Genomic DNA, 115,343 nt, shown 5'->3' with positions numbered 1-115,343 from the left:
TTATCCTCGACGGCTATCCCACCAACATACAGGCCATCTTTGACCTCGATATGAACCGTGTGGAAACCATTACCCTCCTGAAAGATGCCGCGGCTACCGCCATCTACGGCTCCCGCGCTTCCAATGGTGTAGTGGTAATCTATACCAAAGCCCCGAAAGAAGGAAAGCTGGAACTCCACTACAACTACGAGCTGAACGTGGTAGCACCGGACCTTACCGCCTATAATGTGCTCAATGCTAGCGATAAACTGGAATACGAACGCCTCGCCGGACTGTACCGTGAAAACGGTGTGGATGGTGCCGATGAACTGGAGAAGCAATACTATCGTAAAAGGAATAACGTACTGGCCGGGGTAAACACTTACTGGCTGTCGCAACCCATACAAACGGAACTGGGCCACCGCCATTCCGTATCTGTACAGGGCGGCACCAAAGCCGTGAAATATGGTGTGGACGCACGTTACCAAAGCAATGGCGGTGTGATGAAAGGCTCCGGCCGCGACCGCTACAGTCTTTCCAACACCCTCAGCTACAACCTCGGTGATAATAAGTTCCTCGCCCGCAACATGTTCACCATTACACAGGTGAACCAGCGGAACAGTAACTACGGCAGCTTTTCGAATTACGTGCGGATGAACCCTTACTTCCCGAAAACCGATAGCATGGGCCGTCTCATCCGGGAGATCGATCTGTGGAACTCGCGCGGCGGGCTGGAAAACAGCGTTATCCGCTCTACCGTACTGAATCCCATGTATGAGGCTACCATCGGCAACTTCGATAAGAGCGAGTACCTGGAGTTTACAGACATTCTTGCGTTGGAATACAACTTCAATCCGCAATGGCGTGTGCGTTCGGAGATCAGCTACATCCGCCGTGGCGCTTCGCTGGACAAATTCACTTCTCCCTACAGCAATGTTTTCTACGACTATAAGGGCGATGATCTGAAGAACCGTGGTGAGTACATGTATTCAACAGATAAAGAAACCCAGTGGGATGGTAACATCACCCTCAACTATAACAAACAGCTCGGCGGCAACTTCATTACCGCTACCGGTGGTTTCAATATGCAGTCTGTCGACTATTGGCGGAAAGAAGCGGTAGGAGAAGGGTTCGTGAACGACCGGTTCAACGATATCAACTTCGCCCGCAGGTATAAAGCCAATGCACATCCCGAAGGGGAATCGCGCCAGCAAAGGCTGGCAGGTGGTTTTGCTACGGTGAACTACGCATACAAAAACCGTTACCTGCTGGATGCTACCTTCCGCGTGGATGGTTCCAGCAAGTTCGGGGCAGATTCGCGCATGGCGCCTTTCTGGTCGATGGGTGTGGGCTGGAACCTGCACCAGGAGTCTTTCCTGCAGGGGCACCGTTTTATTAACCAGCTGAAGTTAAGAGCTACAACCGGCTTAACAGGTGATGTATCTTTCCCTTCTTACCTTTCTAATACTACCTATCAGTATTACGGCGGAGACTGGTATTCTACCGGTGTAGGAGCCGTATTCAAAGAGTATGGAAACACTAATCTGAAATGGCAGCGTACGCAGAACTACGATCTGGGAATGGAAGCATCGCTCTGGAATGATCGTATCTACTTCGCACCGCGCTACTACTACAAGCATACCCGCGATCTGCTGGCCGATGTGAACGTACCGCTCAGTACAGGCTTCCCGAAGTATAAGGAGAACCTGGGTGAGATGGTAAATAAGGGATATGAGGTGTTCCTCCGCATGAACGCCTTCCGCACCCGTAAATGGTCTGTCAACTTCAACGTGAACCTGGTGCATAACACCAACGAGATCACCAGGATCTCCAATGCACTGAAGAGCTTCAATGATGAGATCGACAAGCAGCAGACAGAGAAGCCGGAGTTCCGTTCCGTACCGCTGCTGCGCTTTAAGGAAGGGCAGTCGATGAGTACTATCTATGCCGTACGCTCACTCGGTATTGATCCTGAAACAGGGAAAGAAATTTTCCTGAAGGCAGATGGTACCCGCACGTATGATTACAATGTGAAAGACATTGCACCGGTTGGTGATGAAACGCCGCTGCTGGAAGGCAACTTCGGAACCAGTGTTGTATATGGCGGGTTCATGCTGGAAGTGCGCTTCTGGACAAGGCTCGGCGGCGATATCTATAACCAGACGCTGGTAGACCGTGTGGAGAATGCTGATCCGCGTTATAACGTAGACAGCCGCGTGCTTACAGAGCGCTGGATCAAACCCGGTGATGTGGCCTTCTTCAAGAACATCGCAGACCAGGGCAGCACGCAAACCTCTTCGCGCTTTGTGCAGGAAGAGAACAGGCTGGAGCTGAAATCCATCTTCCTGTCTTACGACTTCCCCGCCAGCTTCTATAAGAAGATGCGTATGCACTACCTACGCGCTTCCGTGAACATGAACGACCTGGCTTACTGGTCTACCGTTAAAGCCGAGCGCGGGATCGATTATCCGTTTGCGCGGAATATCACCTTCACCCTTTCAACCAGATTCTAAACATGCGCCCAATGAGAACAAATATCATACTTATCTGCAGCATGCTGGCGCTGGCATCCTGCAGCAAATGGCTGGATGTGTCACCGAAATCTGAAGTGTCGATGGACCTGCTGTTTACCACCCGCGAAGGGTACCAGGACGCACTGAACGGGCTCTACAGCCGCAGCGTGAAAGAAGAGCTGTATGGCAGGGAACTGACCGCAGGAACGCTTGATGTACTGGCGCAGAACTACGCCATTGATGTAGTAGACCGTGTAGGCTTCCGCCAGACGCAGGTGTTCAATTACCGCGACAATAATTTCATCAACCGCCAGAAGGATGTGTGGGCCGGTTTGTATAACGTAGTAGCCAACAGCAACCTCATCCTGAAGCATATCGACGGTTCGCAGAACCTGCTGGATGCGGATGAGCGCGATCTCATCAAAGGAGAAGCGCTGGCTATGCGGGCCTTCTGTCACTTTGATGTACTGCGCCAGTTTGCACCATCACCAATTTCGGCTCCATCCGGTAAAGGCATCCCCTACGTAACGGTGTTCTCCAAAAGCACACCAGCTGTTTATACCGTGCGCCAGGTGCTCGACTCCGTGATACGCGATCTTACCGAAGCACGAGCGCTGCTCCGTCAGGTAGATCCTATCATGCAGCCCGGTTATAAAGTGGGATATACCACACCCGATTCTTCCACCGAAGTATCAGGCCCCATGTTCCTGCAGCACCGCCGCCACCGCCTTAACTTTTACGCGGTAACCGGTACGTTGGCCCGTGTTCAGCTGTATGCAGGTAACCACACCGCTGCACTGGCTATGGCGAAGGAAGTGATCGAATCCAATAAATTCCCCTGGACGCGGCAGACCGACTTCCTGCAGCCAGACGATCAGCAGAAAGACCGTATCCTCTACAAGGAGCTGCTCTTCGGCCTCTACGCTCCTAACATGACCAATCCGCTATACGACAGGCTGCGTAATGGTGAAACCACGCTCAACACGCCTCCCGGAGAACTCAGGACGATCTATGAAGTGGCAGGGCCGGGTGCGGAGGATTTCCGGTATAAGCAATGGTTCACCCAGCAAAACAGTTCTACAGGCGGTTATATGCGGCTGGAGAAATACAACCGCAATTCCGACAAGAACCTGCACGACCTCATGATCCCCATGCTGCGCCTCAGCGAGATGTATTACATCGCCGCGGAAAGTATATACGATATGGAGCCCGCCAGGGCATGGGAGTACCTGAATACCCTGCGTAAACAGCGTGGTATGGGTGTACCCCTGAACGATCCTTCAAAGACCGTGTTCATGTCAGAGCTGGTGAAGGATGCCCGGAAGGAGTTTTTCGGGGAGGGACAGATTTTCTACATGTACAAACGTCTGAACCGTGCTTTTCCCGGCCTGGGCGGTAATACTATTCAGGCATCGCCGGGAATATTCGTATTCCCCTGGCCGGATGATGAAATCGCTTACGGTAACCGTTAAACCTGCCAACTCATGAAAAGAATAACCAAAATCACAATATGGCTGCTGGCCGCCGGATGGCTGGCAGGATGCGAAAAGAAGGACGATCTGGTATATACGTCTGACGACGGGGTGTATTTCGATTTCAGCCTCAATTCACTCACCAATACCCGTACCGACAGTGTGCTGTATTCCTTCGCACTGTTCCCCGATAAATCGTTCGATACCGTACTGCTGCCCGTGCGTATTTCCGGTAACCGGACAGGCGTAGCCAGGAAGTTAAGGGTATCGCTGGTTACCAATAAAACCACTGCACAGGCAGGGCTTCATTACAAAGCACTCGATGCGGAGTATGTACTGCCCGCGGATTCCGGCAGGCTGGATATTCCGGTGATCATCTACAACACCGATCCCCTGCTGGCGGAAAAGGCTGTAAAGCTCATGCTGCAGCTGCAACCCACAGGCGATTTCAAGACCATGTTCCCGAAGCTGGATACCGCCAAGATCATCTTCTCCAACCGGCTGGAAAAGCCGCTGTGGTGGGATATATGGGTAGGAGAGCTGGGAGATTACTCCCGCGTGAAGCACGAGCTGTTTATTCGCGTATCGGGCACCACTAAGCTGTCTGAAGACCGTACCGACTGGCAGGCAACGCCTAAAGTACTGTACCATACCCGCCGCTTCCGCGCGTTCCTTACCAATCCCAAAACCTGGACGGAAGAGAATCCCGAAGTAGGGTATGTGGTAACACCCGGCGCCAACGGTACGCTGGAATTCTACCACAGCGAAAACACCGCGAAGAAATACGTGCTCACCCTTAACCCGGCCGACGGACGTTATTATTTCACCGATGAAGACGGAGACCCGGTCATCTAATACTGCCAAGCCATGAAAAAGATATATCTGTTCATACTCTGCCTGTCGGCCCTCGCAGCAGGCTGCTACAAGGATAAAGGCAATTACGATTATGTGGAAGTGCCTGCACCTGTTATGTCTGGCCTGGACTCCGTGTACCACGTCATGTCCGGCGACAGCCTCATCGTAGCGCCCAATATCACGCTGAAAAGCGGTGCCAACAACTATTCCTGCGAATGGAAGATTAATGTGCCCGAGCGTGCCACTACCGACGATTACTTCACACGCGATCTTCGTATCGTATTCGGCCTTGGTTCCGGACGGTATAATGTATTGCTGAAAGTGACGGACAATAATACCGGCCAGAAGTATTACTACGAGTTCGTCATCAGCGGTTCCACTTCCTTTACCAAAGGTTCTCTTGTATTGAGCGGTAACGGAACTGCCACATCGCTGTCGTTCATTAAACCCGATGGCACGCTGCAGGCAGATATTTACGAAGCCATCAACAAGAAGACCATGCCCGGAGGTCCGTTGCAGATCACGCATGTGCGCAACCAGTTTTACATGAACCAGATCACGCAATACTGGCTCACCTTTTCCGGCAGTAACGACGGTGGTGTACTCATCGATGCAAACACCCTTACGCAGGTGCGCACCTTGAAAGAGAACTGCTACAACCCCATACCCGTTACCAAAGCCAACTTCTTCCTGCGCAACCTCAACGGTACCACAACTGCCATTATCAACGATCAGTTGTTTATGGGCACCTTTGAAACTGCTCCCTTTGGTACCTATTATGGTTTCTTTGGCGTGGCGGTAAACGGTGAATATAAGCTGGCGCCGCAGATGCTGCAGGAGCTTGCAGACGGTGGCCAGTCGGTATCTCACTTCCTTGCATTCGATAAAGAGAAGAAACGTTTCCTGCGCTTTTTACCCGGTACTTATCTCGATACTACTTACACTGTAATGGATTCCGCTTTCGTTCCCAAGAACCTGAAGATGGACCTGCTGTATATGGAGAAGTTCAGTGATAACGACATCTTCGCTTACTGCGATTCGCTTGGTAAAACCATGCAGCTGCGCTTCGGGATCGACTGGAAGAATGGCAAACAGCTCTTCCGCGCCCGTGAAATGAAGAAGTTCAAAGGCGACAGCCTGGTTACTGCTACCACTAAATGGGCGATATCTCCGGTAGGCGTGTTCTACTTCTCCGGCAATGGAAAAATCTACCGCTATAATCCGCTGAACGAAGAGATCCGTGAACTGGCCGCCACATTTGGCGGGAAAGACATTACCCTGCTGAAGGTGGAGCAGAACGGTAACCTGCTGGTGGCAGGTGTGGAAGGGGAAGTACATTTCCTGAATACCGCCATAGGCCAGTTCGGAGAACTGCTGCGTAAAACAACGGGGATACCCGGCGCACCCACAGATATATTCATCCGCGAGTAGCCATCGCTACAATTAAAAAACGAAACCATGAACATACGTATCGTATCATCAAAAACCATCGCCATCCTGGCTGCTGCGGTAATGCCAATGTCAGCGCATGCACAAGAGGGCAAATTCATCCTGAAAGGAAAGATCGGGCAGCTGAACGCTCCTGCCATTGTTTACTTCGACCGGTCGGAGGGCGATGAGCGCTTCCTCGATTCCGCCGTGCTGAAGAACGGAGAGTTCTCCTTTACCGGAACCACTGCAGACCCGGCGCTGATGCTCCTCGTGCTGAGTAAAGACGGTAAAAGGATCGAGAACATGGGCCAGGGGATGGATCGTAAGATCATGTACCTCGAACCGGGTACCATCACGGTTACTTCTGCAACCGATATGGCATCCGCTACCGTTTCAGGTTCTAAGATGAATGCCGCTGATGTGGAGTACAAAAAATATCTGCAGCCTTATGAAGACCAGATGGCAGTTATCAACAAGATCTGGGGTGGAGCTACGGATGAGCAGCGCCGCGATACCAGTCTTGTCAACTCCCTGAACGTGAAGTTCCGCAAAGCGCTGGATGATAAGAAAGGGTTGATCCGTGAATACGTGAAGAAGAACCCGAAATCTCCCATAGCCGTGTTTGCATTGCAGGAGCTGTCTGTTCATAACAACATGGATCTGGCGGAGCTGGAGCCCCTCTTCGCCACGCTCCCTGAAAGTACCCGTACATCGGTAGCCGGTAAGCGTTTTGCCGGTAATATGGAGAAGAAAAAGACCATCGTAATCGGGGCAGTTGCGCCTGACTTTACCCAGAACGATCTGAATGGCAAACCCGTTAAGCTGTCTGACTTCCGGGGTAAATACGTGTTCCTCGACTTCTGGGCCAGCTGGTGCGGTCCCTGCCGTGCTGAGAACCCCCATGTGGTAAAAGCTTACCGCCGGTTCAAAAGCAGCAATTTCGTGGTGCTGAGCGTATCGCTCGACCAGCCCGGCCGCAAAGACCTGTGGGAAGAAGCCATCAAGAAAGACGGTCTGGAAGATTTCGTGCATGTATCCGACCTGAAGTACTGGAACAATGCCGGCGTGAAGCTCTACGGCATCCGTGGCGTACCCGCCAACTTCCTCATCGACCCCCAGGGCAAAATCGTAGCTAAAGATCTCAGAGGTGCCGCGCTGGAAGAAGCACTGGCTAAATACCTGTAACTGTATATTATCCCGACAAATCCTCTACGAATCCCTCAGCCCGTCTGGTCACCACCAGGCGGGCTGTTTTTTTCAGGGCGCTTCAGTAGCCATGCGTTATGCAAACGCTTGATCATAAGTTACGCGTCATCCTGTTGCATGAACCTAAGTCGGAGAGCTTCGTACGTGTCATCTCAAAGCCTCGGCACATTCCTTCATTAAACCTTCTTTTGACATAGTGTTACCTGCCTCTAATATAAGTGTTAGCGGGGGGGAGCTTTACCAATTTATAGGGAATGCATAGGGATTAATTAGGGTATATATAGCCTATGTTTAGCCCCTTATACCCCTATACATAGGCTAAATATAGGCTAAGTATAGGCTATATATAGGCTAAATATATATAGGCCTGGAAGGAAGTTACAGGCAGTTAACACCGGGACTAGCCGAGGGTAAGCCTACGGTTGGAAAGGCAGTAAAAAGCAGTCAGGACGTAGGAATTGATGCTGCTTAAGGCGGATTTGCCGGGAATGAGTTGTATACAGTAGTTAGAAAAAATATTGAGGGCTGTAAATATTTGTCAGGATTTCTAACAATTGTCATGAGCCGAAGTAAAGCTACAGCTGATATGGTGATGGCAGGCAGGGGAGTGGTTAAGCTTTATTGGGCCGGGAAAGGAGCGAAATTAGAGGGTTGTCCGGTTTTGGAGTAGGGGTTCAATAAAATTAAAAAGCCGCCCAATTGGGCGGCTTTTTCCAAAATTTATAGCATGTGCTTAGTGAGCATGTGCATGGTCGTGCGCGTGTTCGTGGGAATGATCGCAGCATCCGCCGGCAGCTTTCTCCTCTTTGAAGGCTTCGCGGGGTTTGAGGCCCAGCAGCTGGAACATCATGTTATCTTCTTCGAAAGAAGGGTTCTTGGTGGTCAGGAGCTTTTCGCCGGTAAAGATGGAGTTGGCGCCTGCCATGAAGCACATGGCCTGCTCGGACACGCTCATTTCAGCACGGCCCGCGCTGAGGCGTACCATGGATTTGGGCATGAGGATGCGGGCAGTGGCAATCATACGTACCATATCCCAGAATTCTACCTTGGGCATATGCTCCAGGGGAGTACCTGCAACACGGGTAAGGGCGTTGATGGGCACGGAATCCGGATGCTCAGGCATGGTAGAGAGGGTGGCCAGCATGTTGATTCGGTCTTCATGGCTTTCACCCAGACCGATAATGCCGCCGCAGCATACGGTAACACCTGCCTTGCGTACGTTATTAAGCGTATTGAGGCGGTCGTCGTACGTGCGGGTAGTGATTACCTCACCATAGTATTCACTGGAAGTATCCAGGTTGTGATTGTAGGAGTAAAGTCCTGCATCGGCCAGCTTCTGCGCCTGTGATTCGGTGAGCATACCGAGGGTGCAGCAAACTTCCATGCCTATCTCGTTAACACCTTTCACCATATCGAGTACGCGGTCGAAGTCGCGGTTGTCGCGTACTTCGCGCCAGGCGGCACCCATACAGAAGCGGGTAGAACCAGCGTCTTTGGCTTTCTGTGCATATTCCAGCACTTTATCTTTCTGCATGAGCGCCTGCACATCCACGCCGGTATTATAGCGGGCAGCCTGGGGGCAGTAAGAGCAGTCTTCGGAGCATCCGCCCGTTTTGATGGAAAGCAGGGTACATACCTGCACCTCAGCCGTATCCTGATATTCACGGTGCACAGTGGCGGCACGGTACATCAGTTCCAGCAACGGTGTGTTATAGATGTCCTTGATTTCTTCGATAGTCCAGTTGTGACGGATCATACTAGTCAGGTATTTAGCGGCAAACCTATGAAACAATATTGAAAAATCCAGTAGTTGCCTGTTACAGATACTGGAAGTTGGTTTTAGGGGTAATATTGAGCAAAGTCTGGTAAATGAGGCGGATAGTGTTCTCCACATCGTCCTTTTTGATCATTTCCACCGTGGTGTGCATGTAGCGCAGGGGGATGGAGATGAGGGCCGAAGGAGTACCGTCGTTCGAATACGCAAATGCATCTGTATCGGTGCCCGTGCTGCGGCTAACGGCATGCAGCTGGTGGGGGATGTCTTCCTTCTTGGCGGTTTTGATGATAAGATCGCGCAGGATGTTATGTACTGCAGGGCCGTAGGTAATGCTGGGGCCGCTGCCGCATTTGATTTCGCCTTCGATGTTTTTATTGATCATAGGCGTAGTGGTATCGTGCGTAACATCGGTAATGATAGCCACATTGGGCTTGATGCGCTTGGCGATCATTTCCGCACCGCGCAGGCCTACTTCTTCCTGCACTGCGTTTACGATGTAAAGACCGAAAGGCAGGCGCTGCTTGTTTTCTTTCAGCAGGCGGGCTACTTCGGCGATCATGAAACCACCGATGCGGTTATCGAGGGCACGACAGATGAAGTAATCGTAATTCAGTTCTTCGAACATATCATCGAATGTTACCACACAGCCAACGTGGATGCCGAGGTCGTCCACTTCTTTACGGGAGCGGGCGCCACAGTCGAGGAAAATGTTGTCAACTTTAGGCTGCGGCTCTTTGCCGTCGCCGCTGCGGAGGCGGGTATGGATGGCTGGCCAGCCGAATACGGCTTTCACGATCCCTTTCTCAGTATGGATATTTACGCGTTTGCTGGGAGCAATGGCCTGGTCGGAACCGCCGTTGCGGATCACATAAATGAGGCCTTCGGGAGAGATGTAGTTCACGAACCAGGAGATCTCATCGGCATGTGCCTCGATCACCACTTTAAAGGCTGCTTCGGGATTGATCACCCCAACGGCGGAGCCGTATGCATCTACGATGGTATCGTCAATATAAGGTTTCAGGTATTCCAGCCAGAGCTTCTGTCCTTCCTTCTCAAAACCAGTGGGGGAAGGGTTATTCAGGTAGTTGCGCAGAAAAGTCATTGACTCCTTCGTCAGTATTGATTTCGTTTTTTTGGCCATTGTTGTTACGGTTATATATCCTTCAAATATAAGGGATTCCGGATCAAATGCCCCCTGCCAGCCGCCACAGGAGGTGAATGAGGGCTGAAAATGCCATCAGCCCGTCGAGCTGGAAGTAATAGACATAATCGGAATGGTGGGTTTGTGCATAGTTTTTCACGCTCCATACCACGGCTACGGCCGCAAGGAGACTGAACAGCACAAACAGGGGCAGCACAGGCGCCAGCGCTATGGCAAACAAGGCTGCGATGATAAGGGAGGCGTAGTAGAGCTTATTGAGATGCGGCTCTTCGAGGGAGGTAATAAGGCTGCGGATACCTTCGGCCCGGTCTTCTTCCCGGTCGCGGTGATCGAACAGGATGCAGATGGCGTAAATGATGAAAAAGCGGTAGATGGAAAGAAATGCGGCATCCAGGAAAGTAACCTTCGCGGTATCAGCAATGAGGTAAGGCAGGAGGGTGGTCACGTACATCCATACGAAGGCGAGGAAGATAGTTTTGCCGATGGCGATCTTCTTCAGCCAGCGGAACGTGGCATGCGGTACTTTGGGGGCGGAATAAAGGAATGTGAGGAGCACGGCGCCGCTGAGGGGGAGCCAGTGGTGGATGAGCTGGAGACCATACCAGGCAGCGCCCATCAGTCCAATGAAGCAACCCATGAGCTGGAGCCTCCTTTGCCGCTGGCCCCACAATATCCTTTCCGAATACTTTTCGGAGCCGGGAGTGAGGTACCAGTGGAAGTTGTAGCTGCAGATAGTGGAAAAGAAAACGAAGCCGAAGTAAGTGTTCTTATCCAGCGCAAGCCCCAGTATCTCCTCCGTTTCCCATACCATCAGCAGGGCCACGAGGGCGATATAGATGGAGCTGAACAGCAGGAAATTGAAGAAACCGCGAAACATAGGCGCTAAAATAGGCAAACCCGGTTAGAAATTCTTTACGGTAACTCCGGACGGGGGATGTGGTAGGTGGAATTAAACAAAAAAGGCCGTCTCATAAGACGGCCTTTTTATATGTAGAAAGCATTTACATCAACTAATCTTCTCCATCCGCATTTCCACTGTTTTTTCCTTGCGGTTATCCTCTACAATCAGCAGGAACCCGGGTTTGGCAGGGAGTATCGTGTTACGTATTTCTTTGGAGATGATTGGGATCTCGTATTGGCGGAACTTCTGGCCATTATAGCGCAGGTAAGTGAAATATCCCTTCTCATCGCCTGATGTACGGCGGTTGTAGTAACAGATGGAGAAGTGGCTGGCATCACCACCGGGGTGAATGAACCGGTATCCGAAAAGCCCTACACTACGCATCGTACGCGCCACCATATGGCGGTTCAGGAAATCCATCCGCGACATCATCCGGGTGGTTTGTTTATCGTACGTTACTGCCTTCACCAGTTTATCGATCTTGTTGAATTCCAGTATCACCATATCCGCATTCGCCACTGTGGTAAACGAAGGCATCATATGGAAGGGAAGGAAGAGCGTGGAATGTACCACTCCGTAAGCATACACGCGGCGGTGGTAGCCTTCCGCCGCTACGAAGATCTTACCGTCTGGCCCAAGGGTGGCGTTGTGGAGGAAGAGGTAACCGTTTTCATCGTTCTGGCCTTTCTTATTGCAGGTATAGTGGCGGCTGATATCCGTTTCCCAACTATTGTATGTACGGGTGAGAATAGCGCCGGTATTGCGGCTTACGCGGTAGATGGCGATGCCTTTGCCGTTACTTTTCAGATGCTTCACATCTTTCTCGAAATACTTACCCACCATCACAATGGTATCCTGTCCGGGAACGGGAAGCACGGCCGAAGGCTCGAACTGCCATTTCTCTTTGTTGGAATTGATCTCGAAGGCTTTCTTTTTCGTGTAGATGTTAAAAGCCATAATGCTGGAAGATGCGCGGGAAGAACGGCGGTTGCTGATTTCGAGGAACAGCAGACTGTCTGTCTTCGCCAGGAAATCGGCCCGCAGGAAATCCCTGTCGGCCACACCCGGACTGAACTTCGACGTCTTATGTTTCTCCACATCATAGAAATTGATATCGTACGTGCAGGTACCGCGGCTCTGCCAGCGTACAAACACAGCCATGTAGCCCTGGTTGCCCACTTCGAAGAGGGTACGGTTGCCTTCGGATTCATTGTGCAGGCTCATGTCCTGCAGGTGCAGGCGGCGCTTGTTGGAATCGAAAGCACGGGTATAGGTTTGCAGCAGCTCACCGTTGTTACTGTAGATGCGGAGCTCGTACTTCTTATCCATAGGGTAGAAGAAGAGAAAAGCCATGCTGCTGTCGTTCGCGGCAGCCTCCTGCAGGCGCAGGTAAGCGGTGGCTTTGAACTTGATATTGCGGACGCGGTTGAGGTTTTCGTCCATCACATGCAGAGAATAGGCATTGGTGGTTTTGTCTATCTGATCGTTCTGCATGAGGAAGAAGTATCCGCCGATCTGGTTGTTCCGCTGGATGGTGCCGCTGCTGTAGAGCACAGAGCGGGTAGCGGCATCGCTGAGGCTGAGGGTCTTCTGTGCGAAGGCGCCCTGCGTGCAGCAGAGTAATGTGAGAATGAAGAAAAGTATATTCCGGGTCATGGACTACATTTTTATGAAACCTTCGCTTTTAGCGAATTCTGATTGGAATTCAGGGTAGGCGGAGAGCTGTCCCTGGTAGCGTTGGAGATAGTGGAAAGCGATCTGTGCGTATTCTTCCATATACAGGTTCTGCACGAACTGTGCGAGGGTGTTGAAAGATTCGCGGTTTTCCGGTGCAGGGAGGCGCAGCTTCTTGCCGAGGCGGTGCTGGCGCTGGAGATAGAAGCAGTTGTTGAGGATGCGCGCCACATGCATGATGAGGTAAGGATCGTTGGGCGTTTTCTCCAGCATGGCAATGGTATAGTAGAGGCTTTCAGTATAGTTATCCTCCGCGAACGAGAACTCGATGATCTCGAACTGGAACGCTTTACGCAGGGAGTCGAACCGCAGGGGGTGGATGCTGGCAGCAGCTACAGGGGGCTTACCGGCCAGGGCACTGTCGGCAGACAGGTTGAAGGCGATCAGTTTGTTGGCGCGTTCCACACAGTCGGGGTGCGTTTTGAGGGAGTCTTCCACTTTACGGTCGCGCAGGAGGGTGGCGTGGCCACCGAGCAATCCGGCATCCTTTTCCAGCCAGCGGTCCTGGAACCTGAACTGGGGAGCATCAAAGAGGGTACGGAGGTGTTTGGTCATATCGATATCCTCTTCATCGATTTTGTCGAGCAGTTGCATGGCGGTAACGGCCGCAGCAGGGTCGAAGCCGCAGTTACGGAAATATACCAGCGCCAGCGAGTCTGCATCCGATTCGTTGTTCCTGCTATGGCGGCGGCTATCGAATGTGAGGCCCTTGCTGAGCGCTTCCAGTTTCGAAAGCCGGTTATACTGTACTTTCTTCAGTTCCTTCAACTCTTTTTGCAGCGCGGAGGAGTGCATGTTTTTTACATACTTCTCGATAGACTTCTCGCTGTGCTTTAACACTGCATGCGCGATCTCGTGGCAGAGAATAAAGGCCGCCTGGTGTTCGTTGTCGAGGCGGGTAAAAAGGCCGATGTTGAAGAAGATGATGCCCTGGCCTACGGAGGTAGCGTTGGGGGTACCGGAACGGGAGAAGAAGGCATGCAGCTTTTCGCGCCGAAGGTCAGGGGTACCGGCTACGATGCGGTTCAGCATACTGTCGAGGTACTGCTGGGCAGAGGGGAGGGTGTAAATCTCCTTTTTCTGGAACCGGGATTTGATGTGGCGCCAGCGCTGGGCATAAATCTCGGAGTAATCTTTCTTGTGTTCTGCGGGGAGGTTGAGCTGGAGGGTGTCGTGCTCGCGTTCAAACTTCCGCATAATAGCATGGGTTCGGGTGCCGTCCACAATGGAAGGCTTGTACATGGGCTCCGGCGACTGTTGGGCTAAAATGGGTGAGGCCAGCAGCATTAGTGGCAGCATACGGCTTCCCTGCCGGTATGCCCTCAGTAGTGCATTCATGGGTATAAGGATTGAAAATCGCCACAAAGAAATGATTTTCAGCCGGTATTCTTATTGCATGAACGTGTTATGGGAAGGTTGGGGGCGTAAAAAAGGCCCCCTGCTTACAGGGAGCCATTTGTATCGTTCAGCCGGTACTGTTACAAAGGAATATTCCCGTGTTTCTTCTTCGGCATGTCTACCACTTTGTTTTCCAGCATGGCGTAGCCTTTGATGAGCTTTTCGCGGGTAGTTTCGGGGATCACTACTTCGTCGATGTATCCTTTTTCCGCAGCGAGGTATGGATTGGCAAACTTCTCGGTGTATTCAGACACCAGTTCGTTCATGCGTACTTCCGGATTGGGGGAGGCGTCGATCTCTTTTTTAAAGATGATCTCCACCGCACCTTTAGGACCCATTACAGCGATCTCAGCCTGTGGGAAGGCGAAGTTAAGATCGGCCCCGATGTGCTTGGAGTTCATTACGCAATACGCGCCGCCATAAGCTTTGCGGGTGGTAACGGTGATCTTGGGCACGGTGGCTTCGCTGAGGGCGAATAGCAGCTTGGCGCCGTTGGTAATGATGCCGTTCCACTCCTGGTCGGTACCGGGCAGGAAGCCGGGTACATCTACCAGCACCAGCAGCGGGATGTTAAATGCATCACAGAAACGGGTAAAGCGGGCACCTTTTACGGAGGCGTGGATATCGAGTACGCCGGCAAGGATAGCGGGCTGGTTAGCCACGATGCCGATGCTGCGGCCGGCGATGCGGGCAAAGCCCACGATGATATTATCTGCAAAATCCTTGTGCACTTCGAGGAAGCTGTCGCCGTCCGTAAGTTCGGCGATCACATCTTTCATATCGTAAGGCTGGTTCGGATTCTCGGGGATCATATTATTGAGCGCGGGCCTTTTTTCATTAGCCGGCTCGTAGGGGAGGGAAGGCGCAGTTTCTTCGCAGTTCTGGGGCATGAAGGAAAGCATGTCGCGGATGGTGCGGATGCACTCTACTTCGTTTGCACAGGCGAAATGCGTTACGCCGCTTTTGGTGGCATGCGTTTGTGCGCCGCCGAGAGCCTCGCTGGTTACTTCTTCGTGGGTAACAGTCTTCACTACGTTAGGACCGGTCACGAACATATAAGAGGTGTTCTCCACCATGAGGATAAAGTCGGTAATGGCGGGGGAGTAAACGGCTCCACCGGCACAGGGGCCCATGATGGCGGATATCTGCGGGATAACGCCGGAAGCGCGGGTATTGCGGTAAAAGATATCAGCGTATCCGGCGAGGCTTACCACACCTTCCTGTATGCGGGCGCCGCCGCTGTCGTTAAGCCCGATAAGGGGAGCGCCGTTTTCCATGGCCAGATCCATTATCCGGCATATTTTACGGGCGTGGGGTTCGGAAAGACTACCACCATACACGGTAAAGTCCTGAGAGAATACATACACGAGGCGGCCGTTGATAGTGCCGTAACCGGTAACCACACCATCACCGGGGAATTGTTCCTGGTCGGTGGTCATACCTCGGTTGCGGTTATGAACGAACATACCGATCTCTTCGAAGGTGCCTTCGTCGAGCAATAGCTGCAGCCTTTCACGGGCTGTGAGCTTTCCTTTTTTGTGTTGTGAATCGATTCGTGCCTGGCCTCCGCCGAGTTGAGCTTCGGCGATTTTGGATTGCAGTTCCTGGATCTTACTCATAAATGTAAATGTACGGAATGCCGTTCATTCACCGGAAAGATTTAGTTGCGGATTACGATCTTGGGCAGGGTGATGGTATCGCTGGAATTACCGGCATTATCTACCACGAAAATTTTAAGCTGGCTGGTATCCGGAACAGTAGCAGGAGAGGGCCAGTGTGCAGGGAGGAAGTTGCCTTCGCGTACATCGCTCATGATAAGGATCATCTCAGCATCGAGCTTAACACCTTTATGCGTTTCCAGTTTTGGGAGGGGCATCTGGTCGTACTTGGTGGTATCGGGGAAATGGTAGAGGTCCACCACATTCCAGGTGCCTTCGAGGTCGCCATCGCCATCTTTTACATTGAAATAAAGATAGTATTCCTGCAGCTCTTTAGGGATATCCGTGGCGGAGGCGGATTTGAAGGTCAGGACCGGCTTGGTGCCACCGTCTTTATCCTTTTTACAGCCCAGCATTGCCAGCATGATTGCGGAGAGAGTGAGGAATTTCTTCATATGACAAACGTACATTAAATTAGGCAAAAGGCAAAGTGCCCGGTTATTTAACGCTCCCTTCCGCTGCTTTGTTACATAAACGTTCGGGGATTCGTAAATTTGCCGTTCATGAAGAGCGAAATCGTTGACAGGATATTTACGGAAAAGGACCCTATGGCCCTAGTGCCGGCCATTTTCCGGTACCAGTATGAAGGAAATGCCCTTTACCGGGCTTTTGTGGATGCGCTGAAGGTAGACCCTTCCGCCGTTCAGCACCCCGAACAGGTACCCTACCTCCCCATTTCATTCTTCAAAACCCACCGCATCACCACCGGCGAATTTGAGCCGTCCGTAATTTTCGAAAGCAGCGGCACCACGCAAACCGTTAACAGCCGCCACCTGGTGAAGGATACGGCCCTCTATACACGTAGTTTCCTCGAAGCCTTCCGGCAGTTCTACGGACCGGTGGAGGATTTTGTAGTGCTGGGCCTTCTGCCATCCTACCTCGAAAGGAGTAATTCCTCGCTGGTATATATGGTGGAGGATATGATCCGCAGGAGCAACCGCCCCGAAAGCGGCTTTTACCTTTACGAACATGAAAAGCTGGCAGAAACGCTCCTTACCCTCGAAGCCCGCCGCCAGCCGGTACTCCTCATCGGCGTAACCTTCGCCCTCCTGGATTTCGCGGAAAACCACCGCATGAACCTGCAACATACCATTGTAATGGAAACCGGGGGCATGAAAGGCCGCCGGGAAGAATGGACCAGGGAAGAACTGCATGCCTTCCTACAGGAACGGCTGGGCACTAACGCCATTCATGCGGAATACGGGATGACGGAGCTGCTTTCCCAGGCTTACTCGAAGGGGCGCGGGGTGTTCGACTGTCCGCCCTGGATGAAAGTGCTGGTGCGGGATGAAAACGACCCCTTCCAGCTGAGTACCTCCTCCGCCGCCGGCGTCATCAACGTCATCGACCTCGCCAATATCCATTCCTGCTCCTTCATTGCCACAGACGATATAGGCCGAATCCATGCCAATGGCAGCTTCGAAGTATTGGGCCGGCTCGACCGTTCCGCACTCAGAGGCTGCAGTCTTATGGTGAGTTAGTATTGTGATTTAAAATAATATGAGTACTTTTCAGGCGGCATATCGCCTGAACCTATGAAGAAACCTATACTCACAGCAGCGGTCCTGTTCCTGCTTGCGCCTGTTGCGCATGCCCAGCTTTTGGAGAAAATCACGAAAATTACCGGAAAGAAGAAAGCCGCGGAAGAAGCGGCTGCTCCCGCAACGCCCGATCCCACCCTGATTATCGGGGGAGATGAGGCTGTGCGCATCGATTCCTCTTACGAATACGACTGGGCGGTGTACCAGGAAAGCGAGGCTTTCCAGGGTAACCAGCGGGTGATCGATGGCGGGGAAGATATCGTGATCTATTACAGCAGTACCCAGCCGGCTTTCCATATACAAATGAAAAGCCGGAGTACGGGCACGCGGTATTACTTTTTCGGGGATTTCGAGAAAGAGGCCCAGCTGAAGCTGGCCGGGGTGGCGGGCGTAGCCAGCGGCGATAAATCGAAGCTGGAACTGGAGGGTATGGAGCCGGTGTACCCCGGAGAAATCGGGTACCTGAGTGAACTGCGCCGTACAGGGTCCAAGAAAGTAATAGCAGGCGTGGCCTGCGAGGAATATGTGGCCCAAAACCTCCGGCACGACCCGCGGGTGGTGAATACCTCCCATAATAAAGTGACGGCCTATGTATGGATACCCATGGACCCGCACTCCGTTTTCCCCGGCTATTCTCTTATGCCGGAGCATTTTAAACTGCAGATAGAGCGCATGCGCCGTGAGGGATCTTATCCGCCGGTGGTTATGCCGCTGGAGATGTTCCTGGAATATGGTAATGGTGATAAGGTGTTTACCCATACCACCCATATCATCATTAAAGAAAGGCGGAAAGTGCAACTGTCGGATATCAACCAGCGGTAAACAAAAAACCGGCTCCCGTTATGGGAACCGGTTTGTGCGCCACGGTTCAGATATCTTGTGCACATAGTCAGGCATTGAATGGGTTTTACAGGACCGTCCGTTCATGGGGCTTATGGCGGATGAAAGGCCGGCCTGCGAACAGGCGTAGAATGGCGGAGGAGACCTGCTAAACGATGCCTCTAAAGTATACGCCAGAATGTAAAACTTATGTGAAATGTTTGCAAAACAAATGTGAAAGTTGTGAAGCCTTCTGTATATTGGATGAGCAAATAAAAAACCTTCCCAACATGCGAAAAATTGCCACCATCCTTTTCATCAGCGGCGCTGCCGTTCTAATGTCTTTCAACGCTCCCGTTTCACTGACGCAGCCTTCTGTAAAAGAAGCCAAAGCGCCGGTTGCCTATAAAGTAGACGGTACTAAAAGCAAAATCGCCTGGCTCGCCAAGAAAGTGACCGGCTCCCATAATGGTTTCATCTCCGTAACCGGCGGCGATCTGCAGGTAGACGGCTCCACCCTCACCGGGGGCACCTTTACGGTAGATACCCGTACCATGACCGTAGATGATATCAAAGACGCCAATGGCAACGCGCGCCTGCTCAATCACCTGAAAAGCGACGATTTCTTTTCCGTGGAAAAACATCCGAATGCCACATTCGTGATCACTTCCGTTAAAAAGAAATCCGGTACTACTCACGACATTACCGGCAACCTCACCATCAAAGGCATCACCCAGCCGGTAACTTTCCCTGCTGAAATTGCCGTGAACGGCAGCCAGCTGAATGCAAAAGCCACTATTGTTATCGACCGTACCAAATTCGACATCAAGTACCGCTCCAAGAGCTTCTTCGAGAACCTGGGCGATAAAACGATCTACGACGAGTTTACCCTCGATGTGGAACTGGTAGCAAATAAATAATTACTGCTTTTTTATCAAACGAAAAGCCCGGGTGCATTCAATTGCACCCGGGCTTTTTACATTTTCACTGATGCGTGTTCAGTGTCTATGGCACTATTATAACTTCAGGCCGCCGTGCTTAAACAGGTAGTACGCTGTCTGGTAATTGGCGATGGCTTTTGTTACAATGGAAGAATCCGCCGGAACGGGGATCTGTTCATTGGAAGTTTTATTATAACGGTAAGTTTCCACTGTTTGCTGCGGGCCCAGGATCACGAGGTTATCCTTTTCCATATATGCCAGTTTCTGGTAAGTACCCAGCATGATACGCTCGTGGTAGCTCGGGCAGAGTACATTCTGGCCATACAGGTTGCTGGAATAATCCCAGTTCATAAAGCAGAAAAGCGTGGGGAACAGATCGATCTGTGAGCACATCTTATCAATACTAAGCGCCCCTGCGCCCGGGAGGTTGCAGATGATGGCAGGGATGTGGTACTTGGCGATGTTGATCTCGTTCTTGCCTGCACTGCTGGCGCAATGGTCGGCCACGAAAATGATCACGGTATTTTTAAACCAGGGTTTGGTTTTCGCTTTATTCAGGAACTGGCCAATGGCATAATCGGTATACTTAACCGCACCTTCGCGGCCCTGCCCGGAAGGAATATCGATCTTGCCTTCAGGATAAGTGAAAGGACGGTGGTTGGAGGTGGTCATTACGAAATCAAAGAAAGGCTTACCCGCCTGGTGCCTTGCGTCAGCATCGCGGATCACGGAGTTGTAAAGATCTTCGTCGCAGATGCCCCAGGCATTACGGAAGTTAATCAGCGAATCGGGGATGGTATTGCGGGAAACGGCAATGTCGTCATCTACCAGCATGTTACGGCCCTTGTCAGTAATGTTGTAGCCGTTACTGCCGAAGAACTTGTTCATATTATCGAAGAAGCCGTCGCCACCATAAAAGAACCCGGTGGCATAGCCCTGCTCCCTAAAGATGGCGCCTACGGTGCTGAGGTTTTCGTTACCGGGACGGCGAACGATGCTGCTGCCGGGTGTGGGAGGCACCGCAAGTGTGAGGGCTTCCATACCCCGTACGGTACGGGTGCCCGTGGCGTACATATTGGTGAAAAGGATATTCTCTTTGGCAAGGGAGTCCAGTACGGGTGTGAGGCCGGCAGTGCTTCCGAAAGAGTTGAGGAACTCGGCGCTGAGGCTTTCTATCGTCACCAGTATCACATTGGGGCGGATGGCAGACCCTGTATCGTTAATGTTTCTGCGGATGGAGTACTCGCGGCCGTCGAAGGTGGTAAGACTATCACCCAGCTGGCGGCGCATTACGTCGAAAGCAGTGTGGTTATCGATCAGGCGGTAGAAGTGGTCGTAGCTCAGCTCGTTGTTTTTGAAAGCGGAGAAGAAAGAATAGATCCCGGCTTTGGCGAGTTCATCCTGGTACCGGTTTTTACCTTTCTCGGCCATGGTATTGGGCACTCCGAGTGAGAAGCCTGCAGCGATCACCACAAGGCATGCCAGTACGGTTACCCGCTTCAGCCACGAAGTTTCACCTTCAAACGATGCGCGGAACCAGCCTTTACGTGCAAAGTACCAGGTAAGCACGGCCGTTACCGCCAGCATAATACTGATAAGGATGGGCAGCGGGTAAGATTCGTTGATGTTGTTCACCACTTCATAAGTGTAAATCAGGTAATCTACCGCAATGAAGTTAAACCGGCTTTCGAACTCTCCCCAGAAGGTAAACTCCGCGAAGAACGAAAACATGAGAATGAGCGTGGTAATAAAAAAGAAGGTGAAGGTGACTACCCGGTTCACGATGGAATTGTTCCACTTTGCGGGTATCACCACAAGGTAAAGGGCATAGGGGATGCAAAAGAATACGGCCACGCCGAGGTCGTACAGCAGGCCGGTACCAAATACCCGGAAGAACGATAGAAAGCCCATGCCGGCATCGGGCCAGGACAGGATCAGCAGGGTAAGCCTGACGAGGAACGACAGCAAAAGGATCATGCCGCCAAATCGCAGCAGCAGGCTGTAAGTGTTTTTACTTCTTGTCAATTTCATAGTGGAAAACTTGTCGCGTATAAGGAATTAGAGGTGGCATATAGCACAGCCCACGCCTGGCGGCGCGTCCGTCTAAAGTTGTAGGTTTTAATAAATCAGTAAACAGTTGGCATACCGTCCGCTATATGGTTTTTGCAAACCTGCGGAGGGCTTTTAGCAGGGCGAATCTAATATTTTTATCATGCGGTTGCTGGTTTTTCTGTTGTTTTCTATTAACGTATTGATATTCAATATTATTATATGGTTAATTTTCTCCTTTTTATAGTGTTTTCCCTTCCGGCCGCCGATATCAGCAGGATTCGGTGTAATTTTGCCGGCTATGACATTTGAGGATTTAAATCTGAACAAGCCTTTGCTGAACGCCCTGGAAGACCTTGGCGTTACCACACCAACCACGATACAGGAAAAAGCATTCTCCGTCGTGATGTCCGGGCAGGATGTGTGCGGCATTGCACAAACGGGCACTGGTAAGACTTTCGCCTATTTGCTGCCCTGCCTCCGCCTGTGGTCGTTCACCAAAGAAAGGTATCCGCAGATCCTCATCCTCGTACCCACCCGCGAGCTGGTGGAGCAGGTAACAACAGCCATTAAGCAGCTAACCACCTATATGAGCGTGGAAACAACCGGCATTTACGGCGGTGTGAACATGAAAGGCCAGATGGCCGTTGCCGAAGGAAAACTCGATATAGTGGTAGCCACCCCCGGCCGGCTGGTAGATGTGGTGCTGAGTGGCGCCCTGAAGCTGAAGAATATCAAAAGACTGGTCATCGACGAAGTGGATGAGATGCTGAACCTGGGCTTCCGGACGCAGCTTAAACTTGTGCTGGACATGCTGCCTGCCAAACGGCAGAACCTTATGTTCTCCGCCACCATGATTCCGGAGGTAGATGCCATTATCCAGCAGTTCTTCCACAATCCTGTGGTGATTGAAGCGGCGCCTACCGGTACCCCGCTGGCGAGCATCCGTCAAACGGTGTTTCACGTCCCCAACTTCAATACGAAAGTCAACTTACTCGAATATCTCCTCCTGAAGCGCTCCGATATGAGCAAGGTGCTGGTGTTTGCTTCCACGAAAGCACTGGCAGACGAGCTGTATGAAAAAATAAGTGAGCATATGCCCGGCAGCGTGGGAGTAATCCACTCCAACAAAGACCAGAACTTCCGTTTCAACAGTGTACGCCAGTTCCGCGAAGGCGCATTCCGGGTACTGATTGCTACAGACATCATGGCGCGTGGCCTTGATATCGCAGAAGTGTCCCACGTGATCAACTTCGACATGCCGGAGTCTCCCGAAAACTACATGCACCGTATTGGCCGTACCGGCCGTAAAGATGCGGAGGGTGTGGCGCTTACGTTTGTAACTGAGCGTGAGATGCCCTTACTGGAACAGGCCGAAGCATTGATGAAGATTACTGTACCGGTAGAGGAAATTCCCGTGGAAGTGGAGATCTCCTCCGTGCTCATCAAATCGGAGATCCCTGAGGTTATCATCCCCAACATCCAGCTGAAGCAGCGTAAAGAGGAAAGAGGCGCTGCCTTCCACGAAAAGCTGGCGAAGAACGTGAAGGTCAACAAGAAAGTAAGCCACAAGGAAAAGATGCAGCTGAAATACGGTAAGCCCAAGAAGCGCCCGAAAAAGCGCTAAGGCTACAGCTGCAGTAATCCTGCCTTGTAAAGGGTATTTACGGGCTTATTGTCCCAGAATAATTCAAAATCTTCCAGTCCAGCAGCGGTATAGCTCGCCTCCACGTCTTTCAGCGTGAGAGGTGAGGCTTCCTGTGCGGTGAGCTTTTCCAGTATTTCCGCCAGCCACAGCCCCTGTTCCTTACCCACGCTGATACTCAGCGGTTCTTTCCGTGTCTGGAAAGTGAGGGAGGTTACTTCCCAGGTATTGCCTTTCTTGGACTTAGTGAGCGTTTGCACCTGTGGCTTTTTGCCCAGCCACACCACTTTGGCGGTAGGCTTGCGTGCCCCCAGTGCATCTTCCATCAGGGCTTTCTCTATAAAGTCTGGAGGGATTTTGGTACGGGGGATCTTAGATTCGAACCAGTTCTGCAATGGGTCGTCCAGACAAACACCATGCATGAAATTGAAGAGTGATTTCTTCAGCCCGAAAGCGAACAGCTCATGTTCCGCACCGGTTTCATCGATATGCTCGAGGTCGTTATTGGCGAAGGTGCCTATGGCTTCCGTTACCTTTTTTACATTATACTTCTCAGGGGCCAGGCCTACGGGGCTGTGCGCCGTCATGGTAAACAGGTGCCAGAAGGCAGACTGCAGGATGCCGGTTTTGAACATCTGCCGTACCATCTCCAGCGAGTCCACCGTTTCCTGCGCGGTTTGCGTAGGGAAGCCATACATAAGATAGGCATGCACCATAATACCTGCTTCCGTGAAGTTGCGGTTTACCTGTGCTACCTGTGCCACGGTGATCCCTTTCTGAATGAGTTCCAGCAACCGGTCAGAGGCTACTTCCAGCCCGCCGGATACTGCGATGCATCCGCTGGCTTTAAGCAGCAGGCAAAGGTCGCGGGTAAAGCTCTTCTCGAACCGGATGTTGGTCCACCAGCTCACGGTGAGTTTTCGTTTGATGATCTCCAGGGCCAGTGCACGCATAAGTGCGGGAGGCGCAGCTTCGTCCACAAAGTGGAAGCCGGTTTCCCCTGTCTGCGCGATGATCTCTTCCATCCTGTCTGCCAGCAAAGAGGCAGCTATGGGTTCGTAGAGGCGGATGTAGTCGAGGGAAATATCGCAGAAAGTGCATTTACCCCAGTAACAGCCGTGTGCCATGGTAAGCTTGTTCCACCGGCCGTCGCTCCACATGCGGTGCATGGGGTTTACCACCTCTATGGCGGAAATGTATTTGTCGAGGTAGAAGTCGCTGTAATCGGGTGTTCCCACCTGCCCCTGCTTATAATCCTTACAGGTGGCGTTGCTGATCCATTCCACCCTGCCGTCTTTCAGCAGGAAGGTCCTTTTCAGTTCGCTTTCGGGAAGTTCGCCGTTGATATGACGGTACAGATTTTCGATGGGTGCTTCACCATCATCGAGCAGGATGTAATGGTAGAATTCAAATACCCGAGGGTCGCTGATGGAGCGCAGCTCTGTATTGGCGAATCCGCCACCCATGGCTACTTTAATGTCCGGATAGTTTTGCCGGATATATTGTGCGCAACGCAGAGATGCGTATAGGTTGCCGGGGAATGGTACGGATATGGCTGCCATACAGGGCTGGATGGACTTTATCCTGTCTTCCAGCAGCTGGATGAGTATTTCGTCGATGTAAGTGAATGGCTGCTGTAAGGCGGCGTATAGTTCGTCGAAACTATTGGCGGAGCGGCCCAGCTTTTCGGCGTAGCGGCTGAAGCCGAAGTGTTCATCCACGCATTCCTGAATGAGATCGGAGAGATCTTCGAGGTACATGGTGGCGAAGTGTTTGGCTTTATCCTGTGTGCCCATGGAGCCGAAAGCCCAGCTAAGATCTTCCAGCTGTGCGAAGCGGGAGGCTTCCGGGAGGAAGTCGCGTTTGCAGATACGGTGGGCGAGGGTAGGGTTGTGGCCTTGCAGGAAATGGATCACATCATCGATGGTATGGATGTAATCGTCCTGCAGGGCAATGATGCGCGCTACGTTAGCTGAGTGTTCCGCACCGGCGGGGATGCGGGCAAACAGGCTGGTCAGGCCGCTTTTGGAGAACAGTGCCACGGTTGCTTCAATACCCAGGTCTGCCTGAACGGAAGGGATATTCCGGGTGTTGAGGAAACCTTTCAGGTAGGCCGTGGCCGGGTATGGCGTGTTCAGCTGTGTAAAAGGCGGCGTGATAAGAAATACGGGTGCGCTCAAAATCGAATCGTTTAATCTGCAAAATTAACCCGAAATAATTAAACGGGGATTTTTCATAATTTACGTGCTGCGAGTTATGAAAAGAAGGATGATCATAGCGGCCATGGGGCTCAGCCTTACCGCCGCGGCACAATCGGATACAACCACCCTGCAGGGCATTACCGTACAGGGCTACGCCCAGCAGCGCGACCTTTCCACTATTCCCGGAGCCGTAAGCGTAGTGCGCGGGCAGGATCTGCAGCGGTTTGGGCCCGCTTCCCTGGTACCGGCCCTCAATGCCGCACCGGGCGTACGGATGGAAGAGCGCTCTCCCGGCAGCTACCGCCTTAATATCCGCGGCAGCTCGCTCCGCTCTCCTTTTGGTGTGCGCAACGTGAAAATGTACTACCATGGCCTGCCTTTCACCGATCCCGGCGGCAATACCTATCTCAACCAGTTTTCTCCTGCAGTTTTTACCTCCCTTGAAGTACTGAAAGGCCCGGGCAGCAGCCTGTATGGTGCCAGCACAGGCGGTGTTTTACTGGGCGACAGGCCTTTTGAGAACACCAACAGCCTCAGTGCAGGCTATACCGCCGGCAGCTACGGCAGTCACCTGGCTACGGTGAGCGGCACCTTTGGCACTGCGCGCTTCCGGCAACAGGCAGTATTGTCATGGCAGGAGTCTGGCGGCTACCGCGATCATACCTATATGCGGCGCTATGTGGCAGGATGGAGCGGCCGGTATACCGCCAGTGAGCATTCGGCGATAGAGGCACATGTGCTGGCGGGTGACTTATTCTACGAAACACCCGGAGGCCTCAACCTCACCCAGTTCCTCGCCAATCCACGCCAGGCACGCCCTGCTGCAGGGGCATTCCCTTCAGCTCAGGGGGCTCATGCCGCTATTTACCAGCAAACGGTGTGGACGGGCATCAAATGGGAATATAGATGGAACGAGCACTGGGAGCATTCCGCAGGGGTATATGGTGCGTGGAGCGGATTACGCAACCCGTCTATCCGCAATTATGAGAAACGCAATGAGCCGCATGCCGGAGCGCGTACCATGGTAACCTGGAAGAAAGGGCCCTGGCGTGTACTGGCAGGAGCCGAAGCACAAACCGGGAATTTCCGCACAAGGGTATCTGCCAACAGCAACGGTATGGCAGGCATACTGCAAACCGACGACCGCATCCGCAACGGCCTCCTTTCCCTGTTTATGCAGTCGGAAGCCGTGCTCGATGGTGGCTGGGTACTTACAGCCGGCCTTAGTATGAACGGTGCCAGAACGGTGATCCGCCGCGTATCGGAAACACCGGTATTTCGTTTCGCCAGCAGTTACGACAAAGAATGGGCGCCCCGTTTTGCCGTGCTGAAGCAATTCAGCAACTGGGCCAGTGTATACGGTGTGGTATCTAAAGGATTTTCACCGCCGGCGGTAGCGGAACTACTGCCTTCCACTAGTGTTATCAATACAGATCTTCAGGCGGAGAAAGGATGGAACTATGAAGCAGGTGCCCGTGGCGGCAACAGCCGTTTCCGGTATGATGTGAGCCTTTTCCGCTTTCAGTTAAAAGATGCGATTGTTGGCAGGAGAGATGCCTCCGGTGCAGATTACTTCGTAAACGCAGGGGCCACTGTGCAGCAGGGAGCCGAAGTTTCCGCAATGTATCAGCCCGCAGCGTTCCTTGGCCTCCGTGCGGCATGGACGTTCCATCACTTCCGGTACGACTCCTTCTCCCAGCAGGATAAATCCTTCGACGGTAACCGCCTGCCCGGTACACCGCAGCATGCGCTGGCAGCTTCGGCAGATGTACGCCTCAGTTCCTCGTTTTCACTGTTTGCCACCTGGCAGTATAACGATGATATTTTCCTGAACGATGCCAATACGGATAAGTCTGCCGCTTTTAACCTGCTGGGCCTGAAGGCCGAGTATAAAGTAAGGCGTAAAGGATGGGAAGGAAGGCTTTTTGCCGGTGCGGAAAACCTGCTGGATGAAACATACAGCTTAGGAAACGATATCAATGCGGCCGCAGGGCGGTATTACAATGCCGCACCGGGGCGCAGTATATATGCAGGCTTCGCAGTGCAGCTGGGGAAATAGTGCTGGTGGATAAGTTGGGCTTAAATTTAACACGGCATTTACGCCCGGAAAGAAACACAGGATTATCTTTGTAGTGAACTTGATTGGGGCCAATCCCCACAGGTTCCTTTCGGCAGCTTCGGCTGCCTCAATATATACCACCCGCCACGCTAAGGTGCATAACCGAAGCATGGCGGGTATTTTTTTATACATATTTATGATTAAACAGATTTTTCTCTTTGCAGGAAAATGTTGGCAGTGCTTTTGAATTCTTCGAAAGATGTGAACTGTTTGTCACAGGCGTTAGTTAAACGGCTGCGGTCTTTTTTACTTAGTTTCTCAAAGTCTTCGTTAACTATCCAACCCCGGAAGTTGAGATTGGCCCGCTGGAACTCAAGGCAGCTGATAGTGGCAAGCCGAGCCTTGGACGAATCTTTTACCGCGAATAAATAAACAGGGTGCCCGTTCGGGGAAAAAGAATAATCAACTTCCAGATCATCTCTGCTGGGGATTGGGTATACTTTTTTCTGAGGGTTATAAGCGGAAAGGTCAGACAGGATATAATCATCAAGCATTTCAAAGAACAGGCTTTCGATAACTTCCCGTTTAAAATACCGCATGCTGCCAATCTTGGCATATGCATGGGAGATTTGCATAATGTCGTTAAATACACTGGCCGGTGTTGTTTCCAGCCAGATATTTCCTTCTTCTTCAGTTAACCCGTTTTCTGTTATGATTTTATGGAGAATCGCATTTTTGTTATCCGTATCTATTTCATATGAATAGGAAAGCCGTTGTAATGTCAGGCCAAAATCACATAGTATGAACTTTCCGTTGTTCTCTGTGAAGAACAAATCAATTGCATCCCCGTCTTCATGAAATACAGGGATGAATAATTGGTATATACCTTTCCTTTTTTCCTGCACGGAAAGCGGATTGTTAAACCCAATTCTGACAGCGTCAATAATTTGTTCAAAGTTCATTATCAAAAATGTCTAGTTGATGTTTTCTCGGAGTAATCAAAAGATCCTTTGATCCCGGTGACACATTTATCAAATCTACAAAATATTCCAATGCACCTTCCAGTGTGGCGTAAGCATTACAAATCTCAATATGTCCTTCCGCTTTTTGGCCTGCTGCTATACGTTCTGCGGTAGCATAATGTAGATGGAAATCCGCATGATGCGGGTATTGTTTGGTGCCGCCATGTTTACCATTACATCTCAGTAAAACGATACCGCCTTTTTCAACATGTGTCTGATATATTAAGCCAATGGAAAAATTTTCTGCAAAGAATTTATTTTGCATAATAAAGCCGGTAAAAGTATGATGGCCATCAATGGAAGAAAGCCCGAAGGTTTTTTTCATCCCGGCATTTACATAAGCTCTGGTAGTTTCTTTTGGCGGATTAGTGACCATTTTTGGACAAGTTATTAACTCCCTGATAAATTCATCCGTCCAGCACATACAATGGTTGTTTCCGGAAAAGATGAAAGAACAGTTATTAAGGGTTAATATGTTTGTCTATACCATATACTCCCACGCACTTTTATACGCATCGTTCGCTTCGGCATATGCAATAAACCCTGCATAATAAGGGAGCCGGGAAAGTGTGGCGCTGTCGCCGATCACCACCAGTTTTTTGCGGGCACGGGTCATAGCTACGTTCATGCGCCGTATATCTGAGAGGAAGCCGATCTTATTATCAGAGTTGCTGCGCGTCATGCTGATGTACACAATGTCGCGCTCCTGACCCTGGAAGCTGTCGATGGTATTGACTGTTATCTGTTCACCATAGATTTTAAGATCGGGATGATGGGCAAGCTGATCGCGCAGCAGGCCTATCTGTTCTTTATAAGGTGCAATCACCGCTATGGTGGGGAAGTTTTGCGGTGTGTAATGCGGCTGCAGTGTTTCCACAAAGCCTGCCAGATGGCGGAAGAGGAAAGCTGCTTCTTCAGGATTGGAAGTGCTGGTGCCTTCCGCCTTTTCATCGAAGCCGCAGCCTGCGGTATCTACAAATGCGAGCGGCGCATCTTCCCCGAAAAGGAGATGCCCTGCTACGGATGGATGCGCTTTCAGGCGGCTGTCGTAGAACGCGGCGGAGGAATAACCCATGATGGCGTTGTGCATACGGTATTGCTCTTCCAGCATCACCACCGATTCCGGGTGAGTGGCAGCTATCTTTTCCAGCAGTGTTTCAGCAAGACCGGCACGCGCCGCTTCTGCAGATTTAATAGTGGGCGGCAACTGGCAATGGTCGCCGGCAAGTACTACTTTCTTCCCTTTCAGCGCAGCGATCCAGCAGGCTGGCTCCAGGGCCTGACCGGCTTCATCGATCACCACTGTATCGTATTCCAGGTGGCGGACGGTATAGTGCTGCGCACCCACGGGCGTGGCGGTAATCACCTGAGTTTTTTCGAGTACATCAGAAACGATGTATTGCTCCAGCTGCTCCACATTTTGCATAATCTTGCGCGCTTCGGAGAACAAAGCTTTGCGCTGCTCACGTTCAGCTTTCCCGAAGTTGCGTTTATACTTATGCGCCATATCACGGAACTCGTTGGCCTGCTTACGGAGGCGGCGGATATCTTTAACGGTGGCATGGTTGCTGACCTGCGCATCGAGGGTAATGTCTGTCAGTTTCTCGGAAACCTTCACAGGATTGCCTACGCGTAAAACGCGGAGCTTTTCTGCCGCGAGCTTTTCACTGAGGAGGTCTACCGCGGCATTGCTGGGCGCTACCACGAGTATCTTCTTGTCCTCATGCGAAAGCAGGGCTTTGATGGCCTGCACGATAGTGGTGGTTTTACCGGTGCCGGGAGGTCCGTGTACAAGGGCTACTTCGCGGGCGGAGAGGATTTTATTGACTGCTTCCTGCTGGGAAGGGTTGAGAACAGGGGAGGTGAAGGGGGCATGCGGTATGTCGAATTCCGGTTTCTCTGCTCCGGAAAGCACACGTACAAGCCGGCCTTCGGTATGCTTTTCTGCGAGGGCGGAGGCCTTTTGCAGGGCGGCGAACATTTCTTCGTAGCTGGTATCATCGAACAGGAGATCGATGCCCAGTTTGCCATCGTCGGCCCAATCGGGGAGTTCATCCGTACGGAGGGTAATTTTAAGGCGGTTACCGCTTTGCCAGGCTATGGTGCCTTCTACACGGTGTTCCTTAGGATCGTGCTGGGAAAAGAGCACGGCGGAAGCACCGAAACGGAGCTGATGGGGCACATCGTGGTGGGTGGTACGCTCCACTTCCACGGTGAGATAATCGCCCCGGCTCATTTCAGACCCGCGGATGGCGATGGGATACCAGGCAAGGCCGTTTCCACGTCTTTCCGCTACTGATACACTTTCCGTTTGCCTGCGGTAGTTTTGCCTGTCTTCCGACTTTTCCTGCTGTAACAACTGCCGGAGCCTGTTGAAATAATCCATCCGGCAAAGGTAATCATTCCATGGCGGCTGCCCGTCAACCTTTAAGATCATATTAACATCTCTTTATTTATTTTCGGCCCACTGTTTACGCCGTATGCCCCCCGAACATCACCAGCAATTGACCGATCCCGCATTGTGGGACCTGTGCCGCTCCGGCAACCTGCAGGCCTTTAGCACGCTGTACGACCGCCTGTGGCAACCACTTTACGAAACGGCCTGGTGGCGCCTGCGCGACGAAGATGCCGCTAAAGACATTGTGCAGGAAACCTTCATTCACTGCTGGCAGCAACGCCAGACACTGCTTATCACCTCTTCCGTAAAGGCATACTTTCAGTCGGCCATCCGCCGCCGTGTGCTCAATCATCTGCAATCCGCCGCCGCGAGGGAGAAATACACCCGTCTTTCCGGTGAGCAGCTTCCCTTGTTACACCATGATACATCCGAAACAGTGGAAGTGCGGGAACTGGAAGCGCTCTACCGTCAACAGCTGGCGCAGCTGCCCCCAGCCATGCGGGATGTGTTTACCGACAGCCGGGAACATGGCCTCAGTGTGGCAGAGATAGCGGAGAAAAGGCAGCTCTCTCCCCAGACCGTTAAGAACCAGCTTTCCGGGGCATTGAAGAAGATGCGGGAAGGGCTGGGCAACTGGGCAAAGTTTTTTTTCTAACCGCATAGTACCAACCCATACCGGGCACTGTCTATACATCAGCAAGGAGATAATACATGGAAGATCCCCGCATCCAGGAGCTCCTGGATAAATATGCCGCCAATACCTGCACGCCCGGAGAAAAGGACGAGCTGCACCGCTGGTACGATGCCTTCCGGCAGGAAGGTGCGTTTACTGCCAGTGCTGCTACCGGAATGGCAATGAAGGCCGCCGTGTTTGCCGCTATCGGTGAAGAACAGGCTCCCCCGGCCCGGGAACGCACGCTATGGAAATGGACCGCCGCCGCCGCAGTAGTGGTGCTGGCCATTGGAACATGGTGGCTGCCGGATAGTAAGCATCCTGCGCCCGTAGCCATGGTAGAAGTAGTGGCCCCTGCGGGTGACAGCATCCGCACCGTTCACTTCCCCGACGGCTCCCGTGCATGGCTCGCCCCCGGGTCAAAGATCCGTTACCGGCAGGGGTTTGATGATGGCAACAGGAAAGTGGAACTGCCCGACGGACAGGTCATTTTCGAAACTGGCAAAGCCACCGAACATCCATTTACCGTTGTAACCGCGAAGGGCGTGGAAGTGAAGGTGCTGGGTACTGTGTTTACCATTACATCCTATAAAGAACTGGCAGCAACGGATGTGCATGTTACTTCCGGCGCTGTGCAGGTGAGCGATAGTACCGGTGTGGTGGAAGTATTGCGGGCGCAGGAAAGCATCAGCCACATCCTTGGTACACCGGGAATAAAGCAGCAGCAACCCGCTCCTGATTTCCGGAACGGACAGTATACGCTCAGGGACGCGGATATGTCCTACCTGGCGGCTTATATAAAACACAAATATGGAATCACTGTTGCTTACGATGCGCAGGAACTAAAAGATGTACGATTCAATATTTTCATCGACAGGGAACTGACGGCAATTGAATTCTTCCACCTGCTGAAAACGCTCGGCGGACTGGAGTTTGAAGTATCCGGCGATACTGTTAGATTTTTCACTTCATAACCTTCAAACGATTTTTCAACGACCCGGTAAAACATTCCGGCTGCATTGCGGCCAGGCCATGTATTGCCTCAATATTCACAAAACGCGAACCATGCGCATTTACCTAACCAGTATGCTGATCCTGTGTTGCCTGGGCCTTTCGGCCCGGCAATCCGGGAGAATCACCATCACATTTCAACGTACCACGCTTGACACGGCCTTCCGCCAGCTGGAAGCTAAAACCGGCTGGCATATCTCTTTCGAAACCTCCCGCACCAGGGGCATTACAGTACCGGCACGTACTTTCAAAGATGCAGAGCCTGATGTGGTGCTGTCTAGCCTGCTGGCAGGCACGGCACTTGGGTTTAAACGGCAGGGGAACAGCGTGCTCATTATTCCCCGCCCGGTATCCAAAACCCTCAGCGGCTTTGTGTCCGACGCTGTGAGCGGCGAGCGCCTGCCCGGTGTGGTAATGGCAGTACCCGATTTCAGGCAGGGCACTGTTTCCAATACTTTCGGGTATTACAGTCTTACCCTGCCTGCAGATTCCCTTCGCCTGCAGATACAGTTCATGGGTTACCGCCGGCTCGATACCACGCTGCTTTTGCAGCCCGATACGCGCCTCAATTTCGCATTGGAACCCATGAGCCAGACGTTGGGAGAAATAACAGTAAAGGGAGCTAAAAATGAATCTGTTGAGCAAAGCTCACAGATGAGCCGTATCACCATACCCATCGCCATGGTAGGCTCCACACCCCGAATACTGGGAGAAAAAGACCTGTTCAAAACATTGCAGATGCTGCCCGGGGTAAAACAGGGCACTGAAGGCACCAGCGCCCTGCTGGTAAGAGGCGGTACGCCCGATCAGAACCTCATCCTGCTGGATGGTGCGCCGCTGTACAATCCCATGCACCTCATGGGTATTTTCTCTACCTTCAATACCGCAGCGTTAAAAGATGTGACCCTCTACAAAGGCGCTTTCCCTGCACGTTATGGCGGCCGCCTTTCATCCGTTGTTGATATTACCACCAAAGATGGCAACCTGCAGAAAATGCATGGGGAAGCCAGCATTGGACTGCTGGCGGCTTCGCTGTCTGTAGAAGGACCGCTGAAAAAAGACAAAACCTCTTTCATCATATCAGCCCGCCGCTCTTACCCCGATCTCATTGCCACGCCATTCGTTAAAAAAGGGGAGAAGGCGCCGGAGAAGTTCATGCTCAACTTCTATGACATCAATGCCAAGCTGCACCACCGTATTTCCGAAAAGGATCAGCTCTACTTTAGTGTGTACAGCGGGCGCGATCATATGCGCTTCAAATACAGGGATGTAAAAGATGAGAATGCGCCCAACGATTATGCCATTACTGATGCCAATATAGGCTGGGGAAACCATACCGGCACGTTGCGATGGAGCCATGTATATTCCCCGAAACTCTTTTCCAATGCCATGCTTATTGGCTCCCGCTACCGGTTGAAGATCAACAATTATCTGGAAGATAAATTTAAAGACGAAATCAACTCTAACCGGCAAATGCTGCAATCAGGGATCGAAGATTATGGCGGTAAGATCGATTTCGATTACAGGCCCAACCCCGCGCACACCATCCGCTTCGGGGCTTCTTCCATGTACCGCATTTTTACGCCCGGTATAGTTTCCCAGAAGCAAACCGAAAATGGTGAGGTAGTGATGGACTCCACCAATTCCAGCCAACGTATCAAAGGAACGGAGCTGGATGTATATGCGGAAGACGACTGGGAGATCAGCCCCCGCTTTAAAGCCAATATCGGTCTCCACTGGGGCGCTTTTGCGGTACAGGGCCGGTTCTACCAGTCGCTGCAGCCCCGTACCAGTATGCGCTACCTGCTGCCGGGTAACTGGGCGCTGAAAGCATCCTGGTCGCGTATGACGCAATACATTCACCTGCTGGCCAACAATACCCTGTCGCTGCCCACTGATCTTTGGGTGCCTGCCACATCGAGGATACGCCCGCAGCAGGCGGATCAGTTTGCACTGGGTGTGGCGAAGAACCTCTGGAAGGGGAAGTTTGAATTCACCGCGGAAGGGTATTATAAAAACATGCGCAACATCATCGAGTATAAAGATGGTGCGGGTTACCTCACCACCGGATTGTCTGACGGCTGGCAGGAACATGTGGCAGCTGGAAAGGGAGAAGCTTACGGGATGGAATTACTGCTCCGTAAATCAACGGGCCGCTTAACCGGGTGGATCGGTTACACCCTCTCGTGGTCTAACCGTCAGATAGATGAGGTAAGTAACGGGCAGCCTTTCCCCTACAAATACGACCGAAGACATGATCTGCACATATTACTGTCGTATAAGCTCACGAAAGGTATCGAGCTCACCGGCAGCTGGATGTATCAGAGCGCCGCACCATTCACCGTTGCCGTAGGGCGTTACGAACAGGCTGAAATGCCGGGATTTGGCGGAGTGGAACAATTCGCAGGGCGTAACAACATCCGGCTGGTGCCGTATCACCGCCTCGACCTTGGCGTTAACTTCATCAAACATAAAAAGAACGGCATGACGCGTACATGGAACGTAAGTCTCCTGAACGCATACAACCGATTTAATCCCTCATTTGTGGTACAGAACTGGCGCGATGTTACACCGGGTAAGCTGGGTGTAAGGTCTGTTAATTTCATGCCTATACTACCCAGCATTTCCTATCAACTTAAATGGTAATGATTATGAAGAAAACATATCTCCTTTACATACTGGCAGCATTTGCCGTGGCCGGTTGTTATAAAACGTATGAACTCGACTGGCCGGGAGGATATACGAAACCCGTCATAAATACCTTCATTCAGCACGACAGCCTGCTGAAAGTTACCGTCAGCCACAGCTCCGCTGCAGAGGAATATAGAGTATACCACCGGGGAGATGCCACGGTGAAACTGTATGCAGACGGTGTTTACCAGGAAACTCTACAGCCCCGGCAGACAGCGCACAATGTGATAACTTTCTTCAGCCAGGGAAAGCTGAGCCGGGGTACCCGTTACCGCGTAACCGCTGAAATACCCGGTTTTCCCTTGGCTGAGGGGGAAGATGTTATTCCTCCTCCCGTACCCCGGATAGAGGCAGGCTTTTCACCCATTATGATTGGCAATTATGTATCTAACTACAGTATTAAATTCCGGGTGTTCGATGATGGTGCAGAACGAAATTATTATCGTGTAAGATTGTTTTACAAAACCACCTATAACGGGCATACTTATACAGGAACTACCCCGGTAAGACTGGAAGATGACGGTACGGAAAACTGGGAACTGTTTGGTGATGACGGGGTAGATGAAGTGCTGTTGGATGATGCGCTCTTCAACGGCCGCAGCCCGCTTTACCATTTCAGAACACAAAGCCTCAGCTATGCAGATGAATTTTACCTGGAAGTATCCCAGCTTACACGGGATGCTTATCAATATTTTCGCTCTGCCCAGTTACAGCGTAACAGGCGGGGCGATGATATCGGGGAGAAAGTAACGGTGCACAGCAATATCCGTAACGGACTGGGTATCGTTGGTGGCATGACCGTTCAGTACTTCACTTATAAACCATAAAAACAACGCTCAATAAGGTTAGAACAAGAACGGCGCCCCGGTTCCCAGGAGCGCCGCTTTTATTTGGCCATTAATGAACAGGATCAGGGTTTATCCCACCAGATGGGCTCGTTAAGATAAGTAGGTTTGGCAGCATTGGGATTAGCCTCCAATACCTTCTGGATATTGAAGTTGATCTCGTAGCTGGCTACTGCAAACCTCCGTGGCCAGTCGGTAGCGTTGGGGTACGATTCGGGCAATACATGCGAAGGGCGCTTCCAGCCTTTGTATACACCCGTAGCTTCGTTGTAGTTACCGCCCGCATCCGCACAGAAATTCAAACGGCGAAGGTCTACCCAGTTTTCTACAGAGTAAGACATGGCAATGAATTTCTGAATCATGATATGGCTTAGCGTAAGCTGCGACGGGTCCTGGATCACGGAGGTGCTGGCCAGGAACTGGTCGATGGCTGCCGGTGGAATTTTCATGATCGACATATGGGAGCGGATACCCGCTTTGTACGCCGTATGCGCTTCCCCACGATGATTGAGGCGGAAGTGGGCTTCTGCTTCGAGGAAACGCATTTCTGCATTCGTAAGCAGTAATCCCTTGCTGCCACGGCGGGTGTAGAACGTACCTGTGGATTGTATCCGGCCCGGCACGGAAGGGTGCGGGGTGGGGCGCAGGAAGATGTAGATGGAATCAGGATTCTTATCTGTGTAGTATCCGTTTTTACTGTCGAACGAATAGCTGGATGGCCCTGATTTGGGAACTTCAGAAGTCATATCCACACCAACCGTGCGGTACTTAGCCCCCGTTGCGTCGTAGGCGCTGGGAACCAGACTGTCGATACGCGGATCCACCATATTGTTTGCACCGGTAGGGGCGCCGGTGTAGTTATTGAGGATATAATCCATGTACAGTTTGGTAACACGCGCGGTGGCGGCTACGTTGGTGTACTGCAGTGCTTCCCGGGCGGCGCTTGTTACCGGCGTCTGATCTTCGTACTGCATGATGGAGCTCTGTGCATCCGTTTGCGGAGCATTCGCCAGCGCATCCAGCACGGTTTGCGGATTGAAGCCTGCCTTTTTGTTGGTATGGCTCAGGAAGCGGGCTTTCAGTCCGTAGCCCAGCCTGATCCAGTTGTCTACATTCCCTTTGTTAAGCACATCACCTTTAGACAGGGCAGGGGCGTTGGGGCCCTGTGTCTTTTTCAGATCGGCGATACCTTCATCGAGCAGGGCGAGGATTTTGGTTTGTACCAAAGAGCCATCGTCGAATTTAGGCGTGAGCACGGCAGCATTGTCAAATTCCTCATAAGGCAGCATGCCATAGAAATCGGCCAGTGTGCCAAAGCCCCAGGCTTTCATGATTTTACCTGCGCCTACATAATGCCAGGCTTCTACCCGGGTAGCCGCATCGATCAGGGGCTGTATGTTCACCGCCGTGTTCACATACCAGCACTGCCAGGGCCAGTTGGCGCTGGAAGAATTGGAAACCCAGCGGGAAAGGTTGTAGTTGTTGGCGGAACCGGTGGTGGAGGTCAGCTGTTGTGCAATGAAAGCAGCACGGGTACCGGAGCTTTCATAACCATCGGCAAACTGCGTAATGATGGGTGGGAGGCGCTGTTCTGCACTGGGCGCATCGGAGTTGGGCGAATTGGGATTCGTATTCACATCCAGCCACTTCTTACAGGAGGACAGTGAAATGGCGGTGATCCCAAGTATATAGATAATGTTTTTCATTCCCTTAGCTTTTAAAATTTAACATTCAAACCAATTGCAACGCCGGATGTAGCCGGTACGCCGCCATAGTCTACACCCACTGAACCACTGCCGATCACACCCGCACCGGCGGCACTGATCTCAGGGTCCATACCGGAATAGTTGGTGAAGAGCGCAAGGTTGGTACCGGTGGCAGTCAGCGATACGTCTTTTATCCATTTGGCACGACTCAGCCAGGTTTGCGGTACGTTATAGCTGAGCGATACCGAGCGCAGGCGCAGCCAGTTTACTTCTTCGATGAAGAAGGGTGCGTGGTTGGAATAGATCTCACGGTAGTATTTCTCCGTTTTCACTACTTCACGGGTTACGGATTCATACTTTTTGGTATCGGGGTTGAGCGACATACCGGTGAAGGTAGTTTTGCTGCCCCTGTCTTCCGTGTTTTTGCTCAGGCCATATGCCACCATCAGCCACTCGGTGCCATTGTACACATCTCCACCCACGCGGAAGTCCCAAAGGAAGGAGAGGTTGAATTGTTTGTAGGTAAAGCTGTTGTTCAAACCGCCCAGCAGTTTAGGCTCGCGGTTACCAACGTTGGAAGTGGTGAGTGCGGAAGTGAGCGGGTAACCGGTTTTCCAGTCGAGCAGCAGGTTGCCATCCGCATCCGCCTGCCACTTGGAGCCGCTAAGCCCCATAAAATTACCGCCGTCGAAGGACGCTGCTTTCGCATTACCTACCTGTACATCGGTTACATACAGGATGGGAATGGAGCCGGGGAGTGATTTCACTTTGCCTTTGTTCTTCGACATGTTCAGCATTACATCCCAGTTGAAGTCGCGCTTCTTAATGGGCGTAGCGTTGATGCTCACTTCAATACCGCGGTTCTCGATCTCTCCGGTATTCACGTAGCTGAGGATGTAGCCCGTGGCGTTGGATACGCGGGGCTGCAGGATCTGGTCGCGGCTGTTGTTGATGTAATACGCCACATCCAGCCCTATGCGGTTGTTGAGGAAGCGAAGCTCAGTACCGATCTCCGTGGAGGTGGTAGTTTCCGGTTTCATGTTGGGATTACCACGCGTCCATTCGTTACGGAAGCCGCCGCCGATGGTAAGCTCGTAGGGTTTGAGGTAGGTAGCGGTCTGGTAAGCAGGCGCTACTTTACCCACCTGCGCCCAGCTGGCGCGGATCTTACCGAAAGACAGGATACTGCTCTTCGGCATCAGCTCGGTAAATACGAGGCTGCCGCTGAGGGCGGGGTAGAAGAACGACCAGTTGTCGGGCATAAGGGTGGAGGTCCAGTCGTTACGGCCCGTGGCGCTGAGGAACGCGAAGTTCTTGTACGACAGGCGGAGGTCGCCATATACACCCACGAGGCGGGTGCGGATCAGGCTTTCATTGAAATACTGGTTTTGCTTATCCGCATTGTTGATGGAATAGAAGCCCGGCACCAGGAAGTTCTCGGCGCGGTTGCTCACCGACTTCTTCCAGTAATCTTCCGTGGTGGTACCCACCAGCAGGTTCACGTCAAAATCCTTTTTAAAGGTTTTGTGGAAATTGAGCATGAAGTTGGAGTTCACGTAATTGAACACCTGATCGCTTTGTGAGAGCATCCCGTTTTGCCAGGCCGCCTTAACAGACGATCCTTCTGAAATAAGGCTGCGGTATTGGGTAGTGTAGTTGTCTATCCCGAGGCGGTAAGTAGCATCCAGCCAGTCGGTGATTTTGATGTTGGTATAAGCGCTACCAATCACGCGGGTATTTTTATCGCCCTGCGGGTTGCGGTAAAGCACCCAGTAAGGGTTGTCGATATCATCATCCAAAGCAAGCCCGGGAAGCAGGCGGCGCTTGGTACCTGTAGGCGTAAGCCAGTTCTTCATTTCATCACTGCGCGGCCAGGCGATGATGCTTTCCATATATCCGGAGCCGTTAGCACCCCAGAGGCCGGAGCCGGTGAGGGTTTTCTGCGTGGCGCTACGCGCATAGGAAGCGTTTACACCGAACGTGAAACGCCCGATCTTCTGCTCGCCATTGAAACGGAGGGTGCTGCGTTTATAATCCGTAGTGCGGATAATACCCGATTGCTGCAGGTTGGAGGCCGAAAGGAAGAAGTTACCGGTTTTATTGCCGCCGGAAACGGTGAGGGCATTATCGTAAGCATTGGCGGTTTTGAAGAAGTCGCCGAGGTTATCATACACAGGTTCTCCATCCTTAAACGCATCGCCCCAGGAGCGGGTGGTTTGAGTGATAGGGGTACCGTTGAGGTAAGAGCCCTGGCGGTATTTGTCCTGCTGTTTGGGCAGGCGGTTCACCCAGTTGGTGAGGTAGCGCGAGGTGAGGGAAGCGCTTACGGCGCCGTCCTGTCCTTTTTTGGTGGTGATCACGATAGCGCCGTTCGCTGCGCGGATGCCATAGAGCGCTGCCGCAGCCGGACCTTTCAGCACAGATATGCTCTCCACATCTTCCGGGTTAATGTCCATGGCGCGGTTGCTGTTGGTGGTAGAGAGGTTCACGGAGCCGTCGAAGGCGCTGTTATCGCCCTGGCCGGTAGAGTTATCGATGGGCATCCCGTCTATCACGAACAGGGGCTGGTTATCGCGTTCGAGGGAAGTACCGCCGCGGATCACGATAGAGGCGGAGGATCCGGGAGCGCCGCCGGAGTTGGTGACATTGATACCCGCGATTTTACCGTTGAGGGAGTTGATAAGGTTGGGGTCTTTGTTTTTCAGCAGCTCGGCAGATTTGATCTCCTGCACCGAATACCCCAGTGCTTTCCGCTCTTTCTTAATACCCATGGCGGTAACCACCACTTCGTTGAGGGCACTGGAGGTGGCTTCGAGGATGATGCGGAGCTGGCTTTCGTCTCCGATCACCACGTCCCGCGTAACATAGCCGATGAAGGAAAATTCGAGCGTTTCACCTTTGGCTGCCTGGATGGTGAACTGACCCGAAGGAGTAGACTGGGCAAAGCGGGTGGTGCCTTTGATCCGGATAGAGACGCCGGGCATAGGAGTACCGTCGTCAGACAATACGGCTCCCGTAATGGCTTTTTGCTGCTGTGCCCGGGAGGCGAGGGGCAGCAAACACAGTATTAACGACAGCGCCGTTAATACCCTGAGCATGTTTCTCATGGTAGCTGATTTTGTGAAGGATTTACAATTGGTCGATAAATAAATGACTTTGGATGCTTTACGGCATAAGGGTGTCTTCCCGTCAGGGCGTGCGTGTTTTGAGTTTCCAGTGTGTTATGGAATAGCGATTTTGATTTTGATAATTAACTGGTTTCGATTAGATCCTGGAATAAGCTTCTTAAACTGACGATTTCCGAAAAAACAGGTCCCTTAATGGAATAGCTGATTATGACACTAATATAAGCGCAAAAATTACCAGATTCACCCGCAGGGGATTATTTTTTATTACATAAGCTTGCGAATTGATTTCAGGCGCTTTACTTTTATTGCATGAAACCCCCTATGGCCGGAGTGCCCCATTACCCAAAATGCATCTCATTGATAATGAATGCATTCAGTTTTACCTCCTTTCACCATCTGCCAGACAGTTTGATATTTAACTAATATTGGCGTATCTTTGCAATCGATATGATACCATCTAAAGAATTTGATCACATAAGGAATGTACTGGACGCAATTTCGAACCTGCGGGCCGCCATGCGCCAGTTTATCCAGAAGAAGATCCGGGAAGGGAACTATGATATCACCTACGAGATGATGCAGCTCCTCCTGGTACTCTGGCGCGGCCACGAGGTTAACCAGCAGGAGATCGCCAATCTGCTCATTAAGAACAAGGCCAGCATCACCCCACTGATCGATAACCTCAGCAAACGGAAGCTGGTGGTACGCACGGAAGACCCATCCGACCGCAGGAACAAGATCATCGCCCTTACCAAAGCAGGCCGCGAATACATGGAAGCATTCACCCCCGCGCTGGACGATTTCTTCCGCCGCATAGAAACCGATATCAGTCTCCCGGAAATGGAACAGGTAAGCGCCCTGCTCCACAAAATGCGCCAAAACCTCACATCCTGAGTTTTTTTACCCTTATGGTTAAATATTTAACAATATAGTGTTTAACGAAATAAGATAATGAAAAAGATATTCATCATACTGATAACAGGAAGCACCCTCGCAACGGGCACACTCCGTGCGCAGGATTCCCTGCGGCGGGTGATGACGCTGCAGGAGGTTTTCCACCTCACCGAAACCGCCAATCCTTCCCTGAAGGTGGCGGAAGCCGGCGTTGCAGTTGCCCGGCAGAAAACGGAAGTGGCGAAGCTGCAGCAGCTGCCCGGACTCAACGCTTCCCTCGGAGCAGGGTACATTGGTAACCCCATCCTCATCGACCGGAGTTTTTCCAACACCACCCATCTCACCATGCCGCACTTCGCGAACTCGTTTGCGCTGCAGGCCAGTCAGCTGATATTCAAAGGCAATGCGGTGAAGAACAACATCGCCGCCGCATCGCTGCAGGAACAGCTGGCGGAACTGAGCCTGCAGAAAAGCACGCAGGATATGAAACTGCTTTCTGCCGGTAATTACTTCGATCTGTACAAGCTGTACAACCAGCGCCAGGTGTACCACGATAACATCGTACTGGCAGGGGAGCGGTTGAAGAACATCCGGCGCATGCATGCGGAAGGGATGGTGACGAGGAACGATGTGATCCGGAACGAGCTGCTGCTGTCTAACCTGCAGCTGGCCGAAAACGTGATCGGCAACAACATCAATATCCTCAATAAGCAGCTTACCACGGCGCTCAGTTTGCCGGATGAGCTGCTCATCCACCCGGATACTACCATGCTGCATAAGCAGCCCAAAATAGAAACCCTCCGCTACTATCAGGCCCTTGCCCTCGGCCATCAGCCCGATATTAAAATGGCGGCTAAAAGTACTGAGATCGCGGAAGCAGGTGTGAAGATCACAAAAGCCGACAGGCTGCCCTCATTATCGGCCTATGCAGGTAACAATCTTACCCGGCCGGTAACATCTGTTAGTCCGGCACTGGATGCATACAGCAACGGCTGGCAGGCAGGACTTACCCTCTCTTTCAACATTGCTTCCATCTACACCGCACCTAAACATATTAAACAGGCACAGCTGCAGGTTGCGCAACTGCGCGAAGCAGAAACGGAAAGGATACAGCAGGCCGGTGTTAGTGTAAACGCAGCCTATGTGAAGCACAACGAAGCCATTACCCAATGGCATACGCTGGAGCAGAACATGCGGCTGGCCGACGAAAACTACCGCATCATCGAAAAGAAATACCTCAACCAGCTGGCCCTGGCCGTAGACCTGCTCGATGCCACTAACGCCAAGCTGGATGCAGAGCTGCAATACACGAACGCGGAAATCAATATCCTCTTCACGTATTACCAGCTGCTCAAAACCACCGGACAATTATAAACCTCAACACTGTAAAAAAATGGCAACGCAACATAACAACAATCGTAAAACAGGCCGGCACAAGCGGCGTATGGTGTACATCAACATCGCTGCTTTTGTGCTCATCGCGGCAGCCCTCATATGGGTGCTGCGGACATATTTTCATGTGGGCGACAGCAGCTATACCAATGCTGCACAGGTAGAAGCTTTCATCAATCCCATCAACACCCGCGTGCCGGGATACATTAAAGAGATCCGCTTTATCGAGCACCAGCCCGTGAAGCAGGGCGATACCCTCGTGGTGATCGACGACCGCGAACTGCAAACCGCCCTCGCACAGGCAGAGGCAGCCTATGCCAATGCACTGGCGGCCAAACACACCACGGCTTCTTCCGTGCGTACCGTGCGTAATAACATCGGTGTGTCGGAAGCGAATATTGCCGGGGCAAAAGCCCGGCTGTGGAATGCGGAACAAAACTATAAACGTTACGAAAGCCTGCTGCAGGATGATGCGGTTACCCGCCAGCAGTTCGAGCAGATGAAAACCGAGTACGAAGCGCAGCAGGCCACCTACCAGGCACTGGTAAACCAAAGGAACACCACCAGTCTTTCTGCCGATGAAACCGCCTCCCGCCTTGCGCTGAACGATGCTGAGATTAAACGGGCGAAGGCCGCACTGGAGATGGCACAGCTCAATCTCAGCTATACGGTTATCACCGCCCCGCACGATGGCTTTGTAGGCCGCCGCAGTATCAACGATGGACAGCTCCTGCAGGCTGGACAGCAACTGGCAACCATTGTAACCAGCGAGCAGAAATGGGTGACGGCTAACTACCGCGAGCGCCAGATGGATAAGATACAGCCCGGCCGCAAGCTCCGCATTAAGGTAGATGCATTGGGCGATAAGGAATATATCGGCGAAGTAACAGCTATATCTGCCGCAACGGGCAGCAGGTACGCCTCTGTGCCGGTAGACAACTCCACCGGTAACTTCGTGAAGGTGCAGCAACGCATACCCGTACGCATAGAATTTACCAACGACAACTCAAAGGAAGACCTCGCCCTGCTCCGTGCCGGGATGAACGTGGTCATAACACTGGAATAAGCGAATAAAATGAACAGGTTATACGATAACGGACTATTTCACAAATGGGTGCCCAAGCCATTGGCGCTGCTCCTGATCGGGTTGTTTGAACTGCCCGTGCTGGCAGCCGCAGGTGTTTACACCGGCAACATCGCAGATATGGTGGGCAGTCTGGGTACTTATACCGAAGTGATCTCCATGGCCAACTATGCCAACGTAATTGGCATGGGCGCCGTGGTACCTGTTATCCTGCGGCTGGAAAGGCGTTTCCGGGGTAAGGAAGTGCTGGCAGGCTGCTTCGTGGCCCTGGCTTTGCTATCCGTACTTTGCGCCGTAACCACGGAGCCGCTGGTGATAGTAGGGGCCTCGTTTCTTATGGGGATCTTTAAAATGATGGCCCTGCTGAAAATGATCCCGGTCATTATGTTCCTCATCACACCCACGGGTGACCGCGGTAAGTTCTACTCCCTGTATTATACCATCAGCATTGTAACGAGCCAGCTCGTGATCTGGGGCACTACAGGACTGGCCTACCAATCGGAATGGCAGGCCGTGTATTATGCCATGGCAGGCGTACTGCTCATCAATGCGCTGCTGGCTATCGTGTTTATGCACAATAAGCGCAGCGGCCGGATCATTCCCCTCACTGGCATCGACTGGTGGAGCATGGCACTCTTTGCCGCCGCATTCCTGCTGCTGGATTATGTGCTGATATTTGCCCGTCAGCAGGCGTGGTTCGCTTCTGCCTCCATCCGCTGGGCATCTCTGGGTTTTGTCGGCCTTACGGCATTGTTCATCGTACGGCAGCTTACCCATAAAAATCCTTTCATCAACCTCCGCATCTTCCGTAAAACACCCGTTTGGCATGGCATGCTGCTCCTGTTCAGTCTTGGTGTGTTCATGGGCACTGCCGCGGTGCAAACCACTTATACGAGCGGCGTATTGGGCTACGATGCGTATACCAACGCACAGCTCTATGCATGGATGGTGCCGGGCATCCTCCTTGGCGGGGTGATGGGGGTGATTGGTTTTAAGCGCGGCTGGCATCTCAAATACTTTATTCTCGGGGGCTTTAGTTGTTTCATGGTATACAGCGTAAGCATGTACTTCCTCATGGCTCCCGTGATCGATATTGAATACCTCTATGCCATCAGCATCATAAAAGGACTGGGGATGACCATACTCTTTATCGGCATATGGTATTATGCCATGAGTACATTGCCCATGGATCAGATGCTTTCCGTAGTGAGCGTACTCATGGTGGTGCGTACCTTTGTGGGAGTGGCGCTCTTTGCAGCCATCTATTCCTGGGCGCAATACCAGCTCCAATGGCAAAGCGCCGCCAACCTTGCCGCGGGTATGGACGGAGTGAGCTACAACGGCGGTATGGCCCTGTATGCACCTGTGCAGGTGCAGGCACTGCTGGATGCCACCAAAACACTCTACGGGTATGTATGCATCGGCGGGCTCTTCGTACTCACTTACGTGTTCACCCACCACTTTGGCCGGCTGGACTTCCGCCGGATGGTGACCATTTCCCGGGCTATATCCGGCACCCCTATTAAGGAACGGTTGCGGAGAAGGCGGGACGATGACGGGGATGGAGCCATTGCAGCTGCTGCCGCAGCCGCGTAAGGGGAAGAAACTGCATTTACAACGTTGGAAATCAGCCCGGGGGTAAAAAATCCCGGAAAATCACCATATTGAGCCAAAATAATCCTGTAAAGCATATGTCTACAAGAAGAAACTTCCTGCTGCAAACTGCGATGGGACTGGCTGCTACCGCGGCTGCTCCCGTGATGGCGGTAGCTGCGGCGCCTAAGCCGAAGGGGCAATCGTTCCCTATGGGGATGGCAGGCTATACCTTCGCCAAATTCAGTGTGGATGAGGCCATTGCACAGATGAAGCGTGCCGGTATTTCCTACATCTCCGTAAAAGATATTCACCTGCCGCTGAACAGCTCCCCCGAAAAGATTGCGGAAGTGCTGGGCAAGTTCAAAGCAGCAGAGATCCAGGTGTACGCCGTAGGGGTGATCTACATGAAAACCGAGAAAGCGGTGGATGAAGCCTTTGCTTACGCTGCCCGGGTAGGAGTGCCAATGATCGTAGGGGTGCCTAATCCTGAGTTGCTGGATTATACCGAGGCAAAGATCAAAGCCACCAACATCCGGCTGGCTATCCACAACCATGGTCCGGAAGACAAATTGTATCCCGGTCCTAAGAATGTGTACGACCTCATTAAGCACCGCGATGCGCGGATGGGTATCTGCCTGGATATCGGTCATGCCATGCGTGCAGGGGAAGAGCCTGGTAAGGCGATGCGCCTGTACAAAGAACGCATCTTTGACCTGCACCTGAAAGATGTAACTGTTGCCTCCAACCAGGGTAAACCTACGGAGATCGGCCGTGGCGTCATTGACTTTCCCGGTTTCGTGCAATCGATGGAAAAGATCAATTATAAAGGCATCTGCAGCATAGAATATGAAAAGAACATGGCGGATCCTTTAGCGGGTATCGCTGAAGGGAAAGGCTTCTTTGAAGGGGTGATCAGAGCGGTGGTGAAGTAGCAGCCAATTAATGATAGTTATTGCGCCCTGCCGGCCGGTATTGTATGTACTGGTGGGCAGGGTGTTTTGTTTTTAGTTGATATTCAGTAGTTTAGGGTCATTAAATCTCATTGCTAACAAAAATTTGCACACTAACATAAATTTTGTTAGCGTGCAAAATTATGTTAGTATTGTATTGTGAAGGCACTGCAACAATATTTAAAGGAAACATTTGGGGTGATGGAATTACCCCGGTTTGAAAAGGAAAAGAACAGGAAATTGCCCTTGTATCTGAAAGGGAGTTATGCCCTCTTTTCCGGGCACCTGTCTTCCCAAAAAGTTTTATGGGCAGTAATCAAAAGCCCGGAGTCGCCAACCCCGGATCAGCTTACAAAACAAAGCCGGGCAATACAGGATGTAGCCGGAAATGTTCCTGTTGTATTTGTATTTGATGGTTTGGATACCTGGCAACGTAAAAGGCTTATTGAAAAAAAGATAGGTTTCGTGGAGCCTTTTCGCCAGATGTACATCCCGCAATTGTTTATGCAAATAAAGGAAGGGAGCCATCAACCGGTGGAAAAGTTTGTTGCAGCACAACAGCAGTTGAAGCCGCCTGCGCAGCTTTTACTTTTGTATCATTTACAGGTTAAATCATTGGAGGGACTGCCCTTCCAGGAGATAGCCCAGATACTCCAATACTCACCAATGTCTATTACCAGATCCATACAGGATTTACACAGTCTTGGATTGTTAAAGGTAGAAGGGAGTAAAGAAAAATCACTGTTGTTTGGCCAGCAGGGAAGGGAGTTATGGGAACAGGCACTGCCTTACCTTACAAGCCCGGTAAGGGAAACCTGGTACAGTGATGAAACATTCAATATCGACCATCTCCAATATGGCGGCGAAACCGCCTTGTCGCACTACAGTTTATTAGCTGATGCTCAGCAAAAGTGTTATGTTGCAGGCAAAGAAATATTCCGTTTCTCCAAATCCAATTTAGACGGGCTTCATAAGAAATTCGGTAATAACATGCTGCAGGTTTGGCATTATGATCCTGCTGTACTGTCAAAAGGCAAAGCTGTTGACAGGTTGTCGCTGTATCTGACCATGAAGGACCATGAAGACGAACGAATACAAGCTTCATTACGTCAAATTATGCATGAAACATCATGGTTGTAGGATTGGAAATTTTCACAGAGCATTTTAAAGAATTTACAAGACATTATATTCTAATAGGCGGCAGTGCCTGCGACCGGCACTTTGATAAGCGCGGTGTAGCCTTCAGAGCTACAAAGGATCTGGATATTATCCTTATAGTAGAAGCATTAACAGATACGTTTGTAACGCATTTCTGGCAATTCATTAAAGATGGGGAATATGTACTGGCGCAAAAGGGGAGTAACCGGCAATTTTACCGGTTCATTGCACCCAAGGCAGAGTTTTATCCTTACATGATCGAATTGTTTTCCCGGAAACCTGACCCGATCCGGGAGATGGAAGGGATGTATCTTACTGATATCCCTACCAGCGAAGAAGTTTCCAGCCTCTCCGCTATATTACTGGATGACGATTATTATCATTTCACATTGGCTCATACTGCTATTTATGAGGGATTGCACCATGCCAGTGAAATTGCATTGATCGTATTGAAGGCAAAAGCATTTTTAAATAACAGGCAACGGGAGGCAGAAGGACAAAAAGTGCAGCAAGACGATATAGTCAAGCATCGAAAAGATGTAATCCGTTTAACGGCCATTCTTCCACCAGAAATCACGGTTGATTGCCCCGCTGTTATCAAAACTGACCTCCGGTCGTTTATTGAAATCCTGCAGCAGGAGCAGCCCGATGTAAAAGCGCTGCTTAAAAACCTGGGGATTACCGGAGTGACACTGGAACAGGTTATTGATCAGATCGAGCAAACATTTGGGTTAGTGTCACAGAAAGCCTGAATTAATATGTAATACACAATTCAGGAACCCTGCAATACATCGATAGGTCGTTGATTGGCAGGGTTTTTTATTTTTTAGTCATTCAACGGATGCTTTGCATCAAATTTTCCTGCCTCTTCACTGCCTTTTTACTACCTCCGGACTGCCTTGGTACTGCCTTTAGAAGCCCATTACACTAAGGTTAGACTGCCTCTACACTGCCTTCCACTGCCTTGAGACCCTAATTTGAACGGCAGATATCAAACAACTTTGCAAGCCTGATCTTGAACCAGAGGGTTAACAAATCTGATAGTATATGCGTACTATTTACATGTAGTTTCCTTTTTGGGCGGTATTACAAAATGAAATACATTCGCACCGCAAGTTTTCTTTTGATACGCCCCAAGTTAACCATTGTAACCTCATAAACACGTCTATATGAATTCATGGCAGCACATGATAGCAGAGGGCTTGGCGGCAAGCGTGCCTATCGATGAGCAACGCAGTTTGTTCGGGACTTTGATCCTGATGTTCCTGAGAATTGATTCCGGTTTTTCCGTAGCCTGCGATAACGATATCCGCAGGTATTGCGAAACGGTTACTTTCAAAAAAGGTACTGTTATTGTCGATTTCGGGGAAGTTTGCAATCACTTCTTCTTTCCTTATGTGGGGAAGGTGTCTGTCCAGAATAAGCTGGATAATAAAGTAGACACCTGCGAGTTTGCGGCATCGTTTGCCAATGTGATAGCCCTGGAAAGCTTCAACTCGCAAAAACCCAGTTATGAAAAGCTGGTTGTATTGGAAGATACTACCTGCATCACCTTGCACTGGTCTCATTTTATAGCCATCTTCCGCAGGCACATCGATTTTAAACGGATCTGCTGCCTGTTTAATGAAGTGAATGGCGGGCCCATGGATAACCGCATCAAAGCGGTAGATGCGAGCTGGGCGGTGCCTGCCGCCTTTCCTGAATATCCCGATGGTGTCTGGCGGAGTATATGATGCTTCCCGATGCAGGCTCACCAATGAGTTTGTATGATGCTTCAGTCTACAATTATTTGATTTTTATCCATCTGGTGAATAGGCCTGGTGGGATACATTTATTGCCTAACCTCAAAATTTATGCAACCATATCGGAACACCCCAATCATGTGGATGCTCGTCGTGGCGATGAGCTTATTGTTTGCCTGCAGAAAAAGCACCGACCCTGCTGCAGTACCCCGGTTCACACATGCCTTTACAAACCTTCCGGGCACTGCGGATAGCAGGCTCATAACGTATGCCGACTCTTTAATGGTCAGTGAAGCCACCCGGCCCTGGATGGATAGCGTAATGGCTACCATCGGCATTCCTGCATGGGAATATGCCACCTTCGGCAAACAAGCTGGTGTACCTGCCGCTATGGTCCCTTTGATAGACAGGGAGGCCCGGGAAGTGAGGGGGCTCCTCGCCATGGTAAACGGTGCCGATCGATTCCGGTTCCGGATAATAGACACCCGGAACCCGGAGCGCTATGGCTACAACAACGGCCGTAACCGGGCAGGAGCCAGGCACATCTTCATAGCTGCCGATCTGTTTAACCAGCGCATTTTCGCCAGGGCGCCCCGGGAAGTGCTGGACCACTGCATGATGACACGTTCCGAACGCCGTCTACTCGAGCAGGCCAGGAGAAGCGGGCCTGCCGGTACCTACAGCATCCGTGCAGCGGCTTACACCGTATCCATTACCTGCTACACCACCGTTGCCTGTACCGGCGATGGTAAAGGGAATTGCGTGGGCAACATCGTTACCACCACAGATTGCGTATACAATTACATCTGGGTCGATTATGGAGGCAGTGGGTATGTGGGAGCCTCCGGAGGTGGGACCGGAGCCAGTGGGGGATCATCCGGCCCCTCTGCCGGGTGTATGGGGACGGAGTATGGAGGGGAGGACGCTGTGGTGGTGATGCCTCCGGATAAGCCTATTAATGACGTAATTGCTTATTTAAAGTGCTTTTCGCGAACAACTGGGGGGAAGATTACGTTTTATGCAGATCAGCCGGTAGCCGGCAGGGATGATGTAATCTCATTCAGGGAGCTGGCTGGCCACTCTTATTTATCTATTGAGCAGAATATTGGTGGTAAGATTGTCCGACGTACTGTTGGGTTTCATCCAAGCCAGGGTATCACTCCAGTATTTAGTAATTCTTCGGGTAGTCAACTTGGGGATGATTCTAATACTGAATGCGATGTGAACTTAAGTGTGAATGTATCCGCGGCAACAATGAATAAAGTACTTAGGTTAGTTGAGAATCCAAGACGGGTGTACCACATTGAAACTTACAACTGCACTAATTTTGTGATTGATATCAGTGATGCGTGCGGCCTAAAGATTCCCAGAACAATGGGCCGATGGTTTTTAGGCTCTGGTTTGAATCCTGGTAATTTTGGGGAAGACCTACGAAAATTGCCCGGTGCAGAGTTTAGAAAACAATCATCTCCTGGTAATGTAGGGACTTGCAATTAGTAAAATCGTTTTTATGAAGATCTTTCAAATTTTGATAATAGCCCTGTTTGTCGCCGTTAAAAGCGATGCGCAAACATATTCATCCGATGAGAAGCTTATAAGAGAGTTTCTTACTTATGTGAAGAGTTCATCATGGAGTATCGACACAATGGATTCTAAGTTTATAGTTGGATATCCAGTTGATTCTGCCATTGGATCAAGAGAGCTGCGGCAGAAATGGCTCAATACCCTTGTTGGATTCTTGCAGAATCATTTAAAGAGAGCAGATTGGGATGCAGTGAAGGTAGTTCCATATGATCAAGCCCCTGACAGCTTGCAAATATTAATGCTAAGGACGGAGTACTCAACCAGATCCTACGTTGTCACGGATTCGAAAGCATTTACTAGGTACATTCTGATTAAGAATAACCACATCCAGGCATTCGATCTTTTCCAGAAGGCCTTTTGGTTGATGGATTAATGAAAAGTTATAAGGGATTTAGATTTCATTTATTATACTATTATAAGTTATGTAATGCGTGGATATAGTGTTTGAATGGAACCCGGCAGCTGAGGCGCCGGGTTTTTTATTTGTATCCCTTTAAAAAGTCTCTTTTCCTAAGTCAAGAAGAGGCAATAAGAAACTCTTTCAGCCCAGTAGGATATGGCAGTAGGTGACTGGTTTGCTGGCGTATTCACTGCTGTAAGAACGCATTAAGAGCTGGAAAGCGAGTAGTATTATGGCCTGGTTTTAATAGGCACAATAAGATTCTGAATAAAATTTCAGAATTATTTTGCCACTGCAATCTTTTTGCTGTGAGTAGTACTAATTTGCTTATGTAAATGAGTACGCAATTATTGAGAACCTAAAGGAAAGTAACTATTTAGCAAGACACACAAACTAGAGTTGACCATTAGTATTCGCTAACTGTAAATGTTAGAGAAATCCCTTCGTTGCATCAAAAACATCAAATATGACCAAGACACGGTTGTTGTATATATCGCAACAAATTATTTGTTCCCTACTTATTATCCTTTTTGTTTACACTGGTCTTAATAAACTGATGGACCATGAAACGTTCATCTCACAGTTAAGAAAGTCTCCTTTTATGCAGTGGGGACCTGATTTTGTGTCGTATGCAATTCCAATTGGAGAGTTGCTGTTGGCAGTGGGGCTTATTGTCAAGAAGACCCGTATGCTGGCGCTTTTTGGATCCTTCCTTTTAATGGCAATGTTCACTGGCTACATCTGGATCATGTTGACTTATGCTAATGATTTGCCCTGCAGCTGTGGTGGAATATTAGCAGCCATGACATGGGATATGCATCTTATATTCAATGCTATTTTTACTGTGTTGGCAGCTATTGCCATCTTTATTGAGAGTCATTTGAAAAAAGTTAATTACTTACCTGGAGGCAAACTCGCCAAATCAATGCAATAGAATAACCCTTTCTACAAAATAAACTTCTTGATGTACATCGAAGGCAGGTGTTCCAAGCACCTCGTCACAGCCTTAATAGTGGCGGACAAATAATCATTTCTTAATCCTTAAAAATTGAAAATTATGAAACGCTTTAATGTTAGCATTCTTGCAGTTGTTGCTGTTTTGGCTATCGGTTTGACCGCTTTTACTAAGGCAGAACCTGTTGCAAAACGTGCTGTTATTACTAATTGCTACACTGGTGTAACTTCTGATTGTGTTTCACCACTTCAGCTGGTTTTTGATGTGACTTCTTGCGCAAATTCTCTGGCTCAGGACGAAAAAGCAGTTGCTGCTCTTGGTGGTGCATTTGTTTCCAGCATTGATTGCCAAGAAACACAATCACAATTCTGCTGCGCCAAACTGGTGCAAATTACAAATCCTCTTTGTGCCACTCAGCCCAGGCTTACTTTCTTTGACAAAGATGGTATTCAGCGCATAAATGCTTATGCAAAGATCGACGCAGTTTTCTGCCGTCCTTAATATTTTAAAAGCTAGCGCAAGCCTGCCGGATTCGGCAGGCTTGCTTGTTTAACTTAATAGTTGAAAACATGAAAAGATCGATATTTTGGATAATGATTGGCGGAGTAATTTTTATTGGGATTTCATTATATGTTCTCCTTCAAGCAGCAGATATTCCAAATAGAGCGAATAATGGGTTCACAAGAAATTACTTGGAGCACTACTCTCAGCCTAATGAGCAACAGTCAATTAGCGATCGAATTGTAAAAATTAGTGGAGTGACAGATTCTGAAATCTACTTTTCAGGAGGAGACCCGAGATGGATAATGAAGTATGATTACTCATTGAATCTAAAGGATACAGTGCTATTTGGCATTGCATATTCAGAACGCTTAAGAGATCCGGGTATTTATGTTGATTCACCGGATGTGTATATGTATGGAATGGAAATATCATATCTACTAAAAGGGTCGTTAGATGCTTTTTTATTAGACACATTGAAACTTGAAACGGATTTGATTACTCGTGTTGCCCAAATTTCTTCTGATAAATTAGCGATTCGTGGATTAGATAGTACACAAGCTCGGCAAGTTTTTAAGATTATGAGTGCCAAAAGCGGAAAAGTGATTCGACAGCATGATATTTTTCCTGAACAGCAATTCGGCGGTTTTGAGAAGGATGGCAGAATGAAATATGATAGCCGTACTAAATGCTTATATTTCGCTCAGATGTATCAGAATGGTATTTATTGTATGGATACTATGCTGAATTTAAAATACATAAGTCGTACAATTGATACTGCAATTGTAAACGAAGTTGAAATTGGCATGCAGGATGAAAATGGTGTGACGAAGATTGTACCAAAGAAGCCAAGGCAGATTGTGAATAAGGACCTTGATGTGTTTAATGGAGTAGTTTTTATTCTGTCTGGATTGAAAGCGGATAATGAAACTTATGCTGAGTTTAGTAAAATATGTGCAATTGATATGTATAATGGAGAGAATGGAAGATATATTGGAAGTATAACAATTCCTACATGGAAGAATAAGCGGTTAAAAGAGTTTAAAGTATATAATAATAATTTGATTGCACTTTATGAAGGAGGAAATTGTTCAATTTTTAAATTGAATGACAGAGTACTTAGGGAAATATATTTCTAATGCATTTTCTCCTTAATTAGATTACTTGGTAACTGCCATTCTTTTGGTAGTTCAATAGAATTTGGCGAAAAGGTATCGGTGGTGAGGGGGGCACTATCTCATCAACTGTGTAAACATAGAAAATTGGAGTTTCGTATCAGTACCTATATCTTGATTCTATTTTCAATAATAGTTAAAAACTGATGGAGGACAACACCCCAGTTCCTAATAGGCATAGTCCATTTTTTTGTCACCTCCCTTAGCGCCAGGTATACGGACTTGAGCACAGCGTCATCCGTAGGGAAAGAGAGTTTGTTCCTGGTGTATTTCCTAGTCTTCCCATTAAGGTTTTCGATCAGGTTAGTCGTATAAATGATTTGACGGATATCAATGGGAAAGTCGAAGAAAACGGTCAGTTCTTCCCAGTTTTCCTTCCAGCTTTTGATAGCATACCCGTATTTGCTGCCCCATTTGCCTTCAAAGCTCTCCAGAGCAGCCTCAGCCGCTTGGCGGGTAGGCGCCGCATAAATATCCCTCATATCCTGGGTAAATGCCTTTTTGTCTTTCCAGACCACATAGCGACAGCTATTGCGGATTTGGCGAACTACGCAGATCTGGGTGGAAGATTGGGGGAATACGGCCCTGATAGTCTGGGTAAATCCATTAAGGTTGTCAGTTGCTGTGATCTGGATATCCTCCACTCCGCGAGCCTTCATATCAGTTAATACCGTCATCCAGTAAGCCGCTGATTCATTCTTGCCCAGCCACATCCCGAGCACTTCCTTGTAGCCGTCTTTACGCAGCCCTACGACTATATAAATCGTCTTATTGATTACTTTGCTGTTCTCACGAACCTTGTACACGATTCCATCCATCCAAACGATAAGGTAAACGGGTTCCAATGGGCGATTCTGCCAGTCTACGATATCCTCCGCCACCCGGGAGGTTATTCGGCTAATGGTAGCAGCGGATACCTCGAACTTGTAGACATCCTTAATCTGATCCTCAATATCACTTACACTCATGCCTTTGGTATATAAAGACACAATCACCGCCTCAATGCCTTCCACCATGCTTTCCCGCTTGCGTACGATCATAGGGTTAAAGCTGGCGTCACGGTCACGCGGTACTTTAATCTCTGACTCCCCAAAGCTGGTTCTGATCTTCTTCTTTCCATACCCATTACGGGCATTAATAGTATCAGCCTGCTCATTCTTTCCGTAACCTAAATGGCCATCCAGCTCGCCTTACAGCATCTTTTCAATGGCTCTTTTCTGGATCTTTCCCAGGAAGTCATTGAGTTGTTCTACCGTCTTAAATTGCTTCAAAAAATCGTCTGATAATAAATCTTCTGCCTACATTATTCTGTGTAATTTTTAAAATTTAAAAAAAAATCGCAGCTCATAAGAACTCCGATTTTATATGTTTACACAGTTTTTGTTTTAGGACTTTTTACCTGACTGTACAGTGAATTTATTAGTATATATTATAAGTTTGCATCAATGGATGTTGCCAAATCTAAGCCTCTCAGTGAGCCACCAAAGTTTTTAATGTGTGACAGAGCACAGTCAAATGAACGTAACCTTCCTTTGCTGTCAACTAATATATATGCCGGGATTGCTTGAATGCTAAATGTCTTTGTTAGTGATTTATTTGATTCCTGAATAAAGTGCAACCATTCTGTACCATCTTCTTGTATTGCTTTTATCCATTTGTCTTTTTGTACATCACTTGATATTCCAATTATTTGTAGGCCTTTCTCTTTGTAAGTTTCATAAATGGATTTTAGGTGAGGTATTTCTTGACGGCAAGGAGCACACCATGAAGCCCAACAATCTATTAATGTTAAGGGGCTTTTTTTTATTAAATCGTGTATCTTTACTGCATTTCCACGGTTATCTAGTACAGTAAAATTTGGAATAATTGCCATTTTTTCTATACCAGCAGTGGAGTTTTTAAATGAAAGAAGTTCTTTTGCTATCTTTCCATAGTAACTATTTTTTACGTCGGTTGATAAGTTGTCATAAATTCTATTTATCTTTTTTAGGTCTGTAGTTGGCGCTTCCAAAATTTTCGTATAAGTGTATGCCGTAATCATTGAATTAGGATGTTCCAATAACCAATCCAATAGATGGTTATGAAACTTTTCCCTTTCTTTATCAATTTCATTCATCTCATCTGTCATTATCTTGTTAAGTTTCTTTATTGTCGCAGAATCATTTCTGGTAAATGCATCATTAACTGCAGCGTTTTTGCTGTTTACGATTTCCCATTTTTTACTTAGTAAATCATTCTGTTTGTTCATCATTTCTTGTAGGGTAATGTATTCGTTTTGTTGCGGTGAATTGTAAACTATGACTTTCTTATCGCCAAGTTTACCCAGTACCTGTATTTTTGAATTTGTTACGAAAATAGCGTTGCTAGATACTTTACTTACCACTGAGTCAAAGTGAATAAAGTAAAAACGACCATTATCTTCTAGTTTTCCTTTGAAAGTAAAGGTTTCGTTTGATGATATAACAGAATTAATTGTATCTCTTTCTTGAGTTCTTAAGTATGCACGTGTTCCGTCAGGGAGATTAGTAAATTTGCATTCTAAAGTATATTCATTTTGCAAATTCTGAGTAAATCCAGGTTGGTATATGCCCAGAATAATAAGATAGATGGAGAATAGTTTATAAATTTTCATTTTGATAGATTGTTGGTGAATGCATTTTCTATAATACGGGCTCTTACTACTTTTCTTTCTTTTTTTAATTTGAATCCATATTTCTGTAATTCTTCGTTCAATTTTAAGATGTTTTCGTCCGTAAGTTTTCTATTTGTATTTTTTAAGATTATTGATACAAGTTTGTAATCCGACATGTTTGTATCATTTATGAGATAAGTAGTTCCGTCTTCCGAGTAAGGTTCATTAAAGTAATTAATTACTATAGCTAAGGGTGATTTAATGAACTCGATGCTGTCCTGCGCAATAATTTCTTGAGAAGAATGCGTGGATATATTTGTTGGATCTGTAGTATATTTCTTAATAGCAATAGTATCGCAAATTTGTAGTTTGACAAGATCAATGCTAGTGGTATCAATATGCATTTTTATACCAAAACATCGCTCTAGGTCTTTTCGCAAAATCGCTTTTTCTTTTTCTTTGGTGTAATTATTAATTTGAAGTTCATATGAGTATTTGGTTTGAGAGATTCTAGATAGTTTGGTAGTATCAGATTTTGCCTCATAGTATTCAGGTACTTTGTTAATCCAATTTCCATTGTATTGCATCCCGTATTCATTCGAGAAGTATTCACTGTAAGCATGTACAATTAAAGAAAGCAAAGTGTATTGGTATAACTTTATACCTATTTGTTGACCATTTTTTGCAAGAAGTGGCATATTTTCACTTGCAGATCTGTATTCCGGATATGATGGTATATTTTTATGATCAAGGAAAAGGCTGTACTGATTCCCCATTCTAGGGAAGTATTGTGAAATGTATTCTCTAGGGGCATTTATAGTTTCTATTTTTTCAGAAAAATCTTCAGGGACTTTTGAAAGATACATTAACTCAGAGATGTATTTTCCATTAAGTATTTCAGTTAGTGACTTATTCGGATCTGCGATTTCTTTTGGTGCCGATTCTGTAACCTCGTATCGCTGGACTGCTTTTATTTTTCCAAATTTCAAATAGCTTTCGATATTCTCTTTGTCTGTCTGGTCACTATTTACTGCAGCAAGAACTCTCCCATCATTAGCTATCCAAACGTGATATGGTTCCGTGGAATGTGGGAATAATTTGCTGGTTAAAATTGTGTCAGAAAAAATCATAGGAAGTGAGTTGTTTTGCAGAATTTTAGATCTTTTAAATAAATCTGCCAGCTCTTCCTTTGTGTTTCGTGTTACCAATACTATTTGTATATCGTCATTGAATTTTCGTTGTAATTCCTCCATCTTAGGCATAGCGCTAATGCAGTAAGTACACCATTTGCTCCAAAAGTCTAGAATAATAAGTTTTTTCTTCACAGCAAAATCACTTAATCTGAGAGTGAGGGGTTCATAGTTTTTAACTTCGGTAAAAGTATATTTTGATAGCGGTACTATGTCTCCTACAATTAATCTTTCTTCGGTATGGATCTTATAATTTGAGAAGTTATTTTGTACAGATTTACCTTGCGCATGTACGAAAAATGGCAGGAATAGTATTGATATTGGCAAAAAGGATCTCATGATATTTCGTGTTTTTCAAGAATATATTATTTGTTAAACAAGCATATGACAAGCATCACAGCGGTCTATTTAACTTATAGAGAGTGGAAAGTCTAAAAAGGGGGAGAGAATTGTGGTAATTAGTAGCCATTATTGATGTATTATCTTATTGGCTTTAAAAAGTTACACATTAGAAGTGATTGCCCATTAACAAATCAGTAACCCATTCGAATAGATTTATATAAGAAATTAGGGACAGTTTTAACAATAGCATTCAAATAGTAGGAACTCCACTTTGCCTTATTGACTTAATATATGTTATTGCCATTTACTTAAACCTATTACTCATGAAGTTGGTTTTGCTACATTTTAAAACTAGTTATTGTCTTTCAGCATCACTTGTTATACTAATGATAATTTCTCATGTAGCGTATTCTAATGAGATCGACGATACACCACGTATTTCTATTAAACTGTTCAATCAACCGATTATACAAGTTTTCAATGAATTGGAAAGAAAGACAGGTTATGTTGTTTATTTTACGGGATCTACTCTCGATGGTACACGGAAGATTAATGTTAACATTAGTAATGTATCCATTGACCAAGCTATTGAAAGTATTCTCGAGGGGCTTGGTGTTGATTGGGTTATTCGTGGGAAATCAATTGTGCTTAAACGATTAGATTCGAAATCTACTCAAGTATGGGAAACATGGGATACAATCCCTAGGATCTTATCCAAAGTAAAAGGTTATATTTTAAATCATGAGCGCGTTCCAATACCCGGTGCTACTGTTGTATCGAAGGGAGCTGGTGTGACAACAATAACTAATGATAAAGGATATTTTGAAATCGAGAATGTAAGATCAAATAGTGCTTTGATTATTACCTATGTTGGATATGAGACAGTGATTATCAAGCCAGAATCCGTAACAATGAGGATAAGCATGAAACCTAAAATTACGGAGTTGAAGAATGTAGAGATTGTCTCTACCGGCTATCAAGATATAAATAGAAGTAGAGTAACGGGAAGTTTTGTAAAGATTGATAATGAATTATTTAATCGGCAAGTAGGAAGCACTGTCCTTGATAGAATTTCAAATGTTACAAGTGGCTTAATTGCTGGGCCAGGAGGGCGCAGTAAGCAGGCAATTGTTATTCGAGGAGAAAGTACTTATGAAGGGAATAGTGCCCCGTTGATTGTTGTTGATAATTTTCCATATGAAGGTTCCCTTGAAAGTTTAAACCCAAATGATGTAGAATCGATAACTGTCTTGAAGGATGCTGCAGCAGCTGCAGTTTGGGGTACAAGGGCTGGAAATGGCGTAATTGTAATCACTACAAAGAAGGGCCGATTTAATAGTAAGCTCTCATTGACATTAAATGCAAATTATACTATTGGTTTAAAACCTGATATTTATTATGTTCCGGGATTGGATGGAAAGGGCATGATCGAGTTTGAAAAAATTCAGTTTGGAAAAGGACTTTATAATGCATATGATGAATTATATCCGCTATTTGGGTATTTCCCTTCCGCGCCTATTGCTGTTGAAATATTATTAAAAGCAAAGAAGGATGGAATTCAAGAACCATTAAATAGCCCTGTTGTTCAGCAGGAGTTAAATAACTTGGCTGAGAAGGATCTCAGAAGAGATGTTGAGAGATTTATGTTGCGCAAACCATCTCTTCAACAATACGCTGTTAACATTACTGGTGGATCTGACAAATATTCTTTTTATGGATCAGTTGGATATGATAGAACTAGAACAGAAAATTTGAGAGATCGAAATGCACGTGCTTCTTTAACATGGGGGAGTATGTTTAAACCTTTGAAGAACTTAGAGATTAATGGTCAGATTGTATATACTAGAACGGATGATTTGACTGGCGGATTAGCATCAAATCAAATCCTATTTGAAAACGAATTTTCTCCATACAGCCAATTGGTTGATGTAAATGGTAGAAATGTCGTGCTTCCGCATTACTACCGGTTGCCTTATGTAGATACGGCGAGGTATCCGGGGCTGCTAGATTGGCATTACCGCCCAATGGATGAGATTAATTTGACAGAAAACAAGAGTAATTCTGAGGAAACTAGAGTTAGTGCTGGATTAAAGTATTTGATATTACCTTGGATAAAGACTGAGTTTCAGTATCAAGGACAATTTATGAATCGTTCATCAGTTAGAACAAATTCAGTTGAGAGTTTTACTGTTAGGGATGGCATTAATGGAGCTATGAATTTTAAAGACGGAATATTAATTTATCCATATCCCGTAGGAGATTTGTTGGAAACTAGTAATACCCGGATGAGGAATTGGAATATTAGGGGGAGTTTAAGTGTAGATAAAGAATGGGGGTGGCATCGACTAAGTGGAATGATTGGATTAGAGTATAGGGAAAATGTTGTGTCTTCGAATTTTTTTCAGATGTTTGGGTATGATAATTCGACAGGTTCATACAAAGATGTAGATCCACTTGTACTTTTGCCAAAAAGGCCAATTGGAGCGACAAGAATCGGAACACATATAGATCCCAATTACCTACTGGATCGGTTTGGAAGTTATTTTTCAGTTTTAACATATAGTTATCGTGACAGGTATATAGTGACGGGCAGTGCAAGGCTTGATCAGTCAAATAATTTTGGGATAGATGCAAATTTAAGGCGAGTTCCACTTTGGAGCACTGGCGTTAGTTGGCATATAAATGACGAACCATGGTTCGCTGTAAGATTCTTGGACGTTTTAAAATTAAGAACAAGTTATGGTTTTACAGGTAATACCATTAGAGGTGCAACTAGTTACCCAATATTTGAGTATAAAACAGATGATACTTATGTTCCTCCAAGAGGTGGACTATTATGGGGAGAAATTACACGTCCAGGTAATCCAGGCTTAAAATGGGAGAAAGTTAGAATTATTAATTCCGGCTTTGATTTTTCTATTAAAGGGGGAAGACTGAATGGAAGTATAGAATATTTTACTAAAAGGGGACTTGATTTATTAGGTACTATTCCGGTAGATCCTACATCCGGATTTTATTACTACCAAGGGAATTCTGCATCTATGAAGGGTAACGGATTAGACATAGTGATAAATTCAGTAAATATTAAAAAAGGAAGTTTTTCTTGGAATTCAAGGTTGTTGTTTAGTACAGTGAAGGATAAAGTAATTCAATACAATTACCCTACCGAGAATACAGCACTTAGTTCTGTAAATGGTACATATACTGTTGGTTATCCACTAAGATCTGTCTTCAGTTTTAAATGGGCCGGCTTAAACCCTGAGAATGGAGACCCCAGAGTATTTATTAGTGATACTGTGAGTGAGTACAATAACATTGATAAAAGTAAGATAAATGATTTGCAGTTTCATGGTTCAAGTTCTCCTAGGATATTTGGTTCCTTTTTGAATGAATTTAAGTGGAATAATATAGGGCTTTCTTTTAATATTATTTACAGGTTCAAGTATTACTTTAGAAGAAGCTCCGTGAATTATCAGAATATGTTGAATATTGGTTGGAATGGACATGAAGATTTTGTAAATAGATGGAGGGAAAAAGGGGATGAGAATTCAACAGACATTCCTTCTTTACCAGATTGGGCATCTCCATATAGAGAGTTTGCATATTTAAATTCGAGTATACTTGTTGAAAAAGGTGATCATGTTAGATTACAGGATGCCAGATTGTCTTATACCTTACCTAGTGTTTTTTTAAATAGATTAAAGGTCCAAACATTAAATATTTATTTCTACGCTGCAAATTTAGGTATACTATGGAGGGCGAACAACCTTCGTATTGACCCGGATTATTTTTCATTTAGGAGTATTCCAGATGCGAAAAGATTTACACTGGGTTTTACGCTTAATTACTAAACAAATTATTATGAAAAAGTTCTTTTTATTAAGATATTTTGGCTTGTTTGTAATAATTGCATTTTGTGGATGTGCGAAAGATGGTTGGTTTGATGTTAAGTATGATAAAAAGGTTGGTGTGCCCACAACTGTGACTGAACTTCAAGCAATTTTAGATAATGGGGAAGTATTTAATATGTATTGCCCAATGGCGATGGAAACTGCTGCGGATGATCACTATCTTGAGGAGGATCAAGCAATGCAATTATCTGGTTTTGAGAGAAATAGTTATATCTGGATAAAAGATGCCCCTAATATAAAAGTATCTGATTGGATTGATTTAACACGTGGTAGTTATAGGAAAGTATTCGCAGCAAATTTAGTGATAGAAGGAATAGAAAAAATTAGTCCGAGAGACGAATCAGAAAGAATTAAGTGTAAGAATGTTAAAGGACAAGCATTGTTTTTTAGAGCACAGGCATTTTATTGGCTTGCACAAATTTTTGTTCCGCCTTACGATGAAGCCACATTCGATAAGAAGTTGGGTATTCCATTGCGGCTTAATTCTAACGTAGACGAGATTAGTATTCGTAGTTCGGTGAAGGAAACATACGCACAGATAGAAAAGGATTTACTGGATGCAGTTAGTTTATTACCACTAATTCAAAACTATAAAACTCGACCCTCTAGAAGTGCTGCATATGCGATGTTAGCAAAAGTTTATTTAACAAATAGGGACTATATCAATGCAAATAAAATGGCTAATCTAGCTCTGGCTGGTCAGGATGTATTATTAGATTTTTCGGATTTGAACTTTGGACCTTTTAGTAATCCATTCGAAGTATATAATAAGGAAATTATTTTTCATTCGACCATGGGGGGTAATGCTATATTTACTTTTTTTAACGTCAGAGTAAAGAAGGAGGTATATGATATGTATCAGGATGGTGATTTAAGGAAAAAAGCATTTTTCGACTATGATATTGGCACAGGTACGGTTACCTATAAAGGAACTTATGCCGGATCTGGGTACTTTTCTTTTTTTAATGGGTTAGCTTGCGATGAGTTATATTTAATTCGTGCTGAATGTAATGTTAGAACTGGGAATTTGTCTCTGGCTCTGAATGATTTGAATAAGCTTCTTAGAACTAGATGGGATGATTCGTTCAATGAAATTGTTGTAGATGATCCTGAGGAAGCATTAAGAATTATAATTAATGAAAGAAGAAAGGAGCTAATTTTTCGGGGAGTTCGGTGGTCTGATTTGAGAAGGCTAAATATGGATCCACGTTTTGCAAGTACTTTAACTCGTTCATTAAGTGGGAAGACATATACACTTGAACCTAATAGTTATAAGTATACTTTACCAATTCCTGACGACATCATTCAAATCACCGGTATGGAACAAAACCCCGGTTGGGAATAGTCATTAACAAACGCACAACATCCCCTTCCCAAAATAATCCTCACCTTCGATCCATCATGTCTAAGCATGATATTGTTCACGGAGCAGTCCAAGATAGCTTAAGACAAAATCCTTTTGAATAAGCATATTGTCCTTATCAAAATCAGGGGGAAATGTCCATCCATTTCACCCAGCCCCTCACTCTCAGCCAGTGGGGGCTTTTTATGGGTAGTAATCCCAATCACCCCTCACCAAAAAAAATCCTTAACTTGTATGTCAGCCCTTAGCATACAATGTCGACTAAAAGAAACAACAATATCGGATTAATCCAGGCCCTCACAGCATCCCCGCTGCTGGAGAAACAACTGATCGATAGCATTCCTACTGCCGTTTACACTACAGATATTAACGGCCGTATCCTCCACTTCAACGATGCCGCCGCTAAACTCTGGGGCCGATCACCTATCGTAGGGAAAGACCTCTGGTGCGGCTCCTGGAAGATATTCAAACCCGACGGACTCACGCCCATCCCCCTCGAAACCTGCCCCATGGCAGTTACCCTACGTACCGGTAAAGCAGTATTGGGGGAAGAGATCATCATAGAAAGGCCGGATGGTACACGGTCGTACGTACTGCCATCACCCAAACCGCTCTTCGATGAAGACGGACAGCTAATAGGCGCCATTAATATCCTGGAAGATCTTACCGCCAGCAGGATCAATAACGATGGTCTCCGCCACCTGGCTGCCATCGTGGAATCGTCAGACGATGCCATTATCTCCAAAACCCTCGACGGCATCGTTACTTCCTGGAACAAAGCGGCCGAACGGATATTCGGCTACACCGCCCCGGAAATCATCGGTAAACATATTTCCATACTCATCCCGGCCGATCGCCAGGACGAAGAACCCGCCATCCTCAAACAGCTGGCAGAAGGCAAACGGGTAGATCATTTTGAGACTGAGCGTGTCAACAAAAACGGGCATATCATCGATATCTCACTTACCATATCCCCCGTACGCAATGCCGCGGGCACCATCGTGGGCGCCTCCAAAATTGCGAGGGATATTACCGACCAAAAGCGGGGAGAGCTGTTATTACGCCTCGGTGAAGAGCGCTTCCGCATTGCAGTAGCCTCCACCCAGCTGGGCGTATGGGAAGTAGATCTCCGCAGCGGCCAGGTAACCTGCTCAGACGAGTGCCGGAACATCCTGGGGCTGGATATAGGTGCCGTGGCGAGCCTCCGGTCGCTGGAGGCATTACTGCACCCAGTTGGTAATACGAGGGCGCTCCTGCAGCTGAAAAGCCTTGTGCAGGACAAAGCCGGTAAAGATTATGATGCCGTACACCGAATTGTTCGTCCAGTCGACCAGGAACAGCGTTGGGTACGGGTACGGGGTTCTTATTTCCATGGCAGGGATGGCAGGCCCGAACGGCTGTTAGGCACCCTGCTGGATATTACCACGGAAAAGGAAGCGGAACTGCTGTTGGAGAATACCGTTCAGCAACGTACGGTAGAGCTGCTCCGGTCTAACGAGCGGCTGGGTAAATCTAACCGCGACCTGGAAGAGTTTGCCTACATCGCCTCGCACGACCTGCAGGAACCCCTCCGGAAGATTCAGACGTTTATAGACATGATCCGGGAGAACCCGGGAGATGTACAGGCCTTCGATAAATACTTCGAAAAGATATCTGCCTCCGCCCGCAGAATGTCTACCCTCATACGCGATGTGCTGAACTATTCCCGCCTGTCGTACTCGGAAGGGATGACGGGGGATACGGATCTCAATGAGGTACTGGGAGATGTACTGTCCGACTTTGAGAGTGCCATTACGGAGCGGGGAGCGCAGGTAACCCTTGGGCAGATGCCTGTGATAATGGGAGAAGCGTCGCAACTACGGCAGTTGTTTGCCAACCTGCTGGGGAATGCATTGAAATTCTCGCCTGAAGCTCCTGTAATCAGGATCTCGCAAAAACTAATAACTCCAGCTGAAGCAGCGATACGGTACAGCTTACCGGAGCACCGTGCTTATGTACACATCACGGTGGAAGATAACGGGATCGGGATAGAGGAGCAGTATGCCGATAAGATCTTCGCGATATTCAAACGGCTGCACACCCGGCAGCAATACCCTGGTACCGGCATTGGACTGGCTATCTGCAAAAAGATAGTAGAAAACCACCAGGGGCATATATTCGCACGCAACAAGCCCGAAGGCGGTACTGCCATGGAAGTGATACTGCCGGTGAAGTAGGTTATTTCATTAACCCGCCCTTTCCCGGAGGGCGTTTACGTTTTGCCATTTTTGTTGCGGGCTTCTTTTTAGGCTTACTTTTCTTCACAGGAGGTTGTTTCGGGGCTGGTTCTGGAGCCTTCGGAGGTTCATCCGGTAACGATACGTTAACGCCGGATATTTCGGGCTGGCTTGGTTTTGAAGTGCGGTTGCTGGTGAGCGCTTCCAGTGTTAACCTGATTTCATTTAATGATATTCCATCCGGGATCAGAAGTTTAGGATCTATCAGTAGTTTTGGATCCTGGATTTTCATGGTATCAGGATATATTTGCATGGCCCAGCTGTCTTTTACATTATACTCGGTTCCTGTCAACTCCTGAGGGAAAATATGTAAATAGAAAATACTGTTAAGTGCAATGCATCTGCTGGCAATGATTTCTATTCTCAACCGGACCTTCTCATTTTTCAGATCACCCTGCCAGATGGGGTAAAAAATGACTTGAGATTTGTTTATAAATTCATAATGTAAGTTGAAATCATTTGTTTCCCTGCTTAACAATATTTCATTAAAATTAATTTGAACCTGGTTGCTTTTTCCAAATAAGCCACGATAAAATTCAAATGTATTATTCCAGTAGTTAGATCCGGGATTTAATACTAATACTTCCATCCGCCCTGTTTGCAGGATTTTATACTTCAATACGATAAATGTACGGATGTCAGCATTGGGAGGAAGGAGATGATCTGTCAGAAACAGATCGGATTCGTTGGCGTAATACCCTAATTTACCCAATAAAGAATGGATACCGGCGCTCTCGTCAATTTGGGTGCTTTGCAGGAAATGTTGATTGAGCCTGCTGCTGGCAATGGTTAACCGCGCTGTCTGGAATATTTCAGGTTTTTGCCTTTCATTGCTGCGCGTGTTGGAAATGATGCTTTGATAAAGTTTCCGCCAGGTGGGTATTTGTCCGGAAGGGTGCCGCAGGATGTCTACAAGCGCATTGGTGAATATCCCCCCTTGCAGTGCATTGGTATAAGATTGTTCACCGGTATGGGTTGCCTGAAGTGTAATGTAGTTTTCCCCGGGAGGCAGCCATGCATCACCACCTGAGTCACAATCCATAATGAGTGTAATCTTTGAATCGCGCAGGTTAAACTCTTTGATCAGATTCCGGAATTCATCCATGTACATGAAACGATCGCGCTCATTCTTGCTGTAACCGGTGGTGTAAAGTTCCCATGTGTGGGGCCTGTCTTGTTTATTTTGTGCAGGGCCGGTAAAGTATATCAGCAACGTTTCATCTTCCTGCATGTTTTTCAGTGTATACTGTATTATTTCTACAACGTTCCTTTTATTTGAGTTCTCATAATTAGCACGGGTATAAGTGAAGTTTCTGTTGAAGAGCTTCTTTAAGATGTTTGTTAGCTTGGTAACGTCAGTAGTATCTGATGATACTTTGTGCGTAAGCTCAGGAAAGTTACCGATAAAGATGCCCCGTATCTTAGGCATAGTATCCGCTTCGTTTTTCTTTTCATTACGCTCTTTGGTTGCTGATGCAGCCTGCTGTATCACTTTTAACCTTTCGCTTACATATCCCGGTAACTTTACTTTGGTTTGTATACTGCTCTCCAGTGCCTCGTTGTCAAGAATGTAATTCCCACGCTCTCCATAGATAACCGAACTGTCCTCTAACATACTAACAGGTGGTTCTGCTGTTAACTGCAACCGTGCCGATAGTTCTTCCGGAAATCCTTCCGTGTTGTGTACAAAGCCTTCCATGAGGTTCATTATCCCCAGCGACTGGTTCACCTGCTGGCTGCCCGCCTTTTCCATCAGGGCTTTTAACAGCTTCTCTGTAGCGAGTGCAGGGCTTGATGCCATGAGGGCCGTCCATTGCTGGGCTTCCCTGAATTGCTGCAATCCCGGTTTGTTAGGTTGTGCAAGGGCATATTGATAGAGGAAAGATGCGAGTGCTTTAATGCGGTCTGGCCCAAAACGGGGATCAGATGACAGCTGGCGGACAAGTGCTGCGGATACTTCGGGCTTCATCTCATACAGATCTGGCCCTGTAATGCGGAAGAGGGAAGACAGCAATACGTCAGACACTGTGAGCGCCGGCATAATGTGCATGCGCCCCTGCCTGTCGGGCCATGCTTTGAAGTTAGCCCAGAGCTGATACAGCAGGTCGGGTGTAATGAAGGCAGGGAAGGCGGCGTGACAGGCAAGGATGAAGTGCGCTTCTTCGTAATGCGCTCCCAGCTCCGCCCTGAATTGCTCCAGTTGCGTGGTAATAGTATCTGTATGTGAAGTAATGATGTCTGGCATGATTCAGGCGTTGCGGGCAATTTTAGATTTGAACAGGCTGATGACATGGGCCATTTCATCCGGACTACCTTCCGCTATTTCAAACATAGGGCAGAACTGTGCAATCATTTCCGCGGAGGAACCATCCCAGCGGTGCTTGGGCATGGGGTTCAGCCAGGCCACTTTATGGGGCTTCAGATCCTCCAGCATTTGTACAGTATTGATTATCCTGTCTTCGTTATAAAAGCCCCTTGCGGCGCCGGCATCACTGAATAACAGGATGTTCTTAGCCGGGGCGCGGATGAACCTGTCCCACGGCATAAAGCCCGGCTGCTGGCGGTGGGTATATAGCTGCTCTGCAGCCACATTCCGGAAGTAGAGGGTAGTCCCCTTATTGCCGGGTATCCTTTCCCGGATGATATGTGCCATCTCTTCCCCGAATGCGGAGAAGGCGGCCATAGAATCACTGTTATCGATGAGGAGCGTCCACCGGGTAGTTTGCCGGGACGAGCGCTTCATGGCAAAATGATCGAAGTATCCGTTACGGGCAATATGGGCAATGGTGGCATCCATATCAATCTCCTGCCGGGCATCACTCTTTTCATTGAACCGCAGGGAGCGGAAGTGTTGCTCCATCCGCCGCGGGGCTACCGGGAAGCAGGTGCTTTTCAGCAGCCAGGAGGGAGCGTTTAATACATCTTCAAGCGTAGTAGCCAGCTGGCTTTCCGGCGTGCCGCGGGCAGGCGCTTTGCCGATATGTAGACTAAAGAATCCGCTTTTCCGGCTGATCTCCATATCCTGCCTGCTGGGTGGAACGGGTAATTCCTGGCTGGGTGGCAGCGTGGGCGGGGTGTAAGTAGGCGGTGGAGGAGTACCGGGGGCTGCGGCTGTTGGAGCAGTGGCGGCAGTATCAGGATGAAAAGGTATATCAACGGTTTCCCGGAAAAGGCGGTGCAGCACTTCGCGGTTCAGTACGGGGTTGTTGCGGTGATGCGGTTTCAGCCAGAGCTTTTCGCAGAGCAACAGCAGCTCATCCTGCGAATTGAAGCCGTATCCCTGCTGCAATGTTTCCAGCAGCAGGAAGTAGGAAGGCATATCCACCGTTTGGTGGCCTGCCTGCCGGTCCAGCTGCCGTACGGCGGCAAACAGGCGGTAGAGCGGTAGTTGTATATCAGCGGCCGGCGTTTTCATGGAAGCGCAATACGGAGTGAATGTTTTTGAAAAGTATATGATGGAAAGGAACCTGCCGCATATCTCTCGCTTTCAGCTTTTCCACTTCCACCACCATCCGTTGTACATGCGGCGCTTCACTGCCGGGTGATTCCTGGTCACTGAAATGCTTCAGGGCAGAGAACCAGTCGAGGAACTCGCTGGTGGAAATATTCTTACCGATACTGAGCACTTCCGCCTGTATGGTTTTACGCAGCTGCAGGAACATGTGCAGTGCATCGTCCAGCAGTGGATCAGTAGTAGTGGCTTCGTTGTAATAGCGGGCGGATACGATTTCGCGGAGCGTTCCTTCATCCAGCGGTTCGATATAATGGAATAGGCAGCGGCGGAGGAATGCGTCCGGCAGGTCTTTTTCAGAATTGCTGGTGATGATCACCACCGGGCGGAAGTGGGCGCGTACTGTTCCTGCGTTAGCCTGTGTGGCATCCAGCTTCATTTCGGGGATGTCGAATTCCATCCGCTCCAGCTCGTTGAGCAGGTCGTTGGGGAAGTCGATATCGGCTTTGTCGATTTCATCGATGAGAAGCACGCAACGCTTGTTGTGGGCGGTAGAGCTTTTAAATGCTTTCCCCAGCGGACCGAAATGTATATACCGCTCCATGTCCGTTACATCGCCGCTACTGGCAGTAGCATCCCGCAGGCGGTGTACCTGGTCAAATTCATACAGCCCGTCGCGGGCACGGGAGGTAGATTTAACGGGCCATTCTTCATAGTGCTGAAAAAGATCGTTACCGTATAATTCATGTGCCACAGCTTTGGCAAGGAGGGATTTGCCGCAGCCGGGTTCGCCCATAAGTACCAAAGGCCTTTCCAGTAACATGGCGAGGTTCACGGCCTGTACGAGGTCGGGTGCCGGAATATAAGGATGTAGCTGCTGGGCAATGCCGTTGCGCGCTACGGTTTGTGTTTGTTTCAGACTTTCGCCGGTATAGCGGAGGGGAGTATGCATATGCGCGGTTATGTTTTTTCGATGATTTGATGAACGAGGGCCTGCATCCTGGCTTTATTTCTTTCGAGCCTGAGCTTTCCTGTTGCTATCGCCTTCACAGTGGTACGGAACCATCCGCCGGTATTTGCAAGGATGTTGTCGAGCGTGGCTATATCATACCGGTCGTTCAGTTCCTGCACGAAAGTGCTTTCCCAGTCGAGGATATGATGCTGCCGGAGGGGCTGTACTACCGGTACCAGCGACAGCTGCTGGCCTAATGTGACTTCTGATTGCAGGAGAGTGAGGTATTCGTCTTCCCGGTCGGTTTTGAAACACGGTGCTTGCACCACTTTGCAATTACTGTCTATGATAAAGGCGTAAATGCGGTGTTGCAGCGATGCTACCTGCTGCGAACCCCATTGGCTGATCAGTGTTTTCCAGAATTCAACGATGCGGGGCAGCTGATTCCCTGCAGGGCCGGCAATGTTGCGGAACATAAACAGGTAATTGATACGGGTATTACCTTCCGGGCCAACGTAATTACTGAACAGTCCTTTGGCGATGTTGGCATGGTCGCTTACCGCTACACCGGGCAGCAGCCTGTTCCTGATCTCCTGCCAGAAATCGCCCAGTGTACCTGAACTGAAGTCGAAATGAAAGGTTTCGGTATTATTCCGGATCGACAGCCAGTCCTGGATATTACGGGACAGGTGATCAAGACAGCAGTCGGCAGAGCCGTGCAGTACAAAGCCATTGAATACCTGCTTTGGCCTGCCCATGAGCTGGTTGATGAAAGTGCGCTGGTCGAGGTAATTGAGTTTGGGAAGATGCTGGCTGTAACATTGGAAGATCTGCTGGTCGAAGCAGTCGAACGATAGCTCCTGTTGTTCTTTTTCCTGCTTCCGGATGTTGTTTTCCAGATCGGCAAGGGTAGCTTCTATATTATCGATCTCCTTTTGCATATCCTTCACCACCTGCTCCAGTGCCGGGTTAGCCTGGCCTGCCAAAAGCACAGCCTTAACCGGGTTCAGCTGACCCTTTTTCTTTTTCAGTTCCACTTTCAGCTGGATGATCTTTTTGTTTTGTTCCTTAATGCTGCCGGTGATCACTGCTGCTATGCTGTCGTCTTTAGGCGGAGGGTCGAGCAGTTTCCAGTCGAGGATGGCTTCAGACCGGGTGTAGAGCCCCCAGGGCGGTGTTTCCTTATCCTTCCCCAGGAACCCGTTCACTTTGCCCTTAATGCCACGGGTGCCGCCGGTTTTCTTATCAGTGAGGAGATCTGCCGATACGATGGCATTGCCCTGGTAAGTGGCTTTATAAATGTTCTGGTCTACCTTAAAATCATTCGGCAATGCGCGTGCCTGTGCCATGTTAAAGGCTTCTGCCAGCGGCGTATTATCGAAGAGGTAGGAATAGAAGGTTTCGGAGAATACTTTCGCGATATAATCGAACACGGGCCGGTCGGTAGCTACCACGGCGCGGATGGAGGTATGCTCCAGTACATACTTCACAAACCCCTGTGTGCTGCATCCGTTCAGTACCAGCACATCCAGCCGGGTACAGCGTTGCAGCTGCTGGATGAGGGTATCTGTCCGTAAGTCTTGATTATTCAGCAGCAATGCGGAATGATCGGCATGGCCGGAATAGTGGAACACGGTGATCTGGTTTTCCACTTCACGGATGTTCTCTGCTATCTGCGTGATTTCATCTTTCTCCTGCCATTGGCCGGTGAGCTCGTAGTGGAAATTCCAGTCGTCGTTCTTCTCCAGTTTTTTAAAGAATGTCTGTAGCGATTCCTGTTCTTCTTTCAGATAAGGAAGGTGCCCCGCCGTACCTGGTGGCGGATTGGAAATGATCCCGAAAAGCCGGTGTTTGTAAGATCCCATAGGCTAAACCATCATGTCTTTCAGTAATTTGATGCTGGTATTGTAATCGAAATAATTAAGGTGATGCGCCCCGGTAACAGTGGATGCCTCAAGGTATTCCGCCGGAACGGTTTTGATGCTCTCCACGCTCACCGCAATGTCATTGCTGGTATTCCAGTACAACAGTTTTCCTACCGCCAGTTCTATCTTTTCCATCAGCCCGGTATCTTCCGCTTCCAGTTTGTATTTGTCGGAATCACCTGCCAGGATGTAGTAGCGGGTCGTAATCGGACCGCTGTACTTATTCAGTTGCACGAGGAATTTAGAACCGGTGTTCATTTGTGCGAGGGTATGCGTTATTACACCGGTAGCTGCCAGCCCTTTGTTCACCACGTCGAGAAAAGGGCCCCAGGTGCCGAGGAACTGCCTGCCGTAGTTACAGGCGAGGGTGAGGATGCCGGTAGCCCAGTTTCTTACCGTCACAATCTTCCCGAAGGCCGATCCGTTATTGGGCGTGCCGGCCATAATAAGCCGTTTTACGAAGGTATCGCCATGCAGCCGCTCAATCATATGGCGGCTCACCAGTCCGCCCATGGAATGCGCCAGAATGTCGATCTGCTTAGTGGGAGAGATGCCGTTTTGCTGGAGGAGGTCCAGCAGTTCCACCGCGATCTCTTCTATGGGTGTATTGAGATTTTCGTAATCGAAGGTAAGGATGCAGTCGTATTGCTTGCTGGTAAGCAGCGAGCCGAGGTTGGCGGAGAGCGATTTGGTATTGCCGATGATGCCATGTATCACAAGGAGTATCTTTTTAGACTGGGCAATCTTTTTATCTACCTTGCCACTGCTGTATACCGGTTCCCCGTCGGTGTATTCCAGGTACCGTAGCTTAAACACTTCCTCTTCTTTCCCGAACACCACTTTCAGGAAGGAGAACCATAAAGCCCTGCCAAGGCTTTTACCGGCGGCTCTCCGTTCGTCCGGCTCAGAAGGAGCGTGGTGGATATACATTTTATGTTCTCCGTTGGCATCCGGCTCCAGGAAGCCCAGCGGTATTACGATCCCGTTTTGCATGGTTACGGCTATCACCGCCTCGTTGGGTTGCAGGGGCTGGCGGATGCGAATCTCCAGCGGATGGTCTGCCAGTGTGCCGTCGTCTTTCACTTTGGTGAGTTCCACCACGGTATTCACGGGTAAACCACGGGAGGGTGGGGTTACGGGCAGGAAGGAGAATTCTTCTCCCGCAAAGAGTGATTGCAGCTCTTGTGCAGGGTTCAGTCCTTTGGCGCCTGAATGTGTTGGTGTAAGGGCAACCTGAGCAGTAAAGCCGGTGGCGGTGCCGATGGAGATGGAACCATTATCGAACCGGTGGCTTTTATCCACCTGCTGGTTGCTACGTACAATGCGTACCCTGATCGATTGTGCGTCCCAGTCTTTACGGGTGGGCTTTTTAGTGCCTCTTGCACTTCCGATGCCCTTCGACAAATGCACGATCTCCCTTTCCAGCTCCCTCGATTCCTCTACGAAGTAATCCGCGAAAGGGAACAGGGAATATACCAGTTTAAATACTTCCGATTCTTCGTTCACATCATCATCCGTCAGCATAAAGGTGAGATAATCGCCGGGCGGATTGCAGAGCAGCGCAATGGGCTGGTCTTTCCGGAGTACACTGGTATCCGTATCTGGTGATTGTTTTTCGATGGCGTATTTAGATGAAAGGTGGTACAGCGCCACGTGGTACTCCACCTGTGAGGTATTGTTCAGTTTAATGCGGAAGGGGATCTCGCTGCGGTCGTCGTTAATATCCACGGTTACTTCGTGGCCTTCGCAGTCTTCCCACTGCCCGTTTTCGTTCATCAGTTGGAGGCCGAACTCGAAGTTGTCTGCCGGTATTTTACTCTGCGGGTTATCCATTTCATCGAGCGCTTTCCATTTACCGATCTGGCCCAGTGCCTCGCCGATATAATGGCAGGCTGCTTCGGTGGTGCCTTCCACTCCATGAACCAGTTCATTGTTATGCGCGGTGCGGATGGTAAGCTGATTATCGCTCGTGCCGAGCCGGTAATCGAAATGCTGGCCCGGGTCCTGGTGATAGTAGATGGAAGAATCTCCCGGCAGAAGGGGTTGCACCGTATTGGCTTCGGGCCCTTCAATGAGTATGCAGAGCTTAGGCGGGAGGTTGATGAGGGATGCCGAATAACGGATACTCCCGTCACTGCCTTCGGGCATGCGGATGATGCTGTCGGTCAGCCCCACATGTGTAATAGTAGCGGTGATGTCGGGCTTATCCTGCTCCGGATTTTTATATAGCAGCACCTGGCATTTGGCATAATCCTTTTCGGTGGCGGGTATACCGTGGAGCGCACCTGCGTTGATGGTCCATTCGTTTTCCGAGAACTTCGCAAGCAGCAGGGGCGCATTGGGATTGGCATCCGGCCGGAGGAAGAACTGATCGGGATTGAACCCGCCGTATATCTTGAGCTGGGGCGTTTGCTGATTGGATTTCTTTTTGATAACGGCGTATAATGATTCATATAACTGCGCATAGGTTTTGCCGCCGGGAGCTTCCTGCAGCAGGCGCGTCAGCCATCCGGAGAAAACACCGCGGGCTGTAATGTCTTCATACGCCAGCTCATGCCTGCCGCAGGCTGCCAGCAGCAGATGCCGCGAGGCAGGGATGGCCAGTTTACCTGCTGCATGAAGGCTGGTATAGCTCAGGGTGTCGGCAGACAGGTAGTCATCCAGTTTACGGGGTGTTTCTGCAGTGCTGGTAAAGCGTGCGAGGCCCGAGTGCTGAATGGTTTTAAGCGAGCGCGTGGCCGAGCCGGAATGGCAGGAGTCGAGTACCACTACTGCATGCGCCTTTTCAGGAACGAGGGAAAGCAGCAGGGCCAGTTCTTTATCTGCCAGATCGAATCCCCCGGGAAGGCGGCTGTCATACAGCACGAGTGTTTCATCCAGCCCCTGGCTGTCTTCGTTCAGTGCCACGAACTCCGGCGCGGAAGGGGCATAAGAACCATGGCCGCTGTAATAGAAAAGCACAGTGTCGCCCTCGCTGATGGCGGGGTTGTGAATGAGATGCTCGCGGAAGGCGGTGATCACTGCTTCACGGGTAGCTTCGCTGTTAGTAAGGGTGCGGACGTTGGCAGGAGAGGCAGGGTGGCGGCTGAGAATATAATCACGCATGGCGTTCACATCGTTCAGGCAACCATTCAGCCCGGAAACACCGGATTCGGGATGATATGCCGATACGCCTACGAGTAGTGCAATGACAGATGACATCTGGGGAGATTTTGAGGTTATGTATACCCAATTTACTGAATTGGAGTGGATTAGTCAAGATTATTCTGAGGGACTGCAGGCAAACAAATAGGTGTGTTTCTGAATGATCCAAAGCAATGGAAATTATGTAAATTGAATGGCCTAATTGAACGTAATCAACCCGTTCATCTCAAATCAACCCCAAAATGCCGGAGCTGTTCAATAAAGCTTTTCCCGCCAGTAAGGCGTTCCTGATCGGAGTAGAGAATTATACCGGCGGACTGTCGCCGTTGCAAACACCCTTTAATGATATCGACGATCTGAAGTCGGTACTGGAAAGTGCCCACGGGTTTCTCTGTCCGGAGGTGGTAGATGAGGATACCGGCCGTGTCATGCCCAATCCCTTAAAAGACCCCACCGCCAATGATATCCGTACCTACCTGCAGAACATCCGCTGCGGGCCTAACGACCGGGTACTGGTATACTTCGCCTGCCATGGTATTGCAGAAGAATGGGACGAACGGCCGAAGGGTTTTATCCTGGCTGCCGATGCCGGTATGAAGAAAGGCGCCGGGTATGTTTCCATGGATGAAATCATGAGCGGACTGGAGCATTTATCCTGCAGGCATTTGTTACTGGTACTGGATTGTTGCTTTGCGGGGGCAATCCGCTGGGCCAGTAATACCAGGGGTATCAGCGGGATGGTGCCTAAATCCATTTCGGTGGAACTCTTCAGCCAGTTCAGTCAATCCTGCGCCCGGCAGATCCTCACTTCTTCCACCTTCGAAGAGTCGCTGGATACAATTGGTACCCGGGAGAATAAGGGCAGGAACTCCCCGTTTGCCGGGATTCTTATTGACGCACTGGAAACCGGTGCGGCAGATCTGCGGTTTGGGCAGGATCAATGTGACGGGCTCATATCCGTATCAGAACTGCACCTTTATATCCGCGACCGTATTTTCAGGATGCAGCATGCCGGCAGGCGCAAGCTGGAAAACAGGCAGATACCCCTGTTGCTGCCGTTTGGTAAGCACGATAAAGGAGAGTTCGTGTTCCTCAATCCCAAAGTGCCACTGGGACTGCACAGGCGCAGTGAGTTCAATCCATACAAGGGTACTGCAGAATACGGGTTTGCAGATAGTGCGGTGTTCTATGGCCGGGAAGTAATGTTACGGGCCATACGGGGAAGCGGGTTCGACATTCCGGAAAAGGGCGGAGGTATCACCGTGATATACGGGCCCGCCCGCTGCGGTAAAACTTCACTCGCAAAAGCAGGTCTGCTGGCACGTTACTGGCGGAAAGATACTTCCCTTACCAAAGTACATACGATCGGCGCTGGCAGCTCCCTGCACGAAGGGTTCCGGGAAGTGCTGAAAGAGGTATATGAAAGCAGGGAAACGCAATACCTGCTCATCGATCCGTTCGACGAATGGTTGTCTGACTCCATTGGTGCGCAGGAAAGCAGGATGATGACCGAGGCGGTCAGTAAGCTGTCAGACATGCACCAGATCATCCTGATCTTACGCCCCATGCAGGAAAGGAAGCTGAGGAAGCTATTGGCATCCGGTGCGGAAATGTACCGCGGCTGGAAGGATAAGATCTCCTGGTTCGAAGTAACTCCACCTTCCGCCGATGAAATCATGGGTATAATCGAAAGGCCTGCCGTGCAGCAGATGCTGCCCTTCGCTTCCGACGAGGCAGACGATCAGGGCGGGGAGAATTTCATTAACCGTCTCGTGCAGGATCTGCTGGATGAACCGGGCGCCATTTCACTTTTGTCGCAAACCATGTACCGCTTGTATAAAGACAGGGCCATGTCGCACGACAGCTTATCCGAATCGTCGTATGATAACTTCGGGACGGTAACGGGTGTGCTGGCAGGGCAGGCAGAAAGTATCTACGCTTTGTATGCACAAGATGAGGCCGACAGGAAAGCTTTTCAGCTGCTCTGCTTCCGTATGGTGCAGTTCAGTGGTGGAAAGATAATATCCAACAAAGTCAATGTTTCCGGCTGGCTCCGGGAAGGGCCGGATGAACTGCAATATACAGACGCTGCTACTTCACTGCGCATCTGGAGAATAAGCCAGGAGCTCTTACGGGCGGGTGTGATAACAGAAGAATTAAAGGGCGACGAATATTTCCTTCTGCCAGCGCACGGCAGGTTCTTCCCGAAGTGGGAACGTATGCAGGGCTGGTTATCGGAGAAGCAGGATGGGCAGGAAGTAAAGAGTGTTGTACGGTTGCATCACAACCTGGCGGAAGCCGCTGCGGGATGGGAAAGTATGCCGGCCGCTAAGCAGAATCAGTTACTGGGTACCTGGGCCGCGAGGCATGATCTGTGGGAGATGGAAGCGCAGCTGAAGCCGATGCTCAATAAGCAGGAGCTGGCTTTTTTTAATAAGATCGCGGATCGCAGGAAACAGATGCTCCGTAACAGAAAGGTAAGGTATGCGGTAGCAGGGTTAGCTATTCTGGCATTGTCAATTGTTGGGCTGTTTGGTTCCTATAAATCCTATCAGGCAGCATTGAAGGTGTTCACCGAAAAGATAAGAGCGGAAAGTGTATTGCATCCGCCTGCGGTAACGGCACGTATGCTGGAATGGGCTTCCGGCGTATTCCCGTCAGCAGAAACGGATAGCATGCTTGAAGCTGCCTGGAATGATGGAGTGAAGGAATTGTATCTGTCTCATCGTATACTTTCCATGGAAGAGAAAGTGGATAGTGTGTACGTATTAGCCAATGGCTATCTCGTGACGTATGAGAATGGATTTGCCGAAATACTGAACAGGGAAGGGAGCGTTATCCGGCGGATACTCAGTAAAGGCTGGACAGTACCATCTTTTAGCGGGAAATACTTCATACGTGGAAATTCCTATCAGACGAGTGTTTACAGTGAATCAGGACAAATGTTAGCCACTATGATGGAAGAAGAGAATTTCTTTACAACGGATTTTAATGGTGCTGCAGATGATGTGATATTCAAAGAGAAAATTAGTCAGGAAGCTTTAAAACTTACCTATAGGATCAGAGTATGGCGTCCTGGAAAAGGTGTGATATTTGACATGGTTACGCATGAGATGCTGCAGGCAGAGAATGATAATGAAGCACTGATTGAGCAGGTGAAGTATGTGCCGGAGAAAAATGAATTACTGATTGCAGGGTTTGATTTGGTACTCAATGATAGTATGTATTTTGACAGGTTGAGCCCGGGTCAGTTTTTATTTTCTGAAGACGGGCACCGCCGCCGTATTCATAATGAACTGCGGGTATTTTATAACCCCGCATTCATAAAGTGGGGAAAAGATACCGACTCGTTAGGATTGGTCGGCAAATTTAGCTGGCCCGAAAAAGATCGCAGGGTGTTATGGTACAACTCCAATAAACCACCCAGGGTTTCAGGTAATTGCAGTACCGCTTATATTATCGATCCTGATGGTAATTGTTACTGGAGAAGTGTGAAGCCGGGTGATACCGCGGTATGGAAATTCAGTCTGTTTAACGGAATAGCGAGGGCAGATGCGATTAGTGAAGATGGGCAAACACTCTACCTGGTTCAAAATTACACACTCTATGTGGCCGATTTCAGGTCAAGGGAGGTGAAACGATTTATTATTCCCGGTAGCCTGCGCCCGGAAGATGGAAGAGATCCTAAATTACTACTGCAACCTTCCCGTTCGGGGAAATATCTGATGCTTTCCAATAAAGATGGCAGGCAGGTATTATCCCTGGAAAGTGAGGTGTTTAAAGAGATGCCTCCCAACCTTTTAAAACCGGTTTTTGCGAATGTTGAAGGCGATACTTTAGCCGCATTGTCTCCTGATCAAAGATTCATTCATTTTATATCGGATTTTTCTATTGACAGGAACTTAAATAGTTTCATATGGAAGGGCAATAAAACCCTGCCGGAAATACGTGCAGTCGGGGATGCTTTATTTGTATACAGCGATAGTATACCCACCGCCGGTTTTTCCCTGGCAGACCATCATTGGCTGGATGCTTCCGGAATCAATGAGGTATTTGGAAACGATGTATACCGAAAGGATACCCGTAAAGACAGCACACTGGTGTTCCAGCATTTAGCCGGTGGTAACTGGAAGGTTAATTTTGAAGAAAATGTAAGGCAGGTATATTACAGCCCGCAACATCAGCAGGCAATTGTGGAATTGACTTATAACAAAATGATCTACCTGGATGTAAAGACCCGTAAAAAAGTATTATTGCCACTTAATTTTTATGGGTTCCGTGCCTGCCAGTTTTTGGATGACCGGGTACTGATCGCTCATGATAGTTGCATGTATACTTTTGATCGGGCAACACATGCATTGGCGATTAAACAAATGTTTCCATATTCCCCCAGCGTTTATTATGCTGAAAAAAGCGGTAGCGGATACTACCTCTTTGAAGAAAACGGTGCTCTGCAGTATGGGAACCTGGCAGACGGATTCAAATGGCAGGCAGATCTAAACGGTTTGCATGTAGACATGGTTACGTTTGTGGATGATGAGATCGTGGTGACCGGGAGCAGGTGGAATTATGGCAGTGATTCATGGTATATTTTAGATCGTAAGGATGGTGCCATTCGTTGGCAGCGTGATATGTATGGAACCCTGGGTGAAATGGTATATGACAAACCGCACGGACAAATCTTCTACCTGGATTATCATGAATTGAAAGTGTACTCCTTCCCAGACAGGATACGGGAACTGCTGCGTAAACCCATCCTGCCCCCATTACCGGAAAGTATCAGCAGGAAATGGACCCCCAAACGCCTCGAGTCCTGGTGGAACTACGTGTTTTCCCTTAATGAATAAGCGCTGAGCACCACCACCACATTTCGTATCTTCATTTCTTAACATCCTTACTGATCCAATTACTGACATCTATGGAACCTAAGAAACCCGGCGGGCCTGCCGACCATCTGGCCAATGAACGCACCTTCCTCGCCTGGGTGCGAACGAGCATCGGTATTATGGCATTCGGGTTCGTGGTCGTGAAATTCTCCCTGTTTGTGAAACAGCTGTCGCTGATGCTGGGGAAGGAAATGGAGCTACGTTCCACCGGGTTGTCCGCCTTAACAGGTATTACACTGGTAGCGGTAGGAGCGGTTACCGTCATTTTCTCCTGGTTCCGGTACCGGAATATTGAAAAACAGCTCAACGAAGGGAAATACGCACATTCTTCCGGGTTGCTTACAGCGCTAACCGGCTTCATCTTCCTGGTGAGCGTGCTGCTTATTGTATACCTGGTGGAAAGTACCTGAGGCCCTGTAGTACTAACAGGCTTCCGCAGCATCTATGGCGGCACCGGCGTTTTCACTCAGCAGTGAGGCGCTCTCACTGTCTGGGTGCACCCACTTACCGGCCGATTTCCGCAGGGATACGGGAGGCATAACGGGCATATTGCTGCCTCCGGGCAGCCGGATGTCTTCCAGAGAATAGCAGTGGTCTGTGTTGTTCCAGGTAACGGTAGCGGTAAGTAAAAGGGTGGAAGGGTAACCTTCCAGGGGGTAGGTAAATCGAATATCGAAATGGTTGCGTGGCATGTAAGGGTTTCCGTTTGTTCTAAAATAGGCGGTTTATGCCGTTTTTGCAACTGGTTTCCCCGGGATGCTGACATAAGGTTGTCACTCCCCGTTCATAGCTTTGTTTCAAACAATACCTTTTGTGCTTATGGAAGCTGATATCCGGCTGTTATTCGATTCTCCTGTGGCTGCGGTCCGTGATTTCCGCTGCCGTTGCCGCGATTGTGGGGTGTCGGGGAAAGAGCACCAGGATCATTTCTCCATCGCCTATATCCGGACAGGGAATTTCAGGTTCAACGTGTTCCGTAACGAGCTCGATGCTTACAGCGGGCTGTTTCTCATTTGCAAGCCCGGTTATGAGCATACCGTGGGCCATGTGCACGACCTGCCCGATGAATGCACCATCTTTTCCTTCTCCGCTGCCCAGACCGAAGAACTGCAGGGTATGGCCGGAGCCTTCAACTGGTTCTTCCATAACCCGGATCTGCATTCCATCCTCATTAAAGCCTCCCCCGAAACGGAATACCTGCATCACCGCATCATACATTTATTCCATCGCCCGCGTTATGCGCAGCTGGAAGCGGAGCAGCTTATAGCCGCATTGATGCAGGCATTACTGACCGGTGAGGGTATGTTGCCCGCCCCACTCAGTGACCGCAGTAAAAGGCATTATCTGCCCCTGATAGAAGGGGTGAAGGCCCATATCAGTACCCATTACGACCAGGATCTCTCACTAACCGGACTGGCAGGCATGAGCCACATGAGCCCGTTCCATTTCAACCGTATGTTCCGGCAAATGACCGGCACCACGCCTTACCGTTACCTGCTGGACGTGCGGTTGCGGGAAGCGGAGTGGCAGATAGCGCATTCTTCCATACCGGTAACCGAAATAGCTTTTGCGACAGGCTTTAACAGTCTGGAGCATTTCTCTGCAGCTTTCAGAAAGGCATATGGTAAATCTCCTTCCGCCATGCGCTGAGAAAAGCGCAATTTTCCTTAAATGTGAAGCCGTGCCTGCCGGTAGCTTTGCCATATCAAAACACAGAGATATGAAAGCGCATGTAAACAAAACACTGGAAAATGCCCGGGAATATACCCTGCAGGTAGCGGCGGCTATGCCGGAAAGCGGATACGGATTTAAACCCGTTGATGAAGTATGGACATTCAACGAATTACTCCATCACATCGGTTACGGGATTTACTGGTGGGAAGAAAACTACATCCGTCAGCAATCATCAGAATGGGAGCCACCGGCCGTAACTGCCGGAAAGCAGGCCGTAACGGATTACCTGGAAAAAGCATTTGCGGATCTGGAGAAGAGCGTAACGCAGCTGAAAGAGGGGAGCCCTGCTATGGAAGGCTTCTTCGCTACGATGGATCATATTACGCACCACCGTGGACAGGCAACTGTGTACCTGCGGTGCAAGGGCATCACCCCGCCGGCGTATAATTACTAGCCGGCCGGTGATTTGGTTTTTTTTGTTTGATGCAAAGCCGCACATAAGCGGCTTTGCTAATTATGCCCAACACCCTGATGATTCCGGTGATTGTTTTACAGATCCAGCATCTTTACTGAGTTGCACACAGCAGCATTTTCAGCACCGCTTGCGATCAGGATAATAGTGTAGTTGTGATACTCCATTTTCCTGAACAACTATTTCCCCGCCGCCACATCGATTTTCAAAAAATATTTGGAACGTGGGAATTTTTTCCTAATTTGAATCACAGAAGCGTTCAGCTCCTTTTTTTATACCCTTTTGCTTAAACGATTAAGCGTTATGAAGAACAGGCCTTTTCAACAGAAGGGGTAGGGGATGATTTGCCAGCTATATCCACTCAATCCACGAACCATGAAGGCATCAAACAACCGTCGCAATTTCCTCAAAAACTTTACGCTGGGTACGCTCGGCGCTGCCACTGCACCCGCTGTTTCACTTGCTGCAGGCATCACAGGATCCGCAACCTCACATGCGGAAACAGGCCAGCCTGCTGAGCCCTCTGCCAGAAAATTCAACACACCGTACAGCGGTAAATACATAAACCGCGTAGCATTTCCCATTGGTGGCATAGGGGCAGGTATGTTCTGCCTCGAAGGCACAGGAGCTATCTCTCACATGTCTATCCGCCATAATCCGGAAATGTTTTTTGAACCTGCCATGTTTGCCGCTATTGCTGTTAAAGGCAAACCACAGGCCGCCAGAGTGCTGGAACAGAACATTCCTGAATGGAAGAAATTCGGGCAGCGCGATGCCGGTCTTGGTGGCACCGGTGGCGCTACATGGGGGCTTCCCCGTTTTCACTCCGCAGTATTCTCTCCACGCTTCCCGTTTGCAGATATCGATTTGAAAGACCCTGCCGTACCCGTTGCTGTACGTATCCGCGGATGGAGCCCCTTCGTTCCGGGAGAAGAAGATACGGCCAGTCTTCCCACAGGCGCACTCGAATACCGCTTTACCAATACCGGCAAAAGCAGCGAATCGTTTGTATTCTCTTACAACGCCCGCAACTTCATGCGGCAGGGAGATACCGGTAATTCCGTGCGTGCATATAAGAACGGATTTATTCTTTCACAGTCCGCCACTACCGAGAACCCCGAAAAGGAAGGGCACTTCGTTATCTATACCGATCAGGACAATACCGCCTCCGATCTTTGCTGGTTTCGTGGCGGCTGGTTCGATCCGCTTACCATGGTATGGAACACCATCCGCGATGGGGAAGTACGGGAGCATCCCGCTGTGGATAAAGATGCTCCGGGAGCTTCGCTTTTCGTTCCCTTCACACTTGGTCCGGGAGAGCAGCGCACCATCCGCCTCATGATGTGCTGGTATGTGCCTGATTCCCGCCTCCGCATTGGCGACCCTCCCGCTGGCGATAAACCCGGCCAGCACAAATTCCACAAACCATGGTACAGCAGTAAGTTTCAGAGCGTGGAAGGTGTTGCGGAATACTGGAAGAAGGAATATGATTCCCTGCAGCGCAAAACCCGTTTGTTCACCGATGCTTTTTACCAAAGTACGCTCCCTCCCGAAGTAGTGGAAGCGGTAGCCGCGAATCTTACCATCCTCAAATCGGCTACGGTACTGCGGCAATACGACGGCCGCTTCTGGACATGGGAAGGCTGCGGCGACAACTGGGGCAGTTGCCATGGTTCCTGTACACATGTATGGAACTATGCGCAGGCAGTGCCTCATCTCTTTCCTGCGTTGGAACGCAGCCTGCGCGAAACCGAGTTCAATGAAAACCAGAACACCGAAGGCCACCAGGGCTTCCGGGCTAACATACCCATTTCTCCGCTCGTACATAACTTTCATGCTGCTGCAGACGGACAATTGGGTGGTATCATGAAAGTATACCGCGAGTGGCGCATCAGCGGCGACACTACCTGGCTGAAGAAAATGTTCCCTGCCGTAAAGGCAAGCATGGATTACTGCATCCGTACCTGGGACCCACGCCGCAAAGGCGTTATCGAAGAGCCACATCACAATACCTACGACATCGAGTTCTGGGGTCCTACCGGTATGTGTACCAGCTTCTACCTGGGTGCCCTGCAGGCAATGGGCCTCATGGGAAAAGCACTCAACGAAAATGTTTCTGAATACGCCACGCTGCTCACAAAAGGAAAGGCCTATATGGAACAGGATCTTTTCAACGGTGAGTATTTCATCCAGCAGATCCGCTGGACGGACCTGAGCGCACCTGATCCTGTAAAAGCGCAATCTTTCCACACCCATTACTCAGAAGAAGCGCGGGCACTCCTCCAAAAGGAGGGACCGAAATACCAGTATGGCACCGGCTGCCTGTCTGACGGTGTGCTGGGCTCCTGGATAGCGCGGGTGTGTGGTATGGAAGAGCCGGTAAACGAAACCCGTACAAAGAGCCACCTGCTGGCGGTTCACCGTTATAACCTAAAGCACGACCTCAGCGCACACGCTAATCCACAGCGGCCTACATACGCCCTCGGAGGTGATGGAGGGCTCCTGCTTTGCTCATGGCCTAAAGGCGGTATGCTTTCGCTGCCGTTTGTGTACAGTAACGAAGTGTGGACCGGCATCGAATACCAGGTGGCTTCACACCTGATGCTAATGGGTGAGGTGGAGAAAGGGCTGGATATCGTTCGCGCCTGCCGTAAGCGCTATGATGGCTCGGTGCGCAATCCTTTTAACGAATATGAATGCGGGCACTGGTACGCCAGGGCCATGTCCAGCTACGGGCTGTTACAGGGCCTTACCGGCGTACGCTATGATGCTGTAGATCAGATACTGTATATTGATTCGAAAGTGGGTGATTTCACCAGTTTTATTTCCACCGCGAAAGGCTTTGGTACCGTACACCTGAAGAATGGCCGTCCTTCCCTGAAAGTTGTTCATGGCGAGATTCCTGTTAAGCAGGTAATGGTAGGAGCGAAGCAACTGCCCCTCGCCTGATAATTACTTTTTATGCACAATTAAAATATCAGCCAAGTGAGAACAGGCAACCTGTGCCCTGTTTGCTTAAACGATTAAGTAATCCTATTTCCACCTTTAACCAAATTTTCATGTTATGAAAAGTTGCAGGCTTTTATTGCCCTTACGGAAACATCCCGCGCTTAAAACAGGGATCGCTTTCCTGGTGGCATTGCTGTCTATACTCTCGGCAGTGGCACAGCAAACGGTCTCCGGAACGGTTACCTCCGCGGGTAAACCCCTTGCGGAAGTGAGTGTCGTGATACAGGGCACCACCATAGGCACCACCACCAATGGCGATGGGTCATACACCATCAAAGCGCCCGCTGCTAATGCAGTGATCGTATTCTCCAGTCTGGGTTTTGAAACGCAGATGATTCCCGCAGGTGGCAGATCGCAGATAGACGTGGTGCTGGTGCAACAAACCAGTACACTGGGAGATGTAGTGGTAGTGGGTTTCGGAAAGCAGAAGAAAATGACGGTTACAGGCGCCATCAGCAGTGTGCCCGTCAATAATCTCCAGCGTATTGCCACGCCTTCCTTATCCAATGCACTGGCAGGCAGCATGCCGGGCATCATTACCCGGCAAAGCTCCGGTGAGCCGGGATATGATGGGGCTGCCATCTTCATCCGCGGCTTCGGCACCTGGGCTAACCGCAGCCCCCTGATACTCGTGGATGGCGTGGAGCGCGATATCAATAACATCAACACGCAGGAGATCGAAAGTTTCTCTATCCTCAAAGATGCTTCCGCCACCGCGGTTTATGGCGTTAGAGGCGCCAATGGCGTGATCCTCATCACCACCAAACGCGGTGTTACCGGCAGGCCCAAAGTAGTTTTCCGTACGGAGAACGCCACTCTCCAGGCCATGCGGCTGCCGGATTATATCAACGGACCGGAATATGCCGGGCTCATCAACGAAGCCCTTGCTAACAACGGTCTCCCGGTCAGATATACGGACGCCGAACTGCAGAAGTTCCGCGACCAGTCTGACCCATACCTTTACCCGGATGTCAACTGGTCAGACGCGGTGCTGAAAGAACGCACTTTCCAGAGCATCAGCAACCTCAGCGTATCTGGCGGTAACGAGATCATCAAGTACTACACCAACGTGGGCTACACGCTCCTGAACGGCATTTACAAACAGGACCCCGCCAACCCCTACCGTACCAATGCACAGATGAAGCGATATAACTTCCGCTCTAATGTAGACATCAATGTGTCCCGCTCCATCAGCCTGGAGCTGGGCGTTGGCGGTGTGATCCAGCAGGGCAACTACCCCGGTACTTCTGCTCCGGCAATCTTCAACGCGCTCAAAGTAACTTCGCCCATCAATTTCCCGAAAGTAAATCCGGATGGTTCTGTATCCGGTGCATCTACTTCCTATCTGCAAAACAATCCCTGGGGCCTTGTAACGCAGGCAGGCTACACCCGGCAGGATCTCAATACGCTGCAGGGTACCTTCGGCGGACGGTGGGATTTATCCAATGCCGTTACGAAAGGTCTTTCTGTAAGGGGCCTCTTTTCTTACGACCATTGGTATTCCGCATCTACCGACCGTATTAAGCCATATGCCATCAAGCAGTATCTGGGGAAAGACCAGAATGGGAACGACCGGTATTCTTCACCACCTATCCGCGAAGAGCAGCCCATGCGCTATGAAGTACACAATGGCGCCAACCGTGCTTATTATACAGAGCTGGCCGTTAATTACAACCGCTCTTTCGGACAGCATACTGTAACGGGCATGGTGCTGGGCAACCGCCGCGAATACATCAACCTCACGGCCGGCAGTACACTCAGTAATCTTCCCTACCGCCGCCAGGGCCTCGCAGGCCGCGTTACCTATAACTTCGCGGAACGTTACCTGTTTGAAGCCAACGCAGGATACAATGGATCGGAAAACTTCCCGGAAGGACAACAATACGGCTTCTTCCCCTCCGTATCCGCGGGTTGGATCGTGAGCAACGAAAAGTTCTGGAACGTGCCTGCCATCACCCAGCTTAAACTGAGAGGTTCATACGGACAGGTAGGTAACGATCAGATCGGTGGCAGGCGTTATCTCTTCCTCACCACCATTAACCGCGCAGGACAATCCTACTTCTTCGGCGATAACCAGCGCTTCTACCAGGGCTTCGAAGAAGCGCAGATCGGGAACGACGATGTAACCTGGGAAGTAGCGACCAAAGCCAATGCAGGATTCGACCTGGAATTATTCAACGGCGTGGTAACCCTCCAGGCCGATGCATTTATGGAACACCGCGATGGTATCCTCATCCAGCGGGGTGTTATCCCCCGCGTTACCGGTTACTACCCCTGGACGCTGCCCTATGCTAACCTGGGTAAAGCGAAGAACGAAGGGATAGACCTGATGCTGGAAGTGAAACGCACCACTTCGAAAGGGCTTTACTACAATTTCCGCGGCACTTTCACTTATGCGAAAAGTACCTGTACGCAGAACGATGATCCTATTCCCAAATATGCGTATCAATCCATGGTGGGCCTGCCTATAGATCAGCCCATGGGACTGGTGGCGCTCGGCTTCTTCCGCGATCAGGAGGATATCGATAAAAGCCCGCAGCAGAACTTTATGGACCAGGTGAAGCCGGGAGATATCAAGTATAAAGATGTGAATGAAGACGGGAAGGTGGATGACTACGACCGCGTAGCCATCGGCTATCCGCGCACGCCGCAGATAGTGTATGGCGCAGGAGGCAGTGTGGGCTACAAAGGCTTTGAACTGAGTGTTTTCTTCACCGGCGTGGCGCGTACCAGTTTATTTGTGGACGGCCCGTCGATGTACGCATTCCAGATGGGGCTGGGCACTTACAATGTGATGCGCGAGTATTACGATAACCGCTGGACGCCGGGAAATACCAATGCAAAGTACCCGCGTGCTTCCCCGCTGCAAAATCCCAATAACAACCGCACCTCCACATTGTTCCTGCAGGATGCTGCTTATGTGCGCCTGAAAAGTGCAGAAATAGCCTACAACTTTACGGTACAGGCATTGAAGAAATACGGACTGGAAAAGACGCGGCTCTTCATTAACGGGTATAACCTTATTACCTGGGATAAGATCAAAGTCATCGACCCCGAATCCGATTACGGTACCGGCGGCTATCCTTTGCAGCGGAGCATCAACTTCGGCATGCAGTTATCCTTTTAACCTTTCAATCCCAACTGATGAACAAGTTACTTGTAACATTCGCCATACTGCTCCTTTGCATCACATCATGCACCAAAACATATCTTCGGAAAGCGCCCGACGAAGACCTCGATATCCGCAAAGTATTCTCGGAAAGGAAGTATGCGGAATCCTTCCTGTCTTCCGCCTATCATAACATGCCCGTGATGCTGGGTGCGGCCGACTGGGATCAGCGCAATCCCTTCACCGGTGCCAGCGATGAAATGGAGATCACTTTCCTCGGCGCCTATTCCCATTTGCTGAACTCCGGCGCATGGAGTGCTAACGATTACTTCCCCGATATCTGGGGCTTTATGTTCGAAGGCATCCGTAAAACCAACATCTTCCTGGACAATGTTGACCAGGTACCCATGGATGAAACGGAGCGCCGCTGGTGGAAAGGGGAAGCCACTTTCCTGCGGGCATTTTATCATTTCATGCTGGCACGCATTTATGGCGCCATTCCCATCGCGGATCATGCTTATACGCTCAATGAGGACTATACCAAAATCCGCCGCCGGCCGGTGAATGAAGTGGTGGATTTCATTGCACAGGAATGTGATAAGGCTGCGGCTTTGCTGGAATGGAAGGTGGGCGCCGACAGGCTGGGACGCATAACAAAGCCCGCCGCTATGGCGCTGAAGGCACAGGCATTGCTGTATATGGCCAGTCCGCTCTGGAATGGCAACCCCGATTACAGCAACCTCCGCGATAATGAAGGCACCCGCCTTTTCCCTGACTTTGATGCAGAACGCTGGCGCCGTGCGGCAGTAGCAGCAAAGGAATGTATAGACGGTGCAGAAGCGAACGGTTACCATCTCTATCGCGCAGCCAATAATGACCCGGTGCGCAATTACCAGGAAGTGTTCCTGGAAAGGCATAATCCGGAAGTATTGCTGGCCCGTAATGCGGGGGAACATTCGCACTTCGAACGCTGCAGTAATCCCATTAGCTATGGCGGGTTCTCGATCTTTTGTCCAACGCAGGAGCTGATAGATGATTATGAAATGGCCAACGGTTTGCGCCCCATTACGGGTTACCAGCCGGATGGTTCCCCGGTTATTAATGCAGCTTCCGGTTACCAGGAAGCGGGCTATGCAGCGGCAAAGCATCCGCTGGATTATTATCAGGCGGGCGTACGGAATATGTATGTAAACCGTGAGCCACGTTTTTATGCCAGTATCAACTTCAACGGTGCTGTATGGAAAGGGCGTGGAATCCAGTTCTGGTTCGAAGGACTGGACGGGCGCCGCCGTGCAGGGTCCGATTATTGCATTACCGGATACCTGATGAAGAAGATGGTGAATCCCACGTCCGACATCTTCCAGAACCGTTTTTCCCTTAACACATTCATCTTCTACCGCCTCGGCGGCCTGTACCTCGATTATGCGGAAGCACTCAATGAAGCCGATGGGGCAGTAGCCGATGTATACAAATACGTGAATGCCGTACGCGACCGGTCGGGATTGGGCCCCCTGCCTGCCGGATTAACCAAAGAGCAGATGCGGGAAAAGATATGGCATGAAAGAAGGATAGAACTGGCTTTTGAAACCCACCGTTACTTCGATACCCGCCGCTGGAAAATAGCTGCCGGGTTAGACAGTAAAGAGATCCATGGCATGAACATCGGGGCGGGTAATGCCCTGAACGATGATAACTTCTACCAGCGCAAGGTCATCGAAAAGCGGGTGTTTATTGCTCCCAAGCACTATCTATGGCCCATCCAGCAGGAAGAGATCAACAAAAACGGCAACCTCGTACAAAATCCGGGGTGGTAGTAAACTGAAGTCTGGGGTGTGGACTTCCATACACTGGTATAAAATAATATAAAGGCATGTATACATCACCTTTGACTTACCCCCTTATTAGGGTAGCTTAAAGGTGGCTCAAAGGTGACTCAAAGGTATCTCAAAGGTATCTCACATGACAATCATATGACCATTTGGGCCGGGGTAATGGAGGTGATGGTGAGTATTTGAAATGAAGAACATTTTAACGGAATCTTATGCGCAGTATTTTCCTTTCCGCCACCGCATTACTTGCGGTGGCGGTTCCTGCTTTCGCTCAGCAAAGCCCCTGGCAAATCCGGGATTCTACCCGCTGGGGGATTAAAAACGGCATACATATCGGTATCTGGCCCGGTGCCATGGAAAAGATAAACGAACATTCAGACGGCGGGCCCCGTGGCCTGCTCCGCGTTGGCTACGATCTGGGAGGGATGATCTGCCATATCAATTACATTGCCATAGAACCGGTGGTGAATGGGGTGATGGAGTTCAGCGAGATATCACCTTCCGCTTCCGACGGGAAGTGGGGGAAGCTCATGTCTGCGAAAACGGAATCTGTAACGGCCGACAGCCTCGTGATCAGGGTGGAGATGGAACGCTTCGCCAATGGCGCGCATCCGTACCTGCGGTTAATCATCCGGAAGTCGAAGCCCGATGAGGTGTGCATTGAAGTGAATCACCATCCCGGCAGTGCTACCATGGACCGTTGTGCCGTGAGCGCCACCATGGGCAATTATGCCCGCCTGCGGAAACTCTATCTGAAGGACACGGTTATTTCATCGCTGAGGCTATACAACAACTTTACCGGCATCGATTTTATCGAACGGTCGCCGTATCCCGCTGCGGGTATGCATACGGATAAAGATGGTAACCCCATGGTAGTGGCAGCAACAGATGAAAACTTTACACAAATGGCTGACTGGCCGCAGGAAACTGCTTACTGGAACAGATGGTCCTGGCGCTACAGGCCCTACCGCATTTTTTCGCAGTACTGGAGGAAGGATAAATCGCAAACCGCAATTGGCTTACAGGTGAGAGTGAATGGAAGAGCGAAATACTGGACGGGTGGCAGCCGCGATGAAAAGCATTATATCGCAATACCCGGTGGACCGTCGTTCGAGAATTTCGAACTACGGGAAAAGTATCAGGCCGGGCAACGGCAATATTTTGGTATCAGTCTGAAAACGCCGGAGGCGCTGCTTTCCCCCTTATGAGGAAAGCGGCGCGTTGGCGGTAACCGGCAGTGCAAACCGCCAGGAGTATAACAACACCACGGCAAAACAAACCAAAGGCACAGCATAGGCCCATTGCACATTGTAATGATGCGCAACTGCCCCTAAACCCAATGGGATCAATGCACCGCCTACGATAGACATTACGAGGAAGGCTGATCCTGTTTTGGTTTCGTTCCCCAGATCACGGATGGCAAGCGAGAAGATGGTGGGGAACATGATAGACATGAAGAACTCTACTCCCAGTAAACAATATACCCCCGTTTTGCCCCCTGCCAGCACGCTGTAGGCCAGCAACAGCACACAGGCGGCACTGTATACCGTGAGCAGTTTGCGGGGATCAGTACGCTGCATAATGAGCGTTCCGGCATACCTCCCCACCATAAAGCACAGCAATAACATACCGAGGAAATTAGTGGCTACCGTTTCGGGCATACCGGCACTGAAGCTGGTATACCTGATAAAGAAACTGGAAATGCATACCTGTGCCCCCACATATGCAAACTGTGCGATCACGCCCCAGCGGAAATGCCGGTGGCGGAATACACCGAGGTTCACCTTTACCTGTCCGTCATGTTCTTCCTGCACTTTCGGGAAGCGCACAATGATGAAGATAACCGCCACCAGTATCAGGCATGCTGCAATGGCGATGTACGGCGCCTGAACGGAGCGTGCTTCAGACAGCAGGTAGGCATCCAGCTCGGCAGGAGCCAGCGCATTCAGTTGTGCATCGGTCATTTCCGTGCCGGAGAGGATAACTTTACTGAGGAAGAACGCGGCTACAAAGGCGCCCAGCCCGTTGAAGGCCTGTGCGAAGTTGAGCCGCTGCACAGCGGTTTCTTTCGGGCCTATAATGGTGATGTAGGGATTGGCGGCAGTTTCGAGGAAGGTCATACCCGCAGCTACGAGGAACAGCGCGAAGAGGAACAACCCGAATGAAAGCGTTTCCGCTGCGGGGTAAAATAGCAATGCACCGGTGGCTGCTATGAGGAGACCCGTTACTATACCGGTTTTGTAATTCCATTTCCGCATCACCCAGGCTGCAGGGAGTGCAAAAAAGAAGTAGCTCACCCAATAGGCGGAGTCGATGAAGGCCGACTGGAAATCGTTCAGGCGGCAGGCTTTCCGCAGGTGAGGGATGAGGACCGGGATAAGGTTACCGGTGAGCGCCCATAAAAAGAACAGGCTCACCACGAGGATGAAAGTGATCTTAACAGGGTTACGGCGGGCACTGTTGGCGAGGGTTTCGTTTTTCATTTCGATAGTGGAATTCATAATTGGCATATTTAGGCGTGGTCAGCGGAGCGTCTGTACTTCGTTGATCAGGGTACCGATGTGGTCGATGCTGATCTCTACCCGGTCGTGGTCCTGCAGGGTAAAACTGTTATCCGGTACAAGGCAGGTGCCGGTCATGAGATAACAGCCATCCGGGAAGGCACATCCACGGTAAAGGAAATCCACCAGTTCCTGGTGGCCGCGCTTCATCTGGCTGATAGCAATCTGATCGTTGTACTGTATCACTCCATCCCTGAAGATGGACATGCGGATAAGGGTGTCCGGCGGAATGGGGGATTCCGGCACAAGCAGGCAGGGGCCTAATCCCGCGCATTTCTCATACACCTTGGCCTGCGGCAGGTACAATGGGTTTTCTCCTTCTATACTCCGCGAACTCATATCATTCCCGATCGTATAGCCTTCAATGGTACCATGTGTGGAAACGAACAATGTAAGCTCAGGCTCCGGCACATCCCATTTCGAATCACTGCGGATATACACCACCTGCCTGTGCCCGCTTACACGGTGAGGGGTGGCTTTGAAGAAGAGCTCCGGCCTTTCTGCTTCGTAAACTTTATCATAAAAGGTAGCTCCGCCCGCATCTTCCGATTCTTCCATCCTTGCCGTTCGGCTCCTGTAATAGGTAACCCCTGCGGCCCAAACCTCCTGTGTGGAAATAGGCGCCTGTATCCCGTTGGCGATAGCCTGCTCTGCGGTGTGCTTATCTATCTGCTCTTTGTCTTTTACATCGTTCAGGATAGCAGCATACAAGCCTTTGCGGTTCACGAAATCGTTCCAGCCTGTTGTGAGGGCATAATATCTTTCATCCTGCTGTACAATGATTTTATCTGCGGTTTTATATAATCTGATGCAGTTCATGGTGGAATATCATTTTTGTTGAAGGAATTGCTGTACGGAATCGAGGGGCAGCTGCCACAGTTGCATGGCTAAAGCCTGCAGTGCGGCGCGGTCGCCTTCGAAGTGCATGGTAACCTGGCGGTAGTGGCGCGCTTCTCCGGGTTTAAGTGCCACGGCGTCGGAAGATGATTCTACTTCGTAGAAGGGCCCCATTTGTGTACCATCTGCCAGCGGACCGTCGTTATAACAGTTCACGGCATCGCCTTTATAGGGTTCTTTCTGCTCTTCCCATTTCGAATTCACATATTTCCCTTCCGGCCATATTTCGTAAAGGAGTACGGTGATGGAATTATTAGCCAGATCGATACTGCCTGCGCCTGATTTCGCAATGCCGGGTGCAATGCCCAGTTTGCCACGGGCTTTACCGTCGGCACGAAATAGCAGGATACTGTCTTTCACCTGCAGGTTCTGCGCGGGGATCTTCCCGAAGTAATCATCGGTAATCAGTTTGCGGGAATCTGCTCCGGGGCGGAAGGGCGCTACCACGGCTGTCTGATCCGATGGTTTGAACATGCCTAACAGCCAGATGCTGGGGATGCCTGTTTGTTCCTGCCATGCACTGTCGCCCTTATTGGTGATGCTGTTTTCAGTTTCATAAGCTACGCTCCGCAGTCCTTCCGGGAGTTGTACCTGTAACCGCTGTGCAATGGCATCCCTGCCGAGCAGGCGCACCGTGCGCTCCACACCAATGTTGAAAGTATATCCCGCATGGTTTTGAATCGTGCCATCGTACGCATAGGTTACTTCACCTGCCTGTTGTGATTTAACAGCGTAATGCGCGGTATCTATCATGCCGGGTGTTTGCCAGTGCTCGAATTCATAAGGTTTTCCGGGTGGGAAGTAGAGGGCGTATTGTCCGCCTTCGGGGCCCAGCCAGAAGCGCTCTTCACCGCCAAAGGCATTGATGTGCGGTGTTAATTTCCCGGATGCTACGAGGTCGTAATTGATCCAGCCGAAACTGTTGCCTGCATCGCCGGAGGCGGAACTGGTCATTACACGGGCCTGGTAATCGCCGGTAACTGCCACGCGGCTGCTGTCGCCCGGGAGTTGGAGGACCACTACGTTTTTGAGGTGCTGGCTAAGAAAGGCGGCATCTTCACCGAAGTTGGAAGGTTTGCCGGGTTGTTTGTCCGGGGCGGTTTGGCAGCCCGCGATGCCGGCAGATAGTAAGCAAGCCATGAGGTATGGTTTCATAACGTTTGGATTGTTTTACAGTGGAATTAAAGGGAAACACCGCGTTTCCAGGGTATGAAATCGTCCTGCTCCAAAGCCTGTGCCTTTGCGGTGTATTGTCCGCTGGCGGAAGCAATGAGTAGTTCCATGATACGGTCCGCGGTTTGCTCCAGCGTTTCATCGCCGGTAATAACCGGGCCGGTATCGAGGTCAATGATATCAGGCATTTTAGTTGCAAGCCTTGTGTTGGTGGAAAGCTTCAGCACAGGCGTTACAGGGTTACCGGTAGGCGTTCCCAGGCCTGTAGTGAACAGTACTACGTTAGCCCCTGCGCCTACTTCTGCCGTGGTAGATTCCACATCGCTGCCGGGTGTACACAGTAACGCAAGCCCCGGATGCTGTACCCATCCCGGATAATCGATGACATCGGTAACAGGGGAGGAGCCGCCTTTGCGTGCTGCCCCGGCCGATTTAATAGCGTCTGTAATCAGGCCGTCGCGGATATTACCCGCAGAAGGATTGGAGTCGAATCCTGAACCTACGGCTTCCGCCCTGCTGGCATAGGTCTGCATCAGCTCCGTGTATTTTGCGGCAAGGGTTGTGTTCACACAGCGGTCGCTCAGTTCCTGCTCCACGCCGCACAGTTCCGGGAACTCCGATAAGATAACGGAGCCACCCAGCGCCACGATCCTGTCTGCCACCCTGCCTACTGCAGGATTGGCGGATATGCCGGAGAATCCGTCGCTGCCGCCGCATTCCATGCCTACGATCAGTTTACTCAGCGGGGCCGGCTGGCGTTGCTGCGAGTTTGCTTTGGTGAGCCCTTCAAATGTGAGGCGCATCGCGGATTCCATGAGTGCTTTTTCGGTGCCTTCCTTTTGTTGTTCGAGAATAACGAGTGGCCTGTCGTATCCCGGCGATCTTTTTTCAATCTCTTCCTTTAGCATATCGATCTGCGCGTTCTGGCAACCGAGGCTCAGTACGGTAGCGCCTGCCACGTTGGGATGTGTGATATATCCTGCAAGAAGGCCGCATAAGGTACGGGCATCGTCTTTTGTTCCGCCGCAGCCCATGGTGTGGGAGAGCAGTTTAATGCCGGTGATATGCGGGAATGGACGGGCATTCATTGTATCTCCGTTCAGTGATGCCACTTCGCCGCCGTGAAGCATGTTGCGGAGGAGGGTTTCGTAGGGATTGCTTTTCTGGTAGCCCAGTCCTTTCGTGAGGGTTTCGTGCAACAGTTGCACGTTGCGGTTTTCACAGAATACGAGTGGCAGGATGATCCAGTAGTTACCGGTGCCCACGCGCCCGTCACTCCGGTGGTAACCCATGAAGCTGCGTTGTGCCCATTTGGAAACGTCTGGTTTCTCCCAATCCGTTTTGCGTTCGGCCTGTACGCCGAAGCTGCCGGAAGCATGCCGGATGTTGGCGGTGGTGATGAGTTCTCCGGGTTGGAGGTCTTCGCAGGCATGGCCTACCAGCACGCCGTACATGATTACGTCGCCTCCTTTGGGGATGAATGAAGTGGTGATCTTATGTTTGGCGGCTACGTGGCGGAGTGCGGTAACGCCACCTGCCTCGCCGCCTTCCGGGATATCCTGCAGGGCTACCCGTACATTATCTGCCGGATGTATCAGAAGTGTTTGCTGACGCATGATGTTTAAGATTGTGTGGATGATATGGCGCGGTCGAGATGCACATAGCCGCCATCTACATGGATGAGCTGGCCGGTGGTGTGTCCTGATTTGCGCGACAGGAGGAAAGCCGCCATCTGTGCCAGCTCTTCCGGTGTGGTCATTCTTTTTTCCAGCGGAATGTTTTCAAGAATACCAGCCAGTTTTTCTTCCTTATTCTCAAATGTATTGATCCAGTTCTCGTACAGCGGTGTCCAAGACTCTGCTACCACGATGGCGTTTACGCGGATGCTCCAGGGAAGTAATTCCACTGCCCATTCGCGGGTGAGCGCGTTTCTGCCGCCATTGGCAGCAGCGTAGGCGGAGGTGTTGCCCTGACCGGTTTCCGCAGTTTTGGAAGTGATGTTAACGATGGCGCCGCCACTTTCCTTCAGTTGTGGTAATGCATGATGCGCCATGAGGTAGTAGTGAACGAGATTGCGGTGCAGGGATTGCATGAAGGCTTCGTACGAACCGGAAGCGAGGCCCACGCCGTCGTTAATACCGGCATTGTTGACAAGCCCGTCTATCCGCCCGAATTTCTCCACTACGGCGGCCACTGCATTTTTACATGCTTCGGGATCGGTTAGTTCTGCAACTACCTGCCATCCTTTGCCACCGGCGGCTTCTATTGCTGCGAGATGCTGCAGGTTGTCAGTTTCGTTCCTGCCGATGATGACGGGGATAGCGCCTTCCTGTGCGAGTATGGTCGATATGGCGGCGCCAATGCCTTTGGCGCCGCCTGTCACGATGATGATATTATCTTGTAAGCCCAGATCCATAGCGGGTATAGTTGATGTTAGAAGGTTTTGAAACAATGCCGGTCAGGTGAGTGCGTCGCGCGTCCATTGACCGTTGGCAAGCCGCCAGATGTTTTGCGGGTTTTCATTACGCAGCTGTTCGGGCAGCAGGCCTTCCGGGAAATCCTGGAAGCATACCGGCCGTGTGAAGCGGTAAATAGCGCCGGTACCTACGGAAGTACCCGCTGCGGGGGTGGTTGCCGGCCACGGACCGCCATGCACCATGGCATGGTTCACCGCCACGCCGGTAGGGAAGCCGTTCACGAGCAGCCTGCCTGCCTTTTCCCGGAGGATGTCTATCAGTCCGGCATGGGCTTCGAGATCGGCGGGTGTACCGTGTATGGTAGCGGTAAGCTGTCCTTCGAGCTGCTCCGCGAAAGCATACATTTCCGCTACGTTACCTGCGCTCACCAGCAGTCCTGCCGGACCAAACACTTCATGCAGCATGCCGGGGTTATCCTGTACCTGCTGCAGATCTGCCTGTAGCAATACTGCCGCAGCTTTGCCGGGAGCTTCGGGTGCTTTGGCGAGGGCACGGGCGCCCAGCGTATTCAAATGCTGTAAGCCTTTCTGATAAGCAGACAGAATGCCCGGTGTGAGCATGCAACCCGGCGAAAGAGCTTCCATTCCGCGTTGCAGCGCAGCTTTGAAGCTGTCGGCATTCCCGGTGGTAATGAGTACGCCGGGGTTGGTGCAGAACTGGCCTACCCCCTGCGTGAGCGATTGCAGGTATTGTGTGGCAAGGGCTTCACCGTTTTCCTTTAGTATGCCGGGTAATACGAACACGGGGTTCACACTGCCCATTTCCGCATATACGGGAATGGGTACCGGCCTGCGGGATGCAGTTTCATATAACGCTTTACCGCCAGCGAAAGAGCCGGTAAATGCAATGGCACGCAACTGTGGGTGACGGGCAAGTGCCTGCCCCGTTTCAATGGTTGCTCCCTGCAATAAGCTGAACACGCCTTCCGGCATTTGCGTTTCCTGTGCTGCTTGCTTAATGGCTGTGGCTGCGAGGTGAGAAGTGTGCGGGTGTGCGGGATGCGCTTTGCAGACCACGGGGCACCCGGCAGCAAGGGCTGCTGCGGTATCGCCACCTGCCACGGAAAAGGCGAGCGGGAAGTTGCTGGCGCCAAACACGGCAACGGGGCCAAGGGGTATCTGCATCTGCCGTACATCAGGCGTGCCGCGGTCGATGCGTGCGTTGATCCAGGAGCCTTCTTCGATCAGGGTTGCGAATAACCGCAGCTGGTTGCAGGTGCGCTCCCGCTCTCCCTGTAAGCGGGGGAGTGGCAGCCCTGTTTCTGCGGAGGCGGTTTGCAGCAATACTTCGCCCAGTGCTTCCAGTGATGCTGCGATAGCCCGCAGGAAAGCAGCGCGTGCTGCTGCGGTGGTTTTCTTATAAACAGGGAATGCTTTTGCGGCAAGTAATACTGCCGCATCGGTTTCGCCTGCGGTAGCTTCGCGGAATTCCTGCGGGAGCCATTCCTGTTGGGCGGGTGCCCAGGCACGGAAAGTCTGGCTGCCTTCGCCGCTCAGTCTGTTTCCTATCATCTGTAATCCGGTGTCTTGCATCTTTTCTGTTTTTATCATTCATCAATTCACTTCCAGCTCATCTTTCGGCTGCAGCTTAGGGAAAGGTGCATGCGGTTCGCGCTGGTACCAGAACACTACGGAGCTGATGTCTGACTGCTGCGGGAGGTATCGTCCGCCACTGCGCCAGCCAAGGTCCTGTATGGTAATTTTTAAGTCCTTATCGAAACGAACGGGGTCCATGATATGCCAGCGGTACAGGCCGAAGCGTTGCTGGGCTTTGTATAATCCGTCGGGCCGAATTACCTGGTGTAATCCCACATAGGGAGTGGAGAACTCCTGGTACTTTCCTTTGGTGTCGAAGTTGTAAGAGCCGCAGAAGTAATCTTCCGTGCCGGTGCCGCAGATGGTCGGGAATTTGTTATCGCCGTCCATGAAGAACTTGATCTCCCCTTCGCCCCACCAGCCATTGTTATTCACGCCCCATGCCATGTAGGTGCCCACATAATGCCCTTTCCCTTTAATACCATCTATCAGTGTGAATTCAGCGCCTTTAACGGGGTTGTTGCGGCGGAACTGTGCATGGAAATATGCTGCATCGTCAGGTACCTGTGTAAGGGTGTAATCGATCTGGTAATACAGCGTCATCCTTTCCGTATTGATGTTTTCCATGGTGATCTTACATTTCTTGCGGAAAGGCATAGGCCAGTAGCAGTTGAAAGCGCTGCCGGGGTTTACGTTCACCGCGAGGGAATTGAGCTGTGCGTATTCGCCCCATCCCATACCGAAGAAGTCGCCCACGGGCACTTCCACGCTGGGGGTGGTTTCATCATCCCAGTAAAAGCGGAGGATGGAGTACCGCCAGTTGCCGGTAGGCGTCATCCAGATGTGCTGGATGGCTCCGGAGCTGTTGATCTCTGCGAGGGTAAAGGTTTGGCCGGGTTCGATGTGGATGTAAGGATTTACTTTCCATCCCTGCCCGAGATCGCGTGCGGCATGTTTGGCGTTGCCCTGCTCGAGGGTGGCCATGCCGCCTTTGCCGGGCTCACCGGTGAAGTTTTCAGGGGAAATGGAGCGTGTTTTGGCGTCAGACAGGCGGTGGAGATTGCCCATGCTCATGTCCAGCCCGTTGAAAGGCTGCTGTGCCACGGTAGTGATGGCCAGGCAGGCGCATAGCGCAAGAAGGAGCGGTGTTTTCATAATGTGTATCGTTTGAGTGGTTTTATGCTTTATCGTTTAAGCATTCCGGCAACAACAATATCTCATTCACGTGGTATCTGCAGAAAATCTATTGGTATTTATTGTGCGGCGCTGGACCGGCGGATAACGAGTTCCGTATCGATGCAGACTTCTTCCGCGGGCCGTTCGCCATCACGGATGTGTTCCAGCAACACGCGCACTGCGGCTTTGCCCATTTCAAGAATGGGCTGGCGTATGAAAGTGACGGGGGCATGGAAGAGGTCGAAGGCTTCACTTTCGTCGAAGCTTACCACAGCCAGCTGCTCCGGTACTTTAATGCCCAGCTCTATGATGTAGCGCAGTCCTTCAATGGCAAGACTGTTCGTGGCAAAGAACAGCGCGTCTGCCGGCTTTTTGGCTCCCATCAGCTGGTCGATGGCCGTGCGGATGTCTTCCTTGATATGTGAATACCGCGCCAGTTTGAGCAATCCTGCCGTGGGAAGATCATTATCCGTCAGTGCTTCACTATACCCCCTGCGGCGCTCTGCAATGTGATGCATGTTCGTTTTATAAGCGATCATACCAATGCGTTTACGGCCGGAGTGGATGAGGTGGGATACCGCATCGTGAGAGGCGGCGAAGTTATTAATACTGATACTGCTGGTGGCAATCCCGGGAAAGAAGCGGTCGATGAGTACAAAGGGTACATTACGCTCCTGCAATTGCCGGATCTGTGCCTCTGAGCCTTCCGTAGGGATCACGATCAGCCCGTCTACCTGCCGGTTCAGTAATACATTAATAAGATCGCCCGATTTATCCATGTTCTCGTCGGAGCTGCCCACGATCACGGTGTAGTTATTTTTCTTGGCTTCGTCTTCAATGGTACGCGCCACATGTCCGAAGAAAGGGTTGGAGATATCGGCCACAATCAGACCAATGGTATCTGACCGGCCGCTCTTCAGGCTGCGGGCAATATGGTTGGGCTGGTAATTGAGCTTCCGCGCTATTTTCCGGATCTTCTTCGCCATTTCCTGACCCACCCGGGCCTTCTCTTCCTTGTTGGTAAGTACGTAAGAGACGAGGGCTACGGATACCCCGGCCTCCTGCGCAATGTCCTTCAGGGAAACTTTCTTCTTCATGCTTTAAATATATGCTTAAACGATTAAGTAAGCAAGTTTTGCCATAAAAATTCTTTTTTGGCTACATTTGCCTTTCATTATAAAGACACATGAGCTCATTAGGCTGGAAGTTAATCAGAAGTTTCAATAAGGAATTTGAAGTGGGAGGAGAAATGGTAACGGTACGTTTTGTGACCATGAACTGCGTTCACAAGCAATTGTACCAGATTTATGTTCCCCATGAAGGGAAAACGGCACGTTTCCATATACAGGAAAATGCGGCCGGTGAGTTCAAAATTGTAGGCAAAAATACCTGTCCGCCACAATATGTGCCCCTCGAATCAGCCTTCGCACAGGCCATACTGGAATCTCCCGTGGGTTAATCTTGATTTGTCAATATCAAATTAATTATAACGACGGCCTGATTTGGCGGCCGTTATAATTAATTCATTGGTATAGGGTTTATTGTATGTTCCCATTTTCATCTACACGCATTATCATCAGGCTTTGTCGGAAATTGGGAGATCCGGGATCCCATTTGGAAGCTGCTACCAGGTAGCCTCCGTTTTTTAAGGAAATAGCCGTATTCGCTGACAGATTAATGGTACCCACATGTCCTTCCGGATATTTATACCTATGATCGAATGGTGCAGCCCAAACTTCCTGACCTTTCATATCTAATTTGACTAGTCGGGCAGGTTTATTTCCCCAGTCAAAATGATCCTGTAACATTACCAGGTTATTATCAGGTGCTGCTAATTGCTGGTATGTCCGCCAGTTACCAAATGCTTGTCTACGATCTAAAAGTAGACCATCAGGAGAATATATGTAATAAGGTAATGATTCAAATATGTGATTTAATACTACGAAGTTACCATTTGGCAATTGAGTGACAGATGATGTGTTTGGAGTGCCATTTACACCCCATTCAATATCTTTTTCCAGTAGGATAATACCAGAATCAGAGAAACGTACAAATTTTCCATTTACTTCTCCTTTCCTGTAAACTGCCACAGTGATACCCAGATTACCTGCGTGTAATTTTGCTGCATATGAACCCATTGGACTTGGAAATAAGTCCTTCGACCATTGCAGATTTCCTTCCGCATCCGTTTTCGTGATAACGCAGGAAATTGAATAGCCATCAGGCAGGGTTCGGATTCCCATCGCTATAAATCCTTTGTCCTTCGTTTGGGCAACATCCCGGTAAAATCCTCCGGCCACCAGAGGTTTCATCCATTTAACATCACCATCTTTCGTCAGGCAAATCAATTTATCCGGGCTGGCGGCGGAAACATCAGAACCCGTTGCAATAAATTCATCACCATCAATTGGAGCAAAAGACCACAAACCAAAATTAGCAGGGAATCTTTTAGTAGTTTGTACCTTCAGGTCTTTGTCCAGTTTAAGCAGGAAATATTTACGGTTAATAGGATGCGGATCATAATTGAGGTCGTCGGTATATCCGCATAAAAAGTATCCTCCATCAGCAGCTTCCGTTAGCGCGAGCGCCTTATTATGCCGGTCATTGTCAATTAGCAAACCTTGTTGCCCTAACTTTACATGCAACGTTTTTTTTGTTTCTGAGAATGCCTTCTCTGTACGGGTCGCCTTCAGGGTCACAATGTATGTGCCGGGTTGAGTATAGGCATGATTAGGTTGAGCCTCCTTTGAGGTGGTACCATCTCCAAATTCCCATTCGTAAGTAACATCATTTTCTTTCTTTCCGCTGAATGTATAATTATTACCAACTAAGTTTGAGCCTCCTGTCATTGTAATACCACTTAGCGTGTCTTTGTAAGTAATCGTAAAATCGGAGGCAGGCTGAAATATGTATCTTGTTTCAGTTTTCGTTTTAGTACAGCTTGTATATAGTACAATAGGAAGTGAAATTGCCAACAGGTAAAGGGAATATTTTAATTTAGGCATAATTACAGTTTAACGGATTCGAAAATGAAAGGAGGTGTTCCCCGGTGTACTGGATCCTGATAATATGACGAAATCATCATCAGCCTGTCACCATCGAGATAAACACCATAAAGCAACGCCTTGTATGGGTAGCTTTTTAACACCTGCTTATCTGAAAGTCGGATTGCTTTTACGGAACTGGTAATGTTGTCAGCCGCATAAATAATAGTTCCGTCTTCGTTAATGGCGAAATCGGCAAACTGATCGGTAACGCCCAAAACATCCAACTGTTCCAGCTGACTATTGTAAATTTTTCCTTCAGTTCCTGATATAAACCGGCCTCCGGAAGGGAATACCCGGAGAATTTCAGTCTGGAAAGGGCCGTATGCCCATTTTTCATTCACCACCTGCCCGTTTTCATCGAGCAAAATGGAATATGCGCTAGTAGGCCCGACACTGGGCATAACTTCAAGCAACCTGTTGTTGCCAAGTTTCAACATGCGCGCATTGCCTGTGTGGCCAATGTAGTTAAGTAACTCTCCGGTACTGCGGCGATATACTTTAGTTGCTTTTCGGTAGCCTTCCACCTCAGGAGTAGTCGTATAATCCGTTGTGCATACAATCAACATCCCGTTCATTTCCTGTACACCCAGCACCTGGTTACCCATCACATATATTTTATTTTTCTGCTCCAGGGTTATAGGGTCCAGAATCAGTAACCAGCCATCAAAAGTACCAACATAAAGCTCGCCACTGGTGCCAGCATCCGGATTATAGTCTATAAAGCCATTCGCAGGCATTTCCACCGTTTTAATAACTTTTTTTCCTACATGATCATAGACCGTTAATTGAGTCCACTTTGAATAACCTACCAGGTACAATACATGCCTTTCGTTATCCATTATTACATCCCTAATGTAGTCTGTGTAAAATGTCTGTGTTGGGACATAATGCACAGTGTCACGCAAGATATTTCCTGCTCCGGCATAAGCAGTTAAATAATACGATACTTTTGATGAGAATGGGACGTTGTCATCTGAATAACTTATAGAATCATAGCGATTGAAGGTTTTTAAATTATGTCGTATTGGTACGAAATTACCATTTCTGAATTCAAGGTGTTCCCGTATTATTTCATATCGGCTGAATTGATGCGCAGGGAATTGATTCCACTGGAAATTAATGGAAAGTTCACTGTTCAGTTTTGTTATGCGAAAATCAAGGTCTCCCGGTGGTAAAGGAATAATCACCTCCTCAATTATGGTTTTCGTCTTGCATGCAAAAAGGAACATCACGGAGATGAGAATTAAAGAGATATATTTCATCGGGTAACGGAATTTTTTTGGGTATTGGGGTCCAAATATACGAAATTATCGTAGTATATCCCTCCTGTAACCTGCTTATAGTTAAGGTGGCTCTGAATTAATTGCGAATTGTCACTCTCCCAGCGACCGGCAATAATCCCGTGGCGTCATTAATTTGATCTCGCGGAAGAAGCGGTTGAAGTTGGAAAGACTGTTGAACCCGCATTCATAAGCCAGCGCGGCAATAGGATGATCACCTTCTGCCAGCAGCTTGCAGGCATGCCCTATCCGTACCTCGTTCACGAATTGTACAAACGTTTTCTGCGTGCGGCTTTTGAAGTATCGGCAAAATGCCTGCTTATTCATATTCACCAGTTTTGCCACATCATCGAGCTGCATCTCGTTTTTAAAATGACTGAACACGTACTTGAATACAGTATCGATACGGTCATTATCTTTCGCCTGATAGGTATTCACATACCCGTGGCTGGCAAGGAGTGTGTATTCCCGCGTACGCGTCAGCGTATCGAGGATGCGCATGAAGGAAATCAACTGCGCGAAAGGCTGCTGGTCCGTCATTTCCAGTAAGATGTTTTTCAGGGTTTTCTTAGCCTGTCCGGAAAATTTCATTCCCCGCTGCGACTTCTTCAGCAACAGTTCCGTCTGCCTTTCCAGTCCAAACTGCCCCATCGAAGCCAGCAGTTTATCAGGGTCTATAAATAACGCAACCGATCTGGCATGCGCAATATTATTACGGTCAAAATACTTACGGTCGTTATGCCATACATGCGGGATATCCGGCCCGAGGAGTATAAGCTCATCGCTGTTGAAGTTCTCTACACTGTCACCAATTATACGCCTGCCTTCGCTCTCTACCACATACACCAGCTGGCACTCTTTATGAAAATGAAACTCCGTCGAGAAATAAGGCAGGTCTATCACCCTCACGGCAAATATGCCCATATGCGACTCTTCCTGGATCTTGGCGAAAACCGGTTTCATGTTAGCGGATTTTGGATGTAATCAATCGATTATTGCTAATATAGAACTAATATTCTATTCAGTAACCTAATTCTAACGTTGTATTGATAGAATATTTTATCATGACAAATAAAACTTGCTAATATACGCTATGAAGTTATCAACGGCCCGGTAGGTTTCCCAATCCTGGATCAGTAGTTTTGTTCTGTTCCCGATGCCGCCACCGGATTTAGCCGGGGAAAGCTTTAACTTATAGCCAGATAGAAAATTGTAAGCATGAAAGATATGTTGAAAGATAAAGTGATCCTGCTCACTGGTGGAGCCGACGGTATCGGATGGGAATGCGCCAAAGCATATGCGGCTGCGGGTGCTAAAGTATGTATCGCTGACTTGCAGCAACCGGGCGAAGCTAAAATGCTGCAACTCTCCGGCAATGGTCATGATTTCCGGCAGTGCAACGTAACATCCGATGCGGAGGTAAGCGCCTTGTTTACCGCTATCCGGGAGCAATACGGCCGGCTGGATGCCATCCATAACAACGCCGGACTTGCAAAGCCCGCCAAAGCCCTGCACGATACGGAGGACGATGAATGGGAAGCCCTCATGCGGGTGAACCTCAAAAGCATCTACCTCACCACCCGTCATGGCATCGGTATGCTCCGCGCTTCCAAAGGCAGCATTTTACACACCAGCTCACTGGTAGGCAGCATCGGGCAGGATAACCATGCCGCTTATGTAGCCACCAAAGGTGCGGTGAACGCCTTAACCAAAGCCATGGCGCTCGATTATGCGCCAGACGGTATTAGGGTAAACGCGGTAGCCCCTGCTGCCATCCGCACGCCTATGCTGGAAGCCTGGAGCCGCGAACAGCCCAATCCCGAAGCCATGCAGCGCTACCTCGATCAACTGCAGCCTTTGGGTGCCATGCCTGCCGGTGATGTGATCGCAGATGCATGCGTTTTCCTGCTCAGTGATGCCGCACGGTTCATGACCGGATGCATCCTGCCGGTAACAGGGGGCGCAGAGCTGGGGTACAGGACACTGATCTGATATTCTTTTTGTTTCATGATAAATAACATCGACATCAGCGATGCCCGGTTCGACCTGAAAAATGGTGCCGGCAGCGACGCTGTTCACAAAGATCCGCAATACGCCTACGCCGTTACGCACCTGCGCGACGAGCAGGGCCTCTCCGGAACCGGATTGGCTTTTACACTCGGGGAAGGCAACGACCTCGTTTGCCGGGCCGCTAAGTTTTATGCCGATACCCTCCGTGGCCAGGATATTGAATCCGTAATGCATGGCTTCGGGGATACGTTCCGTAAACTGAGTAATGAACAACAATTCCGCTGGCTGGGCCCCCATAAAGGGGTGGTGCACCTGGGGCTGGCGGCAGTTACCAACGCCTGCTACGACCTCTGGGCCAAAAAACGCGGTGTGCCGCTGTGGAAACTGCTGATCAGTCTCTCCCCGGAAGCCATCGTTAATACCCTCGACCTTTCTTACCTCGAAGATGTGCTTACCCGCGAAGAAGCCATCGCTATGCTCACCGAAACTGCGGATACCGCTGCCAGCCGCATGGCTATACTGGAAAAGGGGTACCCCGGATACGATACTTCCGTGGGCTGGTTCAATTACGATGATGAAAAGGTACGTGAGAATTGTAAGCGCGCGCTTGATCAGGGCTTTGGCGCCATGAAGCTGAAAGTAGGCTCTGCCGATCCCCAACGCGATATCCGCCGTGCCAACATCGTCCGCGATACTGTTGGTGATAATGTAAAGGTGATGCTCGACGCCAATCAGCAATGGAACCTCCCGCAGGCAATATCCATCTGCAATGAGCTGAAAGCGATGCATCCTTACTGGGTGGAAGAGCCTACGCACCCCGATGATGTGCAGGCCCATGTTACACTCGCCAGGGCTGTAGCGCCGGTTAAACTGGCATTGGGCGAGCATGTGCCTAACCGGATCATCTTTAAGAACTACCTGCAGTCTGCCTGCGCCGGCTTTATGCAGGTGGATGCCGTAAGGGTGGGAGGGGTGAGTGAGTTCATCACCATCAGCCTGCTCTGTAAAAAGTTCGGCGTGCCGGTGGTACCGCACGTTGGAGATATGGGGCAGCTGCATCAGCATCTCGTTTTATTCAACCACATCGCCATGGGCCATGAGGCCCTGTTCCTCGAACATATCCCGCACCTGAAAGAACATTTCCTGCATCCGGTTAAAATCGAAAACGGAGTGTATGTAACCCCGCAGGAACCAGGCAGCAGCTGCGACTTAATAAACCACGTATGATCAGTACCGCCGATATCATCATCACCATCAGTTACATCCTGCTCATTGTAGGCATCGGACTGTGGACGGGCATGCGCAAAAAAAGCGCTGCCGGGGAAGGCTCCGGAGAATATTTTCTGGCAGGCAAAACGCTGCGCTGGCCCATGATAGGCCTCGCCCTCTTTGCCACCAACATCTCCTGCCTGCACCTCGTGAGCCTCGCACAAAGCGGCTTCGATACGGGATTGCTGAACGGCAACTTCGAATGGATGGCCGCCTTCACGCTGATACTGCTCGCGCTGTTCTTCGTGCCTTTTTATATCAAATCAGGCGTGCCTACATTGCCCGATTTCCTGGAGAGGCGGTATAACCGGGCCTGCCGCGACTGGCTGGCTTTTGTATCCATCATCTCCGCCATCATCATTCACATCGCATTTTCTTTCCTCGCCGGTGGCATTGTACTGGAAACACTGTTCGGGATAGACATGTACGTCAGCATCATCGTGATTGCCGCCCTTACAGGGCTGTATACCATCGTAGGCGGTCTCCGTGCCGTGGTGGTGACAGAGTCGATCCAGAGCATCGTACTGCTCGTGGGAGCGGTGATTATTACCGTGGCTGCCTGGAATAAAATGGGCGGATGGGAACCTATGGAAGCGGTACTTGCCAATAAGGGCTCCCTCGATAAGCTGAGCATGATGCGCCCGATGGGAGATGCTTCCGGCATGTCGTGGATTGCGGTGTTCCTCGGTTATCCCATTCTGGGTATCTGGTACTGGTGTGCCGACCAAACCATCGTGCAGCGGGTACTGGGTGCTAAAGATGAGAACCATGCCCGTGTGGGCGCGCTCTTCTGCGGGTTCATCAAAATATTGCCGGTCTTCATTTTTGTAATGCCGGGCCTCTTTGCCTGGGCGCTGTATCAATCCGGTGCGCTCGATCTCAGCTCACTGCGTGAAGCCGGTACCGATACCGTAAACAGTAAAGGGATTTACACGCTCATGATTACACAGCTGCTACCTTCGGGTCTAATTGGTGTGCTGGTAGCCGCGCTGCTGTCCGGACTAATGAGCCAGATTGCAGGCGCGTTGAACTCCATTGCCACGCTGGCCAGCTTCGATCTGTACAAACGCTTCCGGCCGGATACGAGTGATGCAAAGCTGGTGAAAGTGGGCCGCTGGTCGTCGGGTATTGCACTGCTGCTGTCCATCACCCTGCTGCCGTTACTGAACCGTTACCAGAGCCTGTTTGAGGGTATCAATGATGTGATTGCCCACATCGCTCCGCCTATTACCTGTGTGTTTTTACTGGGTATATTCTGGTCGGGGGCTTCTGCTAAATCTGCACAGTATACGCTGTGGCTGGGTTCTTTACTGGGTGCCGTAGTGTATGCGGTCAACAAATTATGGCCGGCCAATCCCCTCGGCAGCATTCCATTCATGATGATGGCTTTCTATCTCTTCCTCGCCTGTGTTGCCATGCAGGTCTTTTTCTCCTTCCGCTACCGCGTGGTGCATACGGAGCAAAGCTCGGCACTCTACTGGCGCTCGTTCCGTGAGCCGCTGCAAAGCAAAGGCTGGAACGGGATCGGGAATTATAAGTTATTATCCGGCCTGTTACTTTTTATCATGGCAGCGCTGTACTGGATATTCAGATAATTAGATTAAACGTTATGATGATGAAGAAACTATGCATTTTTCTGCTGGCGCTTTGCTGCCACAGTGCCTTATTTGCCCAGGTACCTGTTAAGACGAGTCCTGCCGTTATGAAAGAATTTATGGACAAGCGTTTTGGCATGTTCATCCACTGGGGGCCTGTAAGCCTCCGGGGTACGGAAATAGGCTGGTCGCGCAGCGATCAGGTTCCTGCTGCTGAATATGATCAGCTGTTCCGCGAATTCAACCCCGTATTGTTTAATGCAGACGAATGGGTGAAGATCGCCAAAGACGCGGGGATGAAATATATCACCATCACCGCCCGTCACCACGACGGCTTCTGCCTCTGGCCTTCTGCTTTCACGGAATACGATATCGCTTCCACGCCTTACAAAAAGGATATTGTGGGTGCCCTGGCTGCGGCTTGTAAAAAACAGGGCCTCAAATTCTGTATCTACTATTCCGTATGCGACTGGTACCATCCCGATTATCCTATCCATAATCCCAACGATCCCAAGATCGATCCCAAATCGGATATGAAGAAGTACGTGGCGTATATGAAGAACCAGCTGAAAGAGCTGGTCACCAAATACGACCCCTACGTACTGTGGTTCGACGGCCAGTGGGAGCAGCCCTGGACAGATGAAATGGGTAAGGAAATATACGCTTACCTCAAGGAGCTGAACCCCAACGTTATTACCAATAACCGCCTGGGTAAAGAGTTTGCCGCCATGGAAAACAAGAAGATCGATGTTTCCAAAATGGTGGGGGATTACGATACGCCCGAGCAGGTAGTGGGTAAAATGAATATGGATATGCCATGGGAAAGCTGCTTCACCATCTGCAGGCAATGGGCATGGAAGGCGAACGATCAGATGAAGTCGCTCCAGACCCTGCTCGATATCCTGTCCCGCAGTGTGGGTGGTAACGGTAACCTGCTGCTGAACGTGGGCCCAATGGCCGATGGCCGTATCGAGGCCCGTCAGGCTGCACGCCTCCGCGAAATGGGAACATGGCTACAGAAGAATGGTGCTGCGGTATATGGCACCATGGGCGGTCCCTGGGCGCACGACGAAAACTTTGCCGCCACACGCAAGGGTAATAAAGTATACCTGCACATCATGAAGCCCGGTAACGGTACTTTGAAGCTGAAAGCCCTTCCCGGCCGTGAGGTACGCAAAGCAAATGTATTGGGCGGTGCTGCCGTGAAAACAGAAACTGCTAATGGGGAGCTTGTTATCCACCTGCCAACCCAACCTGCAGGAACACTTGTGTATGTTATCGAGCTTACCCTCGATGGTAATGTGGAGCAGTTGCCCGTACTTTGAACTTTAAACCACGTTTATGAATAAGCTATTGATTCTTTTACTGGCTGTAGCCTTTACTGCAGGCGGATGTGCTGAGCGGAAAGTGGAAAGGTTTGGCATGGTAACAGGCATCCGCCCCGATAAGATTGCTTATTACAAGCAGCTGCATGCCAATGTATGGCCGGAGGTGGTGAAAACGATCGGGGCATGCAATATTCGCAATTACTCCATTTATATGAAGGAAGTAGACGGAAAAAGTTTGCTGTTCAGTTACTTTGAATATACGGGCGATGATTTTGCCGCGGATATGAAAAAGATGGCTGCCGATTCTGCCACCCAGCGCTGGTGGAGAGAAACCGCACCTACGCAGATTCCTTTACCCGATGCGGCTGCTGCCGGCGAAACCTGGTCGAAGCTCGAAGAAGTGATGCATCTGCCCTAAACCGTCAACCAACGAAAAAGTGAAACCTATGTATAATTTGCGTAACCGATGGACTGCCGTTCTGGCGCTCCTCCTTACTACGCTCGGCGCCTCGGCGCAGCAGATGCCCGGAACGAAACCCAGTATTGCCCAGCAGGCCATGATCAAACGCGGATATGGTATGTTCATCCACTTCGGGGTGAACACCTTTGCGGATGTGGAATGGTCGGACGGTACTATTCCGGTAGACAAATACAATCCCACTAACCTCGATCCCGAACAGTGGGTACGCACAGCCAAAGAAGCCGGCTTCCGGTATGTGCTGCTCATTACCAAGCACCACGATGGCTTCTGCCTCTGGGATAGCAAATACACCGAATACGACGTGGCTTCCTCACCCGTGAAAACCGATGTGGTGAAGGCGGTAGCCGAAGCTTGTAAGAAATACGGATTGCAGTTCGCGATCTATTATTCCCTGTGGGACCGCCACGCACCGTCGTACAAAGACAAGAACCCGCAGGTGTATATCGATTACATGAAGAACCAGCTCACGGAGCTCTTTACCAAGTACAGCCCCATCTGCGAGCTGTGGCTCGATGGTGGCTGGGATCGTAAGCCCGAAGACTGGGGGATAGACCAGGTGTATGCGCTGGTGAAGAAATATAACCCTGCATGTGCCGTGAGTGTGAACCACACCATCGTGAATGAAGAAGGGAAGCGCAGCTACACCCGGCCTTCAGTGATGACAGAAGACAACAAGTATTTCTTCCAGTATTTCCCTTCCGATTTCCGGCTCTGGGACCCTGCGATTGTTACACGGTTCGATAAGAAGCAGTACCTCCACGAAGGCAAATCTTACTACATGCCTTTCGAGGCTACTATCTGCATCAGCCACCGCTGGAACTGGTTCCAGAAATCGGCACAGCTGCCGGTGCGGGAGCTGGATGAGATGGAGGAACTGTTTTACTGGAGCACGCATAATAACAACTGCCTCGTGATGAACATCCCGCCCGATCAAACAGGCCGCATCCGTGAGTACGAAGTACTGGCCGCCATTGAGCTGGGCAAACGCCTGGGGCTTGCGCCTAACAAGCCGCTTCCTGTAAACGGTAAGTTCATTTCCGAGCGCCGCCCGGCTACCGCCACCAGCGTATATCCCTCCGATAAGAAAGGGGAATACGATGGCAATAAAGTGACGGATGGTAACCTGGAAAGCCGCTGGGCTTCGTCAGACACACTGGCTTCGCTGGAGATTTCGCTGGACCCTGCGGAAGCATTTAATAAGATCAGCATTTTTGAATTTAAAGATGTGAAAGGGCTGCCAGACGGCTTTTCTCAGGTGCGCCTACCGCGCATCCAGGAGTATGCAGTAGATATCAGGCAGCATGGTAACTGGATTACCATTTACCTGGGCCATGAGCCTATGGGTGACTGTAAGGTGATACGGCTGCCGAAGCACTACAAAACGGATGCCCTGCGCTTCCGGGTGCTGAAGGCTTCCAACCTGCCATCTATTTATGAGATATCCGTGATTGATACGAATAGACGATAATACTTTTCGAGAAAACGTTCCCAAAGCAGGCATCCCGAGTTTTCGGGATGCATTTGTTCGTATTTTACGGGTTGCACTTTTTTTACCTAACTTATTATTGTATGAAAAAAGCATTGCTACTACTTTTATTGGCCGCGGCTAACGCGCAGGCACAACCTAAACCGGAACATAACCTGAAGCATGTGGCGCTCCCTGCCCGCTGGGACGAAGCCATGCCTTTGGGGAATGGTATGATCGGCGCCCTCATCTGGCAGAAAGCCGGGAAACTGCGCTTCTCGCTGGACAGGGTAGACCTCTGGGACGATCGCCCCATGCCTAAAATCGATCAGCTGAAGTTCTCCTACGTTATTGAACAGGTAAAGAAAAAAGACTACAGACCCGTGCAGGAACTGGGTGACGTGCCCTATGAAGCAAACGCCGCACCTACTAAAATACCCGGTGCTGCCATGGAACTGGATATGACCGGTTGGGGCGATGCAGTGTCCGGTGAACTGGATATCCGTACCGGGCTGCATGAAGCGCGTTTTGCATCCGGCGCCATCTTCCGGACTTATGTACATGCTAAAAATGACTATGGAATGTTCACGCTGGAAGGTGCGCCTTTCAAACTGGAACTGATCGCACCCACGTATTTTTCTGAAAAGAGATCCGGTGATGCGAATAGCGTGGAAGGGCATAGCCTTTCCCGGCTGGGTTATCAGCAGGGTACAGTAACGAAGGAAGGGAACTCCATCCGCTATCACCAGCCCACTTACGAAGGGCATTACTACGAAGTACTGGTGGAATGGAAGGAAGCAAATGGTAAAACCTCCGGCAGCTGGACCATCTCCAACGATAAGAAAGCAGTATTACCCGCAGCAGCAGGTAACACAAAGCAATCCTGGGAAAGCCATGCGGCATGGTGGAAGTCTTACTGGGACCGCTCTTCCATCACCCTCCCCGAGCCATTGCTGGAAAAAGAGTACTACCTCGATATGTATAAGTTTGGCAGCGTGGCACGTGCGCATACGCCGCCTATTTCCCTGCAGGCGGTATGGACGGCCGACAATGGGAACCTCCCTCCCTGGAAAGGCGATTTCCACCACGATCTCAATACCCAGCTCAGCTACTGGCCGGGCTACACCGCTAATCATACAGACCTTACCGAAGGCTTTACCAACTGGCTCTGGAACACGAAGGCAGAGAATGCACGCTACACGAAGCATTACTTTGGTGTGGAAGGACTCAATGTACCCGGGGTAAATACTATTTCCGGGAAGCCCATGGGTGGCTGGATTCAGTATTCCATGAGCCCTACTGTAGCAGCATGGCTGGCGCAGCATTTTTACTGGCAGTGGAAGTTTAGTGGCGATGAGAAGTTCCTGCGCGAGCGTTGCAAGCCCTGGTTCGATGAAGTGGCTATGTTCCTTAAAAACATCCGCGTGAAAGATCCTGTAACGGGGCAATTCAAACTCCCGCTAAGCTCTTCTCCGGAATACCATGATAACAGTATCAAAGCCTGGTTCCAGGATTACACCAATTATGATCTGGCGCTCATACGTTTCTTCTTTACGGCTTACGCGGAAATTGCCGCAGCAGCCGGAGATAAGAATGTTCCCTCAGCACAGGTGGCATTACAGGATTACCCGGCGCTTTACGGCGACAGTACAGGCCTGCATATTGCTCCGGGCCACCCGCTGGATGGTTCCCACCGCCATCACAGTCAGCTGATGGGTATCTATCCGCTGAAAGTATTGTCTTACCAGCGGGAGGCCGACCGGCAGCTCATCGATAACTCACTGGCTTGGATGAGTAAAAACGGTACGCGTGCCTGGGTAGGTTATTCCTTTGCATGGGCGGCTTCGCTTTATGCTCAGTCGGGTAATGGCGACAGCACCGTCAGCTATCTCCGGAAGTTTGCTTCCAACTTCGTTTCCTCCAACAGCTTTCACCTGAATGGTGATCAGAAAGGCGGGCAATATTCCGGGTTTACCTACCGCCCCTTTACCCTCGAAGGTAATTTTGCCTATGCACAGGGGGTACATGAAATGTTGATGCAAACGCACGATAATGTGATCCATCTTTTCCCGGCTTTACCTACAGACTGGAAAAGCGTTGCTTTCAGGAAGCTCCGCAGTGAATCCGGCTGCCTGGTGAGTGCAGAAATGCAGGACGGAAGGCTGAAGCAGGTAACGGTGTATGCGGAAAGAGCGCAAACCGTGAAGCTGAAAAGGAATGTGGCTGGTTTGCAATTACAGGCCCTTAAAGGTGCTGTTGAAGGCGATGTGATAACCTTGCGCCTCAAAAAGGGAGAAAAGGCAGTTTTGAAGCCTTAAAAAGGCAATAAAGATTATTTGCAGGGCTGTCTCATCACGAGATGGCCCTTTTTTATGCCCGTAACTGGTTTTTCTATTTTGCAACACCACTTCTGCAGATACAAATTTTCACAATTGGCCGATAACGGCACTTTGTCTTATTTCAAAATTGGCTTTACAGTTTAGGGATTTAATAACGTTTAAATTAAATTTCCTTTATGAAGAAGACGCAGGGCAGAAAAAGCCAATATTCAGATTCAGAGCGCATAGCGATAGCCCAG

80 protein-coding genes (1 of these 80 running past the window's edge) are annotated in these 115,343 nt (G+C 49.7%); 46 read left to right on the top strand and 34 right to left on the bottom strand.

From position 1 onward, the window contains the following. The 5 genes in view from DEV76_RS07730 to DEV76_RS07710 are tightly spaced (at most 27 nt apart) and all read left to right on the top strand, a layout consistent with a single transcriptional unit that may run on beyond the window. On the top strand, nucleotides 1-2,492 hold the 3' portion of the coding sequence (locus DEV76_RS07730) for a SusC/RagA family TonB-linked outer membrane protein (RefSeq protein ID WP_109696876.1). 970 nt of this gene lie to the left of the window's left edge; 2,492 of the gene's 3,462 nt are visible here — the last part of the coding sequence; its start codon lies beyond the left edge, outside the window; it ends in the stop codon at nucleotides 2,490-2,492. An 11-nt stretch (nucleotides 2,493-2,503) separates the two neighbouring features. Continuing rightward, complete coding sequence (locus DEV76_RS07725) at nucleotides 2,504-3,964, top strand: RagB/SusD family nutrient uptake outer membrane protein (RefSeq protein WP_232826901.1); 1,461 nt, start codon at nucleotides 2,504-2,506, stop codon at nucleotides 3,962-3,964. 12 nt (nucleotides 3,965-3,976) lie between these two features. Beyond that, nucleotides 3,977-4,819, top strand: coding sequence for a DUF4843 domain-containing protein (locus DEV76_RS07720; RefSeq protein ID WP_109696871.1), 843 nt, complete (start codon nucleotides 3,977-3,979; stop codon nucleotides 4,817-4,819). Between the two features lie 12 nt (nucleotides 4,820-4,831). After that, complete coding sequence (locus DEV76_RS07715; RefSeq protein ID WP_109696869.1) at nucleotides 4,832-6,250, top strand: PKD-like family lipoprotein; 1,419 nt, start codon at nucleotides 4,832-4,834, stop codon at nucleotides 6,248-6,250. Nucleotides 6,251-6,277: 27 nt separating this feature from the next. After that, complete coding sequence (locus DEV76_RS07710; protein ID WP_109696867.1) at nucleotides 6,278-7,435, top strand: TlpA disulfide reductase family protein; 1,158 nt, start codon at nucleotides 6,278-6,280, stop codon at nucleotides 7,433-7,435. Nucleotides 7,436-8,189: 754 nt separating this feature from the next. On the opposite strand, the gene bioB is transcribed toward DEV76_RS07710, so the two are convergent. The 7 genes from bioB to DEV76_RS07675 form a co-directional block, all read right to left on the bottom strand. Beyond that, nucleotides 8,190-9,212, bottom strand: coding sequence for a biotin synthase BioB (gene bioB, locus DEV76_RS07705; protein WP_198651981.1), 1,023 nt, complete (start codon nucleotides 9,210-9,212; stop codon nucleotides 8,190-8,192). 61 nt (nucleotides 9,213-9,273) lie between these two features. Beyond that, the gene (locus DEV76_RS07700) at nucleotides 9,274-10,374 is read right to left on the bottom strand and encodes a M42 family metallopeptidase (RefSeq protein ID WP_109696865.1); all 1,101 of its coding nucleotides are present in this window, start codon (nucleotides 10,372-10,374) and stop codon (nucleotides 9,274-9,276) included. Nucleotides 10,375-10,417: 43 nt separating this feature from the next. Then, nucleotides 10,418-11,272 carry a UbiA family prenyltransferase gene (locus tag DEV76_RS07695; RefSeq protein ID WP_109696863.1) on the bottom strand — a complete coding sequence of 285 codons (855 nt, stop codon included), beginning with the start codon at nucleotides 11,270-11,272 and terminating at the stop codon, nucleotides 10,418-10,420. 129 nt (nucleotides 11,273-11,401) lie between these two features. Further along, nucleotides 11,402-12,952, bottom strand: a complete 1,551-nt coding sequence (locus DEV76_RS07690; protein WP_109696861.1) for a DUF6770 family protein — start codon at nucleotides 12,950-12,952, stop codon at nucleotides 11,402-11,404. 3 nt (nucleotides 12,953-12,955) lie between these two features. Further along, nucleotides 12,956-14,368 carry a M48 family metallopeptidase gene (locus DEV76_RS07685; RefSeq protein WP_109696859.1) on the bottom strand — a complete coding sequence of 471 codons (1,413 nt, stop codon included), beginning with the start codon at nucleotides 14,366-14,368 and terminating at the stop codon, nucleotides 12,956-12,958. A 140-nt stretch (nucleotides 14,369-14,508) separates the two neighbouring features. Beyond that, a complete protein-coding gene (locus DEV76_RS07680) occupies nucleotides 14,509-16,047 on the bottom strand; it encodes an acyl-CoA carboxylase subunit beta (RefSeq protein ID WP_109696857.1) in 1,539 nt (512 codons plus the stop codon). Between the two features lie 41 nt (nucleotides 16,048-16,088). Then, the gene (locus DEV76_RS07675) at nucleotides 16,089-16,541 is read right to left on the bottom strand and encodes a hypothetical protein (RefSeq protein ID WP_109696855.1); all 453 of its coding nucleotides are present in this window, start codon (nucleotides 16,539-16,541) and stop codon (nucleotides 16,089-16,091) included. Nucleotides 16,542-16,649: 108 nt separating this feature from the next. Between DEV76_RS07675 and DEV76_RS07670 the strand changes: the two genes are divergently transcribed. The 3 genes from DEV76_RS07670 to DEV76_RS07660 all read left to right on the top strand — a co-directional run bounded on the left by DEV76_RS07670 (nucleotide 16,650) and on the right by DEV76_RS07660 (nucleotide 19,426). Continuing rightward, nucleotides 16,650-17,627: a LuxE/PaaK family acyltransferase gene (locus DEV76_RS07670; protein WP_109696853.1), complete on the top strand. Its 978-nt coding sequence runs from the start codon at nucleotides 16,650-16,652 to the stop codon at nucleotides 17,625-17,627. Between the two features lie 54 nt (nucleotides 17,628-17,681). Beyond that, the gene (locus DEV76_RS07665) at nucleotides 17,682-18,509 is read left to right on the top strand and encodes a hypothetical protein (protein ID WP_109696850.1); all 828 of its coding nucleotides are present in this window, start codon (nucleotides 17,682-17,684) and stop codon (nucleotides 18,507-18,509) included. A gap of 287 nt (nucleotides 18,510-18,796) precedes the next feature. After that, nucleotides 18,797-19,426 carry a YceI family protein gene (locus DEV76_RS07660; protein WP_109697708.1) on the top strand — a complete coding sequence of 210 codons (630 nt, stop codon included), beginning with the start codon at nucleotides 18,797-18,799 and terminating at the stop codon, nucleotides 19,424-19,426. Nucleotides 19,427-19,522: 96 nt separating this feature from the next. On the opposite strand, the gene DEV76_RS07655 is transcribed toward DEV76_RS07660, so the two are convergent. Further along, nucleotides 19,523-21,478, bottom strand: coding sequence for an LTA synthase family protein (locus DEV76_RS07655; RefSeq protein ID WP_109696848.1), 1,956 nt, complete (start codon nucleotides 21,476-21,478; stop codon nucleotides 19,523-19,525). 319 nt (nucleotides 21,479-21,797) lie between these two features. Between DEV76_RS07655 and DEV76_RS07650 the strand changes: the two genes are divergently transcribed. Then, complete coding sequence (locus DEV76_RS07650; RefSeq protein WP_109696846.1) at nucleotides 21,798-23,123, top strand: DEAD/DEAH box helicase; 1,326 nt, start codon at nucleotides 21,798-21,800, stop codon at nucleotides 23,121-23,123. Nucleotides 23,124-23,125: 2 nt separating this feature from the next. Here DEV76_RS07650 and DEV76_RS07645 read toward each other — a convergent pair whose 3' ends face one another. After that, entirely contained in the window at nucleotides 23,126-25,321 is a 2,196-nt protein-coding gene (locus DEV76_RS07645; protein ID WP_109696844.1) for a B12-binding domain-containing radical SAM protein, read from the bottom strand. 76 nt (nucleotides 25,322-25,397) lie between these two features. Between DEV76_RS07645 and DEV76_RS07640 the strand changes: the two genes are divergently transcribed. Further along, entirely contained in the window at nucleotides 25,398-27,401 is a 2,004-nt protein-coding gene (locus DEV76_RS07640; protein ID WP_109696841.1) for a TonB-dependent receptor family protein, read from the top strand. Between the two features lie 200 nt (nucleotides 27,402-27,601). On the opposite strand, the gene DEV76_RS07635 is transcribed toward DEV76_RS07640, so the two are convergent. Genes DEV76_RS07635 through DEV76_RS07625 form a run of 3 tightly spaced genes read right to left on the bottom strand, consistent with a single transcriptional unit; the run spans nucleotide 27,602 to nucleotide 30,860 of the window. Beyond that, the gene (locus DEV76_RS07635; protein ID WP_109696839.1) at nucleotides 27,602-28,363 is read right to left on the bottom strand and encodes a DUF1828 domain-containing protein; all 762 of its coding nucleotides are present in this window, start codon (nucleotides 28,361-28,363) and stop codon (nucleotides 27,602-27,604) included. Continuing rightward, nucleotides 28,353-28,847 (bottom strand): hypothetical protein, encoded by a 495-nt coding sequence (locus DEV76_RS07630; RefSeq protein ID WP_157962769.1) that lies wholly within the window; start codon nucleotides 28,845-28,847, stop codon nucleotides 28,353-28,355. The genes DEV76_RS07635 and DEV76_RS07630 overlap by 11 nt, the downstream gene beginning before the upstream one ends. A 57-nt stretch (nucleotides 28,848-28,904) precedes the next feature. Further along, complete coding sequence (locus DEV76_RS07625; RefSeq protein WP_232826900.1) at nucleotides 28,905-30,860, bottom strand: AAA domain-containing protein; 1,956 nt, start codon at nucleotides 30,858-30,860, stop codon at nucleotides 28,905-28,907. 43 nt (nucleotides 30,861-30,903) lie between these two features. Here DEV76_RS07625 and DEV76_RS07620 point away from each other — a divergent pair, with 43 nt between their 5' ends. The 4 genes from DEV76_RS07620 (at nucleotide 30,904) to DEV76_RS07605 (ending at nucleotide 36,023) form a co-directional block, all read left to right on the top strand. Then, nucleotides 30,904-31,476 carry an RNA polymerase sigma-70 factor gene (locus DEV76_RS07620; RefSeq protein WP_109696832.1) on the top strand — a complete coding sequence of 191 codons (573 nt, stop codon included), beginning with the start codon at nucleotides 30,904-30,906 and terminating at the stop codon, nucleotides 31,474-31,476. Nucleotides 31,477-31,532: 56 nt separating this feature from the next. Then, entirely contained in the window at nucleotides 31,533-32,468 is a 936-nt protein-coding gene (locus DEV76_RS07615; protein ID WP_109696830.1) for a FecR family protein, read from the top strand. Between the two features lie 91 nt (nucleotides 32,469-32,559). Further along, on the top strand, nucleotides 32,560-35,151 hold the full coding sequence (locus DEV76_RS07610; RefSeq protein ID WP_109696828.1) for a TonB-dependent receptor: 2,592 nt from the start codon (nucleotides 32,560-32,562) through the stop codon (nucleotides 35,149-35,151). 5 nt (nucleotides 35,152-35,156) lie between these two features. Further along, nucleotides 35,157-36,023 carry a DUF4249 domain-containing protein gene (locus DEV76_RS07605; RefSeq protein WP_157962768.1) on the top strand — a complete coding sequence of 289 codons (867 nt, stop codon included), beginning with the start codon at nucleotides 35,157-35,159 and terminating at the stop codon, nucleotides 36,021-36,023. Between the two features lie 83 nt (nucleotides 36,024-36,106). Here the strand turns inward: DEV76_RS07605 and DEV76_RS07600 are convergent, their stop codons facing one another. Further along, nucleotides 36,107-37,747 carry a SusD/RagB family nutrient-binding outer membrane lipoprotein gene (locus DEV76_RS07600; RefSeq protein ID WP_109696824.1) on the bottom strand — a complete coding sequence of 547 codons (1,641 nt, stop codon included), beginning with the start codon at nucleotides 37,745-37,747 and terminating at the stop codon, nucleotides 36,107-36,109. An 11-nt stretch (nucleotides 37,748-37,758) separates the two neighbouring features. Further along, nucleotides 37,759-40,854, bottom strand: coding sequence for a SusC/RagA family TonB-linked outer membrane protein (locus tag DEV76_RS07595; RefSeq protein WP_198651980.1), 3,096 nt, complete (start codon nucleotides 40,852-40,854; stop codon nucleotides 37,759-37,761). Between the two features lie 468 nt (nucleotides 40,855-41,322). On the opposite strand from DEV76_RS07595, the gene DEV76_RS07590 reads away from it, so the two are divergent. From DEV76_RS07590 to DEV76_RS07530, 13 genes are all read left to right on the top strand, one after another. Next, complete coding sequence (locus tag DEV76_RS07590) at nucleotides 41,323-41,769, top strand: MarR family winged helix-turn-helix transcriptional regulator (protein WP_109696821.1); 447 nt, start codon at nucleotides 41,323-41,325, stop codon at nucleotides 41,767-41,769. A 57-nt stretch (nucleotides 41,770-41,826) separates the two neighbouring features. Further along, nucleotides 41,827-43,143, top strand: coding sequence for a TolC family protein (locus DEV76_RS07585; protein ID WP_109696819.1), 1,317 nt, complete (start codon nucleotides 41,827-41,829; stop codon nucleotides 43,141-43,143). Between the two features lie 19 nt (nucleotides 43,144-43,162). Beyond that, nucleotides 43,163-44,227, top strand: a complete 1,065-nt coding sequence (locus tag DEV76_RS07580) for an HlyD family secretion protein (protein ID WP_109696817.1) — start codon at nucleotides 43,163-43,165, stop codon at nucleotides 44,225-44,227. Between the two features lie 9 nt (nucleotides 44,228-44,236). Beyond that, the gene (locus DEV76_RS07575) at nucleotides 44,237-45,841 is read left to right on the top strand and encodes an MFS transporter (protein ID WP_109696815.1); all 1,605 of its coding nucleotides are present in this window, start codon (nucleotides 44,237-44,239) and stop codon (nucleotides 45,839-45,841) included. Between the two features lie 95 nt (nucleotides 45,842-45,936). After that, nucleotides 45,937-46,773: a sugar phosphate isomerase/epimerase family protein gene (locus DEV76_RS07570; RefSeq protein WP_109696813.1), complete on the top strand. Its 837-nt coding sequence runs from the start codon at nucleotides 45,937-45,939 to the stop codon at nucleotides 46,771-46,773. Nucleotides 46,774-46,950: 177 nt separating this feature from the next. Next, nucleotides 46,951-47,931 carry a MarR family transcriptional regulator gene (locus tag DEV76_RS07565; RefSeq protein WP_109696811.1) on the top strand — a complete coding sequence of 327 codons (981 nt, stop codon included), beginning with the start codon at nucleotides 46,951-46,953 and terminating at the stop codon, nucleotides 47,929-47,931. Between the two features lie 272 nt (nucleotides 47,932-48,203). Continuing rightward, entirely contained in the window at nucleotides 48,204-48,701 is a 498-nt protein-coding gene (locus DEV76_RS26185; RefSeq protein ID WP_232826899.1) for a hypothetical protein, read from the top strand. Nucleotides 48,702-49,118: 417 nt separating this feature from the next. Next, nucleotides 49,119-49,682, top strand: a complete 564-nt coding sequence (locus tag DEV76_RS07555) for a Crp/Fnr family transcriptional regulator (protein ID WP_109696808.1) — start codon at nucleotides 49,119-49,121, stop codon at nucleotides 49,680-49,682. 120 nt (nucleotides 49,683-49,802) lie between these two features. Then, nucleotides 49,803-51,188, top strand: coding sequence for a hypothetical protein (locus DEV76_RS07550; RefSeq protein ID WP_157962767.1), 1,386 nt, complete (start codon nucleotides 49,803-49,805; stop codon nucleotides 51,186-51,188). Between the two features lie 13 nt (nucleotides 51,189-51,201). Beyond that, nucleotides 51,202-51,648 carry a hypothetical protein gene (locus tag DEV76_RS07545; RefSeq protein ID WP_109696804.1) on the top strand — a complete coding sequence of 149 codons (447 nt, stop codon included), beginning with the start codon at nucleotides 51,202-51,204 and terminating at the stop codon, nucleotides 51,646-51,648. Nucleotides 51,649-52,141: 493 nt separating this feature from the next. After that, nucleotides 52,142-52,609, top strand: coding sequence for a MauE/DoxX family redox-associated membrane protein (locus DEV76_RS07540; protein ID WP_109696802.1), 468 nt, complete (start codon nucleotides 52,142-52,144; stop codon nucleotides 52,607-52,609). Nucleotides 52,610-52,732: 123 nt separating this feature from the next. Then, nucleotides 52,733-53,131, top strand: a complete 399-nt coding sequence (locus tag DEV76_RS07535) for a hypothetical protein (RefSeq protein WP_109696800.1) — start codon at nucleotides 52,733-52,735, stop codon at nucleotides 53,129-53,131. A 68-nt stretch (nucleotides 53,132-53,199) separates the two neighbouring features. Then, nucleotides 53,200-54,270: a hypothetical protein gene (locus DEV76_RS07530; RefSeq protein ID WP_157962766.1), complete on the top strand. Its 1,071-nt coding sequence runs from the start codon at nucleotides 53,200-53,202 to the stop codon at nucleotides 54,268-54,270. Nucleotides 54,271-54,413: 143 nt separating this feature from the next. Here DEV76_RS07530 and DEV76_RS07525 read toward each other — a convergent pair whose 3' ends face one another. The 3 genes from DEV76_RS07525 to DEV76_RS07515 all read right to left on the bottom strand — a co-directional run bounded on the left by DEV76_RS07525 (nucleotide 54,414) and on the right by DEV76_RS07515 (nucleotide 58,467). After that, on the bottom strand, nucleotides 54,414-55,490 hold the full coding sequence (locus DEV76_RS07525; RefSeq protein ID WP_262509827.1) for an IS256 family transposase: 1,077 nt from the start codon (nucleotides 55,488-55,490) through the stop codon (nucleotides 54,414-54,416). Nucleotides 55,491-55,735: 245 nt separating this feature from the next. Then, complete coding sequence (locus DEV76_RS07520) at nucleotides 55,736-56,938, bottom strand: TlpA disulfide reductase family protein (protein ID WP_109696795.1); 1,203 nt, start codon at nucleotides 56,936-56,938, stop codon at nucleotides 55,736-55,738. Then, nucleotides 56,935-58,467 carry a TlpA family protein disulfide reductase gene (locus DEV76_RS07515; protein WP_109696793.1) on the bottom strand — a complete coding sequence of 511 codons (1,533 nt, stop codon included), beginning with the start codon at nucleotides 58,465-58,467 and terminating at the stop codon, nucleotides 56,935-56,937. Before DEV76_RS07515 ends, DEV76_RS07520 begins: the two co-directional genes overlap by 4 nt. A 326-nt stretch (nucleotides 58,468-58,793) precedes the next feature. Here DEV76_RS07515 and DEV76_RS07510 point away from each other — a divergent pair, with 326 nt between their 5' ends. The 3 genes from DEV76_RS07510 to DEV76_RS07500 all read left to right on the top strand — a co-directional run bounded on the left by DEV76_RS07510 (nucleotide 58,794) and on the right by DEV76_RS07500 (nucleotide 65,960). Further along, nucleotides 58,794-62,321: a SusC/RagA family TonB-linked outer membrane protein gene (locus DEV76_RS07510; RefSeq protein ID WP_109696791.1), complete on the top strand. Its 3,528-nt coding sequence runs from the start codon at nucleotides 58,794-58,796 to the stop codon at nucleotides 62,319-62,321. 10 nt (nucleotides 62,322-62,331) lie between these two features. After that, nucleotides 62,332-63,726 carry a RagB/SusD family nutrient uptake outer membrane protein gene (locus DEV76_RS07505; RefSeq protein ID WP_198651979.1) on the top strand — a complete coding sequence of 465 codons (1,395 nt, stop codon included), beginning with the start codon at nucleotides 62,332-62,334 and terminating at the stop codon, nucleotides 63,724-63,726. A 272-nt stretch (nucleotides 63,727-63,998) separates the two neighbouring features. After that, entirely contained in the window at nucleotides 63,999-65,960 is a 1,962-nt protein-coding gene (locus DEV76_RS07500; RefSeq protein WP_109696787.1) for a PAS domain-containing sensor histidine kinase, read from the top strand. A gap of 1 nt (nucleotide 65,961) precedes the next feature. Here DEV76_RS07500 and DEV76_RS07495 read toward each other — a convergent pair whose 3' ends face one another. Genes DEV76_RS07495 through DEV76_RS07475 form a run of 5 tightly spaced genes read right to left on the bottom strand, consistent with a single transcriptional unit; the run spans nucleotide 65,962 to nucleotide 75,549 of the window. Then, nucleotides 65,962-68,265: a caspase family protein gene (locus tag DEV76_RS07495; protein ID WP_109696785.1), complete on the bottom strand. Its 2,304-nt coding sequence runs from the start codon at nucleotides 68,263-68,265 to the stop codon at nucleotides 65,962-65,964. Nucleotides 68,266-68,268: 3 nt separating this feature from the next. Then, complete coding sequence (locus DEV76_RS07490) at nucleotides 68,269-69,435, bottom strand: hypothetical protein (protein WP_109696782.1); 1,167 nt, start codon at nucleotides 69,433-69,435, stop codon at nucleotides 68,269-68,271. Continuing rightward, a complete protein-coding gene (locus DEV76_RS07485; protein ID WP_109696781.1) occupies nucleotides 69,416-70,423 on the bottom strand; it encodes an AAA family ATPase in 1,008 nt (335 codons plus the stop codon). Before DEV76_RS07485 ends, DEV76_RS07490 begins: the two co-directional genes overlap by 20 nt. Before the next feature lie 8 nt (nucleotides 70,424-70,431). Further along, nucleotides 70,432-72,288, bottom strand: coding sequence for a C25 family cysteine peptidase (locus DEV76_RS07480; protein WP_109696779.1), 1,857 nt, complete (start codon nucleotides 72,286-72,288; stop codon nucleotides 70,432-70,434). Nucleotides 72,289-72,291: 3 nt separating this feature from the next. Then, nucleotides 72,292-75,549: a caspase family protein gene (locus tag DEV76_RS07475; protein ID WP_109696777.1), complete on the bottom strand. Its 3,258-nt coding sequence runs from the start codon at nucleotides 75,547-75,549 to the stop codon at nucleotides 72,292-72,294. Nucleotides 75,550-75,734: 185 nt separating this feature from the next. Here DEV76_RS07475 and DEV76_RS07470 point away from each other — a divergent pair, with 185 nt between their 5' ends. After that, on the top strand, nucleotides 75,735-80,339 hold the full coding sequence (locus tag DEV76_RS07470) for a caspase family protein (protein WP_109696774.1): 4,605 nt from the start codon (nucleotides 75,735-75,737) through the stop codon (nucleotides 80,337-80,339). A 71-nt stretch (nucleotides 80,340-80,410) separates the two neighbouring features. Then, nucleotides 80,411-80,788 carry a YidH family protein gene (locus DEV76_RS07465; protein WP_109696772.1) on the top strand — a complete coding sequence of 126 codons (378 nt, stop codon included), beginning with the start codon at nucleotides 80,411-80,413 and terminating at the stop codon, nucleotides 80,786-80,788. A 12-nt stretch (nucleotides 80,789-80,800) separates the two neighbouring features. Here DEV76_RS07465 and DEV76_RS07460 read toward each other — a convergent pair whose 3' ends face one another. Next, complete coding sequence (locus DEV76_RS07460) at nucleotides 80,801-81,070, bottom strand: hypothetical protein (protein ID WP_109696770.1); 270 nt, start codon at nucleotides 81,068-81,070, stop codon at nucleotides 80,801-80,803. A gap of 127 nt (nucleotides 81,071-81,197) precedes the next feature. On the opposite strand from DEV76_RS07460, the gene DEV76_RS07455 reads away from it, so the two are divergent. The 6 genes from DEV76_RS07455 to DEV76_RS07430 all read left to right on the top strand — a co-directional run bounded on the left by DEV76_RS07455 (nucleotide 81,198) and on the right by DEV76_RS07430 (nucleotide 91,679). Beyond that, complete coding sequence (locus DEV76_RS07455) at nucleotides 81,198-82,028, top strand: AraC family transcriptional regulator (protein ID WP_109696768.1); 831 nt, start codon at nucleotides 81,198-81,200, stop codon at nucleotides 82,026-82,028. A 70-nt stretch (nucleotides 82,029-82,098) separates the two neighbouring features. Further along, a complete protein-coding gene (locus tag DEV76_RS07450) occupies nucleotides 82,099-82,506 on the top strand; it encodes a DinB family protein (RefSeq protein ID WP_157962765.1) in 408 nt (135 codons plus the stop codon). A gap of 393 nt (nucleotides 82,507-82,899) precedes the next feature. Then, a complete protein-coding gene (locus DEV76_RS07445; RefSeq protein WP_109696765.1) occupies nucleotides 82,900-85,473 on the top strand; it encodes a GH116 family glycosyl hydrolase in 2,574 nt (857 codons plus the stop codon). A 115-nt stretch (nucleotides 85,474-85,588) separates the two neighbouring features. Then, nucleotides 85,589-88,660 carry a SusC/RagA family TonB-linked outer membrane protein gene (locus tag DEV76_RS07440; RefSeq protein ID WP_109696763.1) on the top strand — a complete coding sequence of 1,024 codons (3,072 nt, stop codon included), beginning with the start codon at nucleotides 85,589-85,591 and terminating at the stop codon, nucleotides 88,658-88,660. A gap of 17 nt (nucleotides 88,661-88,677) precedes the next feature. After that, nucleotides 88,678-90,456 carry a RagB/SusD family nutrient uptake outer membrane protein gene (locus tag DEV76_RS07435; RefSeq protein WP_109696761.1) on the top strand — a complete coding sequence of 593 codons (1,779 nt, stop codon included), beginning with the start codon at nucleotides 88,678-88,680 and terminating at the stop codon, nucleotides 90,454-90,456. Nucleotides 90,457-90,683: 227 nt separating this feature from the next. Continuing rightward, nucleotides 90,684-91,679, top strand: a complete 996-nt coding sequence (locus tag DEV76_RS07430) for a hypothetical protein (RefSeq protein ID WP_109696759.1) — start codon at nucleotides 90,684-90,686, stop codon at nucleotides 91,677-91,679. On the opposite strand, the gene fucP is transcribed toward DEV76_RS07430, so the two are convergent. The 8 genes from fucP to DEV76_RS07390 all read right to left on the bottom strand — a co-directional run bounded on the left by fucP (nucleotide 91,674) and on the right by DEV76_RS07390 (nucleotide 101,387). Continuing rightward, nucleotides 91,674-92,972: an L-fucose:H+ symporter permease gene (gene fucP / locus DEV76_RS07425; protein WP_232826898.1), complete on the bottom strand. Its 1,299-nt coding sequence runs from the start codon at nucleotides 92,970-92,972 to the stop codon at nucleotides 91,674-91,676. The two genes, DEV76_RS07430 and fucP, sit on opposite strands and share 6 nt — an antisense overlap. 21 nt (nucleotides 92,973-92,993) lie before the next feature. Continuing rightward, entirely contained in the window at nucleotides 92,994-93,851 is an 858-nt protein-coding gene (locus tag DEV76_RS07420) for a fumarylacetoacetate hydrolase family protein (protein WP_232826897.1), read from the bottom strand. 9 nt (nucleotides 93,852-93,860) lie between these two features. After that, nucleotides 93,861-95,069: a DUF6786 family protein gene (locus DEV76_RS07415; protein WP_198651978.1), complete on the bottom strand. Its 1,209-nt coding sequence runs from the start codon at nucleotides 95,067-95,069 to the stop codon at nucleotides 93,861-93,863. Nucleotides 95,070-95,110: 41 nt separating this feature from the next. Further along, complete coding sequence (locus DEV76_RS07410; RefSeq protein ID WP_109696755.1) at nucleotides 95,111-96,718, bottom strand: UxaA family hydrolase; 1,608 nt, start codon at nucleotides 96,716-96,718, stop codon at nucleotides 95,111-95,113. Between the two features lie 5 nt (nucleotides 96,719-96,723). Beyond that, nucleotides 96,724-97,518, bottom strand: coding sequence for an L-fucose dehydrogenase (locus DEV76_RS07405; RefSeq protein WP_109696753.1), 795 nt, complete (start codon nucleotides 97,516-97,518; stop codon nucleotides 96,724-96,726). 42 nt (nucleotides 97,519-97,560) lie between these two features. Continuing rightward, on the bottom strand, nucleotides 97,561-99,111 hold the full coding sequence (locus DEV76_RS07400) for an aldehyde dehydrogenase (NADP(+)) (RefSeq protein WP_109697704.1): 1,551 nt from the start codon (nucleotides 99,109-99,111) through the stop codon (nucleotides 97,561-97,563). Nucleotides 99,112-99,132: 21 nt separating this feature from the next. Continuing rightward, entirely contained in the window at nucleotides 99,133-100,269 is a 1,137-nt protein-coding gene (locus DEV76_RS07395) for a glycoside hydrolase family 172 protein (RefSeq protein ID WP_109696751.1), read from the bottom strand. 98 nt (nucleotides 100,270-100,367) lie between these two features. Beyond that, nucleotides 100,368-101,387, bottom strand: coding sequence for a LacI family DNA-binding transcriptional regulator (locus tag DEV76_RS07390; protein ID WP_109696749.1), 1,020 nt, complete (start codon nucleotides 101,385-101,387; stop codon nucleotides 100,368-100,370). A gap of 89 nt (nucleotides 101,388-101,476) precedes the next feature. Between DEV76_RS07390 and DEV76_RS07385 the strand changes: the two genes are divergently transcribed. Next, the gene (locus DEV76_RS07385) at nucleotides 101,477-101,749 is read left to right on the top strand and encodes a hypothetical protein (RefSeq protein WP_109696748.1); all 273 of its coding nucleotides are present in this window, start codon (nucleotides 101,477-101,479) and stop codon (nucleotides 101,747-101,749) included. Nucleotides 101,750-101,828: 79 nt separating this feature from the next. Here DEV76_RS07385 and DEV76_RS07380 read toward each other — a convergent pair whose 3' ends face one another. The 3 genes from DEV76_RS07380 to DEV76_RS07370 all read right to left on the bottom strand — a co-directional run bounded on the left by DEV76_RS07380 (nucleotide 101,829) and on the right by DEV76_RS07370 (nucleotide 105,580). Continuing rightward, nucleotides 101,829-103,295: a PKD domain-containing protein gene (locus tag DEV76_RS07380; protein ID WP_109696745.1), complete on the bottom strand. Its 1,467-nt coding sequence runs from the start codon at nucleotides 103,293-103,295 to the stop codon at nucleotides 101,829-101,831. A 2-nt stretch (nucleotides 103,296-103,297) separates the two neighbouring features. Continuing rightward, on the bottom strand, nucleotides 103,298-104,599 hold the full coding sequence (locus DEV76_RS07375; protein ID WP_157962764.1) for a hypothetical protein: 1,302 nt from the start codon (nucleotides 104,597-104,599) through the stop codon (nucleotides 103,298-103,300). 111 nt (nucleotides 104,600-104,710) lie between these two features. Further along, on the bottom strand, nucleotides 104,711-105,580 hold the full coding sequence (locus tag DEV76_RS07370; RefSeq protein WP_109696741.1) for an AraC family transcriptional regulator: 870 nt from the start codon (nucleotides 105,578-105,580) through the stop codon (nucleotides 104,711-104,713). Nucleotides 105,581-105,835: 255 nt separating this feature from the next. Between DEV76_RS07370 and DEV76_RS07365 the strand changes: the two genes are divergently transcribed. The 7 genes from DEV76_RS07365 to DEV76_RS07335 all read left to right on the top strand — a co-directional run bounded on the left by DEV76_RS07365 (nucleotide 105,836) and on the right by DEV76_RS07335 (nucleotide 115,083). Continuing rightward, nucleotides 105,836-106,609, top strand: a complete 774-nt coding sequence (locus tag DEV76_RS07365; RefSeq protein ID WP_109696739.1) for an SDR family NAD(P)-dependent oxidoreductase — start codon at nucleotides 105,836-105,838, stop codon at nucleotides 106,607-106,609. Nucleotides 106,610-106,624: 15 nt separating this feature from the next. Further along, nucleotides 106,625-107,854 (top strand): enolase C-terminal domain-like protein, encoded by a 1,230-nt coding sequence (locus DEV76_RS07360; RefSeq protein WP_109696737.1) that lies wholly within the window; start codon nucleotides 106,625-106,627, stop codon nucleotides 107,852-107,854. Next, nucleotides 107,851-109,491, top strand: a complete 1,641-nt coding sequence (locus DEV76_RS07355; RefSeq protein ID WP_109696734.1) for a sodium:solute symporter — start codon at nucleotides 107,851-107,853, stop codon at nucleotides 109,489-109,491. The genes DEV76_RS07360 and DEV76_RS07355 overlap by 4 nt, the downstream gene beginning before the upstream one ends. A 20-nt stretch (nucleotides 109,492-109,511) precedes the next feature. Continuing rightward, a complete protein-coding gene (locus DEV76_RS07350; protein ID WP_157962763.1) occupies nucleotides 109,512-110,816 on the top strand; it encodes an alpha-L-fucosidase in 1,305 nt (434 codons plus the stop codon). Nucleotides 110,817-110,832: 16 nt separating this feature from the next. Then, nucleotides 110,833-111,237 (top strand): L-rhamnose mutarotase, encoded by a 405-nt coding sequence (locus DEV76_RS07345; protein ID WP_198651977.1) that lies wholly within the window; start codon nucleotides 110,833-110,835, stop codon nucleotides 111,235-111,237. Nucleotides 111,238-111,265: 28 nt separating this feature from the next. Beyond that, entirely contained in the window at nucleotides 111,266-112,768 is a 1,503-nt protein-coding gene (locus DEV76_RS07340; RefSeq protein WP_109696730.1) for an alpha-L-fucosidase, read from the top strand. Nucleotides 112,769-112,869: 101 nt separating this feature from the next. Further along, a complete protein-coding gene (locus DEV76_RS07335) occupies nucleotides 112,870-115,083 on the top strand; it encodes a glycosyl hydrolase family 95 catalytic domain-containing protein (RefSeq protein ID WP_109696728.1) in 2,214 nt (737 codons plus the stop codon). The last annotated feature ends 260 nt before the right edge of the window (nucleotides 115,084-115,343 follow it).

It is taken from the genome of Chitinophaga deserti (assembly GCF_003149455.1).
In the GTDB taxonomy this organism is placed as follows: domain Bacteria; phylum Bacteroidota; class Bacteroidia; order Chitinophagales; family Chitinophagaceae; genus Chitinophaga; species Chitinophaga deserti.
This window is presented reverse-complemented; position numbering and strand designations above follow the sequence as displayed.

Bases quoted from the DNA above. Each gene is read 5' to 3' on its own strand.
- DEV76_RS07725 (WP_232826901.1), top strand. From the start codon at position 2,504: ATGAGAACAAATATCATACTTATCTGCAGCATGCTGGCGCTGGCATCC.
- DEV76_RS07720 (WP_109696871.1), top strand. From the start codon at position 3,977: ATGAAAAGAATAACCAAAATCACAATATGGCTGCTGGCCGCCGGATGG.
- DEV76_RS07715 (WP_109696869.1), top strand. From the start codon at position 4,832: ATGAAAAAGATATATCTGTTCATACTCTGCCTGTCGGCCCTCGCAGCA.
- DEV76_RS07710 (WP_109696867.1), top strand. From the start codon at position 6,278: ATGAACATACGTATCGTATCATCAAAAACCATCGCCATCCTGGCTGCT.
- bioB (WP_198651981.1), bottom strand. From the start codon at position 9,212: ATGATCCGTCACAACTGGACTATCGAAGAAATCAAGGACATCTATAAC.
- DEV76_RS07700 (WP_109696865.1), bottom strand. From the start codon at position 10,374: ATGGCCAAAAAAACGAAATCAATACTGACGAAGGAGTCAATGACTTTT.
- DEV76_RS07695 (WP_109696863.1), bottom strand. From the start codon at position 11,272: ATGTTTCGCGGTTTCTTCAATTTCCTGCTGTTCAGCTCCATCTATATC.
- DEV76_RS07690 (WP_109696861.1), bottom strand. From the start codon at position 12,952: ATGACCCGGAATATACTTTTCTTCATTCTCACATTACTCTGCTGCACG.
- DEV76_RS07685 (WP_109696859.1), bottom strand. From the start codon at position 14,368: ATGAATGCACTACTGAGGGCATACCGGCAGGGAAGCCGTATGCTGCCA.
- DEV76_RS07680 (WP_109696857.1), bottom strand. From the start codon at position 16,047: ATGAGTAAGATCCAGGAACTGCAATCCAAAATCGCCGAAGCTCAACTC.
- DEV76_RS07675 (WP_109696855.1), bottom strand. From the start codon at position 16,541: ATGAAGAAATTCCTCACTCTCTCCGCAATCATGCTGGCAATGCTGGGC.
- DEV76_RS07670 (WP_109696853.1), top strand. From the start codon at position 16,650: ATGAAGAGCGAAATCGTTGACAGGATATTTACGGAAAAGGACCCTATG.
- DEV76_RS07665 (WP_109696850.1), top strand. From the start codon at position 17,682: ATGAAGAAACCTATACTCACAGCAGCGGTCCTGTTCCTGCTTGCGCCT.
- DEV76_RS07660 (WP_109697708.1), top strand. From the start codon at position 18,797: ATGCGAAAAATTGCCACCATCCTTTTCATCAGCGGCGCTGCCGTTCTA.
- DEV76_RS07655 (WP_109696848.1), bottom strand. From the start codon at position 21,478: ATGAAATTGACAAGAAGTAAAAACACTTACAGCCTGCTGCTGCGATTT.
- DEV76_RS07650 (WP_109696846.1), top strand. From the start codon at position 21,798: ATGACATTTGAGGATTTAAATCTGAACAAGCCTTTGCTGAACGCCCTG.
- DEV76_RS07640 (WP_109696841.1), top strand. From the start codon at position 25,398: ATGAAAAGAAGGATGATCATAGCGGCCATGGGGCTCAGCCTTACCGCC.
- DEV76_RS07635 (WP_109696839.1), bottom strand. From the start codon at position 28,363: ATGAACTTTGAACAAATTATTGACGCTGTCAGAATTGGGTTTAACAAT.
- DEV76_RS07630 (WP_157962769.1), bottom strand. From the start codon at position 28,847: ATGTGCTGGACGGATGAATTTATCAGGGAGTTAATAACTTGTCCAAAA.
- DEV76_RS07625 (WP_232826900.1), bottom strand. From the start codon at position 30,860: ATGATCTTAAAGGTTGACGGGCAGCCGCCATGGAATGATTACCTTTGC.
- DEV76_RS07620 (WP_109696832.1), top strand. From the start codon at position 30,904: ATGCCCCCCGAACATCACCAGCAATTGACCGATCCCGCATTGTGGGAC.
- DEV76_RS07615 (WP_109696830.1), top strand. From the start codon at position 31,533: ATGGAAGATCCCCGCATCCAGGAGCTCCTGGATAAATATGCCGCCAAT.
- DEV76_RS07610 (WP_109696828.1), top strand. From the start codon at position 32,560: ATGCGCATTTACCTAACCAGTATGCTGATCCTGTGTTGCCTGGGCCTT.
- DEV76_RS07605 (WP_157962768.1), top strand. From the start codon at position 35,157: ATGAAGAAAACATATCTCCTTTACATACTGGCAGCATTTGCCGTGGCC.
- DEV76_RS07600 (WP_109696824.1), bottom strand. From the start codon at position 37,747: ATGAAAAACATTATCTATATACTTGGGATCACCGCCATTTCACTGTCC.
- DEV76_RS07595 (WP_198651980.1), bottom strand. From the start codon at position 40,854: ATGAGAAACATGCTCAGGGTATTAACGGCGCTGTCGTTAATACTGTGT.
- DEV76_RS07590 (WP_109696821.1), top strand. From the start codon at position 41,323: ATGATACCATCTAAAGAATTTGATCACATAAGGAATGTACTGGACGCA.
- DEV76_RS07585 (WP_109696819.1), top strand. From the start codon at position 41,827: ATGAAAAAGATATTCATCATACTGATAACAGGAAGCACCCTCGCAACG.
- DEV76_RS07580 (WP_109696817.1), top strand. From the start codon at position 43,163: ATGGCAACGCAACATAACAACAATCGTAAAACAGGCCGGCACAAGCGG.
- DEV76_RS07575 (WP_109696815.1), top strand. From the start codon at position 44,237: ATGAACAGGTTATACGATAACGGACTATTTCACAAATGGGTGCCCAAG.
- DEV76_RS07570 (WP_109696813.1), top strand. From the start codon at position 45,937: ATGTCTACAAGAAGAAACTTCCTGCTGCAAACTGCGATGGGACTGGCT.
- DEV76_RS26185 (WP_232826899.1), top strand. From the start codon at position 48,204: ATGATCGAATTGTTTTCCCGGAAACCTGACCCGATCCGGGAGATGGAA.
- DEV76_RS07555 (WP_109696808.1), top strand. From the start codon at position 49,119: ATGAATTCATGGCAGCACATGATAGCAGAGGGCTTGGCGGCAAGCGTG.
- DEV76_RS07550 (WP_157962767.1), top strand. From the start codon at position 49,803: ATGCAACCATATCGGAACACCCCAATCATGTGGATGCTCGTCGTGGCG.
- DEV76_RS07545 (WP_109696804.1), top strand. From the start codon at position 51,202: ATGAAGATCTTTCAAATTTTGATAATAGCCCTGTTTGTCGCCGTTAAA.
- DEV76_RS07540 (WP_109696802.1), top strand. From the start codon at position 52,142: ATGACCAAGACACGGTTGTTGTATATATCGCAACAAATTATTTGTTCC.
- DEV76_RS07535 (WP_109696800.1), top strand. From the start codon at position 52,733: ATGAAACGCTTTAATGTTAGCATTCTTGCAGTTGTTGCTGTTTTGGCT.
- DEV76_RS07530 (WP_157962766.1), top strand. From the start codon at position 53,200: ATGAAAAGATCGATATTTTGGATAATGATTGGCGGAGTAATTTTTATT.
- DEV76_RS07520 (WP_109696795.1), bottom strand. From the start codon at position 56,938: ATGAAAATTTATAAACTATTCTCCATCTATCTTATTATTCTGGGCATA.
- DEV76_RS07515 (WP_109696793.1), bottom strand. From the start codon at position 58,467: ATGAGATCCTTTTTGCCAATATCAATACTATTCCTGCCATTTTTCGTA.
- DEV76_RS07510 (WP_109696791.1), top strand. From the start codon at position 58,794: ATGAAGTTGGTTTTGCTACATTTTAAAACTAGTTATTGTCTTTCAGCA.
- DEV76_RS07505 (WP_198651979.1), top strand. From the start codon at position 62,332: ATGAAAAAGTTCTTTTTATTAAGATATTTTGGCTTGTTTGTAATAATT.
- DEV76_RS07500 (WP_109696787.1), top strand. From the start codon at position 63,999: ATGTCGACTAAAAGAAACAACAATATCGGATTAATCCAGGCCCTCACA.
- DEV76_RS07495 (WP_109696785.1), bottom strand. From the start codon at position 68,265: ATGCCAGACATCATTACTTCACATACAGATACTATTACCACGCAACTG.
- DEV76_RS07490 (WP_109696782.1), bottom strand. From the start codon at position 69,435: ATGAAAACGCCGGCCGCTGATATACAACTACCGCTCTACCGCCTGTTT.
- DEV76_RS07485 (WP_109696781.1), bottom strand. From the start codon at position 70,423: ATGCATACTCCCCTCCGCTATACCGGCGAAAGTCTGAAACAAACACAA.
- DEV76_RS07480 (WP_109696779.1), bottom strand. From the start codon at position 72,288: ATGGGATCTTACAAACACCGGCTTTTCGGGATCATTTCCAATCCGCCA.
- DEV76_RS07475 (WP_109696777.1), bottom strand. From the start codon at position 75,549: ATGTCATCTGTCATTGCACTACTCGTAGGCGTATCGGCATATCATCCC.
- DEV76_RS07470 (WP_109696774.1), top strand. From the start codon at position 75,735: ATGCCGGAGCTGTTCAATAAAGCTTTTCCCGCCAGTAAGGCGTTCCTG.
- DEV76_RS07465 (WP_109696772.1), top strand. From the start codon at position 80,411: ATGGAACCTAAGAAACCCGGCGGGCCTGCCGACCATCTGGCCAATGAA.
- DEV76_RS07460 (WP_109696770.1), bottom strand. From the start codon at position 81,070: ATGCCACGCAACCATTTCGATATTCGATTTACCTACCCCCTGGAAGGT.
- DEV76_RS07455 (WP_109696768.1), top strand. From the start codon at position 81,198: ATGGAAGCTGATATCCGGCTGTTATTCGATTCTCCTGTGGCTGCGGTC.
- DEV76_RS07450 (WP_157962765.1), top strand. From the start codon at position 82,099: ATGAAAGCGCATGTAAACAAAACACTGGAAAATGCCCGGGAATATACC.
- DEV76_RS07445 (WP_109696765.1), top strand. From the start codon at position 82,900: ATGAAGGCATCAAACAACCGTCGCAATTTCCTCAAAAACTTTACGCTG.
- DEV76_RS07440 (WP_109696763.1), top strand. From the start codon at position 85,589: ATGAAAAGTTGCAGGCTTTTATTGCCCTTACGGAAACATCCCGCGCTT.
- DEV76_RS07435 (WP_109696761.1), top strand. From the start codon at position 88,678: ATGAACAAGTTACTTGTAACATTCGCCATACTGCTCCTTTGCATCACA.
- DEV76_RS07430 (WP_109696759.1), top strand. From the start codon at position 90,684: ATGCGCAGTATTTTCCTTTCCGCCACCGCATTACTTGCGGTGGCGGTT.
- fucP (WP_232826898.1), bottom strand. From the start codon at position 92,972: ATGAATTCCACTATCGAAATGAAAAACGAAACCCTCGCCAACAGTGCC.
- DEV76_RS07420 (WP_232826897.1), bottom strand. From the start codon at position 93,851: ATGAACTGCATCAGATTATATAAAACCGCAGATAAAATCATTGTACAG.
- DEV76_RS07415 (WP_198651978.1), bottom strand. From the start codon at position 95,069: ATGGCTTGCTTACTATCTGCCGGCATCGCGGGCTGCCAAACCGCCCCG.
- DEV76_RS07410 (WP_109696755.1), bottom strand. From the start codon at position 96,718: ATGCGTCAGCAAACACTTCTGATACATCCGGCAGATAATGTACGGGTA.
- DEV76_RS07405 (WP_109696753.1), bottom strand. From the start codon at position 97,518: ATGGATCTGGGCTTACAAGATAATATCATCATCGTGACAGGCGGCGCC.
- DEV76_RS07400 (WP_109697704.1), bottom strand. From the start codon at position 99,111: ATGCAAGACACCGGATTACAGATGATAGGAAACAGACTGAGCGGCGAA.
- DEV76_RS07395 (WP_109696751.1), bottom strand. From the start codon at position 100,269: ATGAAAACACCGCTCCTTCTTGCGCTATGCGCCTGCCTGGCCATCACT.
- DEV76_RS07390 (WP_109696749.1), bottom strand. From the start codon at position 101,387: ATGAAGAAGAAAGTTTCCCTGAAGGACATTGCGCAGGAGGCCGGGGTA.
- DEV76_RS07385 (WP_109696748.1), top strand. From the start codon at position 101,477: ATGAGCTCATTAGGCTGGAAGTTAATCAGAAGTTTCAATAAGGAATTT.
- DEV76_RS07380 (WP_109696745.1), bottom strand. From the start codon at position 103,295: ATGCCTAAATTAAAATATTCCCTTTACCTGTTGGCAATTTCACTTCCT.
- DEV76_RS07375 (WP_157962764.1), bottom strand. From the start codon at position 104,599: ATGAAATATATCTCTTTAATTCTCATCTCCGTGATGTTCCTTTTTGCA.
- DEV76_RS07370 (WP_109696741.1), bottom strand. From the start codon at position 105,580: ATGAAACCGGTTTTCGCCAAGATCCAGGAAGAGTCGCATATGGGCATA.
- DEV76_RS07365 (WP_109696739.1), top strand. From the start codon at position 105,836: ATGAAAGATATGTTGAAAGATAAAGTGATCCTGCTCACTGGTGGAGCC.
- DEV76_RS07360 (WP_109696737.1), top strand. From the start codon at position 106,625: ATGATAAATAACATCGACATCAGCGATGCCCGGTTCGACCTGAAAAAT.
- DEV76_RS07355 (WP_109696734.1), top strand. From the start codon at position 107,851: ATGATCAGTACCGCCGATATCATCATCACCATCAGTTACATCCTGCTC.
- DEV76_RS07350 (WP_157962763.1), top strand. From the start codon at position 109,512: ATGAAGAAACTATGCATTTTTCTGCTGGCGCTTTGCTGCCACAGTGCC.
- DEV76_RS07345 (WP_198651977.1), top strand. From the start codon at position 110,833: ATGAATAAGCTATTGATTCTTTTACTGGCTGTAGCCTTTACTGCAGGC.
- DEV76_RS07340 (WP_109696730.1), top strand. From the start codon at position 111,266: ATGTATAATTTGCGTAACCGATGGACTGCCGTTCTGGCGCTCCTCCTT.
- DEV76_RS07335 (WP_109696728.1), top strand. From the start codon at position 112,870: ATGAAAAAAGCATTGCTACTACTTTTATTGGCCGCGGCTAACGCGCAG.